The organism is Streptomyces sp. NPDC044003, assembly GCF_056435185.1.
This window is the reverse complement of record NZ_JBWKFA010000008.1, coordinates 147,292-262,634: the sequence shown is the minus strand read 5'-3', so window position 1 is coordinate 262,634 and position 115,343 is coordinate 147,292. Positions and strand designations below refer to the sequence as shown.

General features: G+C 71.9%; 77 protein-coding genes (1 of these 77 running past the window's edge). 43 read left to right on the top strand and 34 right to left on the bottom strand.

Annotation, left to right across the window (positions count from 1 at the left end):
- A protein-coding gene (locus AC07AW_RS29395; RefSeq protein WP_478818477.1) for a DUF6099 family protein crosses the window boundary here: on the top strand, positions 1–174 show its 3' portion. Its footprint begins 315 nt before the window's first position; only the last 174 of its 489 coding nucleotides appear in the window; its start codon lies beyond the left edge, outside the window; its stop codon occupies positions 172–174.
- Between the two features lie 190 nt (positions 175–364).
- Here the strand turns inward: AC07AW_RS29395 and AC07AW_RS29390 are convergent, their stop codons facing one another.
- Positions 365–640, bottom strand: a complete 276-nt coding sequence (locus AC07AW_RS29390) for a hypothetical protein (protein WP_478818476.1) — start codon at positions 638–640, stop codon at positions 365–367.
- Between the two features lie 245 nt (positions 641–885).
- Here AC07AW_RS29390 and AC07AW_RS29385 point away from each other — a divergent pair, with 245 nt between their 5' ends.
- The 16 genes from AC07AW_RS29385 (at position 886) to argF (ending at position 30,248) form a co-directional block, all read left to right on the top strand.
- The gene (locus AC07AW_RS29385; RefSeq protein WP_478818475.1) at positions 886–1,809 is read left to right on the top strand and encodes an LLM class F420-dependent oxidoreductase; all 924 of its coding nucleotides are present in this window, start codon (positions 886–888) and stop codon (positions 1,807–1,809) included.
- A 13-nt stretch (positions 1,810–1,822) separates the two neighbouring features.
- Positions 1,823–2,746: a homocysteine S-methyltransferase gene (gene mmuM / locus AC07AW_RS29380; RefSeq protein WP_478818474.1), complete on the top strand. Its 924-nt coding sequence runs from the start codon at positions 1,823–1,825 to the stop codon at positions 2,744–2,746.
- 227 nt (positions 2,747–2,973) lie between these two features.
- Positions 2,974–4,437, top strand: a complete 1,464-nt coding sequence (locus AC07AW_RS29375; RefSeq protein WP_478818473.1) for a 3' terminal RNA ribose 2'-O-methyltransferase Hen1 — start codon at positions 2,974–2,976, stop codon at positions 4,435–4,437.
- Positions 4,434–6,971, top strand: coding sequence for a polynucleotide kinase-phosphatase (locus tag AC07AW_RS29370; RefSeq protein WP_478818472.1), 2,538 nt, complete (start codon positions 4,434–4,436; stop codon positions 6,969–6,971). Before AC07AW_RS29375 ends, AC07AW_RS29370 begins: the two co-directional genes overlap by 4 nt.
- 361 nt (positions 6,972–7,332) lie before the next feature.
- A complete protein-coding gene (locus AC07AW_RS29365) occupies positions 7,333–8,058 on the top strand; it encodes a Crp/Fnr family transcriptional regulator (protein WP_399698973.1) in 726 nt (241 codons plus the stop codon).
- Between the two features lie 79 nt (positions 8,059–8,137).
- Positions 8,138–8,959, top strand: a complete 822-nt coding sequence (locus tag AC07AW_RS29360) for a nucleotidyl cyclase domain-containing protein (RefSeq protein WP_478818471.1) — start codon at positions 8,138–8,140, stop codon at positions 8,957–8,959.
- Positions 8,956–11,406 carry a hypothetical protein gene (locus AC07AW_RS29355; protein ID WP_478818470.1) on the top strand — a complete coding sequence of 817 codons (2,451 nt, stop codon included), beginning with the start codon at positions 8,956–8,958 and terminating at the stop codon, positions 11,404–11,406. Before AC07AW_RS29360 ends, AC07AW_RS29355 begins: the two co-directional genes overlap by 4 nt.
- Complete coding sequence (locus AC07AW_RS29350) at positions 11,403–13,088, top strand: hypothetical protein (RefSeq protein WP_478818469.1); 1,686 nt, start codon at positions 11,403–11,405, stop codon at positions 13,086–13,088. The genes AC07AW_RS29355 and AC07AW_RS29350 overlap by 4 nt, the downstream gene beginning before the upstream one ends.
- A complete protein-coding gene (locus AC07AW_RS29345; protein ID WP_478818468.1) occupies positions 13,085–13,627 on the top strand; it encodes a Pycsar system effector family protein in 543 nt (180 codons plus the stop codon). Before AC07AW_RS29350 ends, AC07AW_RS29345 begins: the two co-directional genes overlap by 4 nt.
- Complete coding sequence (locus tag AC07AW_RS29340) at positions 13,624–16,224, top strand: VWA domain-containing protein (protein ID WP_478818467.1); 2,601 nt, start codon at positions 13,624–13,626, stop codon at positions 16,222–16,224. The genes AC07AW_RS29345 and AC07AW_RS29340 overlap by 4 nt, the downstream gene beginning before the upstream one ends.
- Positions 16,225–16,246: 22 nt before the next feature.
- A complete protein-coding gene (locus tag AC07AW_RS29335; RefSeq protein WP_478818466.1) occupies positions 16,247–20,038 on the top strand; it encodes a tubulin-like doman-containing protein in 3,792 nt (1,263 codons plus the stop codon).
- Complete coding sequence (locus AC07AW_RS29330; protein WP_478818465.1) at positions 20,035–22,635, top strand: hypothetical protein; 2,601 nt, start codon at positions 20,035–20,037, stop codon at positions 22,633–22,635. Before AC07AW_RS29335 ends, AC07AW_RS29330 begins: the two co-directional genes overlap by 4 nt.
- Complete coding sequence (locus AC07AW_RS29325; RefSeq protein WP_478818464.1) at positions 22,632–24,953, top strand: serine/threonine-protein kinase; 2,322 nt, start codon at positions 22,632–22,634, stop codon at positions 24,951–24,953. The genes AC07AW_RS29330 and AC07AW_RS29325 overlap by 4 nt, the downstream gene beginning before the upstream one ends.
- Positions 24,950–27,784 carry a hypothetical protein gene (locus AC07AW_RS29320; RefSeq protein WP_478818463.1) on the top strand — a complete coding sequence of 945 codons (2,835 nt, stop codon included), beginning with the start codon at positions 24,950–24,952 and terminating at the stop codon, positions 27,782–27,784. The genes AC07AW_RS29325 and AC07AW_RS29320 overlap by 4 nt, the downstream gene beginning before the upstream one ends.
- An 87-nt stretch (positions 27,785–27,871) precedes the next feature.
- Positions 27,872–29,104, top strand: coding sequence for an arginine deiminase (locus tag AC07AW_RS29315; RefSeq protein ID WP_478818462.1), 1,233 nt, complete (start codon positions 27,872–27,874; stop codon positions 29,102–29,104).
- Between the two features lie 130 nt (positions 29,105–29,234).
- Complete coding sequence (gene argF / locus AC07AW_RS29310) at positions 29,235–30,248, top strand: ornithine carbamoyltransferase (protein ID WP_478818461.1); 1,014 nt, start codon at positions 29,235–29,237, stop codon at positions 30,246–30,248.
- Positions 30,249–30,250: 2 nt separating this feature from the next.
- On the opposite strand, the gene AC07AW_RS29305 is transcribed toward argF, so the two are convergent.
- Positions 30,251–30,703: an ATP-binding protein gene (locus tag AC07AW_RS29305; protein WP_478818618.1), complete on the bottom strand. Its 453-nt coding sequence runs from the start codon at positions 30,701–30,703 to the stop codon at positions 30,251–30,253.
- A gap of 300 nt (positions 30,704–31,003) precedes the next feature.
- On the opposite strand from AC07AW_RS29305, the gene AC07AW_RS29300 reads away from it, so the two are divergent.
- From AC07AW_RS29300 to AC07AW_RS29290, 3 genes are all read left to right on the top strand, one after another.
- Positions 31,004–31,831 carry an enoyl-CoA hydratase family protein gene (locus AC07AW_RS29300; protein ID WP_392157331.1) on the top strand — a complete coding sequence of 276 codons (828 nt, stop codon included), beginning with the start codon at positions 31,004–31,006 and terminating at the stop codon, positions 31,829–31,831.
- On the top strand, positions 31,825–34,086 hold the full coding sequence (locus tag AC07AW_RS29295) for a bifunctional salicylyl-CoA 5-hydroxylase/oxidoreductase (RefSeq protein ID WP_478818460.1): 2,262 nt from the start codon (positions 31,825–31,827) through the stop codon (positions 34,084–34,086). Before AC07AW_RS29300 ends, AC07AW_RS29295 begins: the two co-directional genes overlap by 7 nt.
- 84 nt (positions 34,087–34,170) lie before the next feature.
- Positions 34,171–34,647 carry an anthrone oxygenase family protein gene (locus AC07AW_RS29290; RefSeq protein ID WP_478818459.1) on the top strand — a complete coding sequence of 159 codons (477 nt, stop codon included), beginning with the start codon at positions 34,171–34,173 and terminating at the stop codon, positions 34,645–34,647.
- Here the strand turns inward: AC07AW_RS29290 and AC07AW_RS29285 are convergent.
- The 3 genes from AC07AW_RS29285 to AC07AW_RS29275 form a co-directional block, all read right to left on the bottom strand.
- Positions 34,644–35,600, bottom strand: coding sequence for an IS481 family transposase (locus AC07AW_RS29285; protein WP_478818458.1), 957 nt, complete (start codon positions 35,598–35,600; stop codon positions 34,644–34,646). The genes AC07AW_RS29290 and AC07AW_RS29285 overlap by 4 nt on opposite strands.
- Positions 35,601–35,703: 103 nt before the next feature.
- Positions 35,704–36,525 carry a PaaX family transcriptional regulator gene (locus AC07AW_RS29280; protein WP_478818457.1) on the bottom strand — a complete coding sequence of 274 codons (822 nt, stop codon included), beginning with the start codon at positions 36,523–36,525 and terminating at the stop codon, positions 35,704–35,706.
- A gap of 37 nt (positions 36,526–36,562) precedes the next feature.
- The gene (locus AC07AW_RS29275; protein ID WP_478818456.1) at positions 36,563–38,185 is read right to left on the bottom strand and encodes an AMP-binding protein; all 1,623 of its coding nucleotides are present in this window, start codon (positions 38,183–38,185) and stop codon (positions 36,563–36,565) included.
- Between the two features lie 522 nt (positions 38,186–38,707).
- On the opposite strand from AC07AW_RS29275, the gene AC07AW_RS29270 reads away from it, so the two are divergent.
- The 3 genes from AC07AW_RS29270 to AC07AW_RS29260 all read left to right on the top strand — a co-directional run bounded on the left by AC07AW_RS29270 (position 38,708) and on the right by AC07AW_RS29260 (position 41,983).
- On the top strand, positions 38,708–39,934 hold the full coding sequence (locus AC07AW_RS29270) for an acyl-CoA dehydrogenase family protein (protein ID WP_478818455.1): 1,227 nt from the start codon (positions 38,708–38,710) through the stop codon (positions 39,932–39,934).
- The gene (locus AC07AW_RS29265; protein ID WP_478818454.1) at positions 39,931–40,344 is read left to right on the top strand and encodes a RidA family protein; all 414 of its coding nucleotides are present in this window, start codon (positions 39,931–39,933) and stop codon (positions 40,342–40,344) included. Before AC07AW_RS29270 ends, AC07AW_RS29265 begins: the two co-directional genes overlap by 4 nt.
- 91 nt (positions 40,345–40,435) lie before the next feature.
- Complete coding sequence (locus AC07AW_RS29260; RefSeq protein WP_478818453.1) at positions 40,436–41,983, top strand: MFS transporter; 1,548 nt, start codon at positions 40,436–40,438, stop codon at positions 41,981–41,983.
- Between the two features lie 10 nt (positions 41,984–41,993).
- Here the strand turns inward: AC07AW_RS29260 and AC07AW_RS29255 are convergent, their stop codons facing one another.
- Together AC07AW_RS29255 and AC07AW_RS29250 are read right to left on the bottom strand one after the other, a co-directional pair.
- Positions 41,994–42,821, bottom strand: a complete 828-nt coding sequence (locus tag AC07AW_RS29255) for an excalibur calcium-binding domain-containing protein (protein WP_478818452.1) — start codon at positions 42,819–42,821, stop codon at positions 41,994–41,996.
- A gap of 202 nt (positions 42,822–43,023) precedes the next feature.
- The gene (locus AC07AW_RS29250; RefSeq protein ID WP_478818451.1) at positions 43,024–44,739 is read right to left on the bottom strand and encodes a TIGR04141 family sporadically distributed protein; all 1,716 of its coding nucleotides are present in this window, start codon (positions 44,737–44,739) and stop codon (positions 43,024–43,026) included.
- A gap of 125 nt (positions 44,740–44,864) precedes the next feature.
- Here AC07AW_RS29250 and AC07AW_RS29245 point away from each other — a divergent pair, with 125 nt between their 5' ends.
- Entirely contained in the window at positions 44,865–46,520 is a 1,656-nt protein-coding gene (locus AC07AW_RS29245) for an N-6 DNA methylase (protein WP_478818450.1), read from the top strand.
- 57 nt (positions 46,521–46,577) lie between these two features.
- On the opposite strand, the gene AC07AW_RS29240 is transcribed toward AC07AW_RS29245, so the two are convergent.
- From AC07AW_RS29240 to AC07AW_RS29230, 3 genes are read right to left on the bottom strand one after another with little or no spacing between them, the layout of a single operon-like run.
- Positions 46,578–48,719, bottom strand: a complete 2,142-nt coding sequence (locus AC07AW_RS29240; protein ID WP_478818449.1) for a UvrD-helicase domain-containing protein — start codon at positions 48,717–48,719, stop codon at positions 46,578–46,580.
- A gap of 30 nt (positions 48,720–48,749) precedes the next feature.
- On the bottom strand, positions 48,750–50,003 hold the full coding sequence (locus AC07AW_RS29235; protein WP_478818448.1) for an McrC family protein: 1,254 nt from the start codon (positions 50,001–50,003) through the stop codon (positions 48,750–48,752).
- Positions 50,000–51,811: an AAA family ATPase gene (locus tag AC07AW_RS29230; protein WP_478818447.1), complete on the bottom strand. Its 1,812-nt coding sequence runs from the start codon at positions 51,809–51,811 to the stop codon at positions 50,000–50,002. The genes AC07AW_RS29235 and AC07AW_RS29230 overlap by 4 nt, the downstream gene beginning before the upstream one ends.
- A 211-nt stretch (positions 51,812–52,022) precedes the next feature.
- On the opposite strand from AC07AW_RS29230, the gene AC07AW_RS29225 reads away from it, so the two are divergent.
- Positions 52,023–53,060 carry an EcsC family protein gene (locus AC07AW_RS29225; protein WP_478818446.1) on the top strand — a complete coding sequence of 346 codons (1,038 nt, stop codon included), beginning with the start codon at positions 52,023–52,025 and terminating at the stop codon, positions 53,058–53,060.
- 31 nt (positions 53,061–53,091) lie between these two features.
- Here the strand turns inward: AC07AW_RS29225 and AC07AW_RS29220 are convergent, their stop codons facing one another.
- The 5 genes from AC07AW_RS29220 to AC07AW_RS29200 all read right to left on the bottom strand — a co-directional run bounded on the left by AC07AW_RS29220 (position 53,092) and on the right by AC07AW_RS29200 (position 58,839).
- Positions 53,092–55,596, bottom strand: a complete 2,505-nt coding sequence (locus AC07AW_RS29220) for an Hsp70 family protein (RefSeq protein ID WP_478818445.1) — start codon at positions 55,594–55,596, stop codon at positions 53,092–53,094.
- Positions 55,597–55,650: 54 nt separating this feature from the next.
- Positions 55,651–56,280 (bottom strand): nucleotide exchange factor GrpE, encoded by a 630-nt coding sequence (locus tag AC07AW_RS29215; RefSeq protein WP_478818444.1) that lies wholly within the window; start codon positions 56,278–56,280, stop codon positions 55,651–55,653.
- The gene (locus AC07AW_RS29210; protein WP_478818443.1) at positions 56,277–56,561 is read right to left on the bottom strand and encodes a hypothetical protein; all 285 of its coding nucleotides are present in this window, start codon (positions 56,559–56,561) and stop codon (positions 56,277–56,279) included. The genes AC07AW_RS29215 and AC07AW_RS29210 overlap by 4 nt, the downstream gene beginning before the upstream one ends.
- On the bottom strand, positions 56,558–58,264 hold the full coding sequence (locus AC07AW_RS29205) for a hypothetical protein (protein WP_478818442.1): 1,707 nt from the start codon (positions 58,262–58,264) through the stop codon (positions 56,558–56,560). Before AC07AW_RS29205 ends, AC07AW_RS29210 begins: the two co-directional genes overlap by 4 nt.
- A 125-nt stretch (positions 58,265–58,389) precedes the next feature.
- A complete protein-coding gene (locus AC07AW_RS29200) occupies positions 58,390–58,839 on the bottom strand; it encodes an ATP-binding protein (RefSeq protein ID WP_478818441.1) in 450 nt (149 codons plus the stop codon).
- 166 nt (positions 58,840–59,005) lie between these two features.
- On the opposite strand from AC07AW_RS29200, the gene AC07AW_RS29195 reads away from it, so the two are divergent.
- Entirely contained in the window at positions 59,006–59,878 is an 873-nt protein-coding gene (locus AC07AW_RS29195; RefSeq protein WP_478818440.1) for a helix-turn-helix domain-containing protein, read from the top strand.
- Entirely contained in the window at positions 59,875–60,066 is a 192-nt protein-coding gene (locus AC07AW_RS29190) for a DUF397 domain-containing protein (protein WP_478818439.1), read from the top strand. Before AC07AW_RS29195 ends, AC07AW_RS29190 begins: the two co-directional genes overlap by 4 nt.
- Before the next feature lie 54 nt (positions 60,067–60,120).
- Here the strand turns inward: AC07AW_RS29190 and AC07AW_RS29185 are convergent, their stop codons facing one another.
- The 10 genes from AC07AW_RS29185 to AC07AW_RS29140 all read right to left on the bottom strand — a co-directional run bounded on the left by AC07AW_RS29185 (position 60,121) and on the right by AC07AW_RS29140 (position 82,441).
- On the bottom strand, positions 60,121–61,749 hold the full coding sequence (locus tag AC07AW_RS29185) for a hypothetical protein (RefSeq protein WP_478818617.1): 1,629 nt from the start codon (positions 61,747–61,749) through the stop codon (positions 60,121–60,123).
- Positions 61,750–61,810: 61 nt separating this feature from the next.
- Positions 61,811–62,272, bottom strand: a complete 462-nt coding sequence (locus tag AC07AW_RS29180) for a hypothetical protein (protein WP_478818438.1) — start codon at positions 62,270–62,272, stop codon at positions 61,811–61,813.
- Between the two features lie 23 nt (positions 62,273–62,295).
- On the bottom strand, positions 62,296–66,417 hold the full coding sequence (locus tag AC07AW_RS29175; RefSeq protein ID WP_478818437.1) for an Eco57I restriction-modification methylase domain-containing protein: 4,122 nt from the start codon (positions 66,415–66,417) through the stop codon (positions 62,296–62,298).
- Positions 66,417–69,383: a helicase-related protein gene (locus AC07AW_RS29170; protein ID WP_478818436.1), complete on the bottom strand. Its 2,967-nt coding sequence runs from the start codon at positions 69,381–69,383 to the stop codon at positions 66,417–66,419. Before AC07AW_RS29170 ends, AC07AW_RS29175 begins: the two co-directional genes overlap by 1 nt.
- A 41-nt stretch (positions 69,384–69,424) precedes the next feature.
- Positions 69,425–75,772, bottom strand: a complete 6,348-nt coding sequence (locus AC07AW_RS29165) for a protein kinase domain-containing protein (RefSeq protein ID WP_478818435.1) — start codon at positions 75,770–75,772, stop codon at positions 69,425–69,427.
- Positions 75,773–75,901: 129 nt separating this feature from the next.
- Complete coding sequence (locus AC07AW_RS29160) at positions 75,902–77,971, bottom strand: Hsp70 family protein (protein ID WP_478818434.1); 2,070 nt, start codon at positions 77,969–77,971, stop codon at positions 75,902–75,904.
- A complete protein-coding gene (locus tag AC07AW_RS29155; protein ID WP_478818433.1) occupies positions 77,968–78,390 on the bottom strand; it encodes a hypothetical protein in 423 nt (140 codons plus the stop codon). Before AC07AW_RS29155 ends, AC07AW_RS29160 begins: the two co-directional genes overlap by 4 nt.
- A gap of 270 nt (positions 78,391–78,660) precedes the next feature.
- A complete protein-coding gene (locus AC07AW_RS29150; RefSeq protein WP_478818616.1) occupies positions 78,661–80,352 on the bottom strand; it encodes a hypothetical protein in 1,692 nt (563 codons plus the stop codon).
- A 152-nt stretch (positions 80,353–80,504) separates the two neighbouring features.
- On the bottom strand, positions 80,505–82,034 hold the full coding sequence (locus AC07AW_RS29145) for a helix-turn-helix domain-containing protein (protein WP_392157315.1): 1,530 nt from the start codon (positions 82,032–82,034) through the stop codon (positions 80,505–80,507).
- A 50-nt stretch (positions 82,035–82,084) separates the two neighbouring features.
- A complete protein-coding gene (locus AC07AW_RS29140) occupies positions 82,085–82,441 on the bottom strand; it encodes a VOC family protein (protein WP_478818432.1) in 357 nt (118 codons plus the stop codon).
- 178 nt (positions 82,442–82,619) lie between these two features.
- Here AC07AW_RS29140 and AC07AW_RS29135 point away from each other — a divergent pair, with 178 nt between their 5' ends.
- Complete coding sequence (locus AC07AW_RS29135; protein WP_478818431.1) at positions 82,620–83,198, top strand: YcxB family protein; 579 nt, start codon at positions 82,620–82,622, stop codon at positions 83,196–83,198.
- A 157-nt stretch (positions 83,199–83,355) separates the two neighbouring features.
- Entirely contained in the window at positions 83,356–86,076 is a 2,721-nt protein-coding gene (acnA, locus tag AC07AW_RS29130) for an aconitate hydratase AcnA (protein ID WP_478818430.1), read from the top strand.
- Between the two features lie 91 nt (positions 86,077–86,167).
- Here the strand turns inward: acnA and AC07AW_RS29125 are convergent, their stop codons facing one another.
- The gene (locus AC07AW_RS29125; RefSeq protein ID WP_478818429.1) at positions 86,168–87,103 is read right to left on the bottom strand and encodes an FG-GAP repeat domain-containing protein; all 936 of its coding nucleotides are present in this window, start codon (positions 87,101–87,103) and stop codon (positions 86,168–86,170) included.
- Positions 87,104–87,633: 530 nt separating this feature from the next.
- Between AC07AW_RS29125 and ngcE the strand changes: the two genes are divergently transcribed.
- The 10 genes from ngcE to AC07AW_RS29075 all read left to right on the top strand — a co-directional run bounded on the left by ngcE (position 87,634) and on the right by AC07AW_RS29075 (position 100,909).
- Complete coding sequence (gene ngcE / locus AC07AW_RS29120) at positions 87,634–89,076, top strand: N-acetylglucosamine/diacetylchitobiose ABC transporter substrate-binding protein (protein ID WP_478818428.1); 1,443 nt, start codon at positions 87,634–87,636, stop codon at positions 89,074–89,076.
- Between the two features lie 107 nt (positions 89,077–89,183).
- Entirely contained in the window at positions 89,184–90,113 is a 930-nt protein-coding gene (locus AC07AW_RS29115; protein WP_478818427.1) for a carbohydrate ABC transporter permease, read from the top strand.
- Positions 90,113–91,051 (top strand): carbohydrate ABC transporter permease, encoded by a 939-nt coding sequence (locus AC07AW_RS29110; RefSeq protein ID WP_478818426.1) that lies wholly within the window; start codon positions 90,113–90,115, stop codon positions 91,049–91,051. Before AC07AW_RS29115 ends, AC07AW_RS29110 begins: the two co-directional genes overlap by 1 nt.
- A 162-nt stretch (positions 91,052–91,213) precedes the next feature.
- Complete coding sequence (locus tag AC07AW_RS29105) at positions 91,214–92,425, top strand: ROK family transcriptional regulator (RefSeq protein ID WP_478818425.1); 1,212 nt, start codon at positions 91,214–91,216, stop codon at positions 92,423–92,425.
- A gap of 122 nt (positions 92,426–92,547) precedes the next feature.
- Positions 92,548–93,612: a sugar ABC transporter substrate-binding protein gene (locus AC07AW_RS29100; RefSeq protein WP_478818424.1), complete on the top strand. Its 1,065-nt coding sequence runs from the start codon at positions 92,548–92,550 to the stop codon at positions 93,610–93,612.
- Between the two features lie 278 nt (positions 93,613–93,890).
- Positions 93,891–94,679, top strand: a complete 789-nt coding sequence (locus AC07AW_RS29095) for an ATP-binding cassette domain-containing protein (protein WP_015037000.1) — start codon at positions 93,891–93,893, stop codon at positions 94,677–94,679.
- The gene (locus AC07AW_RS29090; protein ID WP_478818423.1) at positions 94,676–95,965 is read left to right on the top strand and encodes a sugar ABC transporter permease; all 1,290 of its coding nucleotides are present in this window, start codon (positions 94,676–94,678) and stop codon (positions 95,963–95,965) included. Before AC07AW_RS29095 ends, AC07AW_RS29090 begins: the two co-directional genes overlap by 4 nt.
- 210 nt (positions 95,966–96,175) lie before the next feature.
- Entirely contained in the window at positions 96,176–98,095 is a 1,920-nt protein-coding gene (dxs, locus tag AC07AW_RS29085; RefSeq protein WP_478818422.1) for a 1-deoxy-D-xylulose-5-phosphate synthase, read from the top strand.
- Between the two features lie 120 nt (positions 98,096–98,215).
- Positions 98,216–99,730 carry an amino acid permease gene (locus AC07AW_RS29080; RefSeq protein ID WP_478818421.1) on the top strand — a complete coding sequence of 505 codons (1,515 nt, stop codon included), beginning with the start codon at positions 98,216–98,218 and terminating at the stop codon, positions 99,728–99,730.
- 99 nt (positions 99,731–99,829) lie between these two features.
- Positions 99,830–100,909, top strand: coding sequence for a PLL family lectin (locus AC07AW_RS29075; protein WP_478818420.1), 1,080 nt, complete (start codon positions 99,830–99,832; stop codon positions 100,907–100,909).
- A 75-nt stretch (positions 100,910–100,984) separates the two neighbouring features.
- On the opposite strand, the gene AC07AW_RS29070 is transcribed toward AC07AW_RS29075, so the two are convergent.
- Both AC07AW_RS29070 and AC07AW_RS29065 read right to left on the bottom strand, forming a co-directional pair.
- A complete protein-coding gene (locus tag AC07AW_RS29070; protein ID WP_478818419.1) occupies positions 100,985–103,123 on the bottom strand; it encodes a 3-hydroxyacyl-CoA dehydrogenase NAD-binding domain-containing protein in 2,139 nt (712 codons plus the stop codon).
- Positions 103,120–104,334 (bottom strand): thiolase family protein, encoded by a 1,215-nt coding sequence (locus tag AC07AW_RS29065; protein WP_478818418.1) that lies wholly within the window; start codon positions 104,332–104,334, stop codon positions 103,120–103,122. Before AC07AW_RS29065 ends, AC07AW_RS29070 begins: the two co-directional genes overlap by 4 nt.
- A 309-nt stretch (positions 104,335–104,643) precedes the next feature.
- Between AC07AW_RS29065 and AC07AW_RS29060 the strand changes: the two genes are divergently transcribed.
- Positions 104,644–105,765 (top strand): alpha/beta fold hydrolase, encoded by a 1,122-nt coding sequence (locus AC07AW_RS29060; protein ID WP_478818615.1) that lies wholly within the window; start codon positions 104,644–104,646, stop codon positions 105,763–105,765.
- A gap of 53 nt (positions 105,766–105,818) precedes the next feature.
- Here AC07AW_RS29060 and AC07AW_RS29055 read toward each other — a convergent pair whose 3' ends face one another.
- From AC07AW_RS29055 to AC07AW_RS29045, 3 genes are all read right to left on the bottom strand, one after another.
- Complete coding sequence (locus AC07AW_RS29055; RefSeq protein WP_478818417.1) at positions 105,819–107,102, bottom strand: ribonuclease D; 1,284 nt, start codon at positions 107,100–107,102, stop codon at positions 105,819–105,821.
- Positions 107,103–107,182: 80 nt separating this feature from the next.
- The gene (locus AC07AW_RS29050) at positions 107,183–107,848 is read right to left on the bottom strand and encodes a response regulator transcription factor (RefSeq protein WP_359513086.1); all 666 of its coding nucleotides are present in this window, start codon (positions 107,846–107,848) and stop codon (positions 107,183–107,185) included.
- 228 nt (positions 107,849–108,076) lie between these two features.
- Positions 108,077–108,769: a DUF3000 domain-containing protein gene (locus tag AC07AW_RS29045; protein ID WP_478818416.1), complete on the bottom strand. Its 693-nt coding sequence runs from the start codon at positions 108,767–108,769 to the stop codon at positions 108,077–108,079.
- Positions 108,770–108,858: 89 nt separating this feature from the next.
- On the opposite strand from AC07AW_RS29045, the gene hemE reads away from it, so the two are divergent.
- Entirely contained in the window at positions 108,859–109,935 is a 1,077-nt protein-coding gene (hemE, locus tag AC07AW_RS29040) for a uroporphyrinogen decarboxylase (RefSeq protein WP_478818415.1), read from the top strand.
- Positions 109,936–109,993: 58 nt separating this feature from the next.
- Here hemE and AC07AW_RS29035 read toward each other — a convergent pair whose 3' ends face one another.
- The 3 genes from AC07AW_RS29035 to AC07AW_RS29025 all read right to left on the bottom strand — a co-directional run bounded on the left by AC07AW_RS29035 (position 109,994) and on the right by AC07AW_RS29025 (position 112,876).
- Positions 109,994–110,434, bottom strand: coding sequence for a hypothetical protein (locus tag AC07AW_RS29035; protein ID WP_478818414.1), 441 nt, complete (start codon positions 110,432–110,434; stop codon positions 109,994–109,996).
- A gap of 66 nt (positions 110,435–110,500) precedes the next feature.
- The gene (locus tag AC07AW_RS29030) at positions 110,501–111,874 is read right to left on the bottom strand and encodes an FAD-dependent oxidoreductase (RefSeq protein ID WP_478818413.1); all 1,374 of its coding nucleotides are present in this window, start codon (positions 111,872–111,874) and stop codon (positions 110,501–110,503) included.
- Between the two features lie 9 nt (positions 111,875–111,883).
- On the bottom strand, positions 111,884–112,876 hold the full coding sequence (locus AC07AW_RS29025) for a DUF4349 domain-containing protein (protein WP_478818412.1): 993 nt from the start codon (positions 112,874–112,876) through the stop codon (positions 111,884–111,886).
- Between the two features lie 139 nt (positions 112,877–113,015).
- Here AC07AW_RS29025 and hemG point away from each other — a divergent pair, with 139 nt between their 5' ends.
- Together hemG and hemQ are read left to right on the top strand one after the other, a co-directional pair.
- A complete protein-coding gene (gene hemG, locus AC07AW_RS29020) occupies positions 113,016–114,479 on the top strand; it encodes a protoporphyrinogen oxidase (RefSeq protein ID WP_478818411.1) in 1,464 nt (487 codons plus the stop codon).
- 17 nt (positions 114,480–114,496) lie between these two features.
- Positions 114,497–115,210 (top strand): hydrogen peroxide-dependent heme synthase, encoded by a 714-nt coding sequence (gene hemQ / locus AC07AW_RS29015; RefSeq protein ID WP_478818410.1) that lies wholly within the window; start codon positions 114,497–114,499, stop codon positions 115,208–115,210.
- The last annotated feature ends 133 nt before the right edge of the window (positions 115,211–115,343 follow it).

Here is a 115,343-nt window from a genome sequence, read left to right as displayed (position 1 = left end):
ACCGACGAGGAGGGGCTCTACTGGCAGTGCATCGAGGCCATCGACGCCGCCGACGAGTCGAGCGACCGGGTGCGCGGGATGCTGCGGCGCCTCGCCGTGCGGGACGGGGAGCGTGCCCGCCCGCCCGACCCCGCCCGAGGCCGAGCGGGCCCGGGGCGGGGCCCGTCGTGGTAGGGGTGCGCGGGGTGTTGCGAGCCGTGGCGGTACTGGGCGGGCCCTGGTGCTCGGGTCGGTGCTGCTCGGGACCGTGCTGTACAGGGCCGTGGTGCTCGGTTCGGTGTCGGCCGGGGCCCTGGCGCCCAGGGCCGTGGTGCTCGGGGTCGTGGTGTCCGGGTCAGTGCCGACCGGGGTCGCGGTGTCCGGGTCAGTGCCGGCCGGGGTCGCGGTGCTCGGCGGCGGGGTACTGGGCGCCGGAGCGCTGCGGCTCGGGCTCCCGCTGCGACCCGGGTTCCGGGGAGTGACGGTCGGACGTGGACTGGAGGTCGGCGTCCAGCTGCGAGAGGTCGGCGGAGAGCGCCGCCATCAGCTCCTCCATCTGCTGGAGCAGGCCCTTGGGGGCGCCGGCGTCCTTCTGCTGGGGCACGGACTGCGGCACCGGCTGTTCGGGCACTGCCCGCTCCGGTGCGGCTTCCTGGGACATGGCGGCCTCCTCGGCCCGGGTCCCGCCGCCGAGGACGGGACCGTGAGAGAGACGCACCGGCAGCGGCCGCCGGCACGCGGGCCGGGCGGTCCGGCTCCGCCCGAGCCAACGACGGGTGCCGGGCCCCGGTCACTGGCCAGGGCGGACGCGGCCCGCCAGGGGGCCGGATATTCACCCGACCGAGCCGGTGCGGACGGAGAGCTGACGAGCAGGTTGACAGGCACCCGACGGTGCAGGATGGAGGTATGGATCTTCGCATTTTCACCGAACCCCAGCAGGGAGCCGACTACGACACCCTCCTCACGGTGGCCCGGGCCACCGAGGAGCTCGGATTCGACGCCTTCTTCCGCTCCGACCACTACCTCAGCATGGGGTCCGCCGACGGGCTGCCCGGGCCGACGGACGCCTGGATCACCCTGGCGGGCCTGGCCCGGGAGACGAAGAGGATCCGGCTCGGCACGCTGATGACGGCCGGCACCTTCCGGCTCCCCGGAGTCCTCGCCATCCAGGTCGCCCAGGTGGACCGGATGTCCGGCGGCCGGGTCGAACTGGGCCTGGGCGCGGGCTGGTTCGAGGAGGAGCACAAGGCCTACGGCATCCCCTTCCCGAAGGAGAAGTTCGGCCGCCTGGAGGAGCAGCTGGCGATCATCACGGGGCTCTGGGAGACCGAGGTCGGGAAGACCTTCGACTACGACGGGGAGTACTACCAGCTCACCGATTCGCCCGCGCTGCCCAAGCCGGCCCAGTCCAGGGTCCCGGTCCTGATCGGCGGGCACGGCGCGAGCCGCACGCCACGCCTCGCCGCGCGGTACGCGGACGAGTTCAACATCCCGTTCGCCTCCGTCGAGGACAGTGAGCGGCAGTTCGGCCGGGTCCGGGCCGCCGCCGAGGCGGCGGGGCGACCGGCCGGAGACCTGGTGTACTCGAACGCGCTGGTGGTCTGTGTCGGCAAGGACGACGCCGAGGTGGCCCGCCGGGCCGCCGCCATCGGCCGGGACGTGGCGGAGCTCAAGGCGAACGGGCTGGCGGGCTCGCCCGCCGAGGTCGTCGACAAGCTCGGACGGTACGCGGCGATCGGCTCCTCCCGGGCCTACCTCCAGGTCCTAGACCTGGACGACCTGGATCATCTGGAGCTGATCTCCGCCCAGGTCCAGTCGCAGCTGGGATGAGCGGAGAGACACGATGAGACCGGTCCGTACGTTCGCCGAAGCCCTCGGGGCGGGGGTGCTCGCCCTCGACGGCGGGCTGTCCAACCAGCTGGAGGCGCAGGGCTTCGACCTCTCGGACGCGCTCTGGTCCGCACGGCTCCTCGCCGACGGGCCCGAGCAGATCGAGGCGGCCCACGCGGCGTACGTGCGGGCCGGTGCGCGGGTGCTGATCACCTCCAGTTACCAGGCCACGTTCGAGGGCTTCGCCCGCCGGGGCGCGGGCCGGGAGGAGGCGGCGGGGCTGCTCGCACGGAGCGTGGAGCTGGCCCGGGCGGCGGCGGAGACGGTGAAGGGGGAGGTGTGGGTCGCCGCGTCCGTCGGACCGTACGGGGCGATGCTCGCGGACGGCAGCGAGTACCGGGGACGGTACGGGCTGTCCGTGGGGGCGCTGGAAAGGTTCCACCGGCCGCGGATCGAGGTGCTCGCGGGGGCGGCGCCGGACGTCCTGGCCCTGGAGACCGTTCCGGACGCGGAGGAGGCCGAGGCGCTGCTGCGGGCGGTCGAGGGGTGCGGGGTGCCGGTGTGGCTCTCGTACACCGTCGAGGGCGGGCGGACCCGGGCCGGGCAGGACCTGGCGGAGGCCTTCGCGGTCGCCGCGGGGAACGAGCAGGTCGTGGCGGTCGGGGTGAACTGCTGCGACCCGGCCGAGGCGGGGGACGCCGTGGAGCTCGCCGTGGCCGTGACCGGGAAGCCGGCTGTGGTCTACCCGAACAGCGGGGAGCAGTGGGACGCCCGGGCGCGGGGCTGGCGCGGGGACATGGCCTTCGACCCGACGCGGGCCCTCGAATGGGCCGCAGCGGGAGCCCGACTCATCGGCGGCTGCTGCCGCGTCGGCCCGTCCACCATCGAGGCCCTCGCCGAGACCCTGGCGGCACGGGGCGGTGACGGCACCGACTGAGGCCCGCGATCCGGGGTCCGGCTGTGGCTGGGCCCCGGGGGCCGGTCTCGGGGCCGGGTCCCGGGGGCCGACTGAGGCCCGCGATCCGGGGTCCCGCTGCGGCTGCGCCCCTGGGTCTGGCCGAGGTTGGGCCCCCGGGGCCGGTCGGGGCCGGGGTCCGAGGTCCGGGGTTCGGTGGGGCGGAAAATGCCTGGTGGGGTGGGGAGGGGCGCACCATACTCGAAGGTGTGTTCCTGACGATCAGTACAACCGGCAACCCGGAGCGACCCGCGACCGATCTCGGCTTTCTGCTGCACAAGCATCCCGAGCGGGCGCAGGCGTTCTCGACCTCGCACGGCACGGCGCACGTCCTCTACCCCGAGGCGACCGCCGAGCGGTGCACCGCGGCACTTCTCCTGGAGGTGGACCCCGTGGCGCTGGTGCGCCGCGGCAAGGGCAAGGGCCGGGGCGGCGCCCCGGACTCGGCGCTCGCGCAGTACGTGAACGACCGGCCCTACGCGGCGTCCTCGCTGCTCGCGGTCGCGCTCGCGAAGGTCTTCAAGACCGCGCTGCACGGGGAGTGCAAGACGATGCCCGAGCGGGCCGCCGCGCCGCTGCCGCTGCGCGTCGAGGTCCCCGCGCTCCCCGCCCGGGGCGGCGCGGAGCTGGTGCGGGCGCTGTTCGGGCCGCTGGGCTGGGACACGGTGGACGCCGAACCGGTGCCGCTCGACGGGGAGTTCCCGGAGTGGGGCGACTCGCGCTACGTGCGGCTGGTCCTGGAGGGCGAGCTGCGGCTCGCGGACGCCCTCAACCACCTGTACGTCCTGCTGCCCGTCCTCGACGACGCCAAGCACTACTGGGTCGCGCCCGACGAGGTCGACAAGCTGCTGCGCGCCGGTGACGGCTGGCTGGCCGGCCACCCCGAGCGGAAGCTGATCACCGCCCGCTACCTCTCGCGTCGCTGGGGTCTGGCCCGCGCGGCGACGGAGCGGCTCGAACTGGTGCGGCTCGCCGAGGCCGAGGGGCTGGACGTCGAGGACGTCGACAACGCCGTCGACGAGACGGCCGACACGGAGGAGCGTCCGGTGCCGCTCGCCGAGCAGCGGCGCGAGGCGATCCTCGGCGTCCTCACGGCGGCGGGGGCGAGCCGGGTGCTCGACCTCGGCTGCGGGCAGGGGCAGTTGGTGCAGGCCCTGCTCAAGGACCCGAACGTCACCGAGATCGTCGGTGTCGACGTGTCCGAGCGGGCCCTGGGCATCGCCGCGCGCCGGCTGCGGCTGGACAGGATGGGGGAGCGGCAGGCCGCCCGCGTGAAGCTGACGCAGGGCTCCCTCGCGTACACCGACAAGCGGCTGGCCGGCTACGACGCGGCCGTGCTCAGCGAGGTGATCGAGCACCTGGACCTGCCGAGGCTGCCGGCCCTGGAGTTCGCGGTGTTCGGCTCGGCACGGCCCCGTACGGTCGTCGTGACCACGCCGAACGTCGAGTACAACGTGCGCTGGGAGTCGCTCCCCGCCGGACACGTCCGGCACGGCGACCACCGCTTCGAATGGAACCGGGAGGAGTTCCGGGACTGGGCGGCCGGCGTGGCCGCGCAGTACGGGTACGGGGTCGAGTTCGCCCCCGTGGGACCGGACGACCCGGAGGTCGGGCCGCCGACCCAGATGGCCGTCTTCAGCCGTACCGACACCGAGAAGGAGGGACCGAGATGACCACCGAGACCCGCACCCTGCCCGTCACCGACCTGTCCCTCGTGGTGCTCGTCGGTGCCACCGGTTCCGGCAAGTCCACCTTCGCCCGGCGCCACTTCAAGCCGACCGAGATCGTCTCCTCCGACTTCTGCCGGGGGCTCGTCGCCGACGACGAGAACGACCAGTCCGCCAGCCGGGACGCCTTCGACGTCCTCCACTACATCGCGGGCAAGCGCCTCGCGGCCGGCCGGCTGACCGTCGTCGACGCCACCAACGTGCAGCAGGAGGCCCGGCGTCAGCTCGTCCAGCTGGCCAGGACCCACGACGTGCTGCCGATCGCGATCGTCCTCGACCTGCCCGAGGAGGTCTGCCGCACCCGGAACGCCGCCCGGCCCGACCGGGCGGACATGCCCGCGCACGTCATCCAGCGCCACCGGCGCGAGCTGCGTCGCTCGCTGCGCGGGCTGGAGCGCGAGGGCTTCCGCAAGGTGCACGTGCTGCGTTCCGTGGCGGAGGTCGAGGCCGCCGAGGTCGTCCTGGAGCGTCGCTTCAACGACCTGCGGCACCTCACCGGCCCCTTCGACATCATCGGCGACATCCACGGCTGCCGCTCCGAGCTGGAGACCCTGCTCGCCAAGCTCGGCTACGTCGACGGACACCACCCCGAGGGGCGGACGGCCGTCTTCGTCGGCGACCTCGTCGACCGGGGACCCGACTCGCCGGGTGTCCTGCGCCGGGTCATGGCGATGGTCGCCGCGGGCGACGCCCTGTGCGTCCCCGGCAACCACGAGAACAAGCTCGGCCGGTGGCTCAAGGGCCGGAAGGTGCAGGAGACGCACGGTCTCGCCGAGACCATCGAGCAGCTGGGGCACGAGAGCGAGGAGTTCCGGGCGGAGGTCGGACGGTTCATCGAGGGGCTCGTCAGCCACTACGTGCTCGACGGCGGGAACCTCGTCGTCTGCCACGCCGGTCTGCCGGAGAAGTACCACGGCCGGACCTCCGGGCGGGTGCGTTCGCACGCGCTGTACGGGGACACCACGGGCGAGACCGACGAGTTCGGGCTGCCGGTGCGCTACCCGTGGGCGGAGGAGTACCGGGGGCGGGCCACCGTCGTCTACGGGCACACGCCCGTGCCGAACACCTCCTGGATCAACAACACCCTCTGCCTCGACACCGGGGCCGTCTTCGGCGGCAGGATGACCGCGCTGCGCTGGCCGGAGCGCGAGCTCGTGGACGTACCGGCCGAGCGCGTCTGGTACGAGCCGGCGCGGCCGCTCGCCACCGAGGCGCCCGGCGGGCACCAGGGACGCCCCCTGGACCTGGCCGATGTGCACGGGCGGCGGACGGTGGAGACCCGCCACCTCGGGAACGTCGCCGTGCGCGAGGAGAACGCCGCGGCGGCCCTGGAGGTCATGAGCCGGTTCGCGGTCGACCCGCGGCTGCTCGCCTACCTGCCGCCGACGATGGCGCCGACCGCCACCTCGCGCATCGAGGGGTACCTGGAGCACCCGGCCGAGGCCTTCGCCCAGTACCGGGCGGACGGCGTCGAGCGGGTCGTGTGCGAGGAGAAGCACATGGGATCCCGGGCGGTGGCCCTGGTCTGCCGGGACGAGGACGCGGCCCGCGAGCGCTTCGGCGTCAGCGGGGTGACCGGCGCGCTGCACACCCGTACCGGACGACCGTTCTTCGACGACTCGACCGTCACCGAGGAGGTGCTCGGCCGGCTGCGGACCGCGATCGGCGCCGCCGGGCTCTGGGACGAGCTCGACACGGACTTCCTGCTGCTCGACGGCGAGCTGATGCCGTGGTCGCTCAAGTCGGCCGGGCTGCTGCGCGCGCAGTACGCGGCGGTCGGCGCGGCGTCCGGTGCCGTCTTCCCCGGCGCGGTCGCCGCCCTGGAACAGGCGGTGGCCCGCGGGGTCGAAGGGGTCGACGGGCTGCTCGCCAAGCAGCGGGAGCGGGCGACGGACGCGGCGGCGTTCACCGAGGCGTACCGCCGCTACTGCTGGCCGACCGAGGGGCTCGAAGGCGTGCGGTTCGCGCCCTTCCAGCTGCTCGCCGCGCGCGGGCGCTCGCTCGCGGCCGTGCCGCACGACGAGCAGCTCGCGTGGCTCGACCGGCTCGTCGAGCACGACCCGACCGGGCTGCTCCAGGTCACCCGCCGACTCGTCGTCGACACCGGCGACGAGGCCTCGGTCCGCGCGGGCACCGACTGGTGGCTGGAGCTGACGGGTGCCGGCGGCGAGGGCATGGTCGTCAAGCCGCTGGCGGCGCTGGTACGGGACGCGAACGGACGCCTCGGGCAGCCGGGCGTGAAGGTGCGCGGCCGGGAGTACCTGCGGATCATCTACGGCCCCGAGTACACCCGCCCGGAGAACCTGGAGCGGCTGCGGCAGCGCTTCCTCGGCCACAAGCGTTCGCTCGCCCTGCGCGAGTACGCACTCGGCCTGGAGGCCCTCGACCGCCTTGCCGAGGGCGAACCGCTCTGGCGAGTCCACGAGGCCGTCTTCGCGGTCCTGGCCCTGGAATCGGAACCGGTCGACCCGAGGCTCTGACCTCGCCGGGCGCCCGCACGCCCGGCCCGGATCCCCTGCCGGACCCCGGGCCGGCGCTGCGCGGCGAAGCGTGGATCCCGGCCGGTGTTCGCGAAGGCTTCACGAAGGCTTCGCGAAGCCTGCCGGGCCGCGCTCACGGGGGGCGCAGGGGTGGCGTCAGCGGCGCTCCCCTGCGCCCCCCGTGCTCGTTGACGCGTTTCTTCCGTACCCTCTAGCGTTCTTCACCCCATGACGTGACACAGCGTCAATTGTGTGGCGCTGTACGCCACATGAGGTGGGAACACACACGCGAACGCGCCGGTCGGCCACCGGCGGACGGTCTTCCCCGGAGGGCCCGCGGACGGTACGGGGGTGAGCGGCGATGAGTCTCTTCGGCCAGGACCGCTCCTTCCTCCACGCCCTCCCCGCGGCCGACCGGCGGTCGCTGCTCGCCGAAGGCGCCCGGCGCGTCTACGAACCCGGGGAGGTGATGATCCGCGAACGCGACACCAGCGCCTACGTCCTCGCGCTGCTCTCCGGCTGGTCCGTCGTCTCCGTCGGCACCGAGCGCGGCTCCCGCCTCATCCTCGCCCTGCGCGGCGCGGGCGAGGTCGTCGGCGACCTCGCCGCCGTCGACCGCGGCCCGCGCAGCGCCAGCGTCACCGCCCTCGGCACCGTCGAGGCCGTGGCGGTCTCCGGCGACCGGTTCCGGCGCTTCCTCGCCGCCCGCCCCCACGCCACCGCGCTGATCATGCGCCAGCTCGCCACCCGGCTGCGCAGCGCCGACGTCGAGCGCCGCGCGCTCGCCTCCGAGACCGTCCTCCAGCGCCTCGCCGCCCGCCTCGTCGAGCTGGCCGAGCGCGCCGGACGGCGGGCCGACGGCGGCACCGTACTCGACCTCCCGCTGCCCCAGCACGATCTGGCGGCGGCCATCGGAGCCACCCGGGAGGCGGTGGCCAAAGCCCTGCGCCTGCTCCGGGAGCAGGACGTCGTCCGCACCGCGAACCGCACCGTCGTCGTCATCGACATGCGGGTCCTGGTGCTGCTCGCGCAGGGGCGCGCACGCCCCGGCGGAAACCCGGCGGACGAATCTCCGCCGGGTGTGTAAACGGCTACATCGCCGGTCGCGGAAGGCGGCCAGTCTGAACACACGCACCACCACGGCACCACACACAGGGAGTCCGAGAGTGAGCAGTGCGGAAGTGAACGGGGTAGCGGGCGGGATCCACCGGTTCGTCGTGTTCGGCGACATCGTGGGCTCCGGGACCCTGGGCATGGCCGAGAAAGAGCTGCACCGGGCCGCGATGTACGCCGCCTTCGACGAGGCGTACGGCTCCGTCGGCGTCGAACCCGGCACCTTCCACCAGGAGGACCGGGGGGACGGCATCCTCGCCGCCCTGCGCCCCGACGTGCCGCCGACCCTCATGGTCGGACGGTGGATCGACACCCTCTACGAGAGCCTGCGTGCCCACAACACGGGCCGCAGCCGGCGCTTGCGGCTGCGGATCGGCATGAACGCCGGGCTCGTCTCCCAGGACGCGCACGGGCTCGTCGGACGGGCCGTGGACCTCGCCGCCCGGCTCTGCGACAGCGCCCCCGCCAAACGGATCATGACGGAGAGCCCCGAGGTCGACCTCCTCGTCGTGGTCTCCGACTGGCTGTACGGGAACGTGGTCGCCGAGGGCGGGCGCTACGTCGAACCGGCCCACTACCGGCCGGCCCGCGTCCGGTCCAAGGAGACCGACGAGACCGCGTGGTTCCACGTACCGCGCAGCACCGCCCCGCCGTTGACCGCGTCCGAGGAGGGTTCACGGACCGGCGTTTCCGAGGGGGGTTCACGGACCGGCGTTGGGCCGTCGCGGGGGGACGGCCCAACGCCTCCGACCAGCAGTGGGCACCGTACGTTCCACGTCGGGGGAGACCTGCTCGACGTCCACGGCAACACCATCCACGGGGACTTCACCGGCATCCGGAAGGGCCCGGGCGCGGGGGCGGGTGAATCTCAGTGAGCGACGACGACGAGTCGGCCACCGGGAACGACACCTCCGACTCCGGCCACGACCGCGACGATCGGGGCGATCGGGGGGACGCACACGATCGGGGCGGCGACCGGGGTGACCGAGGCGGTGACCGGGGTGACCGCGGTGATCGGGGTGACCGTGGGGGCCGGGGCGGCGATCGCGGCGACCGGGACAGGGACCGCGAGCGCGGCGACCGGGACCGCGACCGGGACCGCGGCGACTCCGCCGGCGAGCAGTCGCGCGAGCCGAGCGTCTTCGACAACGCCGACCGGGGGCCCCTCGGCGGCGAGAGCGACACCGGCGGCGCCGCCACCGCGCTTCGGGCCGTCCGCACCTGGGCGGGCGCCGGGGCCGACCGTCTGACCACGATCCACGGCGACGGCACCGTCTTCGAGGGCAACCAGATCTTCGCCCTGTACGGCTCCGACCGCTCCCTCTTCGTCCAGGGCCCCGTCCCGCCCGAGACACTCGACCACCTCGGCCGGGTGTACTGCGCGACCGCCGGGTACGCCCGGATGCGGGACCGGCTCCGCGACCACCGGGTCCTCGTCCTCTGCGGCGAACCCGGGAGCGGCCGCAAGGCCACCGCGCTCGCCCTCCTCGACGAACTCACCGGCGGCAAGGTCTTCCGCCTCGATCCCCGGCACGGCGTCGACGAGATCACCGAGGACGTCCTCCAGGAGAGCGGCGGCCACCTCCTGGAGCTGCTCACCGAGGACGTCCGCACCGAGAGCGAGCCGCGCCCCGGCCGCGGCGAGCACGGCGCCGCGGCCCGCCGCCCCGCCACCCGCCTCTCCGAACTGCACCTCGACCGCTTCGGCGAACTGCTGCGCGGCCGCGACGCGTACGGGGTCGTCCTCGTCGAGAACGGGGAGCTCGCCGACCGGCTCCTGCGCGGCCGGTACGGGATGTACTGCGCGCCCCCGCCCGCCGACGAGGTCCTCCAGCGCCACCTCTGGCACCTGCTGCGCGCCGAGCCCGACGGGGCCCTCGGCGCCGCACGCGCGCGTGCCGGGCGCCCGGACGTCGTGCGGGCGCTCGGCCTGGAGGAGCTGCGGCCCCGTGAGGCCGCCCGGCTCGCCGACCACCTCGCCCGGCACTGGCGCGGCGAGATGACGGACGAGCAACTCCTCGCCGAATGCGCCAGTTTCGTCCGCTCCCAGGCCCGCGAGTGGTTCGCCGGCGCCGACCGCCCCGGCGCGCTCCCGGAGGCGCTGCCCGTCCTGAACGCCGGCGCGTTCCGCGTCGCCGTCGCCGTCTTCGACGGCTCCGCCTACAGCCTCGCCGCCGAGGCCGCCGAACTCCTCGCCTGGGAACTCGCCGTCACCCTCGACCCCGACCACGCCCCCGGGCGGCGCCTGTTCGGCACCCACGCCGAACACCGGCCCGTCCAGGCCCGGGCCGTCCTGGAGGACGGGGAGCTGGACCTCGGCCCCGCCAAGGTGCCGGTGCGGGCCGTCCGCTTCCAGGGCGAGGCGCTCGCCGGCGCCGTCCTCGGCGAGATCTGGCATGGCTACCACAACGTCCGCGGCCCGGTCGCCCGCTGGCTGCGCGTCCTGTGCGACGACCCGCGCCCCGAGGTGTGGGTCCGCGCCTCCGTCGCCGCGGGGGTGCTCTGCTCCTGGGACTGGATTCACGGCTTCCGCGAGCTCGTGGTGCCGCTGGCGGTGACGGACGAGCCGAGGGCCCGGATGGCCGCCGCCACCGCGCTCGCCGAGGCCGCCCGCGACCCGCGCGTCCGGCCCGCGGTCGCCGCCGTGCTCAAGGACTGGGCCGGATCCGGCGAGGACACCCTCGTGCGTACGGCACTGCTCGCCCACGGCTACGTCCTCGCCGCGGGCAGCGTTCCCGGCTCGCTCGACGCCCTCGCCCGGGTCGTCAGGAACCGCGAGGCGACCGACGTCGACGTCCTCGTGCCCGCCTCCTTCAGCGTCGCCCGGCTGCTCGCCACCGGAGAGCCGGAGCCCGTCCTGCACCGGCTCCACCAGTGGCTCGAAGACGGCCGGCTCAACCTCGCCAACCTGGTCCACCTCGCCGTCATCCGTGCGCTGAGCACCCGGACCACCCACCTGTGGGGGCTGCGCGAGGTGCCCGAACTCGACGAGCACGCGGCCCGCCCCCTGCTCGTCGCGCTGCTCGCGACCCGGCCCGCCCTCGCGCCCGAACTCGCGCGGCTGCTGCGGCACACGCTCGCCACGGCCCGTTCCGGAGAAGCGGCCCTCGAAGCCCTCGGCGGCATGCTCCGGCGCGCCGCGAAGGACCCCGAGGCCCTCGGACACGTCCGCGCGTTCCTGCCGCGCCTCGCGGTGGACCGCCGCGACCGGGACCGGCTCAGGGGACTGCTGAACGAACTGGTCCGGGACCGTGACCGGCCCCTGGACAGAAGCGCGGCGCGCCGGATGTGGGACGCCGTGACGGAAGGAGCGAACCGATGACCGGGCCCGAGCAGAACAGGAACGCGCGGCCGGACGAGCGGGCGCGCCGGTACGAGCAGGACCGCGACGAGCGCGAGCGGTACGACGAACGGGACGGCCGGGAGCGGCAGCAGTACCAGGGACGCGACGGGCGGGAGCGGTACGAGGAACGGGACCGGCGGGAGCGGCAGCGGTACGAGGAGCGGTACGAGCGCCAGCCGTACGAGCGGCAGAACGGCGGCCGGGACTCCGGCGGCCGCGACGGGGACGAGGACCCGGACCTCGACCTCGACCGCGTACGGGAAGAGGAGGCGGAGCAGTCGCGCGGCCCGGCGCGGCGGCACGCGGCGGCCACCGGCGGATCCGCCGCCTCCGGACGGCCGCGCGGCCCCCTCATCGGCGAGTACGCGCCCCCGTACCGCCGCCGCAGCGGCAAGGTCGCCGCCGTCCTCCTCTACCGCAACGGCGGCCACCGGGTGGTCTGGCCGGACCGCACCGAGGACGTCAACAAGCCCCTGTTCGGCTACCCGTACACGATCTTCGAGGTGCGGCTCGGACGCAACGTCACCGAGTTCCGGCTCCAGCTGCCGGCCGCCGGGGACGGCGTCTTCTTCGACGCCGTCGCCAAGGTCCAGTGGGTGGTGACCGACCCGCACCTCGTCGTCCAGGAACAGGTCGAGGACGTCGCCGAGCTGCTCCACGACGAACTGCTCGACGGCCTGCGCAGGCTGTCCCGGCGGTTCCGGATCACCGAGGCGCACCGCGCCGACGAGGCCGTGCGCGAGGAACTCGCCGCCGGCCGGCTCAGCTTCGGCCGGGACATCGGGCTGCGGACCCGGGTCCTCGTCTTCATCGACCTCGACGACTCCGTCAAGGCCGAGGTCTCCCGCCGGGACATCGTCGGCGTCACCATGGAGGCCGACGAGCGCGTCGCCGAGGCCGAGCGGCGCAGGGAGGCGGCGGACCGCGCCCTGGTCGCCGAGCGCGCCCGCGAACTGGAGGCCCTCTTCCGGCGCGGAGACCTGGCCCAGATCGCCCACCACATGGCGATGCACCCCGACAAGCAGTGGGAGATCCGCACCCAGCTCCAGCAGGAACGGCGCGAGGGCCAGGAGGACTACCTGCGCGTCTTCAGCCGGCTCCTGGACACCGGCGTGCTCGAACGGCACGACATCGGCGAGCAGATGTACCAGGTGCTCATGTACCTGCGGTCCCAGACCGGCGGCGTCCTCGGCGGTATCACCGACCGGGTCCTCAACCCCTCGGGCGACGCCCCGCGGCGCCGCCGCGCCCTGGGGGAGGGCTCCCCGGAGCCGAGCGAGCCGGACTGGGACGAGGACCACCGGGACCCCCGGCGCGGACCCCGGGACGAGGACCACCGGGACCCCCGTCGCGCGCCCCGGGAGGAGGACCACCGGGACCCCCGTCGCGGGCCCCGGGACGAGGAGCACGGCGAGGCCCCGCGCGAGCCCAGGGTCTACGAACCGACCCGCGTCGAGTCGGGCTCCGAGAGGGAGCGGGGGAGGTCCCGAGCCCGTCGCGACGACCGGTTCGACGACGGCCGCGACCGGTACGAGCCCGACTCGTACGAGCGGAACGACCGCTACGACCGCGACGACCCCTACGACCGGGACGTGCCGCGCCGGCCGCCGACCAGGTCCACCCGGCCCAGCTCCGATTTCGACGACTGGGACGACGAATGAGCACCCCGGACCCCGCCCCCGTCCCTGTACCCGTCCCCGACCGGGCACCGGCGCCCACGCCCCTACCCGTACCGCCCTCGGAACTGCGGTTCATGGCCGAGCGGCTCCTCGCCACCGTCCGGGAGGACATCGGCCGGGCCGACACCAAGGCCGCGATCCTGCTCTCCGGCGCCCTCGCCTTCCTCGCCGTCGTCTTCTCCGGGGACCGCGCCCCGCTGCCCACGGCCGGCACCGGACTCGCGTTCCTCCTCGCGGCGGGCGCGCTGTGGACGGCCGGGGTCCTGATGCTCGTCTCGGTGGTCCTGCCGCGCACCAGGATCGGCGCGGACCGCACCCTCCTGCGCGAGCTGGCGGCCGGCCCGTCCGCGCCCGCGCTCAGGGAGCGGCTCGGCGCGTCCGGCACGGACGCCACCGACTGGCTCCTCGAACAGGCCGGCGTGCACGGGCTCGTGCTCGCGGCGAAGTACCGGTGGCTGCGCCTGGGCGTGCTCGCGCTCGTGCTCGGCGCCCTCCTGGCCCTCTTCAGCGAACTGTGGTGAGAGAGAAGATGCAGTGGAACACCAAGGGGAGCTCCCTGCTCCTCGCCGGGGCGCTCCTCGCGCTCTCCGGCCCGCTCGGGGCGCCCACCGCCTCGGGCGCGGCCGCCGCCGGGGCCCTCGACCTGCCCCGTACAGCCCTCACCGCAGCCGGGGCCGCCGGGACACCGCGTACGCTCGCCGAGTCCGCCGCCGGGGCCGCAGGAACGCCCCGTACGCTCGCCGGATCCGCCGCCGGGGCCCCCGGCACGCCCCGTACGCTCGCCGGATCCGCCCACGCGGCCGCCGGCACGCCCCGTACAGTCGCCGACCCCGCTGAGGGCCCCGACCCGCTCGACTTCGCCGTCGTCGTCGACCAGTCGGCGAGCCTCGCCGACAAGGACCTGGCGCGTGAGACCGAGGCCGCCGCGCTGCTCAGCCAGGGCGAGATATCGGAGCGGTCCCGGGCCGCCGTCATCGGCTTCGGCAGCTCCGAGAAGCCCGGCCAGTCGCCCGTGCGCGACGTCTGCACGCTCACCGTCGCCGACGCCGCGGGCCGCGATCACCTCAGCAAGTGCGTCCAGGAGCTGGGCCGCCGCGACGCCGCCCGCATGGGACCCGGCACCGACTTCCCGGCCGCGATCCGGCAGGCCGTCACCCGCCTCACGGAATCCCGGGCCGCCGGGAGCGGGGCGAAGACCCCGGCCGTGCCCAAGGTCGTCTTCCTGCTCACCGACGGCAAGCTGGACGTCGCCGACAGCCCCGAGTACGGCACCGACCGCGACACCCGCCAGTCCAACGGCGCGCGGCGGCTCACCGAGGAACTCGCCCGCGCCCGCGCCGCAGGCGTCCAGATCTGGCCGCTCGGCTTCGGCAGCGAGATCGACCGCTCCGCGCTCACCGCGATGGCCGAGGGCGGCTACCGGGGCGCCTGCTCCGACGTCCCCGGCTCCGTCCCCCGCATGCGGGTCGTCGGCACCTCCGCCGAGATCGACAAGGCGCTCCAGGAGACCTTCGCCGCCGCCCGCTGCGCCCGGATCGCCCAGGGCACCGTCGGGAAGCCGCCCGCCGACCTGACCGTGACCATCCCGCCGATCGCCACCGACGGCTCCCTCACGGTCGCCAAGCACGACCCGAAGGTGCGGGTCACCTACTACGACCCGGCGGGCCGCAAGGTGCCCGTACGGGGCGAGTTCGACGGCTCGACCTTCGAGGTGAGCGGCCAGGACGGGCCGGTCGAGGCGCTGCGCGTGAAGGACCCGCTGCCCGGCGCCTGGCGCGTGCACATCGAGGCGCCGGAGGGCCACCGCGACCGGGAGGTCGCCGTCCGGGCCATCTGGCAGGGCCGCCTCCGCTCCGACGTCACCCTCGACCCGGCGTCCCCGCGCGCGGGGGAGAAGGTCACCGTGCAGGTGCGGATGCAGACCCGGCGCGGGGTCGTCATCACCGATCCGCGGCAGCTGGCCGGTCTCACGGCCTCGGCCGAGGTCGCCGGCGCGGGTTTCGCGCCCTTCACCTTCACGCTCGCCGACGACGGGCGGGCGCCCGACGCGAAGGCCGGGGACGTCCGGTTCACCGGCACCTTCACCCTGCCCGCCGGGGCCACCGGCGACCTGGAGCTCGTCACGCGCATGGCGGCGCCCGGCATCACCTCCGACCGGCGCCCGGTGCACGCCCGGCGCGGCCCGGACGCGCCGGTGCTGACGGCGGGGCTCGTCGTCGACCGCGTCACCGTGCACCCGGGAGGCACCGTCCGCGGCACCCTCGACGTCACCAACAACGACTCCGCGCCCCACACCCTGCGGCTCGCCATCCAGGACCAGACGCCGGGCACCGAGCTGACCGTCGCCCCGACGCAGGTCACCGCGCTCGACGGCCGCAGCACCCACGTCCCCTTCACGGTGACCCTCGCCCCCGGCACGGCCCTCGGCGAACTCGGCGGCCGGATCGCGGTCGTGGACACCGGCGACGGCGACACCGTCCTCGACACCGCCTTCCTGGACGTCCTCGTGGTGGCGCCGCCCACCTGGTGGGACCGCTGGTGGAAGGCCGTGACCGGCGGCGCCGTCCTCGTCCTCGTCGTCGCCGTCCTCACCGGCATCCGGCTCCTCGCCCGGCGCCGCCGCCGCGACCTCACCGGGGTCAGGCTCGAACTGCTCGACGACGACCGGTCCCTGTTCGAACTGATCATCCGCAAGGGGCAGAGCCAGAACGGAACCTTCGCGTTCACCGTCGACGAGCCGTACGGAGGCTCGCCGATGCTCCGCGCGGTCCGCGGCTCCGCCGCCTCCACCGCCCACGTACTGCGCCGCAACGGCTCCGGCGAACTGCTGCTGCGCCCCCGGGGCGCCGGGCAGGTGCCGGTCAGGCCAGGCGAGCCGATCGGTCTGGGCGAGCACGAACTCATCGTGCGGGACGGGCGCGTGCCCACCCCGCGGAGGATCCGTACCCCCCGACGGCGGCCCGACCCCGGCACCGGATGCGGCGGCGGCACCGGCCCCGGCCCCGGCCCGGGCACGGACCCCGGCACCGGCAGCGGCCCCGGTACGGGATCCGGCACCGGTTCCCCCTCCGGGGCGGGCGGGTCCGGCGGGTCCGACACCTACGACGTGAACTTCTGAACGGGCACCGAGGAGAGACGACATGAAGATCTACCAGCCCATGCTCTTCGTCGGACTCGGCGGCACCGGCGGAAAGATCGGCACCGAACTCGAACGCCAGCTCCGCCGGGAGCTGTGCGGACCCGACGGCACCGACCTCGTCGACGGCGGCCGCCGGCTCCCCTTCCAGCTGCCCGACTGCCTCCAGTTCGTGTACGCCGACTTCAGCGAGGGCGAACTGCTCGGCTACCCCCAGTTCCGGGCCAAGGGAGCCGAGGGCGCCGCCTTCGCCCGCACCTCCCGCATGGTCCGCGACCTGCTGCCGACCGACTTCGACTCCTCGCCCGAGGTGACCCGCATGCTGCGCGTCTCCCTCCCCGAGGAGACCCGGTCCTGGCTGCCGCCGCAGGCCCGCCAGCCGCGCGTCGCCCCCCTCAACAACGGCGCCGGACAGCTCCCGACCGTGGGGCGCTCCGCGCTCTTCGCCACCCTCCGCTCCGGACTCGAACCCGTGCTGCGGCAGCTCCGCGAGGCCATCGGCGCCATCGGACAGTCGGCCGGCGACCTCAAGCGGGTCGGCGGCGGCCGCATCCGGGGCTGCGACGTCTTCGTCGCCTTCTCCGTCGCCGGCGGCACCGGCGCCGGCATCTTCTACGACTTCATCCACCTCATCGGGCACGAGTTCCGCCACGCCAAGGTGCCCGGCGTGAAGATCTACCCGCTCGTCGTCATGCCCTCCGCCTTCACGCCCGAGGCCGGTGGCGGACGCGAGGCCGAACTCAACGCCGCCCGCGCCCTCGTGGACCTCTCGCGGCTCGTCGACGACCAGAACGTGCCCGACGCCCTCGACACCGTCGGCGACGTCGAGGAACGCGGCCGGCTCAGCGTCACCTACCCCGGCGACGGGGTCGTCGCCCTGCGCCCCGCCACCATGCAGACCGCCTTCCTCTTCTCCAAGCCCGCCGTCATCGGCGCCGAGGACCTGCGCCGCTCCATCACCGCCATGGTGATGTCCCTGATCGGCACCGAACTCGGTGAGGACAGCGGCGGCCCGGCGAAAGGCGCCGACGACGACTACCAGTCCTTCGCCGCCAGCTTCATCAACAAGGCCGTGGAGCGCTCGACCCCCGCCCGCTCCGGCATCGGCTACCGCGGGATGTCCACCAGCCTCGCCGCCTCCCTCACCGTCCCCGTCGACGACCTCGCCGAGATCGTCGCCGCCCGGCTCCTCGCCCAGGCCGTCCGCGGCATGGCCGAACGGGCCCGGCGGCCCGCCCGGGACGGACAGGACATGGTCCGGGACCTCTTCACCCGCTCCGGCATCGGCCGCCTGTGGAGCCGCGAGGCGCCGGACGTCCCCCTGCCCGAGCAACTGCCCCGCGGCAGCCGGGACATCACCCAGGAGCTCCGGCAGCGGCTCAACGACATGGAGGGCTCCCTCCAGCGCCTCGACGTCCAGCTCTCCCGCGAGATCCCCCGCCTCACCGAGGACTTCAGGCCCGGCGCGGGCGCCCGCGAACTCCTCGGCCTCGTCGGCCCGTTCCAGCTGCTCACCGTCCTCGCCGGACTGCCCGGCCACCCCGACCGGGTGGCCAGGGAGGGCTTCACCGGCATGCTCGACAACCGGCGCAACGACCCCGAACGGCCCCCGAACGTCCAGACCTCCGCGCCCAACATCCCCCACATCAGGCGCACCGTCGGCGGAGTCGTCCCCGCCCGGTGGACCGACCCCGACGTCCAGGAGACTCTCGCCGCCCAGCAGGCCTGGTACCAGTGGCGGGCCCGCGTCCTCTGGCACCGCGGCTGGCAGGCGGGCGAGAGCCAGTGGCGGCTTTCCCTCAACCGCGTCTCCGCCGAGGTCGCCGAACTCGCCAAGGTGCTCCGCGCCCACGAGCAGGACGAGGCGAAGTCCTTCGCCGACAGCCGCCGCGAGCTCTACCGCGACGACCGCGCCGGCATCGCCTACCTGCTGCCCCCGCAGAACACCCTGCGCGCCTTCTACGACGACGTCGTCGACCGCCTCGCCCAGAGCGAGGGCCTCCCCGAGACCACCGACCCCGCGACCCTCCTCGACCGGCTGGTCGCGCCCGACGACTGGCGGCGCGCCCTCGACGCGGTCCGCCGCTCGCCCGGGGCGGCCGTGAAGGAGATCAAGCAGGTCGTCGAGCGGCGGGTCAAACGCCTCTTCGGCGAGGCCAACGAGGACGTCTTCGCCCGCCCCCTGCTGCCCTCCATGGAGCTGCTGCTGCGGGCCGCCGCGGGCGACGAGACCTCCGAGGCGAAGGTCGACCCGCGCTGGCTCGACCAGTTCCGCTCCCGGCTCGCCGGACTCCTCCCGGTGGGCTTCATCCCGGACGGCAGCGGCCCGCTCAAGATCCTCATCGTGCATCCGGCGAGCGAGTCCGACGGCCGGGCCGCCGACTTCCTCGCGCAGGAACTCAACCTGCCCTCCCGGGTGTTCCCCGAGTGCCGGGCCGTCGACACCGACTCCATCACCGTCGTCTTCTTCCGCAGCGGCATGAACCTCACCGACATCTCCGAGGTCCGCAACGTCCTCAGCCTCTGGTCCGAGGCCCGCGACTCGGCCGGCGAGGAGGACTTCCTGCACTGGCGCCAGCGGCTCGGCTACCAGGACGACTGGCTCGTCTCCACCGAACAGGACCGGCAGCGCATCCTCCACCGGCTGCTCTGCGCCCTGTGGAACGGCCACATCGCCGCCGAGGGCCCGGCCGACTCCCCCCGCCTCGTCCGGATCCGCCTCCAGGAGGGCGAGGGCGCGACCATGTCGCTGCGCCTGGAGGGCTTCGACGGCTCGCTCTCCAGCTGGGCGGGGCTGCTGCGCGCGTACGAGCGCTGGGCGCTGCTCGACGAGGGGCAGATCATCGAGCAGTTCTGCGAACGGCTGATGCGCGCCCTGCCCCAGGGCCTCGCCCAGGTCCCCGCACCCCCGTCGCCGCTCTTCACCCACTTCGTGGAGAACGTCGCCCCGCGCCAGCTCGCCCTGATCGACGAGATCGCCGCCGAGTACGGCGAGGCGGACAGCGAATGGCTGGCGCCGCTCCGCCACTTCTGGTCGGTCACCTACCCGGGCGCCCTCGACATGCGCTTCCCGAGCGCGGCCCGCCCAACCCGCCCGACCCTCCGCGCCCTCTACGACCGCCACGCACCACGCCAGGGCCAGGGCTCGGGCCAGGGCCAGGGGCGGGGGCAGAGCCGGGGCCCGGTTCAGGGGTCGGGGCGTCCTCGGGGGCAGGGACAGGGGTACGTGCCCCCGGCCCGCCGGGAGCCACGGCAGCGTCCCCCGTACGAGCCCTCCTCCCGGCACGAGAACGGCGCCGGACACGCGTCCAGGCCCCGGTACCAGGACTACGAGTCCGGGCGCGCGAACGAGTCCGGGCCCGGTCGCGAGTCCCGGAACGGGTACGACGACGGGCGCGCGTACGAGTCCGGGCCCGGTCGCGAGTCCCGGAACGGGTACGACGACGGGCGCGCGTACGAGTCCCGGGCAGGGCGCGAGTCCCGGACCGAGTACGACGACGGGCGCGCGTACGAGTCCGGGCGCGGGCGCGAGTCCCGGACCGGGTACGACGACGGTGCCGGGCGTGAGAACGGGGTTCGGCGTGATCCGCGTTCCGCGTACGCGAACGGTCCTTCCGCCCCGCCGCCGTCCGTCTACGAGGGCGACTGGGAACTGGAGCCCGAGCCGGACTTCGGGCCCGACGAGGACGGCTACGAGGAGGGCTACGAGCCGGGTCACGGGGCGGACCACGGCCCGGAGTTCGGGCCCGCCGCCGACGAGCCGCACCGCCGCGACCGGGCCGGTGAGGCGGAGTGAGCCCCCACGTCCTTCCCGTTCTGCCCGAACGGCCGCTGCCGGGCCACGCCGTCTGCCTCGACCTGCGGACGCCGGGGCCGGGGGCGTCGGGGACCTCCGGGGCGTACGACTCCGAGGCCGCCGTCCGCGCGGCCCTGGACGTCCCGCAGCCCGGCGGCGAGCGGCGCTTCCTCGTCGTCGACGAGGCCGACCGGCTCGTCGCCCACCAGCTGCTCTACGAGCGCCTCTCCTCCTACGGGCCCGCGCACATCGTCTGCCTGGCGGTCGGCGTCCGGGGCGAGCGGACCGTGAGCCGCTCCCTCACCCTCCGCCCGCCCGCCGCCGGCGTCCTGTGGGTCTTCGACTCCACGGAGGACGGCGTCCCGGGCGAGGCCGTGCTGCGCCCGCTCGTCGACGTGCTGTCCACGCCCGAGGTCTTCGACGCCGTCCTCCGCGCGCTCGGCGAGGTGGTGCACGGCGTCGCCGTGCCCGCCGTGCGGATCCTGGAGCACGACCTCACCGACGAGGCCAGGGCCCGCGCCTGGCGCCAGGCCCTTGAGGGGCTCACCGGACCCGAGGTCCCCGCCGGGAACCTCTCCGCCGATCAGGTGCCGGGCGCGCTCGCGCTGCTCCTGGACGAGGGAATCCCGCGCTCCCTGTCCGGCCACCAGTGGCTGCCGCCGCAGGGCCGGGCGGGGGCCAGGCTCGCCGCATGCGACGCCGCGGTCGGTGAGGCCGTCGAGGGCTACCGGCGCGTCCGGGGCCCGGCCGGCCTGCTCACCGGGGCGGGCCGGGGCGTCGACCTGCCGGCGGACATCGAGCGGGTGACGGAGGAGCTGGGCCGGTTCCGTACGGCCGTCGCGGACGCGTTCGGCGCGGCCGGAGGCACCCGGCTCACCGCCGAGCACCGGGGGGTGCTCCGCGACCGCGGGGTCGAACTGCCGGAGCTGCCGCGGGAGATCTCGCGGGCCGGGATCGTCCCGGCGCTGCGCGACCTCACCCACGACCTGATCGGCAAGGGGCTGCCGCTGCGGTCCGTGGCGGCCCGTCTCTCCGCACTGTCCGCGCGCACCGCGCCCGTGGGCAGCGCGGCACGGCTCGCCCGGCTGGACGCGATCTGCGGCCCCGAGCGGCTGCGGCGGCTCGGCACCCGGTACCCCTTCACGGCGGGCGGTTCGCGCCCCGCGGCCTTCGCCGTGACCGGACTTCTGGCGCTGCTCGCCGGTATCTGGCCGCTGCTCGGCTGGGTCCTCGGTCCCGCCGTCGGCGTCCTCGCCGCCGGACTCGCCCATCTGATGCTGCGCCGCAGACCCAACCGCTCGCCCGACGGACGGATCGACGGCGGCGGTGCCACGGGCGCGGCACCCCGGCTCTTCGGCGGGCTGCTCGGCGGCCTCGTCGGGGCGGGCCTCGGCCAGTTCCTGGGCCTGCCCGTGTGGGCGGGCGCGGTGGCGGCGACCGTGTCCGCGGCAGCCGTCGTACTGCTCGCGCTGCGCGACTGGAGCCGGGCCGTGGACGACTGGTGGGCGCGCGCCGACCCGGAGGAGGCCTGGCGGATCCTGCGGGAGATCCAGACCCTGGTGGTCACGACCGCCGTGCACGACTGGCTGTTCGCCGAGGTGCGGCACCACTGCTCGGCCGGGGCGGGAGCCGTGGCCGGGCTGCTCAGGGGCCTCGCGGAGACCGCCGACGCGCACGGGCAGCCGCACGCGGCACGGACGGCCGACCGCCCGGAGACGGAGCCGCCGCCGGTACGGGAGACCGGTGCGGCGTCCTGGAGTTGGGAGGACTGGAAGGACGAAGCGGACGACTGGGGGGACGGGCCGGAGGCCTGGGGCGAGGGAACGGAGGCCTGGGCGGACAGGGCGGAGACCTGGAGGGACGGGCCCGAGGACGACCACTGGTCCGGCAGGGACGAAGTGCCCCCGGTGGCCGAGCCGGAGCCGTCTCCGTTCGCTTCCCCCGTGGACGGACCCCCGCCCCCGCACGTCCCCCTGCCCGCGCCCGGCTGGCTGGAGCGGCGGTACGGGGACGGGGGCCCCGCGCTCGTCGACACCCTCGTCGGCGACCTGGTCGCCGGGACCGTCCTGATCCTGGACCGCTGCTGGGCGGGCATCGAGCGCGACCCCGGGGCCCTCGCGCGGGCCGGCCACGAGCGGCGGATCACGGAGCTCCTGGACGAGACCCGGCTCCGCCTGGAGCGGGACGTGGCCGCCTCGCCGCCACCCCGGTACGAGGGCCTCCGCGACTCCGACGCGCTGACCTCCCTCGCGGCCTTCACCGACCGCTCCGACCGGCCCGACGCGGCCCGCCTCACCGGGGTCGCCGCCGACGCGGTGGCCCGGCTGCTCCTGACCGAGGACGACCCCGGCCGTACGGTCGCGCTGTGCGGCCCCGAGCACCTGCGGCTGCTCTCCCACGATCCGCTCGCCGCCCGGCAGGTCCGGTTCGTGCCCGAGGCGATGCGGCGCGGGGCCGCCGGGGACGACATCTGGCGGGGCACCGCCGAGGACGTGGTGTGGACCGGCGCGGGACGGCACGCCGGCATCCTCCGTCTCGTACCGCTGCGCGCGGACGTCGTGCACACCGTCCGCGCCGAGGAGGCGGGAGAACCGTGACCGACCCGAACCACCCGAACCACTGGAACCACCCGAGCGGCTCGGACGACTCGGGCGGCTCGAACCCTCCGAGCGGTTCGAACCCTCCGGACCACCCGCGCGACTCGAACCACCCGACCGACCCGGTCCACCCCGGCGACGCGAACCACCCCGGCGACGCGAACCATCCGATCGGCCCGGACCACCCCGACCACCTGAAGGAGCCGACCCCGCCGACCCATCCGTACTACCAGGAGCTGGAGTTCCTCACCCACCGGGAGGATCCGGTCCGCTTCGCCGTGCGCTACGGCGAGGACCACCGGCCGCCCGGCCGCCCCGGCATCCTGGCGCGCCGGGCGACCCTGGGGACGGGTTCGCACGTCCTCCAGTACCGGCTCGCCTCGTCGGAGCAGGGCGACCCCGACGCGTACGGCCTCCTGGAGCGGGAGGTGGAGGCGGCCGTCGCCCTCGAACGGCGCTACGGCGGGGCCAGGTTCGGCGCGGTCTTCGCGCGGATCGTCGGCTTCGACCTGACCGCCACCGAGCCCTTCGTGCTGTACCGGCCGCCGACGGGCCGCCCGCTGTCCGAGTGGGCCGGGCGCCTCGGCGCCGAGGACCAGGAACGCATCGCGGGCCAACTCGCCATGGCCGTACGGCTCCTGGGCGATGCCTCGCTCGTGCACCGGGCCATCGCGCCGGACACCGTACGGTGGGACGGCGCCCGGGTACGGCTCTGCGAACCGTACGCGGCGCAGCGTGCCGGGGAGGCCCGCGAGCCCTTCGGCGGCGCCCCCTGGGCCTCGCCCGAACAACGCGCGGGCCGGGGCGCCGCCGACCCGCGCGACGACCTGTGGTCCGTCGCCGAACTCGCCTACTACCTGCTCTCCGGCCGCCCCGACCGGGGCGAGGGACCCCCCGCCGACCTGGCCGACTACCGCCGTCTCGCGGCCCTCGGGCAGAGCGGTCTCTTCGCCGCGCGCGCGGCCGACCGGCCCCACCCGGCTGAGCTCATGCGGCTGCTGCACGTCCCCGACCCGCTCGCCACCGGCGTCGGGGCGGCCGACCCGCTCGACCGCTGGCGTACCGAGTACGACCGCCAGATCGCCAGGAAACGCGCGGTCACCGCACCCCACCTGGCCCCGGAGGAACTGCTCCCGCAGATCACACGACAGGCGCGTCCCTCGCTCCGCGACCGGATCTTCGGCGGAGGCGACTCCTCCCGCCCCGTCGAGCCCGTCGCGCCACCGGAACCGGCCCCGCTTCCCTCGTCACGGAGCCGGATGTGCCCGCACTGCCTGCTCCCCGTCGAGTACGACGAACGGCTGCTCGTCACCATCGACGCCATGGGCAACCGGATCCCGCTCGACCTCAGCGCCGAACGCCGCCCCGGCCATGTCGCGGACGCCCTCCGCAAGGCCTACCACCTGTGCCCGCACACCGTGGACGGCGACGAGCAGCACGAACTCCCCGTGCCCTACCTCACCAACGGCGAGCCGCTGTCGATCGCCCTCGTCGGAAGCTCCTCCGTCGGCAAGACCCACCTCCTCGCCGCCATGCTTGGCGAGGTCGAACTCGGCGGCCTCGAACCGTACGGACTCAAATCCCGGCCGCTCAACCCCGAGGCACACCGGACCTTCGTGCGCGAACGGGTCCAGAGACTCAGGGAGGGTCGGCAGCTGGGCCGTACCGGACAGCAGACCTTCGCGCGGTTCGCCGACGGGCTGCTCGTCCAGGCGGGGGGCGCGACACCCCGGCCCGTCGTCTTCTTCGACCTCGCGGGCGAGGACCTCGCGCACGACGGGGAGGTCGGCCGCTTCCTCATGGGCGTCGACGCCTTCGTCTTCGTCCTGGACCCGCTGCGCGCCCTCCGGCTGCCCGGGCTCGACCCGGTACGCCAACAGAGCGGGCTGCGGCGGCGCGACCTCGGCGACGAGGCCTTCACGACCGTGCTCAACCGCATCCCCCGACAGGGAGGCGGACTCGTCGCCGCGCCTGCCGCGCTCGCCGTCAACAAGAGCGACCTCGTCCGCTTCGAACCGGTCGTCGACCGCTGGCTCGGCCGGGCGCTGCCCGGCCGCCACGACCCGGCCGCGGTCCGGGAGGAGAGCCGGGACGCGTACGCCTTCCTCGCCCACCACGCCGGCGCCGCCTGGCTCAAGCCCTTCGACGACTGCGCCGACTGCACGCTGCACTTCGTCGCCGCGACCGGCGGGCAGGCGCGCGGCGACCGATTTCCGCACGGGGCCCGGCCGCGCCGGGTCCTCGCGCCCTTGCTGTCGCTCTTCGCCCTGTGCGGGCTGCTGCCCGGGGCGGAACCAATGGAGGGGATCGTCCGATGACACGGACGGAGCACGAGGCCGACCAGATCGTCTTCCGCTGGGACAGCGAGAACCTCACCGGCAACACGGGCTTCGGGCCGGTCGCCTGGTCCGGGCCGCGCGACGAGGCCGAGAACCTCTTCCGGATGTCCGGGCCCGTGCTGCGGGCCAGCGGGGACGAGATCCGGCCGGCCCTGATCCGGCTGCGGGAGCGCGGGTACGTGATGCTGATCCGGCGCGTGCCGTTCACGGACGCCGACGGCCGGACGTCCGTGCTCTGCCACGCCCTCGTCGGCGCGCCCACCCTCCTCACCCCCACCGTCTGCCTCGGGCTCCACGGCTGGGAGTGGGAGGGCACCGCGAACGCCGCCGGCGCGCGCGGCCGGCTTCCGCTGGTCCCGGCGGAGGCCCTCGCCCCCGGCGCGGGGCTGGCGGAGCTGGACCGGCGTCTGCCGTACGTGGCGGAGGAACTCGTCGGCGCGGTGGCGGAGTTCCTGCGGCACCCGGAGGGACCGTTCACGATCCTCGACGAACGGGGCGGCACCGCCTGTCCCGTGCTGCGGGGCCTGCAGAGCATCCTCGGCGTGGTCACCAGACACCCGTGGACCTTCGCCACCCACGACACGCTCGAACTGCCCACGCTCCGGTTCGCGTTCGTCGGCCAATGGTCCGGGGCGGCGAGCCGCAACACGGAGCGCCGCCGTGTCGACCCGCGCGAGCGGTGCGGCGACCGGGCGGAGGAGATCGCGACGCGGCTGGTCCGCCACCACCTGGCGGAGATAGAGGAGAACAGCCGGGACCACGTGGTCGCCAGAGTCCTCCGCACCACGGCCTCGACGTACCGGGGCCCACTCCTGGACATGGCGTCCAGAGCGGCCGACACCCTGGACGCCCTGGACCACCGCGACCCCACGAGAGGCCCCTCGCCTCGGGACCCCCGAAACAGGCCGGGCCCGACGTCCAGGGACCAGTCCGGCCGGGGCCCCCGGTACGAGGGCCCTCAGGGCTCCCGGTACGAGGGCGCTCCGGACCCCAGGGACCAGGCGGGCCCGGGCTCCCGGTACGAGGGCGCTTCGGAACAGCGGTACGAGGGCGCTCCGGACTCTCGGAACCAGTCCGGCCCGAGTTCCCGGAACCAGGGCGCTTCGGACTCCCGGCACCAGGCCGACGCAGGCTCCGGGCGGCAGGGCACCCATGGCCCCCGGGGCGAGGCCGGACCAGGCTCCCGGCGCGACGGCACCCATGACGCCTGGGACCAGGCCGGCCGGGACCCCCGGTACGAGGACACCCAGGATTCCCGGAACCAGGCAGGCCCGGGCTCCCGATACGAGAGCGCTCCCGATCCCCGGCACCAGGCCGACGCAGGCCCCCGACGCGAGGGCGTCGCAGGCCCCCGCGGCCAGGACACCCCCGGCCCCCGGCACCCGGACTCGCCGGGCCCCTGGGACCAGCCCGGTCCAACCCCGCGGGACCAGTCAGGCTCAGGCCCCCGGTACGGGGGCGCCACGGGCCCTCGGGAGCAGGGCGGTTCGGGGTTCCGGGACCAGGGCACCCCTGGCCCCCGGCACCCGGATTCGCCCGGTCCCTGGGACCCGTCCGGCCCGGACCCCCGCGACGAGGACGCCCCCGGCCCCTGGCACCAGCCCGGACCCGGCCCCCGGGACCAGCGCGCGCCGGGCTCCCGGGACCAGTCCGGCCCGGACCCTCGGCGCCAGGGCGCCCCCGGCCCCCGGCACCCCGACTCGCCGCCCGGCGGGAACCCCGAGCCGGTGGGCTCGTCGTATCCGGCCTCCCCTGGCCCTTGGCCCGACGCCCCCAGTACGGCTCCGGCCTCGGGACGGCCCGACAGCCCGGCCTCGGCCCTGTCAGGACGGCCCGACAGTCCGCCCCCGGCCCCGTCTGGACGGCCCGACCGTACGGGCCCCGCCGAGTGGCCCGACCGCCCCTCGGAGTCCGACGACCCACGCGGGGAGTCGCAGTCCGCCGGCCGGCCCAGTGGCCCGGACCGAGAGGTGTCGTCCGGTGCCGCGGCGGCGGCGCGGCCCGCCTACCCCACCCAGCCCCCGCCGACTCCCGAGGCACCTCCCGCACCCCCGTCCCCCGGTGCCGCCGCCTACCCCCGCCCCGTACTGCCGGTCGTCGGGCCGGAGTGGACCGGGCCCGGCAAGGCGGCGCGGCGGGGGCTGGCGCGGCGGGGGCGGGAGGCCGAGACCTCGCTCGTGCACCATCTGCCGACCGTGCGCAGCCCGGAAGAGGCGCGGGAGCTCGTCGTGGGCGCCGGCCACCGCGAGCTGCTCGAAGCGCTGCGCCGGCCCCAGGCGTACGTCGTCGTCACCGTCCTCCTCCGGGAGATCGCCCGGCGCCTGCCGTCCTGGGAGCACCCGCTGCGCCGGGAGCTCTGCGAGGTGGCCATCGGAAGGAAGCTGTGGGCCGTCGCCCCGCCCGCCGCGCGGCACGACCCCTCCGAGCCGGCGGAGGAGCAGCGCGCGGCGAACGCCGCCGAGCTGTACAGCTGGGCGGTCCGTCCGCTGCTCGCCGGCGGCGACGCCCCGGTCGGCACGGTCGCCGAGCTGCTGTCGCAGCTCCGGACGAGCCCGGATCCGTCCGCCTGCGAGACGTTCTGGCTGATCGTGGACGGGGAGCGCCCGGGGCTGCCGGACGCCGTCTGGCTCTCGCTCCTGAAGGAGGCGTACGGCCTGCCCCGCACCACGCACCGCCCCGGACCCGCGCTCTCCCTCGGCGAAGACCTCGGCAGCGGCTACACCCGCCGGTTCCTGCGCCGCGCCGCGCTGCTGATCGGCGGTCTGCTGGCCGCGATCGTCCTGGTCGTGGCGGCCCAGTGGTTCACCTGACGGGAACGGGGGGAGCCGGGTGACCCACACCGAAAGGACCGGGTCGAAACGCGGGCCAGGTCCGCCCGGCTCCGTCAGGATGGGCTCATGGGATTCCATGTCGATTCCGAGACCGGGCGGCTGCGCCGCGTCATCCTGCACCGGCCCGATCTGGAGCTGAAGCGGCTCACCCCGACCAACAAGGACGCCCTCCTCTTCGACGACGTGCTGTGGGTGCGGCGGGCCCGGCAGGAGCACGACGGCTTCGCCGACGTGCTGCGCGACCGCGGGGTGGAGGTGCACCTCTTCGGGGATCTGCTGGGCGAGTCCCTGGAGGTGGCGGCGGCCCGTGCGCTGGTCCTCGACCGGGTCTTCGACGAGAAGGAGTACGGGCCGCTGGCCGCCGATCACCTGCGCGCCTCCTTCGACTCGCTGGACGCCGCCTCGCTCGTCGAGGCGCTGGTCGGCGGCATGACGAAGCGGGAGTTCCTGGCGGGGTTCCGGGAGCCGACCTCGGTCCGCTTCCACGCCCTGGACCTGGACGACTTCGTCCTCGGCCCGCTGCCGAACCATCTCTTCACCCGGGACACCTCGGCCTGGATCTACGACGGCGTCTCGATCAACGCGATGCGCTGGCCGGCCCGGCAGCGCGAGACGGTGCACTTCGAGGCGATCTACAAGCACCACCCGCTGTTCACGGGCCCGGAGGCGGGTTCGTTCCACCACTGGTCGGAGGGGCAGTCGGACTATCCGTCGACGATCGAGGGCGGGGACGTCCTCGTCATCGGCAACGGCGCCGTGCTGATCGGGATGAGCGAGCGGACGACCCCGCAGGCGGTGGAGATGCTGGCCCGGGGGATGTTCGCGGCCGGGTCGGCGCGCACGATCATCGCGCTGGACATGCCGAAGCGGCGTGCGTTCATGCACCTGGACACGGTGATGACGATGGTGGACCAGGACACGTTCACGCAGTACGCGGGGCTCGGCATGCTCCGCTCGTACACGATCGAGCCGGGTGACGAGGGGCAGTCCCTGCGGGTGACCGACCATCCGCCGGAGCAGATGCACAGCGCCATCGCGGCGGCGTTGGGGCTGCAGGACATCCGGGTGCTCACGGCGACCCAGGACGTGCATGCGGCGGAGCGCGAGCAGTGGGACGACGGGTGCAACGTGCTGGCGGTGGAGCCGGGGGTGGTCGTCGCGTACGAGCGGAACGTCACGACGAACACGCATCTGCGCAAGCAGGGCATCGAGGTGATCGAGATCCCGGGGAGCGAGCTGGGCCGGGGGAGGGGCGGTCCGCGCTGTATGAGCTGTCCGGTGGAGCGGGACGCCGCCTGAGTGCCGGAGACGCGTTCCGACCGGAGGGGGCCGGGGGTCGAGGGGGCTGTATAGAAATGTTGAACTGCGTATACACTTCCAGAGTCCCGACCCGCCGTCCTCCCGACCCGTACCCCCAGGAGCGCGTCCCATGGCCACAGACCTCATCGGCCGCCACTTCCTCAAGGAGCTGGACTTCACCGCCGAGGAGTTCCGCGGCCTGATCGCGCTCGCCGCCGAGCTCAAGGCCGCCAAGAAGGCGGGCACCGAGGTGCAGCGACTGCGCGGGAAGAACATCGCCCTGATCTTCGAGAAGACCTCGACCCGCACCCGTTGCGCCTTCGAGGTCGCCGCCGCCGACCAGGGCGCCTCCACCACCTACCTCGACCCCTCGGGCTCCCAGATCGGCCACAAGGAGTCGGTCAAGGACACCGCCCGCGTCCTCGGCCGGATGTTCGACGGCATCGAGTACCGCGGGGACAGCCAGGCGAACGTCGAGGAGCTCGCCGCCTTCGCGGGCGTGCCGGTCTTCAACGGGCTCACCGACGACTGGCACCCCACCCAGATGCTGGCCGACGTGCTCACCATGACCGAGCACGTGGACAAGCCGGTCGACGCGATCGCCTTCGCCTACCTCGGCGACGCCCGCTTCAACATGGGCAACTCCTACCTCGTCACCGGCGCCCTGCTCGGCATGGACGTCCGGATCGTCGCCCCGCAGGCGTACTGGCCCGCCGAGGACGTCGTCGCCGCGGCCCGCAAGCTCGCCGAGACCAGCGGCGCCACGATCACCCTCACCGAGGACGTGCCCGAGGGTGTCGCCGGCGCGGACTTCGTCGTCACCGACGTGTGGGTCTCCATGGGCGAGCCCAAGGAGGTCTGGGACGAGCGGATCGCCGCCCTCTCCCCGTACTCCGTGACGATGGACGTGCTGCGCGCAACCGGGAACCCGGACGTGAAGTTCCTGCACTGCCTGCCCGCCTTCCACGACCTGGGCACGGCCGTCGGCCGGGACATCCACGCCCGGCACGGCCTGACCGAGCTGGAGGTCTCGGACGAGGTCTTCGAGTCGGCGCACTCGGTCGTCTTCGACGAGGCCGAGAACCGGATGCACACCATCAAGGCGGTCCTGGTGGCGACGCTGGCCGGTGCGGCGGGGGAGTAGTCCTACGGGCGGCGCCGCTGGGCCGGTATCCCCGGGAGGGTGAACCAGACCGCCTTGCCGTGCGCGGTGGGGCGGTGGCCGCAGTCGCTGCTGAGCGCGCGGATCAGGAGGAGGCCCCGGCCGTGCTCCTGCCAGGGGTCGACCTCGGTGTCCGGCTCGGGGCAGACGAGCTCGCCGGGGCCGGCGGGCTGGGAGTCGTGGACCTCGATCTGACAGCCGCCGGGCGCCGCGAGCAGTTCGACGACCAGCTCGATGGGGCCCGCGCCGGCGGTGTGCTCGACGGCGTTGGCGACGAGCTCGGCGGTGAGCAGCTCCGCCGTGTCGCTGTCGGGCCGGTCGGCGGCCACGGGGTCGATGTCGGTGAGCGCGGTACGGATCAGGGCGCGGGCGATCGGCACGGCGGCGGTGGTGTGGGGCAGCCGGATGCGCCAGGAGACAGCGGCTCCGGGGCTCATGGCCGCAGGTCCGGTGGTCTCGGCTCCGGGGCTCAGGGCCGCGGGTCCGGTGGCTTCGGGCATGGGGGGCAGGCTCCCTTCACCGAGGGGCGGGTGGGGCGAGTGGGGTGGGGGCATCCCGAGACGTCCTGGTTTCAACCTTACGAGGTGCAAAATCCAGTTCCCAGGGCACCCCCTCCCTCTCCTCCAGGACTTAGGTCGGCCACCGCTCGGGACCTTGCGGCTGCCCGCGTATCGCGTACTCGTGACGACAGTCACAGTACGGTGATACCCTCCTTGCGGAGGAAGGAGGCCCCTCGGATGAGCCCCTTTACCGGCTCGGCGCCCCGCACGTCCCGCTGGCAGCATCTGCGCCTGGACATCGACCAGGGCGTCGCCACCGTCACCCTCGCCCGCCCCGCGAAACTCAACGCCCTCACCTTCGGCGCCTACGCCGACCTGCGCGACCTCCTCGCCGAGCTCTCCCGCGAGCGCGCCGTCCGCGCCCTCGTCCTCGGCGGCGAAGGCCGCGGCTTCTGCTCCGGCGGCGACGTCGACGAGATCATCGGCGCCACCCTCGCCCTCGACACCGCCCGGCTCCTCGACTTCAACCGGATGACCGGCCAGGTCGTCCGCGCGCTGCGCGAGTGCCCCTTCCCCGTCGTCGCCGCCCTCCACGGCGTCGCCGCCGGCGCCGGGGCCGTCCTCGCCCTCGCCGCCGACTTCCGGATCGCCGACCCCACCACCCGGTTCTCCTTCCTCTTCACCCGGGTCGGCCTCTCCGGCGGAGACATGGGCGCCGCCTATCTGCTGCCCCGAGTCGTCGGCCTGGGCCACGCCACCCGCCTCCTCATGCTGGGCGAGCCCGTCCACGCCGCCGAGGCCGAGCGCATCGGGCTCCTCAGCGAGCTCACGGAGGAGGGCGCGGCGGGGGAGCGGGCCGCCGCCCTCGCCCGCCGCCTCGCCGACGGCCCCGCGCTCGCCCTCGCCCAGACCAAGGCCCTGCTCACCGCGGAGCTCGACATGCCGCTCGCGGCCGCGGTCGAACTGGACGCGGCCACCCAGGCGCTTCTGATGAACGGCGAGGACTACGCCGAGTTCCACGCCGCCTTCACCGAGAAACGCCCCCCGAAGTGGCGGGGATGCTGACCTCACCGGGCCCCCGGAGCGTCGCGGTCGTCGGCGGCGGCCCCGGGGGGCTCTACGCCGCGGCCCTGCTGATGCGACAGGACCCGGCCCGCGAGATCACCGTCTGGGAGCGGAACGCGTCCTCCGACACCTTCGGTTTCGGCGTCGTCCTCTCCGACGAGACCCTCGGCGGCATCCGGGACGCCGACCCCGTCGTGTACGAGGCGCTCCGCCGCGAGCTCGTCCGCTGGGACGACATCGACGTCGTCCACCGCGGCCACCGCACCACCTCCACCGGCCACGGCTTCGCCGCCCTCGGCCGCCGCCGCCTCCTGGGGATCCTGCACGCCCGCTGCGCCGAGCTCGGCGTACGGCTCCGCTTCCGCACCGAGGCCCCACCCGCCGCCGTCCTCGCCGCGGAGAACGACCTGGTCGTCGCCGCCGACGGCGTCCACAGCCGCACCCGCGAGACCCACGCCGCGCACTTCCGCCCCCGGATCACCACCCACCACTGCCGCTACATATGGCTCGCCGCCGACTTCCCCTTCGAGGCCTTCCGCTTCGAGATCGCCGAGACCGAGCACGGCGTGATGCAGCTCCACGCCTACCCCTTCTCCGCCGACTCCTCCACCGTCATCGTCGAGATGCGCGAGGAGGTCTGGCGGGCCGCCGGCTTCCACGAGCTCGACGAGGCCGAGTCCACCGCCCGCTGCGCCAAGGTCTTCGCCGAGGCCCTCGGCGGCCGGGAGCTCCGCTCGAACAACTCCGCCTGGACCGCGTTCCGTACCGTCGCCAACGCGCGCTGGTCCCACGGCAACACCGTCCTCATCGGCGACGCCGCCCACACCGCGCACTTCTCCATCGGCTCCGGCACCAAACTGGCCGTCGAGGACGCCGTCGCCCTCGCCGCCGCCGTCGGCGCCCACCCCACCCTCGACCAGGCCCTCACCGCGTACGAGACGGAGCGCCGTCCCGTCGTCGAGTCCACCCAGCGCGCGGCCGGCGCCAGCCTCCGCTGGTTCGAGGAGCTCGCCGGGCACGTCGACCGGCCGCCCCGCCGCTTCGCCTTCGACCTGCTCACCCGCAGCCGCCGCGTCACCCACGCCAACCTCAAGCTGCGCGACCCCGCCTTCACCGCCGCCGTCGAGGCGGACTTCGGCTGCCCGCCCGGCACCCCGCCGATGTTCACCCCCTTCCGGCTGCGCGGACTGACCCTCCGCAACAGGGTCGTCGTCTCCCCCATGGACCTGTACGTCGCCGAGGACGGCGTCCCCGGCGACTTCCACCTCGTCCACCTCGGCTCCCGAGCCCTCGGCGGCGCCGGACTCGTCATGACCGAGATGGTCTGCGTGAGCCCCGAGGGCCGCATCACCCCCGGCTGCACCGGCCTCTGGACCGACGAACAGGCCGAGGCCTGGTCCCGTGTCACCGCCTTCGTCCACGGACAGTCGCCCGGCACCGCGCTCGGCGTCCAGCTCGGCCACTCGGGCCGCAAGGGCTCCACCCGCCGCATGTGGGAAGGCATCGACCAGCCCCTCCCCGAGGGCAACTGGCCCCTCGTCGCCGCCTCGCCCCACCCGTACCGGCCCGGCGTCAACCAGACCCCGGCCGCCCTCGACCGCTCCGGACTCACCGCCGTACGCGAGCAGTTCACCGCCGCCGCCCACCGCGCCGCCCGCAGCGGCTTCGACCTCCTCGAACTCCACTGCGCCCACGGCTACCTCCTCTCCGGCTTCCTCTCCCCGCTCACCAACCACCGCACCGACGCCTACGGCGGCGACCTCACGGCCCGGCTGCGCTACCCCCTCGAAGTCTTCGACGCGGTACGGGAGGCATGGCCCGCGGACCGCCCCATGACCGTCCGCATCTCCGCCACCGACTGGGCCGAGGGCGGCACCACCGCCGGGGACGCCGTCGCCATCGCCCGCGCCTTCACCGACCACGGCGCCGACGCCATCGACGTCTCCACCGGCCAGGTCGTCCCCGACGAGGAGCCCGCCTACGGCCGCTCGTACCAGACCCCCTACGCCGACCGCATCCGCAACGAGCTCGGCGTCCCCGTGATCGCGGTCGGCGCGATCTCCTCCTGGGACGACGTCAACTCCCTGCTCCTCGCGGGCCGCGCGGACCTCTGCGCCCTCGCCCGGCCGCACCTCTACGACCCGCACTGGACCCTGCACGCGGCGGCCGAGCAGGAGTACCAGGGCCCGGCCGCCCCCTGGCCCGCCCCGTACCGCGCGGGCAGCCGCCGCCCGCCCACCGGCCGCCGGGAGTGAGTTCGAGGGTTCTTTGGACGCTCGCGTATGCGGGTGCGACGCGAAGCCATGGTCAGCGCGCCGCCCCTGCCCTTGAATGAGGACATGACAGAAAACAGGGGCGGGAAGGGTGCCGGGGCGGTCCTCGGCACGGCGACGGCGATGACGGGACTGCTGGCGGGGGTGTGGTTCGCGTACGTCTGCTCGGTGATGCCGGCCCTGGCGCGCAGCGACGACCGGGTCTACGTCGAGGTGATGCGGAACATCAACGACGTGATCCAGAACCCGGTGTTCTTCACCCCGTTCTTCGGGGTGCCGGTCCTCACCGCGGTGGCCGCCTGGCAGCACCGCGCGGGCCGGGCGCGGATCTGGACGCTCGCCGCGTTCGTCCTCGCCCTGGCCGTCCTCGTGGTCACCTCGGCGGCGAACGTCCCCCTCAACGACGCCCTCGCGGCGACCAAGGACCCGGCCGCCGCGCGAGCGGCCTTCGAGACCCCGTGGGTGGCGTGGAACATCGTCCGCGCGATCCTCGGCACGGCGGGCCTCGTCTGCCTGGTGCGGGCCCTGGGCGTGCGGCGCTAGGTGTATTGACCCGCTGGGTTGTTGACGCGGCTGATGGGCGGGTGGCCGTCGAGTGCGGTGTGGCAGCGGTGGTGGTTGTAGGTGTGGAGGAAGTCTGCCAGGGCCTCGGTCCGCTCGTCGTTTGAGGTGTAGGGCCGGATGTAGGCCCATTCGTCGAGCAGGGTGCGGTTGAAGCGCTCGACCTTGCCGTTGGTCTGGGGCCGGTAGGCGCGGGTGAGCTTGCCGGTGGCGCCGAGGTCGGCCAGGACTGTCTTCCAGGCCAGGCCCTTGCGGTAGGCCCAGGCGTTGTCGGTCAGGACCCGCTCGATGCGGTCGATGCCGTGGCTGTGGAAGAACGCGGCCGCGCGGGTCAGGAAGGCCGCGCAGGTCGCGACCTTCTCGTCGCCGTGGATCTCGCTGTAGGCGAGGCGGGAGTGGTCGTCGACGGCGGAGTGGACGTAGTCGAAGCCCATGTTGCTGCGGGTGGATCGGCCGGCCTGGCGCCCCAGGGCCTTGTGGCCGCCGCCGTCGGGGATCCGGCCGAGTTTCTTCACATCGACGTGGACCAGCTCGCCCGGTCGGTCTCGCTCGTAGCGGCGGATCACGATGCCGGTCGGCCGGTCGATCCAGGCCAGTCGGTTGAGCCGGTGCCGGGTCAGGATCCGGTGCACGGTCGAGGCGGGCAGGCCCACGATCGGGCCGATCCGGGCGGGGCCGAGCTTGCGGCTTTGCCGCAGGCCGCAGACACGGTCTTCCACCGCGGCCGCGGTCCGGTGCGGCGTCCTGCGAGGCCGGCTCGACCGGTCGTGCAGACCCGCATCGCCCTCGGCCCGCCACCGGCGCAGCCACTTGTGGGCCGTGGCCCGGGAGATACCCATCTCGGCGGCCACATGCGCGACCGGACGTCCTGAGCAGACACGTTCGACCAGCAGTCTCCTACCGAAGACAGTCAGCCGGGCATTACGGTGGGCCACGAAGACCTCCGGGCGGTGAGTTCCTAGACAGCTCCCACCCCACCGGAGGTCTTCGCCATGTTCAAGACCAGACCAGTGTCAACAACGCTCGTGACCAATACACCTAGTCGCCCGTCAGGAACGGGCCCACGTACTCCGCGCCCCGGTCCCGCAGCAGCTCGTGCAGGGCGGCGAAGACCTCCGCCGAGCGGCGGCCCGGCCAGTCGTCCGGCAGGAGCTCCGCCGGGAGCACCGGATCCGCGTAGGGCAGCCGGCGCCAGGAGTCCAGGGCGAGGAGGTAGTCCCGGTAGGCGTCCTCGGCGCCCGCCGGCGCCGACCGCCAGGCCCGCAGGACCGGCTCGTGGGCCGCCAGGAACTCCTCGTGGAGCCCGGCGATCGCCGGCAGGTCCCACCAGCGGGCCACCGCCTCGGCCGTCGCCGCGTACCCCAGGTGGTCGCCGCGGAAGAGGTCCACGTACGCGGAGAGCTCCAGGCGCTCCAGGGCGTTCCGGGTCTCCTCGTACAGCCGGGCCGGCGCGATCCAGACACCCGGCGCCGCCGTCCCGAAGCCGAGCCGGGCGAGCCGGGACCGCAGCAGGTGCCGCTTGTGCCGCTCGGCCTCCGGCACCGAGAAGACGGCCAGGACCCACCCCTCGGAGAGCTTCGGCTCCGTACGGGCGTAGATCCGGCGGTCGCCGTCGTCCAGGAGCCGCCGGGCGTCCTCCGAGAGGGCGTACCCGGCGGCGCCGCCCGCCGTCCGGCCCGGCAGCAGCAGCCCGCGCCGCTTGAGCCGCGACACCGAGGAGCGCACCGAGGGCGCGTCCACGCCGAGGACGCCGAGCAGCCGGATGACCGCGGCCACGGGCACCGGCGACTCGTCGGGCGCACGGCCGTACGCGCCGTAGAAGGAGACGATCAGGGATCGGGGGGTGTGCTGCTCGGCCACGTGATCACTTTAGGGGGTGGTGGACACGTCATGCCGGTCACGCCGGGGCCCGCAGCAGGAAGCGCTGGAGCTTGCCCGTCGCCGTGCGCGGCAGCGCGTCGAGGAAGACGATCTCCCGGGGGGACTTGTACGGGGCGATGCGGGCGCGGACGAAGGCCCGCAGGGCGGCGGCGGTGCTCGCGTCGCGCGGCACCCCGTCACGTACCACCGTGTACGCCACGACGACCTGGCCGCGCAGCTCGTCCGGGCGGCCCACCACCGCCGTCTCCACGACGTCGGGGTGGTCCAGGAGCACCTCCTCGACCTGGGGTCCGGCGATGTTGTACCCGGCCGAGATGATCATGTCGTCGGCCCGTGAGACGTAGCGGAACCAGCCGTCGGGTTCGCGGACGTACGTGTCGCCCGTGACGTTCCAGCCGTCCCGTACGTACTCCTCCTGGCGGGGGTCGGCCAGATAGCGGCAGCCCACCGGGCCGCGCACCGCGAGCAGCCCCTCCTCGCCGTCCGGGACGGCGTTGCCGTCGCGGTCGACGATCCTGGCCCGCCAGCCGGGCACGGGGCGGCCCGTGGTGCCCGGGCGTATGTCGCCGTCGGCGGCGGAGATGAAGATGTGCAGGAGTTCGGTGGCCCCGATGCCGTTGATCAGGCGCAGTCCGGTCCGCGCGTACCAGGCCGTCCAGGTCGCCTCCGGCAGGTTCTCGCCGGCCGAGACGCACCGGCGCAGCGAGGCCACCTCAGGGGCGGTGCCCTGGGTCAGCTCGTCCAGCATCACCCGGTAGGCCGTCGGGGCGGTGAACAGCACCGACACCTTGTGCTGCTCGATCGCCGCGAGCAGCTGCTTGGGCCCGGCCTGTTCGAGGAGGACCGCGCTCGCCCCGGCCCGTAGGGGGAACACGACGAGCCCGCCGAGGCCGAACGTGAAGGCGAGCGGCGGCGAGCCGGCGAAGACGTCGTCGGGCAGCGGACGCAGGACGTGCGCGGAGAAGGTGTCGGCGACGGCCAGGACGTCCCGGTGGAAGTGGACGCAGCCCTTGGGCCGTCCGGTGGTGCCGGAGGTGAAGGCGATGAGGGCCACGTCGTCGGCGGCGGTGGCCACCGCCTCGTACGGGCCGGGGCGGTGCTCGGCGAGGGCCAGAAGGTCGTCCGGGCCGTCCCCGCCGAAGGGGGTGACCCGGAGCCCGGGTATCCGGGCCGCGAGGAGCTCGTCGAGCACCCGCGCGTCGCAGAGCGCGTGGGTGCACTGGGCGGCCTCGGCCATCACGGCGAGCTCGGGGGCGCGCTGCTGGGCCAGCACGGTGACGGCGACGCCGCCGGCCTTCATCACGGCGAGCCAGCAGGCGGCGAGCCAGGGGGTGGTGGGGCCGCGCAGGAGGACCCGGTTGCCGGGCAGCACCCGCAGGTCGCTGGTGAGGACGTGGGCGATGCGGTCCACCCGGTCGCGCAGCTCCCCGTAGCTCCAGACCCCGCCCTCGCCGTCGCGGAAGGCGGGCCGGTCGGCGCCGAACCGCTCCACCGTGCGGTCGAGGAGCTCGGTGCCGCAGTTGAGCCGTTCGGGGTAGTGGAGCTCGGGGAGATCGAAGACGAGCCGCGGCCACCGGTCGGGCGGGGGCAGCCGGTCACGGGCGAAGGTGTCGAGGTGGCCCGAGGGTGTCAGCTCCATGAGGTCGTCCCCCTGTCGTGGTGGGGTCGCTCGTCGCTCCACGAGCGTATCGTGTTGGTGACGACAGTCAACGGTTCGCGACAGAGGTGCCGATGGGTGCGAGGCCACGGAGCCCGGAGGGAGCAAGGGCCGGGGTGCCCTGGGGCACTCGGACGGAGGCGCCGGAGGGTGTGAGGCCGAGGACGCCGGACGGCGCAAGGCCAAGGAGGTCGGAGGGCGTGAGGCCAAGGAGGTCGGAGGGAGCAAGGACCGGGGTGCCCGCGGGTACTCGGACCAAGGCGCCGGACGGCGCAAGGCCGAGGAGGTCGGAGGGCGTGAAGCCAAGGAGGCCGGAGGGCGTGAGGACCGGGGTGCCCAGGGGCACTCGGACCAAGGCGTCGGACGGCGCAAGGCCACGGACGCCGGACGGTGCAAGGCCAAGGACGCCTGACAGCGCAAGGACCGGGGTGCCCGCGGGTACTCGGACGAAGGCGCCGGACGGCGCAGGGACGTAGACGCCCGGGGGCGTCAGAGAGGGCCCACATGCCCGCATTCTCGCTCGATCCGGCACAGATCACCTGGTGTGCGCAGCTCAGCGCGCTCGCCGCCGACCGCCTGAAGCCCCTCGCCGACCAGGGCGAACCCGGCAGGGTCAACCGCCCCCTCGTCGCCGCCCTCGGCGAGCTCGGCCTCCTCGCCCGCCTCTTCGAGGCCGGCGCCCTCGACCTCTGCCTGCTGCGCGAATCCCTCGCCCGGACCTGCACCGAGGCCGAGACCGCGCTCGCCCTCCAGGGCCTCGGCACCCACCCCGTCGCCGCCTTCGGCACCCCCGCCCAGCGCGCCCGCTGGCTCCCCGAGGCCACCGCGGGACGCGCCGTCGCCGCCTTCGCCCTCTCCGAACCGGACGCCGGCTCCGACGCCGCCGCCCTCGCCCTCGACGCCGTCCCCGACGGACGCGGCGGCTGGCGCCTGCACGGCGAGAAACGCTGGATCTCCAACGCCCCCGAGGCCGACTTCGCCACGGTCTTCGCCCGCACCACCCGGGGCGCCGGAGCCCGCGGCGTCACCGCCTTCCTGGTCCCCGCCGACCGCCCCGGCCTCGGCGGGGAACCGCTCGACATGCTCGCCCCGCACGCCCTCGGCACCCTCACCTTCGACGGCGTCCCCGTCGGCCCCGAGGACCTCCTCGGGGAGCCCGACCGGGGGTTCCGGGTCGCCATGAACACCCTCAACCTCTTCCGGCCCAGCGTCGGCGCCTTCGCCGTCGGCATGGCCCAGGCCGCTCTCGACGCGGCCCTCGCCCACACCGCCGCCCGCCGTGCCTTCGGCGGCGTCCTCGCCGACCTCCAGGCCGTCTCGCACCGGGTCGCCGAGATGGCGACCCGCACCGAGGCCGCCCGCCTGCTCGTGTACGCGGCGGCCGTCGCGTACGACGAGGGCGACCCGGACGTCCCCCGGCGCTCCGCGATGGCGAAGCTCCTCGCCACCGAGACGGCCCAGTACGTCGTCGACGCGGCCGTCCAGCTGCACGGAGCCCTCGCCCTCCAGCGCGGCCACCTCCTGGAGCACCTCTACCGAGAGGTCCGCGCACCCAGGATCTACGAGGGTGCGACGGAGGTGCAGCGCACGATCATCGCGAAGGAGCTGTACGCGAAGCTGCCGCCTCTCGAGGTGCCGCCTCTCGAGGTGCCGCCCCTCGAGGTGCCGTCCGGTGAGGAGCCGACCGTGGGGGACCCGTACGCCCGCAAGCAGGAGGAGCCGACCTCATGACCCTGCACCGCCACAACCCCGCCGAACTCTCCCCGCCCACCGGCTTCTCCCACGCCGTCACCGCCACCGGGACGCGGCTCGTCTTCCTCGCGGGCCAGACGGCCCTCGACACGGAGGGCAAGGTCGTGGGGGAGGAGCTCACCGAGCAGTTCACCACCGCCCTCGGCAATCTGCTCACCGCCCTGCGGCACGCCGGCGGCACCCCCGCCGACCTCGCCCGGGTCACCGTGTACACCACCGACGTCCCCGGGTACCGCGACCACGCCCACGAACTGGGCCGGATCTGGCGCCGGTTGGCGGGCCGTGACTACCCGGCGATGGCGGTCATCGGAGTCGTACGCCTCTGGGACGAACAGGCTTTGGTGGAGCTGGACGGCTTCGCGGTCCTGGAGGAACCCACGCACGCTTGATCAACTGGTCACCCGTGCGGGCCGGGCTTAGTGTCGAAAGGTGGACTGACCGGCCCACGGCTCACTCACCAGGCGAGGCACGAGGCGCCAAATGAGTACACCCAAGCCGACGACACCGGCACAGACCGCCGCACCGAAGCGCGGCGGAGACGGCAAGGGCATCGCCCTGTTCGTGATCGCGTCCTGCCAGCTGATGGTGGTCCTCGACATCACCATCGTGAACATCGCGCTCCCGCACATCCAGACCGCGCTGGACTTCTCGACCACCAGCCTGTCCTGGGTCGTCAACGCCTACACCCTGACCTTCGGCGGCCTGCTGCTCCTCGGCGGGCGCGCAGGCGACATCCTGGGCCGACGACGTGTCTTCATCTTCGGCGTGCTGCTCTTCGGGCTGGCCTCTCTCTTCTGCGGACTCGCGCAGACCGAGTGGCAACTCCTCGCGGCCCGTTCACTCCAGGGCGTCGGCGGCGCGATAGCCTCGCCGACCTCGCTCTCCCTCATCACCACGACGTTCGACGAAGGCCCGGAACGCAACCGGGCCTTCGGCGTGTTCGCGGGCGTATCGGCCGGCGGCGGCGCGATCGGCCTGGTGGCCGGAGGCATGCTCGTCCAATGGCTCGACTGGCGCTGGATCTTCTTCGTCAACGTCCCGATCGCCATCGTGATCGCGATCCTCACACCGCGTCACGTCAAGGAGTCCGAGCGGCACCCCGGCCACTTCGACCTCGCCGGCGCGGTGACGGCGACGCTCGGCATGGTGGCGCTGGTGTACGGATTCATCCGGGCCGCGCAGGAAGGCTGGAGCGACCCCTACACGATCGGCTCGTTCTGCGCCGCGATCGTCCTCCTGTCCACGTTCATCCTCATCGAACGGCGCTCGCAGCAACCCATCACGCCCCTGCACATGTTCGCCGACCGCAACCGCTCGGGCACCTACGTCATGATGCTCTGTCTGGCGGCGGCCATCTTCGGGATGTTCTTCTTCCTCACCCTGTTCGTGCAGCAGGTGCTGGGCTTCAGTCCGCTGACGACAGGTCTCGCGTTCCTGCCGGTCAGCGCGATCATCGCGGTCGGCGCGGGCTTCACCTCCAACCTGCTGCCCAAGTTCGGACCGAAGCCCTTCATGGTGACGGGTTCGCTGCTCACCGCGGTCGGCCTGTCCTGGCTGACGCTCACCGATGTGAACTCGACCTATGCGGGGAGCATCCTCGGACCGATCCTCGTCTTCGGTCTCGGCATGGGCCTGATGTTCGTCTCGCTGACCATCATGGCGCTGTCGAACGTCGAACCGAAGGAGTCCGGGGCCGCGTCCGGTCTGCTCAACGCCACGCAGCAGGTGGGCGGTTCGCTCGGCCTCTCGATCCTGGTGACCGTCTTCGGCACGGCCAGCCGCAACGAGGCGGACAAGCAGGTCCCCGCCTTCCTCGCCCAGGCCGGCCCGCTGGAGAAGGCCCAGTTCGCCAAGACCGGCCAGCTCCCACCGCCCTGGAGCGACCAGGTCCTCACCACCGGCGTCTCCGCGGGCTTCGTCACAGCGGCGATCTTCGCCGTCGTCGCCGCCCTGGTCGCCATCTTCGTGATCCAGGTCCGCCCCTCCGACATCGAACGGCTCAAGGGCGGCATGATGCCGGGAGCCTGACGAGCTCCCCTCACGTGTCGCAGGCGATCCCGTCGTGATCCCGGTCGAGCGCGGACCGGTAACCGGGCTCGCCGCTCCGGATCGGCGCGGCACCGGCGGCCTTGGCCTCGTCGCAGTCGGCGTAGTACGCGCTCCCACCGCCGGTGGGCTCCGGCGCGGGCGAAGGATGCAACTCGGCATAGGGCCGCTCGGGACAGGCGGCACCGGGCGGAGCGACCTTCAGATACACGGTCGAGTACTGCGGGTTCTCGACCTCCTTGCCCGGAGCCGGGTCCTGGAAGCAGACCTTCCACGGGTCGGCGACACCGGGCAGCGCCACATCGGAGTACGCGCTCTCCGCCGCGACCTTCCGGAACCCGACCGGCTTCAGCACCTCACCGGCCCGTGCGAAGGTCATGCCGGTGACGACGGGCATGGTCGGCCAGGGGATCTTCTCCCCATCAGCCAGGGGGCAGGGCACCCCGACACGCACCACCCCGAGGTCCAGCACGGGCCGCCCACCGTCCCTCTGCCCCGCCGAAGCCTGAAAACACACGGTCCACTCATCCGCGTCCCACTGCCGGGCGTCCTGCTCGGAGGCATCGTGCGACACGACGGAGTACCCGGCACCGGAGGCGACCTCCTTCGCCTCCGTGAGCCCCTTCCCCACGAGCGCGGGAGGCCCGGCGGGCGTGGGCGTGGGCGTGGCGGAGGCACTGACGGAAGCCGCGGGCGGCCGGGCATCGCCCCGCCCGGCTTTCTCCTCCTCCGCCGGATCCCCACCGAGGAGGAGCAGTACGAGCCACCCGCCCGCGAGCACACTGGCGAGGACCTTCCGCTTCCGGTCCCAGAGACTCAACCACGCAAGCCCGATCCCGACGGGCGGCAGCACGACCAAGGCGACGACAACAACCCCCGGATGCTGCCACCACCGCCGAACGGCCACCTGCGGCGGCAACGGAGGCGGCGGCGGGGCATACGCGTACGAGTCCACGCCGGGATCGTAGACACCCGAGGAACCCCACCGCCCGGTTGTGCCCGGATCGAGATCCGACCCGGATTCAGCCGAGGGCCCCCACGCGGCGTCCCGTGCGGCTTCCCGTGCGGCACAGAGGTGCGCGGAGTGTGTCGGCGCCGCCTTCCGGGATGCCGATGACCTCCACCGTCACCCCTCGGGCCGCCAGGGCCCTCGCCGTCTGTGCGATGGTGATCTGGGAGAAGCCGAAGAGGGATTCCGGGGTCAGGCGTTCGCGGTTCTTGAGCTGCATGGCGAGGACGATCCGCCGCGGCGTGAAGTCCTCCGGAAGGACGCGTGTGCCCCCGCTGAGGCGTGCGACCTTCGCCGTGAACTCCGCCCGGACCTGCGCGGACTGCTGGAGGAGTTCCACCGCCACCCTCGCCTGGTTGAACAGATGACTCAGCGGGCCGGAACCGTCCGCGCGCTTGACGAGGACCAGGGTGCCGTCGGGCATGAGCAGGTCGCAGATCTCGACCTGATCCCTTCGCTGGAGGGGATTGCCGACGTTCTTGGTGTCGAGACACAGCCAGCCCGGAAGCTCGTCCGCCACCCTGTTGTTGTACGCGTTCTCGGTCTCTCCCTTGAACCACGTCGGCACGAAGACGGAAGGCGACGGAGGGAACAGGGCCGCCACGGCGGCCCGGCACTCCGCCACGTAGCCCGCACCGGCCTCGTACCATTCGCCCTCCAGGAGGAAGAACCGCCTGGAGCCGAGCGAGGCGTCGGTCTCCAGCCAGCTCAGCGCCGTGGTGACGGCCAGGCTGTCGACGGCACCTGCCCGGCGGTCCCTGGCGAGAGTCACGGTCCCCTCGCGCAGCACATCGACGCGCCGGCCGGGAAGTGCGAGCCGGGCCCGGGCGAGTACGTAGTCGAGATCGAAGTCGTCGGAGCGCCGGGCATCGGTGCTGTTGATCCGCGTCATGTACGCCGTGGCCTCCGCGTACTGCGCGTGGTGATCGGCGGGGACGGACGCGGAGATCCGTCCGTCGGCGGCCCGGCCGAGGCGGTCGTCCAGATCCCGGTCGAGGGCGTCGAGTTCCGCCGGGTCGCCGACCGGAACGATATGGTCCACGAACTCCAGCTCCTGGTGCGGGATGTCCTCGCGGCAGATCCTGGCGATGGTCCGCAGGTCGGACACGAGCGCCTCGGGTTCGATCCCCAGGGCGATCTTCAGCCCGCATCCGCCCTGCGCGCTGAAGGCCTTTCCGCGCTTGAACCGCGAGCGGGTGAGCGGGAGGTCGTCGAGGTATCCGCCCAGGCTGCGCACGATCCGGGAGTGGTCACGGATGCCGAGCAGCGGGACCGGGGCCCCGCCCGGAACCAGGGAGATGTCGGTGCGCGCCCGACCGAGAGACCTCGAGACCGCCCCGCGGATCATGCTCGGGTCCATCTGCCGGATGGCGAAGGAGAGACCGAAGCGCTTGTCCTTGAGGGCGTCGGGGATCAGCCGGTACCCCTGGTCGCAGCCTATGGCGTACACGGTGCCGTCGATGGCCAGCAGGAGGAGGGCGGCGGTGCGGCGGACGCTCTCCGCGACCGTGATGCCGGTGGTGCGCGCCATGGGTTCACACCACGGGGCCTCGGTGCTCTCCATTCCGCAGGTGATGTACACGGCCGGGACCCCCATGGCGTCGGGGATGTGGACATCGGCCCCCAGCGTGTCCAGGAGTTCATGGTCGAGGGCGTCCAGCATGGCGTCCGGCGTGGGGCTGACGCCGGACAGCCGGTAGACGGTGCGTACCGCGGTGTTCGATGCCAAGGCGAGCCTCCATGGACCGGTGAGCGCAGAAAGCCAGGTACACGAGAGAAGATGACACAAGTCTGTGTGCACTGTCAACGGACTGCCTCCTGGAGGCGTGGAGGTTGTCCGTGTACGCTGGGAGCATGACAGATACTGCGGCTTCACCGGTCGGGCCTCTTGTCACCGGTGCTGAGATCGCTCGATTGGCCGGCGTCACTCGGGCTGCTGTCTCCAACTGGCGGCGGCGCTATGACGACTTCCCGGCACCGGCGGGCGGTGCGGCGAACAGCCCGCTCTTCGCGCTGGCGGACGTCCAGGCATGGCTGGACAAACAGCGCAAGGGCCAGGAGATGTCACCCGAGGTCGAGCTGTGGCAGGCCCTGCGGGCCGCGTACGGCGACCAGATGGTGGCGGGCCTGGCGGTGGTGGCCGCAGCGTTGGCCGGACAACCCGCCCCGGAGCTGCCGGACGAGATCGTTTCCCGGGTCCGGGAGCTCGCGCGCACGGAATCGCCCCTCGACCTCGTGAACGGACTGACCGAACGGTTCATGGACTCGGCCCGGCGCGCGGGATCCGACCAGGTGACCGGCGAGCGCGTGGTGCGTGCCGTGTGCCACTTCGCCCCCGAACTACCCCCTGGGGCCGCGGTCTTCGATCCTGCCTGCGGCATCGGGGTGCTGCTCCTGTCCGTCGCTTCCGAGGCCGGTACGCGCTGCCACGGTCAGGAGGTGGACGCCGACAGCGCCCTTTTCGCGCAGCTCCGCTCGGACCTGCTGGGCCGATCGGACGTCCGCATCGTCGCAGGGGACTCCTTGCGCGCGGACGCGTGGCCCGATCTCAAGGCGGACCTGGTCGTCTGCGACCCGCCGGCCGGCGTGACCGAGTGGGGGAGGGACGAGCTGCTGCTCGACTCGCGCTGGGAGCTGGGCACCCCCTCCAAGGCCGAAGGTGAACTCGCCTGGCTCCAGCACGCCTACGCGCACACCGAGCCCGGCGGTCACGTCCTCATGGTCATGCCCGCGTCGGCCGCCTACCGGAAGGCGGGACGCCGCATCCGGGCGGAGCTCGTACGCCGGGGCATCCTGCGTCAAGTGGTCGCCCTGCCGCCGGGTACAGCGACCTCCCACGCCCTGCCCGTCCATCTGTGGTGCCTGCAGCGACCCGACGGCGCGGGGAACACGGACACGAACAACACCGTGCGCATGGTCGACCTGACCGGCAACAGCCCCGACGGCAGCCTGGACCCGCGCCCCGGCCAGGTCGCCGACGTGCCCCTGATCGAACTCCTCGACGACACGGTCGACCTCACCCCCGGCAGCCATCTCCGCTCCCGGGACCGTGACTATCCCCGTGAGTACACGGCCCTGCGCGAGGAGCTGGAGGACCGGATCCGCCGGCTCGCCGCCCTCCTGCCCGAGCTGGCCGCGGGCGCGGGACCGGGTTCCCTGGACGGCGCGACCACCAGCGTCGCCGATCTCGCACGCGCCGGACTCGTGGCGTACGAGGGTTCGGAACCGGTCTCGGCCAGCGAACAACTCGACACGGACTACCTGCGGGGGTTCCTCCGCAGTCCGGTCAATGCCCGCCGGTCCACAAGCTCCAGCGGGACGTACCGCCTTGACACCCGAGGCTCGCGCATCCCCCGCATGGGCATCGACGAGCAGCGTCGATACGGTTCGGCCTTCCGCGCCCTGTCCGAATTCGAGGAGGGGATGAGCAGGATCGACGAACTGAGCCGGCAGCTCGCCGAAGTCGCCCGCGAGGGGCTGGCCGCGGGAGCCCTGGCGCCGGAGAAGTGAGCACGGTGCGGGGCACACGCCGACAGTCGCCCCGCACCGGCGCACCCCCGGAGCCGGTCAGCTCAGAATCGGCAGAAACGGGCTCGGGGTCCCGCTCCATGTCACGCTGAGCGATTCGCGCGCACGAGTGCAGGCGACGAAGAGCAGACAGCGTTCCCGGAGCAGATCGGCCTCGTGCTGGAGCGGGTCCGCCTCACGCGGGGTGACCTCACGGGCGAACGGCACGCTGCCCTCGCCGACGCCGACGCCGAGGACGGACACCGCCCGGAACTCCAACCCCTTCATCGCATGCATGGTCGCCAGCCGTACGCCCGGCGTCCCCGGGACGACCTGTCCCTTGACCCGGACCGCCGGGACGCCGGAGGCCCTGAGCTTGTCCTCGGCCGCGTCCAGGGAGAGGTTGAAGCGGGCGCACACGCCGATCTCGTGCGGCGCGAGGCCTCCGGCGAGCAGCGCCTGGACGCGGTCCACCAGGGCGTCCGTCTCCTCCTGCCGGGTCCCGTACCCCTGGACCTGGGGATGGCGCCCGTGGAGCAGGGAGCGGTATCCGGTCAGGGAGTCCGTTCCCTCACCTTCGAGCGCGTCGACGGTGACGGGCGCGAGGAGCCGCGCCGACCAGGCGAGGATCTCCTCGGTGGAGCGGTAGTTGACGCGCAGACGATGGCTCCGGCCGACGGTGGCGATGCCCAGAGAGCCGAGCGACACCCGGGAGTCGTAGATGCGCTGGTGCGGGTCACCCGTGACGAACAGGTCGTCGGGACCCGGAGCCGCGGCGGCACGCAGCACCCGCCACTGCGCGGGGTGCAGGTCCTGCGCCTCGTCGACGACGACATGCGTGTACGGAGCCGGGGCGCCGGCCAGGAGCTCGGCCGCACGGACGCAGACCCGCAGATGAGTGGTCTCGCCCCGGTCGCGCAGGAACTGCTCGAATCGCGCCACACCGCTCCACACCTCCCGGCGCCGGGCGGGTCCCATACCGGTGCCGCGGCCGCGACGGCTCGCGTCGAGGTAGGCGTCGAGATCGCGGATGTCCTGACCGAGGACGATGTGGCGGTACTCCTGGGCGAGGAACCGGGCGGTGAACGGCAGACCGAGCTGCTTGACGGCCTTCTCCCACAACTGCCGCTGCTCCCTGTCCCCGATCGGACGGGGCGCCGTCCCCGATCTCGTGCGCACGACGCCGTTCGCGTAGGCGTCGACCGTCGTCACGTCGACCCGCGACAGCAGTTCCTCGTCTCCGTCGAGGAGCAGGCCGAGCATGTCGCGCAGTCCGGCGGCGAGCGCGTTCGTATACGTGGTCAGCAGGATCCGGCTGTCCGCACCGCGCCCGAGGAGATGCTTGACGCGGTGCAGGGCAGCGACGGTCTTGCCCGTCCCCGGCCCACCGGTGACCTGGACGGGACCCGCGTAGGAGGTGCGGTAGGCGACGCGCCGCTGGGAGGGGTGGAGAAAGACGCGCCAGGCGTCGAACGGCTTCTCCAGCACCTCCTCCAGCTCCTCCGGCCCGGTGACCAGGCGGATGCGCGCCGAGGTGTTGGCGATGACCGTGGCCAGGTCCTCGACCGGCTCGGCGGGGGCGTCGGCGGGGCGGCGGACGGCGACGACATCCCGGTAGACCTCGTCCGGGCCGAAGCCCTCGGCGAGGTACTGGAGTACCTCCAGCTGGTCCTCGGGCAGCAGGGTGGCGAAGGCCTCCAGCTGGGCCTTGTCCACCAGGGAACGCGCGGCGCGCAGTACCTGGTCGTCGATGCCGAGCTCGCGCAGGGTGCCGTCGGAGACGTGCGCGAACAGCAGCGTGGGCGCGTGGGCCGCGGCCGTCTCGTACAGGGGCGTCAGCGCGTCCAGAGCGGCGGCGTCACGCACCTCAAGCGCCCTGGTCGCCGAGTTCGCGCTGTACAGACGCTTCGCCGCCCACGTGTAGGCGTCGTCGTGCGGCAGCACGTTGACCAGCAGGAACACATCGCTGCCGTCGTCGGGAGCGAGAACGACACCCCGCCAGAAGTCGGTGATGCGGATGGTGCGCATGCGTGCGTCACGGGCGTTGACCACCGATTCCAGGTGCAGGCCCTTGTCGGCGTTCAGCTCGGCGGCGCTCAGGGCCTGGAACTTCCCCATGGCCTTGCGTACACCGGCTCGCACCGGCTTCTCCAGCATGTCGTACCCGTCCCAGAAGCTCTGGGCGAAGGCGAGCCGGGGCATGGTGTCCCTTCTTGTCCGTGTGACGCTGATTCATGATCCAGGACGCGCCGCGGTCGCGGCCAGCCTTCTGGCGAGCTCGCGGAGCCCCGACAGGAGGTCTTCCGGTTCGCGGGAGAGGTCGAGGGCGTGCTGGTACAGCCGCACGCCTTGTCCTTCCTGTCCGGTGCCCGTTCCGCGTACTTCGTGGCAGCGCTCCGGTCGCCGCCCCGCCGCGTACACGAGGTGGGATTCGGGCAGACCGAGCACGGTGGCGTAGGCGAGGGCCTGGTACAGGTCGGCGTTGAGGAGTCCGTCGGCCTTCTCGACCTTGTACTTGGCGTCGACGACGGCGACCGGAGTGCGGCCGTCCCCGGTGCGCACGACGAGGTCGGGGCGCATGCCCACCAGACCTGCCGTGTCGAGGTGGTGGGGGTCCTGGAGGCGGGCGGTCAGGCCGTGTTCACGCAGGGCCTCGCGCAGCCCGACGGTGACGAAGTCCTCGAACAGCTTGTTCATGTCGATGAGGAAGCCGTCCATGGCGAGGGGTTCGGTCGTGCTCGGTCTGTGCTCCGGAGAGGCGCCGCGCAGAACGGCCTCGGCGAGTCGCAGAGCCGGCTGGTAGCGGGAGTTGAGGCGCGACGGCTGCCAGCGCGGCAGTTCCTGCCCCCGAATCAGCGGCTGGGCGTCGGCGAGACGCATGCGCTGGTGGGCGAGGCGCCGGCGGACCGGACCGGGGACTCCCGGCAGCCGCAGCAACTGCTCGACGGCACCGCGCAGGATGCGGTTCTCATCGGTGTCGGCCGTGTACGCGTCGTACCCGATCTCCACCGGCGGTGTCCGGCCGAAGTGCCGGCGGATCTGTTCGGCCTCGCGCAGCCGCCCGCGCACGACCAGCGCGGTCTCCTCCGCCTCGCGATAGCCCTGGAGAACCCCTCGGCGTAGAGCGGCGTCGATCTGCCGCTCCACGGCGTGCGCGAGCGCGGGGACGACGTCGTCGTACGCCCCGGTGTCGACAGTGCCCTCCTTGCTGTCGCGCCAGGCCCGTGCCGGGTCGAGACTGAAGCCGAAGAGGAAGAACAGCCGGCTCACGGGCGTCTTGGGCGTGATCCGTACGACAGGACCGCCAGGGGTGCGCACGGCACCGACCCGGCTGCCCGCCCGCAGCAGCCAGTGCCCCTCCCGGCCGGGATCCGGCGTCGCGCTCTGCAGGATGCCGGACGCGGCGAGGGCGCGCCCGGCCTCGCTGCCCAAGGGGACGGAGAGCGCGGGCCCGTGCTCGCGCAGGGTCACGTCGAGCACGGTCATGGACGCTGCCGCAGTGAGTCGAGGCCGTAGCGGGCGGCGATGTCGAGCCCCTCGCCGTAGTGGTGCTCTTCGAGCAGGGGGAGGATCTTCGTGCGCCAGGTGCGGTCGAGGCCGCCGTCGCGGTACACGCCCGGCTTCATCAGGTACGAGGGGCCGATGGCGAAGTCGGCATCGTCGATGCGTGCGTTGAGCGCGTCGAGCAGATGGGCCGGCTCCGGGTCCTTGCCCTCACGCTTCAGCCAGCGCCCGAGCAGCCCGGCGGTCGGCTCGGTACGGGGGGACAGCTCGAAGAACGCGAAACGGCGCCGCATCGCCGCGTCCACCAGGGCGATCGACCGGTCGGCGGTGTTCATCGTGCCGATCACGAAGAGGTTCGGGGGCAGCGCGAAGTCGTCTCCGGAATAGGTGAGACGGACGGACCTCGTCCGGTACTCGAGGAGGAAGTACAGCTCGCCGAAGACCTTGGCGAGATTGGCGCGGTTGATCTCGTCGATGATCAGAAAATGCGGGACGTGCCGGTTTCCCTCGCGGGAGGCGAGGTCGGCGAGTTCCCGGAGCGGCCCCGCGGTCAGGCGGAAGGCCACCTCTCGTGTCTCGGCGTCCTCCACGGGCCGGAAGCCCTCGAAGAAGTCCTCATAGGCGTACGACGGGTGGAACTGCACGATCTTGACCTGCTCGGGACCGCCGCCGAAGTACTCGGCCAGCTTCATCGCCAGGTAGGTCTTCCCGGTGCCCGGCGGGCCGTAGAAGATCAACTGCCGCTCGTCGATGAGGAGCTCGCGCACCTCCTCGAGCCAGGACGGGTCATGGACGAGGAGGTCCGCAGCGAGGTCGTCGGTGACGTCCGGCAGGGACAGCTCACGCGGCGCCGGCCGCTCGGTGGGCTCATGCGCGAGGGCACCGGACGCTGCTGGGGTGGAGGGCGCGGTGAGTCCGTCCAGCGCTTCCAGGACGCCGGTCAGGTCGACGACGTCGTGCTGCACCGAGAGCTTCTGCTGCACTTCCTCCGGAAGTTCCTCGTACGGGTGGCTGTCGGGCTGCCAGGCGACGGTTCGCCGTAGGTTGTGCAGGCCGTCGGAGAGGATGGTCTGCGCGGCCTCCCCGGTGATCCGTCCGAGGTGCAGCCGGCCGTCGCTTATGGTCGCCACCGTGTCGCCGACGCGCATCTGCGTCAGGAAGCCGTGCAGCTCCTCGACGAGGCCCCGCTTCTGGTTGTACGAGGCCGCACCCTCGTACCCCTCTTCGACGAGGCGCCGCAGCGCGCTCTTGGTCGGGTCGCTCTCCTCCAGCAGCGGCAGATGGGTGCCGGCGAGGGTGACGTACCCCTCCTTCAGCCACAGTCGCCGCACGAGGTTGTGCCCCGAGACGTTGGAGCCGCGCACCAGCCACGCCTTGCGCGGGGCGCGCCAGCCGGTGGACAGGTAGTCGCCGAGCGGGTGGCCCTCGCCCGTGCGCCAGGACTCGGGGCCGGAGGCGTCGTAGCCGTACACCAACGCGGCGGCGGCCGAGGAGGAGTTGCACACGATGTCCCGGGTCGCCACCCACCGTGGCGTCGCCGCGGGCCGGTCGGGTTCCGCCGGGGCGTCGGCGAGTGCGCCGGCCGTCAGGAGATCCACACGGAGTCGTCGCGTGTGGGAGCCGAGCCCGGGCCATGCCTCTGCCGACACCATCGAACCCTCGTGGAGGAGGAACTTGTGCGTGCCGTTCCCGCCGAACTCGGTGAGCAGATGCCCGTGCGCCTCTCCGCCGCCCTTGGGGAGCACGATGCGGAAGTCGGGCGCGCCGGGGAGGCGGTCGGGCTGCGGCATGGGTGACCTTCCGGGAGACGCGAGGCCTGCGCGAACACCGAACAGCCTACCTGTTGACGCTGTCAATGGACTCAAGTTGTCAGTAAACAAATCTTGATGGTGTGTTGACGATGTAAACGCGCTGAACCTATGGTGAGGGTGCGTCAGGGCGACTCCTCGGGGTCGAACCGACGCTTGGTCTCCGGGGTGGGGCGCTACGGGTGAGGGGTAGATGACTGAGGCTGAACAGCGTGTGATCGAGGTGGAGTTGCCCGAGGGTGACACCGGGACGACCTCGATGAGCGCGTACGAGGAGCAGGTGTGGGACGGGCTCAGCGAGCACTGGCAGCGCCGCAAGAGCCGCCGCGAACTGCCGAACTGGGCGAGCGCCGCCCTCGGCCGCACCGGTGCGGCCGCGGGAAACGCCGCCAGACGGGTCAAGGACGCCGTGCCGGAGGCAGTCGCGGACCCGATGCGCCGTGCGGGCGGCGCGGTCGCCGACGCGGCCCTGCGACCGGCGCTCGCCAGCGCGGCGGCGTTGCTCGAAATGGTCAACGAATCGACCCTGGAGCTCAACGACCCGAAGAACGTCGAGAAGCTCGCCCGCAAGCGAGGGATCGACATCGGCGGTTTCACCGAGCTGCGGGAGCAGGACCTCAAGGTCTGCGACCGGCTGCTGACCCGCAACACCATGACGTGGCGGGCCGTCGGCGCGGTAGAAGGGGGCGCCATGGGCCTGTTGGCCATGGTCCCCGTCGCCGGCATCCCCGTCGCGATGACGGCGGACATCCTCGTCGTCCAGGTCCTGAGCACGTCGATCGCGGCGCGCATCGCGTACTCCTACGGCTTCGACGCCAAAGACCCCAGGGAGCAGGACTTCATCCAACGCCTGGTGCAGCGGTCCTTCATGGCGCAGGCGGCCAAAGCCAAGCCGTTGCGTGACGCCGCACGGGCCGCGGAGGCGGTCAAGGGGCGCGTGAACTGGTCGCAGAAGCTCCGCCAGGACCACCGTCTCGTGGCCGCCCTGGAGAAGTTGATGCAGCAGCTGGGCCCGGCCGGTGCCAGGGTGCCGGTCAAGAACGTCGCCAAGGTCGTGCCGCTCGTGGGGATCCTCGTCGGTGCCGGCGCGAACGCCGCTGTCCTCGGCAGAGTGGCCGCCGACGCCCAGCGGTACTGCCAGACACGGTTCCTGTGCGAGAAGTACGGGCTGCCGCTGCCGGCCGCACTGGCGACCGACGGGGACGGCGACCCCGAGGCCGACGCCACGTAGGCGACGGGCACGGGGTCAACGACGCGGACGCTCACCGCCTGGACGGCAGGACGCTGCCCGCGGGGAACGGGGTGCTCGCCTCCGCGAACTGGTCCCGGCCCTGGTCGGAAAGGCGTGCGAGGCGTACGAGTTCGGCGTTCTGGGCGTTCTGGTCGCCGCGCGCCACGGCGCTCCGCAGGGCGTCGCGGGCGGCCAGGACCTCGTTGCGGAGGGTCGTCGGATAGGAGTCCTGCTCGGCGAGGCGGATGGTGACGACCGAGGTGCGGACCGCCGGGTCGATCCCCTTCCAGAGCTCCTCCGCCCGCGTCGTGCTCTCCCGCAGCGCGTCGGTGTCCATCGCCCTGCGCGCGTCCATGACCGACTCCCCGGCCTTCCGCAGGTCCTCCAGGAGCGCTGCCGGAAGCAGCCCGTGCCCGCTGCCGGCGGCGATCGTCGCCTGGGCGAAGGCGGTGCGCGCCCGCGTGCACAGCTCCAGGGTCTCGCGGGAGGAGTCGAGCAGCCCGTCCAGGGAGCGGCCCACGGTCTCGCCCTTGCCGAGTGCCGCCAGGTCCGCCATGACCTCGGTGAGGGCGTCCCGTTCGGCGTGCGTGAGCTCACGGTCCCAGAGGGCCAGGAAGTCCGCGTACCGCTCGTGGAGTTCGTTCGCCTTCCGGCCGACGGCGGCGGGCACCCCGCTGCGGCGGAGCTCCTTGCCGTGCCAGTCGTCGGAGCCGAGGCGGTACCTCAGGGCGATCGTGCGGTCGGCGTCCAGTCGCACCTGAAGATCGAGCGGTACGTCTCCCCGGAGCCCGTCCTTCTGCTCGTGGACGGCACTGCCGCAGAACTCGTTGCGATGGGCGGAGCGGTGGTGCTGCCCCTCCCAGACCTGGAACCGCACCGATCCGCTGCGGGCGTCGCGGACCACGAGGTCGTCCACACGGCGCCACTCGGTCGGGTAGGCGGTGCCCCCGGGGAAGAGGACCTCCAAGGAGCCGTCCTCCAGCTCGAGTCCGATGTCCTGTGCCGTGACCTGTTCGGCGGGGGCTGTGCCGAAGTCGCCGAGGCAGAACGAGCAGGAGCTGAGACCGGCGGCGTTGACCATTCCGCAGCCGGGGCACTTCAGGCCGCCTGCGTCCAGCGGCGCGTCGCAGTCGAGGCAGACGGCCGCGGAGACGGGGTTGTCGGCCCGGCCGCAGTCCGGACACTCCCGACGGGTGGCCGTCGGAGCGGCCGCGCGCAGCCCAGACAGGTCCGTGTCGCACACCGAACAGGCGCCGCTGAGCTCGGGTGCGGGGACGTGGCAGGCAGGGCAGTCCACGGTGGCCGGGCCGAGGAGCGGCGTCGCGCAGCCGGGGCAGGCGTCGGCGGTGACGGGAATCCCCTCGATCGTGCAGGTGTCGGCCGGGCAGTCGAGCGTGCTGAGCAGGCCGGCCTCCACGGCGGCGCCGTGCGCGACGGCCGTCATGGGGTGCACCGCGTCCGACACCTTCTCCTCGCCGAAGAGTTCCTCCAGATCGCGCCGGACGGCCGGGATGCGGGTGGAGCCGCCGACGAGGAGGACGCGCTGGATGTCCTCGGGCAGCGCGTCGCCCCGCTTCAGCACCGACTCGACGGTGCCCCGCATCCGGCTCCGGTACGCGGCCAGGAGCGCCTCGAAGTCCGAGCGCCGTACCTCCCCGGACCAGGCTCCGCCCTCGCGGCCGAGCGGGGCCAGGATCACCTCGGAGACGTCCTGCGAGGACAGTTCGACCTTGGCGCGCGCGGCGGCGTCCCGGATCCGGAAGGCGTCTCCCTCCCCGCTGTGGTCGCGCCCGTCGAGCCGCGCGCGCAGGTGCTCGTCGAGCAGCGCGTCGAAGTCGGAACCGCCGAGGAGGTTGTCCCCGCCCAGCTCGCCCACCGAGAAGTAGCCGGGACCGATCGTCAGGAGCGAGACGTCGAAGGTGCCGCCGCCCAGGTCGAAGACGAGCACGGTGGCGTAGTCCTCGGCGCCGTTCCCGCTCGGTCCGATGCCGAAGGCGTGCGCGGCGGCGGTCGGCTCCTGCACGATCCGCGCCACATGGAATCCGGCAAGCCGCCCGGCCTCGCGCACCGCGTGGAACTGCGGCTCCGCGAAGTACGCCGGCACCGTGATCACCGCACGCCGGAACGGCACTCCGGCGGCGTTCTCGGCGTCCTGCTTGAGCCGGCGCAGCAGGATGGCGGCCACCTGCACCGGGGAGAGGTAGTGCCCGCCGAGCCGGATCTCCACCGAACCGTCGGCGCTCTTCCGGACGGGCGGCGCGTCGTCGGGCCGCGCCTTCAGCGCCTGCTGGACGAGCTCGTCGTCCCAGCGCCGCCCGATCAGCCGCTTGGCCTCCGTGATCACGGAACCGGGCGCGGACTCCTGCCAGCTCAGGGCCTCCTGCCCGACCAACAGGGCGCCGTCGGAGCCGACCCCGAGGGCCGAAGGGGTGGTCTCACCGCCGTGCCGGTTGGGCAGGACGACAGGGACGCCGTCCTGCAGCCAGGCCGTGACCGAGTTGGTGGTGCCGAGGTCGATGCCGAGAGTGCGGTGCATGAAAGGTCGCTTTCCTGGTCGTCATGGAGCGTAGGAGGCGTCGGAGGCGCAGGGTCAGGAGCGGCGGGAGCGCCGTCCCCGCCGGCCGGGGCGCTTGCGGGGCAGCTGCCGCTGGGAACGGGTGGTGCGCCGTGGCTGTGCGCGCCCGCCACCGGCCGGCGCCGCGGCCGGCACCGGATCCGGCCCGCTGTCGACGACGGGTTCGGTCTCGGGCTCCGGTGCGGGGCCCGGCACCGCGACGACCACTTCCGCGGGCCGCAGGGTGGCGGCTCCCCGACGGAAACCGGTGAGCCTCTCCCGCAGCACCGTGCCGCCGGGCCAGGTGGGATGGGGTTCCGTTCCGACGACGCGCATCTCCAGGGGATCGACCGCCCTGCCCACCGCGTCCATCGGGCTGACGTCCTGCCCGGCGAACGTGCGGCGCAACATCAGGTGCGCCGCGTCGATCTGCTCGCTCAGGGCGACGGCGACCGAGGTCGCCTCGCGGGCGGACCGTGCCTCGTGCAGGGCGCCGACCCGGCGACGGGTGTCGCCGAGCACGTCGTCCAGCGGCAGCAGTGAGCTCAGCAGAGCATCGAGCCGGGCCTCGGCCTCGTCGCGCTTGCGGGACAGGGCCTCGACCCGGCGCCGCAGTTTGTCGAGCTCGGACGACGGGCCGGCGGCGGACCGGGCGGGATCGATCACGGACGTTCCTCGCTGTGGTGGAGGCGGGGCAGGGGCGGGGTGAGCATCTCGGCGACGAGGGCGCCGACGGGACTCCGGGTGGCCTGGTCGGCCCGGCGGATGAGTTCCTGCCTGACCGGATCCTCCCGGGCCGCGCTGCGGGCCCGCGCAGCCTGCGCGCGCAGGGCGGGGAGCCGGGTTCCGAGCGCGAGGCCGGGGACGAGCTCCTGGAGGGTGGGACCGAACCAGGGCAGGGCGGGGGCTTCGGCGCGCTCGCTGCCGTGCGCAGGGGAGTCGGTCAAAAGAGTGATCCTTGTCCGGAGTCGTCGAGGTGGAGGCCCTTGCTGCCGGGTGCGCGGTCGGGCGAGGGGCCGAACAACAGCCCCTGGTCCGGCAGTCCGGCCCCGATCCGTTCCGCGCACGCTCGGTCGCGTCGCGCCCCGCCGACATCGCCGGCCTCCTCGCGTGCCCGGGCGCGGCGCAGATACGCGGTTTCCACGGTCTGGTCGAGGCGGGCGCTGACACCCGTGCGCATCTGCCCCCGCAGGAACAGCTCGATGACGTCCGACGGGGAGGCGGTCGCTTCCAGGTGCTCGGCGAGACGGAGAAGGGCTGCGTCGAACATGGTCCTGAGATGGCTGTCGGGTAAGTCCGCGTCCGCCACGGCCCTACTCAGCACGTCGATGCGGTGCTCCAGGGTGGCGCGAGTGGTCGCGGCAGTGGCGTCCCGGGTCGTGCTGTCGGCGTAGTGCTCCTTCAGCCACGTCCACGCCGGTGCACAATGCGGATCGCGCCGCAGCAGGTCCTCCACGGCGTCGGCGTGGATCCTCTCACTGGGCTGAGCCCCGGCGAGCGCCTGGGCCAGGTCCGCTCGCAGCAGATCGTCGAGGCCCGCCTGAGCGCCTGGGGCGTCGGACGAGACGGCCAGTGCCCGCCTGAAACGGATCCAACTCTCCCCGGGGTCTCTGGGGAGCACCTTCCTGCCCTGGCGTACCAACTCGGCCGCGAGATCGAGAGCCAGGGATCCGTCCTGCGGCAGCAGCGTGTGGGCCAGCTCCAGGCCCTGGATCCGGTCGACGGAGGAGTAGCCGTGCCCGTTGCGCCCCCGCCCGACGTTCCTTCCCGCGCGGAGTACGGCAGCCCGGTCGGCGTCGTCGAGGGTGCGCCCGAGCAGCCGCGCCCTGTTGAAGTCCGCGAGCGCCTTGCCCCACTCCCCGGCCCTCATGTGGTCCTGGGCCCGTGCCGCGAGAGCCCGGGAGATCGGGGCGGCGCACGAAAGGTGGTCGGGTGATTCGGCGGTCCAGCTGCCGGGGTCCGGGTGGCGTGCGGTGTAGGCGTCGAGAAGGGTGGAGTGGCGGCCCTGGTCGACGAGAGCCCAGGCGGCGCCCGAGAGCGGGATCAACTCGCCGGGACCGGCCTCGGACGGGACGACCAGAGGATCGAGCTGCTCGGCCTCCCAGACCGTCTCCCATGCGGTCAGGGCATCCCGGCCGGCGCGGACGTCCAGGGCGTGCAGCAGGTCGGTGACGCGCCCGAGCAGCTGACGGCGGGCGTCCTCCCACAGCTCGTCGGGTACGGGGGTGCCGCGCCGCTCGGCGATGACCCCGCGGAAGTCACCCGGGTCCTCCTCGCCCAGGAGGTGCGCCCACAGCACGATCGCGAGCGCGGCGGTACCGGCTTCGGTGTGCCGTCCTTCCTCGCTCAGCCTGCGGAGGGCGCCGACCGCGAGAGCGTGGACGATCCCCGTCTCCGCCCAGCCCAGGTCGTCGCTGTCGGGCAACCGACGGGCCGCCTCCTGCCAGTTCCCGGCCCGCGCGGCCAGAGCGCTGCGGAGCACGGTGTACCGGAGGGCGGCGTCCTCGTCCTCGGTCGTACCGAACTCGCTCTGGAACCGCTGCAGAAGCGGTCGTACGAGACCGAACTCGGCGCGAAGGAATGCGTGCTCGGCCGTGGTGAGCAGGTGGTCCGCCGTGACGGTCCGGTCGGGTTCGCCGGTGTCGTCCACGTGCACGATCTATGGCCCCCCTGGTCCCCGACGTGACAAGAGCCACCGTAGGGAGGTGTGTTGGCGACGTCAACGCACGATCAGGTGGAGTGGCTGGATCTTGCGCGACGTTTCGCTGACGTGACTCATTCCCGGTGCTGAGCGGTCAGCTCGGCCCGTACGGTCTTGCCGCTGGGCGGGTAGGGGAGCGTCTCCCAGCGGTCCGCGAGCGCGGTGACGAGCGCGAGACCGCGACCGCCGTCGTGCAGCCTCTCGGGCGCGGCGCTCACAGGACGAGGAAGCGGCCACCGGTCCCCGCACGCGTCCGTGACGTCGACGCGAAGACGACCGGGTGAGGGGTCGTACGCGAGCGAGAGCCGGAAGCTGCGGCCGGGCAGACGACCGTGGAGTACGGCGTTGGCGGCGAGCTCCGCGACGACGTACTCGGCACGCTCCGTGAGGTCCTGCGGAGCGCCCCACGACCGCAGCTGGGTCAGGCAGAGCAGCCGTGCGAGCCGGGCGCCGCGCCGCGTGGAGGAGAGCAGCTGCGTGAAGGCGAGCTGTGGCGCGGCCAGTTGGGGGAGGGGTCGGTTCATGGGGCCAGCGTGACGGCCGGATGTGACTGGAAGCGAGTGCCGCACCCCGTACGCGGAGTCAGCGTACGGGCACGTGGTGTGGACAGTACGCGGAGCGTGCGGTCACGCTGAGTGGTGAATGCGGGCGGTGATCGCCGTAGGTGCGGCACGGAGAGAGGGGCGGCGGATGAGCATCGTCGAAGGGGAGGCGGCGGGCGCCCGGGTGGTCCCGGCGGGGGAGTGGGAGCGGGAGCCCCACCCGTCGGACAGTCTGCGCACGTTCGGCGCGGTCGTCCAGGCGTTGCGCGAACACGCGGGCCTCAGCCGGGCCGAGTTCGCCGACCGCGTTCGGTACTCCAAACACACCGTGGAGTCGGTGGAGCTGGGCCGCCGGATGCCGGACGAGGCCTTCGTGGAGCGCGGGGAGGAGGCGACCGGCAACACCGGGGCATTGAGGAAGGCCGCGCGCCACCTGAGCCGGGGAGAGGTGGGCCTCGCGGCCTGGTTCCGGAGATGGGCCCGGCTTGAGCGGGAGGCGGTGAGCCTGTGCACGTACGAGTGCCGGCTGGTGCCGGGGTTGTTGCAGTCGGAGGCGTATGCGCGGGCGGTGTTCGAGGGCACGATCCCGCTCCGGACGGACGAGGAGCTGGAGGCGCAGCTCACCGCGCGGATGGAGCGACAGCGGATGATGCGCGAGCGGTCGACTGTCCCGTTCAGCTTCATCGTGGAGGAGCACGTGTTCCGGCGGCGGTTCGGGGACGCGGAAGCGATGCGGGGGCTGCTGGACCATGTGTTGGAGCGAAGTGCTCCGCGCAATGTGACGCTTCAGGTGGTGCCGATGGAGGCGGGGTTGCATGCGTGCCTGGATGGGCCGGTACGAATCCTGGAGACCGCTGCGGGGCAGCGGATCGGCTACTCCGAGGGCCAGCAGAACGGTCGGTTGATCTCGGACCGGAAAGAGGTGAGCTTGCTCTGTCAGCGCTATGAAACACTGCGCTCGCAGGCCTTGGGTCCCGTGGAATCCAGGAGCTTGCTGGAGCGACTGCGAGGAGAGCTATGAACACCGGTACGACGGAACTCGCCTGGTTCAAGTCCAGCTACAGCGGCAGCCAGGGCGACGACTGCGTGGAGATCGCGATCGCCGAACAGGCCGTTCATGTACGGGACTCCAAGGACGTGACCCGCACGGCGTTCGCTGTGGGGCGCGAGGAGTGGGCGCCGTTCGTGCGGTTCGTGTCGGGGAACTGAACGACCGGTGTGCCGCCGCGACAGCGGAGCGAACGGCGGCACACCCTTCCGTGCTCAGGTGAGCGTGTTGCGCAGGTGCGGGCCCAGGTAGCCCACGTACACCTTCCCGGACCGGGGGCCGTCCTCGTAGAAGTGGAGACGAGGGGCGACGGTGTTGCCTCCGCCGATCTTCAGATGGGCCTGCATGAAGACCCGGCCGTCGGCGTCGACCGCTTCCGGGACGGGCAGGATGCGCTCGTTGCGCAGTTTGCCGTTCCTGGCGACGGTGTCGGACTCCCGCATGGCCACCTTGGCCGCGGGGAAGGGGAAAGCGCCGGACGCCTCGGACTTGCACCAGCTCAGGAAGTCGCCGGAGGCCTTGCCGTTGGCAGAGGCCTCGGCGAACTGGTTGAGCGCCAAGAGACCGTCCCAGGCCACGTTCAGCCAGTTGTCCACCGACTGGCTGTCGAGTCCCCGGGTGGTCTTGAGGTTGCCCGTAAACGTGATGAAAGGAAGCTCTTCCAGCCGGTCGAGCAGGTCGGCGAAGGTCTCCGGATAGGTGATGGCCGGGACGTCGGCGGAGCAGTAGGCCGTGGCGAACTCTCCTGCTGCTTCCAGGCGTTCGCGCAGGAAACGAATGAGGCGCTGGGATTCCTGGAACTTGTCGTAAAGCTCCTCGTTCTCGCCCCTCAGGTCATCGCTTCCCCGCTCTGTCTTGGCGAGCTCCGCGTACAGGTCGTTGATCTCGTTGACGCGCATCGCCTCCGCCTGCTCCGCCTCGTCCAGCAGCGAGGTCAGGGCGGCGTTGTCGTTACGCAGCTGGGCGATGTCAGCCCCGTCCGAGTTCGGGCGAAGCCGCGCCCGCTGGCGCGGAACGCTCAGCAGGGCGGCGGGCAGCGTGTGGCGTGAGGCGAGCCGTTGCGGGAGCTTTGCCAGGATGGCGGCGGCGCGACGCGTACCGGCTTCGATGGTTCGGCGGGACATGACGGGATGCCGCTGCGCGTCCGGCTTCCAGGCCGGATCGAGCCCTGGTACGTACGTGCGGACGCCACCACCGAACACGGGGTGGTACTCCAGCGCGGTGTTGAACTTGGCCTGTGCAGCCGGCATGAGGACGTACAGCACAGCCAGCCCGTGCAGGTTCCGGAAGAGCGGTTCCACGACCGTGCGCGACCAGTCGTCGGGGTCCTTCCCGTACGGAACGGTGGCGATGACGACGGGCATCCGACGGTTGGCGTCGCACAGCTCTTCGAGCAGGTCGTCGACGTCGTCGTCGTCCTCGATGAAGGCGGGCGCGGTGGTGACGTCGGCCTGACCGTCACGCGCCTCCAGCGCATCCAGGAGGGAGCGGGCGATGCCTGGCGTGTTGGCGGGGGTGGGGAACTCGCCCGCGTTGGCAGGCTGGTGCTCGATGTCGATCTGTACCCAGGTGCGGCCCTCGTCCTCGGGGAGCCCGGAGCGCACGACGAGCGTCGACTGCCAGGTGCCGGAGGCGCCGGGGGGCGTCTCGCGCATGCGCCACCGGCTGTACGCGCCCTTCCTGCCGGACTCGGAGTCGCGGTCGAGGGTCGCGTGGGCGGCGATCTCGGTCCGACCTTCGTCAAGCCCGGAAGGGTCGTACCGTTTCGACTTGAGCCATTCGATGAGTTCTCGCTCTGCTATGCCACAGGTGTCGACGTAGTCCGATTCGGTCGACACGACCATGCGATAGCCGCGTGGTTCCATGGGCGGTCCCCTCTCAAGGGTGTGAGACGTGAGGTGCCTGTCATTCCTCGCCGGCAGGGCCGTAACCGAGCGCGGCACGGTTGAGGACGCGGTCGCCGAGGTCGGGTGCGGGTCTCGGCGCGGCCTTCTTGGGCGCGGGCTTCGGGGCCGGCTTCTTCTTCGGGGTGCTCTTGGCGGCCGTCGTGCCGCGTGCCTCGAACTTCTTCCGGAGCAGCGTGAGCTGCTCGCGTTCCTGGACGGTCTGATCGGCGGGCAGGGCGTTGACGAGGGCCCGGGCGCGGCTGAGCATGTACCGCGCCTGGGCCCAGCGCTTGGCGTTGATCGCCGTACGGATCACCCCGAGGACCTGCTGCAAGGCCTTGACCTTCGCGGCCTGCCGCCGGGGCAGCGGGAACTCGGCCCCACTGCCCCGACGCTGCCCAGCGGCACGCGTCCCCCAGTCCGCGCCCGAGGTCAGAACGACGGCCGAACGCGGGTTGCTGGTCTGGCTTCTACGGACCACTTGGCGTTGCTTCCTCGGGTGGGTCAGTTGTGGCGAGGGCCCTGGCCGGGGGGCGGGGTGAGCGTGGAACGGTAGCTGCCGGCCTCGCCCTCGGTGAGCGGGGTCTCCATCGTCAGGCCGGCGGCGGCCATCCGGTCGTACTCGGCGAGGATCAGGTTCTTGGTGCGGTACTCGCCGTGCGCCTTGATGTCGTTGTCGCGGGTGACGTTGAAGGTGTCGAGGATGTAGGCGGTGTCGTCGCGGGTGATGCCGTAGAGGTGGAAGAAGAGGGCGTCCAGCTCGGCACGGATGACGGCACGGCGGTCGGTGTCCCAACGGAAGGGGGCGCCAGTGTCACCGAGGTCCCGCGCGAATGGGGACATGTCGTCGGCTGTGTAGGTGAGTTCGAGGATGCGCGGGGTCAAGGAAGCCGCGTGCAGCGCGATGACCTCTGGGGCGATGAAGGGGAGCTGTTCGAACTGGAAGAAGTTTAGGTTGGTGCCGCCGAGCTTCTGTCGCAGCACGTAGTCGAGCACCATCGAGACGCTGTTGCTATAGAGCAGGGGTGCATGCTTGAAGTTCCGCGGGATCACGATGTTGCCGGAGTCGCCGAGTCCTGCGCGAGGGAACGCGTAGGTGATTGCTGTGCGCTCGTCTGAAGCGCGACAGATCTTTCGAAAGCCCATTACCCAGCCCCGGTCCCACCTCTTGGCGGCCAATCGGCTGCGGACGCCCGACTCCATGACGGGCTTGCCGTTCTTGTCGACTTCGCCGGTCGGAACATCCCGCTCTGGCACCCAGTAACGCGGGAGCGGTACGGCGGCGGCGTCCTGGTGCTGTTCCACAGTGAAGCGCGGGAGGGTGCCCACAGCGAGCTGCTTCTCCGTGGCGTTCTCGTATGTGGAGAAGCGATGGTCGTAGTGGTGCAGCATCTTTGCCTCGAACAGAGGGAGCAAGCGCTCCTCGTCGCGGACGAGGACGTTGCCGTCGAGGGCCCAGCCTGACTTCAGGAGGTCGTCGAAGGTCTCGTTGTCCCGGGCGGCGGGACGGAACAGATGGGAGTCGTTCGACATATGGAACATGGTCATGAACGAGACATCCCAGGGGTTCCCGCCAGCCCCCTTATTCTCGTCGATTAGCACTGGCATACGACGGTAGATCCCCAAAGTGATCTCGGCGTCCCGGCGGCTGCGGAAGACGGGGCATGTACCGGTGTTCGGGTTCAGGAGCTGGATGTCGCGGCCCGTCAGAGGGTAGGCGCGCTCCGGGATCTGCTCGACCTGACGGACCCGGAAAGCAATGGAGATCGGCTCATCGGGAGAGCCGGACCCCGCCATGCAGAACAGGGCGAAGTTCACGCTGTGATGGACACCGGGGAAGACCTTCTCCTCGTTCTCGAAGCCGTACAGCGCGACCAAGTGCCCCTTCGCGACCAGGTCCTTGAAGAAGAACTGCGTCGTCGCGTCCGTAGCGATCCCCGTCGGCACGATCACGCCCGTCCGCCCCCGCAGCCCCGTCAGCGTGCGGTCCGTCTCCGTGAAGACGGCGTACGTGTTGATGTCACCGCGCCCCGTCAGCGGGAACCGCGCGCTGGCCCGCAAGAAGTGGCTCTCGCCCTCCGCGCGGCGCTTCGCGGCCTCGAACTCCTCATAGAGCTGGGCACCGTCACGGTCGTCGCGCAGCTCAGCGATCAGACGCTTGCGGGCGGCCGCGTTCTTGGCCTCCGCGATGCGCGGGTCGCGCTGGGCGAAGAACTCCTGCTCCTGGAGCTTCACCCGCTCCCACGGTGGATTCCCCACCACCGCGTCGAACCCGCCAGCCCACCCCGTCCCCGCCTGGACACCCACACCCGACTCCGGGACTGAGAACACCTCTGGGAACTCCAGGTGCCAGTGGAAGAAGCGGTATTGGTCCCGCAGCTTCAGGATCTCCTCATGCGTCGCGTCCGGCACAGCCGCCTGGTCCCGGCCCCGCAGCGCCCGGAACACCTGGTCCGTCGGGGCCTCCGGCGCGCCCTTCTGCTTCGGCCACGCGAACGCGGCGCACCACGCATCAGCAGCGTGCAGGTCGTGGACGTAGGCGGACGACTCCGTATAGGCGCGATAGGCGGACTCCTGGGCCCGTACCTGCTCCAGCGAATCCGCCGGGGCCATCGTGATCCGCGCAAGCTCCGCCGCGTACCGCTCGTTCCCCGGCAGAGGCTCCGTGTCGAAGAGGAGCTCGTCCTGGCCGCCCCGCTGGGCCTTGTTGCGCTTGACGAGCGCGGACGCGTACTTCCGGTCATCGCCTTCGATCGGCTTGAACGCGTCGTCCGGGACACCCTCCGACAGCAGCTTCGGCGTTGTGCCGATCAGCCCGTTGCCGTGCTTGACGTGCGCGTCGAGGAAGCTCAGCGGCTTGCCCCGTTCCATCGCCTCCAGCCACAGCGACACCTTGGCCAGCTCCACGGCCATCGGGTTGAGGTCCACGCCGTAGATGCAGCGCGCGACGACCTCGTGGAGGGCGTGGCGCAGGGCGTCGACGGGGGGCTCCGGGTTCCGCTCACGTACCGACGCCACGCGCTTCGCGATGCGGCGGGCCGAGGCGACGAGGAAGTGGCCCGAGCCGCAGGCCGGGTCGCAGACCGTCAGGGAAAGGAGCTCCGCGACGATGTCGTCGGCGGGGTCGGGGCGGCCGGCCTCAGTGGCCTTCAGCTCTCCCCGCTTCACGGCATCGTCTATCACCGGGTCCAGCGTCGTGTCGAGCAGGCACTCGATGAGCGAGGACGGGGTGTAGTAACTGCCCGTTGTCTTACGGGTGTTGCCGGCCACCTCGATCAGTTCGAAAGACCGGTCCGTCGCCGAGTGCTTGGGCTCCAGCTCGAGCAGGGACTCGTAGACCGAGCCGAGCTCCTCGGCGTCCAGGTGGCGGTAGTCGACCGGACGCCAGCGGCGGGCGCCCGGGTCGCGGACCTGGGCGAGGTGGCGGACGGCGGCGAGCAGCGACTCGTTGGACAGCTTGAGGCCGTCGAGCGGCGCGTCGGCCGGCTTGTGGGAGAACAGGCCGCCGAGGCCGGGCAGACCGAGCTCGGGGCGGCCGCCCTCCGTGCCGAGGGCGGTCAGGACGATGCGCAGGGCCTCGTACTGGTCGCCGTGGGCCGTGCCCTGCCGTCGGCGGGCGCGTTCGCGGAGCCGGGCCGAGGAGAAGTACCGCTCGTACGCCTCCCGTCCCGGCTCGCCCGGCTTTCCGTCGAGCAGGGCGTCGCGGTCCTCGGCGACGAAGACGAACAGCAGCCGGTAGACGAGGCGAAGGAGGGCGTCCCGGAGGTCCTTCGGGTCGGTGTTCTCGCGCAGCTTGCCGTTGTCCGGGTGGCGCAGGAAGCCCGTACCGAGGACCGTGAGGGCGTTCTGGACGCCCAGGCGGAGCTGGTCCAGGGCACGGGCGCCGGAGGTCACGGCCTCGGCGCGCCACTTCTCCAGCCAGCACCCCGAGGCAGCCGTGCCGTCCGCCACGGTGAAGCGGGACGCGTGCAGCAGGCTGTACAGGAGGACGAACTCGCTGAACAGCTCGCCGTCGAAGAGGGCTTCGAGGTCGAACTCGACGTAGGCCGCGGTGGAGAAGGACGAGGAGTCGCGCAGCAGGCGCAGGCGACGCCCGTTGGTGAGGACGGCCCACAGGTGGGCCTCGGCGCGGTTGAGGCAGTCCTGGAGCATGGACTGCGCGGGGACCTGGCCGGGGGCCGGGCGCTTGTCGAGTTCCTGGTTCCAGGGGATCTGGTGGATGAGCGCGGGGCCGTGCCGGTGGGAGACGGGGAAGCGCTTGTCCGGGTCGGAGTCGGCGGGGATTCCCGCCGCACCGACCTCCGTCAGCGCGCCGAAGTCCAGCTTGCGGAAGAGCTGGGCCAGCCAGTCGGTGCCAGCGCGACCGGTCGGGTCGGCGGCGGGTGCGCCGGTCGTCGGGTCCGACGGCAGGGCTGCGCGCAGGTCGCGCCAGAGGGGCTTGAGGTACTCCCAGGCGCGCTCGGCCTCGTCGCGTACGGGCACGGAGGCGGGCAGGCCGTAGTCGGCGGACTTGGTGCCGGGCAGGTTCCGCGCCTCGGCGATGCGGAGCAGCATGTCGGCGGGGAGCAGTCCGCCGACCGTGGTGACGGCGGTGAAGGCCAGGGCGTTGCGGGTGGCGGCGGACATCAGGCTTCGGCTCCGGACACGGTAGGGGCGGACGCGGCGGGGGCGGACTGCTGGGGCAGGTAGACGTACACGCCGAGGACGTCGGCGGGCTCCTGCGGGACGACCTTCAGACCGCGGACGATCTCCTCGTTGGCCTTGCGGACCCGGCGGTGCGAGGCGTCGAGCTCGGCGGCCAGGCGTGTGCCGTACTCGGTGAGGTGCGCGGCCAGGTCCGGCAGACCGCCCAGGTCCTTGGCGATCTGGTTGGCCACCATCTGCTCGTGGGTGTTGGCGGTGGCGCGGGCCCCGAGGAGCGCGGCGGTCGCCTCGTCGTCGAGCCAGCGGGCGCGCGACGGCATCCCTTCGTACGCGAGGAGCCGGGCGTCCTCGGCGACCAGCTGCCGCTCGCCGGTGCGGGACGGCAGCGTGAGGTGGAAGCGGTAGCGGACCAGGAGGAGCGTGGTGCGGATGCTCACCGCGTCCGTGGTGACGACACCGCAGCGGCGTGCCGGGCGGGGGCCGGGGGTGTTCGCGTCGAGGGCCGAGTCCAGGACGTACGAGGCGATGGCGCCGATCGCCGGGTCGGTACGGACCAGGGCGGCCTCGCCGCGGCCGATCGCGGGCGTGGTGCGGAAGGGGATCTCGCGGTCCTCCTCGACGAGCCGTCCGCCGAGGGTGGCGGCGAGCGCGTCCCGCAGGCCGGCGGGGGTGCCGCCGGCCTGGGCCGTGAAGTCGCCGGAGCCGTCACGTGGGTCGCGGACCAGTGCGTCCAGGTCGCGCAGGGCCTCCAGCGCGAAGCCGCGTACCTCCTCGGCGCCGCCGAGCGCGGCCCGTACGGCGGCGACCTCGCGTGCGACCTCCTCCGGGTGGATGGCGCGCTGGGCGTACTTGGAGCGGGAGGTCTTCTCCCGCTCGGCGGCCGAGTTCCATTCGCGCTCGATCCGGTCGAACGACTCCTGGTGGCCGTCCAGGTCGAACAGACTCTCCTGGCTGCCCTGCCGACCGTGCAGCAGCAGCCACTCCACGACGGCGTCGGTGACGCCGGACGCGGTCTCGTCGGGGACGGAGACGGAGATGCCCAGGTCCTTCATGATCTGCCGGTGCTTCTTGAACAGCACCTCCAGGACCTTGCCGTCGATGCCGTTGTCCTCGCCGTACATGGTGATGACCCGGACCTGGTCGCGCTTCTGCCCGTAGCGGTCGACGCGGCCCTCGCGCTGGTCGTGGCGGGTGGGGTTCCACGCGAGGTCGTAGTGGACGACCGCGTCGAAGTGGTGCTGGAGGTTGACGCCCTCGGAGAGGCAGTCGGTGGCGATGAGGACGCGGCGGACGGCCGGGTCGTCGGCCTCCTCGGCGGCGGCCTCGGCGGCGAGCTGCTCGATGCGCTCCAGGCGCTGCTGCGGGGAGAGGGTGCCGGTCACCGCGGCGATCTTCGTCTTCTTGCCGAGCTTGCCCTCCAGCTGGGTGGCGAGGTACTCGGCGGTGGGGATGTAGCGGCAGAAGACGATCGGGTGGTAGCCGTCGGCGATCAGGCTCTTCAGGTGGCGGGTGAGGGCCTTCAGCTTCGCGTCCTCGGCCGGGCCGACGAGCGCGGCGGCCCGCCGGGAGAGGTCGAGCAGCCGGGCACCCGCCTCCTCCGACTCGGCGGCGCCCGGGGCGACGTCCATGCCTTCGAGCCGGTCGTTCTCGGCGGAGTCGGAGGCCACCGGGGAGCCCAGCGCGTCCGCCTCCTGCGCGGTGCGGGCGGTGGCGGACTCGGAGCGGGTCTTCAGCGTCTGCGCGGCGGCCGCGGGCGAGGACACCATCGAGCGCAGCAGTGCGATCACCGACCACCAGGCGATCCGCGCCTCCCGCTTGCCCTGCTCGCCGGCGGCCGCGACGCGGTCGCGGGCGTAGGCGATGGCGTCGTCGAGCAGCGCCCGGTAGCCCGGCGTCAGCTTGTACGGCTCGTCCTTCGTCCAGCGGTCGGACGGGAAGGCCGTCCGCTCGGCCAGCGAGTCGTCGGCGAGGCCGTCCTCCTTGGTGAGGTACTCGCGGACGTCGGCGCGCTTGCGGGCCACGAAATGCTCGGCGAGCTTCGCCCTGCCCGCCGGGGACTCCAGGTCAAGCGTCGCGAGTTCGGGCCGCACCAGGCCGAGCAGGTTACGGAACGCGGACTCCTTGCCGGAGTGCGGGGTCGCCGTCAGCAGCAGCAGGTGCCGGTCCTCGTCGGCGGAGACCCTGCGCAGCAGCTCGTACCGGAGCTGGTTCGCCGCGGACGACGTACCACCGTTGGCGGCGTCGTCGGCCGCCACGCAGGAGTGGGCCTCGTCGACGATCACCAGGTCGGGGCAGTGCTTGACGAAGTCCTCGCGGTGCCGGGTCGACTTGATGAAGTCCGTCGAGATGATCGTGTACGGGTGCTTGTCGAACAGGGACTGGCCCAGCTCAAGGCCGCGCTCCAGACGTGACACCGTGGAGGCGAGGACGAGTTCGGCGTCGATGCCGAACTTCTCCCGCAGCTCGGACTGCCACTGCTCGGCGAGCGCGGGGGAGCACAGCACCGCGAGCCGGGTCGCCTCGCCCTGCGCGAGCAGCTCCTTGGCGATCAGGCCGGCCTCGACCGTCTTGCCGATGCCGACGTCGTCCGAGATCAGCAGCCGTACGGTCCGCTGCCGCAGCGCCATGAGGAGCGGGACCAGCTGATAGGCCCGGGGCTCCACGGCGATCGAGGCCAGCGAGCGGAACGGGCCCGCACCCGAGCGGAAGCCGATCCGGAGCGCCGTACGCAGCAGACCGGCGGACCGCTGGTCGCCCAGGTCGGCCGGGCTCGGCGCCGCGAACTCGGCCGGACGCACCTCCTCGAAGGCGGGGAAGACGGCCGCGATGTCGTCCTCGCCCCCGCCCAGGGGGCGCAGCACCAGCATGTCGGGGGCGCTCTCGGGCAGCACCACCCATTCCCGGCCACGGGCGGCGACCAGCGAGCCGGCTGTGTACGTGAGGCTCATGAGTTGTCTCAGTTCCTTGGGATCGAGAAGGGGTGCTGCGGTCAACGCAGGTGGAAGTAAGCGGCGTTGTGGTCGGTGATGGCGTCCCAGTCGGCGTCCGTCGGGAAGCGCACGACGTCCCAGCCGGCGTCCTCCAGGCGGTAGCCGGCCTCGACGTCACGCGTCGAGTCGGCCGCGTGGCCGGGGCCGTCGACGAACACCGCGAGGTTGGCGCCGTCCAGGCGGAAGACGAGGTCGGGGCAGGCCCCGGCCTCCGGGACGAGGACCTTGACCTCGTCCGGCAGCCGGTAGCCCTTCGCCCTGAGCCAGCCGAGCAGGTCGCCGCTCGTGACGAGGGCGCCCAGGTCCGTTTCCAGCGGGGTCGGCGCGGGCGCCTCGGCCCGCTCCGGCGCTTCGCCGCCGGCGGCGGCCGGGGCCAGCCTGCGGAAGGCCTCGCTGCGGGACTCGCCGCGGTCCTCCCGTTCCGTCCGGGCGTCGGCGAGGCGTGCGAGCAGCGGGCGTGCGCTGTGCCGGCTCAGCCTGCGGTGGTGCGTCTGGTTGGCGTAGGTCAGCAGGCAGGCGTAGCAGCCACGGGCGCACTCCTCGCCGTCCGCAGGGCCGCCCTCGTCCTCGCCGGTGTCCGGATCGAAGTGGCAGATCTCCAGGGCGGTACGGGCGGCCTTGGCCAGGGCGTCCCTGTCGTGCTGGATGCGCCGCAGCACACCGGCGCCGCCCTCGGCCGCCTCCGTGAACAGGATGCGGCGCCGCGGGCCGTCGTCCGGGGGCAGCAGCTCCGCGGTCAGCTCGGAGTCCTCCAGCTCGAACGCGGCCTCGATGCCCCGCTCGAGCGCGTACAGGAACGACAGGGCCACCGGCTCCGGCTGTGGCTCGTCCAGGGTGAGGACGAGGATGTTGCGGCGGTCCTCCACATAGGGCAGGACACGCTTCTTGCGGCGCTTCTCGTTGCCGTCCTCGTCGACCACCGGCATGCCAGTGCCCTCGATGGCGTCCGCGGCGGCCCGGTCGTTGAGCCAGCGGCCGTCGCCCAGGTCCAGCCAGTAGCCGTCCGGCTCGCCCTCCTTGTCCCGGACGCGGCCGAGGTTGGTGATACGGACCGTCGCCGAGTCGCCGTAGTCCAGGTCGAGGACGGGCGCGCCTTCGGCGTCGGTGACGTGCGAGGTGAGCCGTCCCTTGCGGGCGCCGTGGCCCTGGAAGGCGTACGAGGTCTCCAGACGGAAACCGGCCCGGCGGCGCTCCTCCTCGTCGGAGGAGATCCGCTCGCGCGGGGTGGTGTACACGGTGTGCAGATGGAGCAGACCGGTGCGCTTGCTCCTCAGCTCCTCCCCACACATCGCGCACTTGTCCACGCCGGGCTTGACGGCGTAGTGGTAGCCGCAGCCGTCGCAGCGCCGCGCCTCCGCCGTCGCCAGGTCGCCCGAGGCGTCCGGCGGCAGCTGCACGCGGGTGACCTGGTAGCGGGCACCCTCGTGGTAGATCAGCGCGCCGGGGCCGAACTCCCGGATCGCGAGGAACCGGGGCCGCTGCAGATAGTCGCCGTCGGCGTTGCGGCGGTTGCCGGAGCGCGGGATGTACGCGGCCAGGGGAAGCCGCGGGAAGCTGTAGCCGGGCAGGAAGCCCTCGGACGCGAGGTAGCGGTACGGGTTGAAGTCGCTCATCACCGACTTGCTGTCCGACGAGCGGTTGAGCAGCAGGTTCGTCTGCGTCTCCGCCTCGCGGCGGCGCGTGCGCGCCCGGCCCTGCTCGCCCTGCGAGAGGGTGTGGTCGACGACCCGCTTGTTCTGCTCGTACTGGTCGACGACGGCCGCCCGGAACAGCTCGCGCCACCGGTCGAAGGAGTCGTCGAACCGCTGCGGGGCACGCTCGATCCGGTCCTCGATCCACTCGTCGTACCACCAGGTGGTGTCCGCGAAGTCCGCGATCAGCGGGGCGAGGACGGTACGGGCCGCGGCGACCGCACGCCGGCGGGCGCCCTCGTCCAGGGACAGGTCGCGGATGTGGGCGAGGAGCGGCAGCGGCATCTGCGGATCGGGGCGGTCGCTGCCGTCGGGGTCGTAGGCCACGTCGACGACGTCCGGGATCGCGACGCCCAGCTTCATCCCCGTCTCCGCGAGCCAGATGCCCTGGATGTGGGAGCGGACCAGGTCCTCGTTGGCGAGGTCCAGACGCGGCGGCGCCACCTGCCCGGCCACCATGTCCTGGGAGCGCCGGAAGTAGTACTGGTCGTGGCTGTTGCCCGTGGCGCAGTACGTGGTCACCAGGGCGGGCTGACCGGAACGGCCCGCCCGGCCCGAGCGCTGCGCGTAGTTCGCCGGGGTCGGCGGCACATTGCGCATCAGCACGGCGTTCAGCGAGGAGATGTCGACGCCCAGCTCCATCGTCGGCGAGCAGTACAGCAGGGGCAGTTCCGCCGTGCGGAACAGGCCCTCCCGCTCCAGCCGGTCCTCCGGGGTGACCTGCGCCGTGTGCTCCCGGGCGAACAGGCCGGCCAGCTCGGCCGCCGCCGTCCGGTACAGGTTGCGGAAGAACGGGTTGACGCGCGGGCCCTCCCCGCTGCTGTACGTGCGCGCCAGCGGGTCGATCGCTCCCCTCTCACCGCTGCCGGCCCGCCAGATCAGGGCGGCGGCCGACACCCGGTAGCCGGTGCGCTTCTCGGCCGCCCGACGGCGGTAGGCGGGGCCGGCGTGCTCGGGGGCCGTCTCCACCTCGCGGACCAGCTCCGCATGGAGCAGCACCTTCAGCAGGTCCTCGATGACGACCTGGACGTCGTCCAGCGGCAGGGCACGCAGCTCGGGCATGTTCCGACGGAGATACTTGCCGAACTTGCCGCGGGCCGACAGGAACAGTGCCGAGCGCTCCATACCCGGCTTCGAACCGTACGGGTAGGCGGTGCCGACGGCGGGTCGGTCGCTCTCGCTCAGGACCCAGGGTCCGGTGAGGCGTTCCTCGCTCGCTCGCAGGAGCGTGTCGAAGTCGTCCCGGAAGTACTGCACGTCGATGGCGAGGGCACGCCGCATGTAGTCGAGGAGCGTACGGGCGACCTCCTCGCGCAGAGCGGGGTCCGCCTCGCGCAGCACGGTGTGCGCGGCCTGCCAGCGGTCCGGCTGGGCGGCGATCCAGCCCAGGTCCTCGTAGTCGATCCGCAGCAGACCCGTCTGCTCCAGGTTCGGCATCGTGATGCGCCAGCCGCGCTCCAGGTCCCGGTAGAGCCGGTACCCCACGACATCCCGGAAGGCCTTCGTCGCACGACGCTCCATCGAGGGAGCCAGGGCCCTGCCCTCCGCGTACTCGCGCGGTGAGAGACCCATCACCTCGGTCACCGCTTCGGCGAGCTCGTCGTGGTGCAGGCCTTCCTCGCCCGCCCGCACAGCGGCCTGGTAGAGAGCGCCGCGCAACTGGGTGACCTGCGCGAAGTCGTTGAAGTGGCCGGCCTGGAGCGAGGCGTCCTGCCGGTTGTCGACGAAGGTGAGGAGCTTGCGCGCCTCCTTGCCGAGGCTCTCCTCCGGCACCGCCCGCAGGGACTTCACGATCGACGCGGAGATCAGCGAGGTGGCCGAGGAACGGCCCTCCTGGTCCAGCGTGGCCAGCTTGGCGAAGTCCCGGCCGCGGGTCTGCTCGTACGAGACCTGGCAGTGCACGCAGAAGAGGAACGGCGCCGGGACGAACGCCGCCACCAGACCGTCGCCCGACTCGTTCCCGAACCCGTCCACGACGACCCGCTTGGGCACCCGGGGCCGGTAGGACTTCCTGACGACGGTCACGCCCTGCGCGTCCGTCTCGAGCCACGACTCCGGCAACCGCCGGTCGTCCACGGCCGTCTGCGGATCGGCCGGCCACTCGTAGTCCTCCCCGGGCATGCCGAGGTACAGGTAGCCCTCGCCGTCCCGGCCCCCGGAGGCGGAGGTGTCCCGGCGCGGCTCGTACCGGAACGTCCCGCTCTCCTCGGTGCGCCAGACCGTCAGGTACTCCTGGCCGCACTCACGGCAGAACGCCAGCGGGAACAGCGGCTTGCCGTCGCTGCCGGGCTGCTCCAGCTGGTAGGTGCGGGTCAGCGGGCGGCTGAGCGGATCCTCGAGGGTCGTGTAGACCGTGTCGCCCTTCGAGAGGAACTGGTGCAGCCGGAAGGCGAACAGCGGACGCTCCGTCATCGGGTTCTTCGCCTGCGAACCCGCCTCCAGAGTGGTGCGGATCGCCTCGCGCACGCCCTCCTCGGCCACCCCGGACCGAGCGGCGAGCTCGGCCGCCGCATCCTCGACGGTCCCCGGGGCGCAGCGCCGGAACCGCCCCGTGCCCTCCTCGCGCTCCAGACCGAACCGCGACTCCAGCCAACGCGCCAGCGAGTCCTTCGTCAGCGCCTCGTAGGAACGGGGCGCCGCCGGCACGCGCAGCCGCTCGGCGGGCACCGTCACCGGCGCCTCCTCGGTGGCCCGGATGAGGGTCTCGCCGATGACGCGCTTCGGCAGCACCTTCGTACCGAACAGCCGGCAGGCCACCTTGGCCACTTCGCGCCGCTGATCCTCCCAGGAGCCCTCGGTGGACATGGTGGCCGAGGTGCCGATGCACTGAAGGGTTGTCGAGGCCCGGCAGGCCTCGCGAACCCGGCGGATCAGGAACGCCACGTCCGCGCCCTGCCTGCCCCGGTAGGTGTGCAACTCGTCGAAGACGAGGAACTGCAGCCCGTCGGCCATGCGGATGAGACTCGACCGGTCGTCCGGCCGGGTCAGCATGAGCTCCAGCATCACGTAGTTCGTCAGCAGGATGTCCGGAGGGTTCTTGCGCAGTTCCCGCCGCTGCTCGTCGGACTCCTGGCCGGTGTAGCGGGCGAAGGTGACCGGCTCGTTCCCCGCCCCGAATCCGTGGCGCAGGTACTTCTCCAGCTCCATCAGCTGCGAGTTCGCCAGGGCGTTCATGGGGTACACGACGATCGCGCGCACCCGGCCCCCCGCGCTTCCCGCCTGACGCTCCTTCAGGACGTGGTTCACGATCGGGACGATGTACGACAGGGACTTGCCGGAGCCCGTACCGGTCGTCAGCACGTAGGAGTCGCCCGCCTGCGCGGCCTCGATGGCCTGCCGCTGGTGGAGATGGAAGGTCAGCGGCCGCCCGTCCGGGCGCCGCGAGCTCTCCTTCTTGCCCGCCTGGAAGATCTCCGCGCACCTGGGGTGCAGGATCCCGTCCCGTACGAGGTCGGTGACCTTGCCCCCGTCGGCGAAGAACGGGTTCAACGACAGCCACGGGTCGGGCCACTGCGACTTCGCCGCCATGTCGTCCGCGACGAAGCCGTCGATCCGGGCGTCCCGGATCACCGTCGCGCTCTTGGTGAAGCTCTCGTACTCGCTGATCAGGTCGGCGTGGATACCGAAGACGTCCATCGTCTCGGGCAGGCGCGGTTCCCTGCGCGGCACGGGTGCGGGCGCCGCCGGGGTGCGCTCCGGGAGCAGGGCCCGCAGCCGGGCCACCGGGTCCATCACCTGCCAGTGCGGGGCAAGGAGGGCGGCCGTGTCGTCCGGCGCGAGTGCGAGCGGGACCAGCACGTCACGGAGCAGGGCGGCGTTCTCGGGCCGCAGTTCGGCTTCCTTCTCGAGCAGGCGGTCGACCAGGCGGACCAGCTCGGCGGGCAGGTCCGGGCGCACCAGGGTCAGCAGCGGCGGCCGCGCGTGCTGGTGCTGCTCGGAGAGCTCGTACGGGGTCCGGGCGGAGAACGGCGGCTGTCCGATCAGCAGTTCGTACAGGATGCAGCCGAGCGCGTAGAGGTCGGCGAGGGCGGTGACGCGTTCGGCCCGGAACTGCTCGGGTGCCATGTAGCGGGCCGTGCCGACGCTGACGCCCGTGCTGGTCAGCCGTGTCTGGTCCGGGTCGTCGACGATCGATCCCATGCCGAAGTCGAGGATCTTGACGGTGCCGTCGCGGGTCAGCATCACATTGGCGGGCTTCAGGTCGCGGTGCACGACTCCGGCCGTGTGCGCGGCGGCGAGCCCGGCGGCGATCTGCGCCCCGATGGCGGCGACCCAGGAGACGGGGAGCTGGGGCTCCTCGTCGATGAGGTCCGCGAGCGGGTGACCGTCGAGCAACTCCATGGCCAGGTAGGGCAGACCGCTGCCCCCCGGCTGGTCGTCGACGCCGCCGTCGATCAGCCGGGTGAGGTTCGGGTGGCCCTGGGAGAGCATGCGCATGATCCGCACTTCACGGCGGAAGCGGTCGACCTCCTTCCCGGAGCCCGATGCGTCGATCGCGGAGCCGGTCCGGCCGCGCAGGATGGTCTTGACCGCCACTTCCTTGAAGGGGGAGTCCGGCGTGGCCCGGAGGTCCTCGGCGCGGCGGACCTCTCCCATGTTGCCGCGCCCGACGGACCCCGTGACCCGGAAGCGTCCGTCGATGATCTCCAAGCTCACTGCCACTCCCGTTTCACCCGATCGCGCGCAAGGCGGGTCAATCCCGCTGGGAGCGTATATCTTCGCCTGCTGAAGTTGACGGCGTCAATCCGTTGACGCCGTCAACGCGTGTGTAACGTGCTCGGAGTGTCACCTACGTTGGCTGGATGTCGCCGGGTTGGGTACGCGTCGGTTGAAGACCCACACACCCTGCGACTGCGTGGCCCCCATGACTCGCCCGGAGATGCGTAGCCACGGATTCGCCTTCTGGAATGGCGCGAAGTTGTCGTTCGAGACGATGATTCCGCCGACCTCTTCGGCGATGCTGATCACCAGCGCGTCACCCCGGCCCTCGGTACCGGCCGGGGGCTGTACGACGGTGCCGTCAGCGATGGCCGTCTCCACGAGAGGCCGTTCCTCGGGGGATACGTCATGGCGCAGGCTGGCATCGACCACCACATGGATGTCGCGGTCTGCGTGCTTGAACCGCAGCGAACGGACCGCCGCCTGCAACGCCGCAAAGCTCGGCCTGCCGCCCGCCGTACGCGGCGGCCGACCGTTCCACGCGAGATTGGAGCCGTCGATGACGAGCGGTGCCGACGCCGTGACCGCGCCGGCCGGCGCGGGGGAGGAGCTGGGGCGAGTGGGCTTGGGCACGCCGTCGCCCTGGCCCCGGGGGTTGACCTGCTGGGGGTGGGTCGGTGTGGTCGCGGGCCGCGAGGCCGGCGCGAGGGCACGCAACCGGTCGAGTTCTCTCGTCAACTCCGGCAGGACGTTCCCGTCCCCGAACACCTTCACCTCGTCGTCGAGGACGACCTCGCCGGTCTTCTGCAAGGTCGCCTTTACCGTCAGCAGGCCCTCCTTGCTGTAGGTGTACTCCAGATCGAAGACACCGTCCTCGGCCCCGCACCGCCGGGGGTAGGACAGGATCAGGTCGGTCAGTTTGACGTTGTCCGGGTGATCGACCTCGCGGTCGGGGTCGCCCTCCCAGACTTCGACGGTCAGCTGGGAGAGATTGTCCTTCGTCGGCTCGTACGACTTCACGCGCTGCTGCGGAAGCCGCTGGTTCCGGTCGATGACGGAACTGAAGCTCCGCCTTCCTTCGCGGTCCTTGGTGACCGTGCCCAGAGCATGCGTGTTGACCACCCGGATGATGCTCTTCAGCTCGCCGTCCATGGCGGCGGCACTGATGGCCGCTCCCTCGGCCACTGCGGTCATCGGGTTGCACAGGGCGCTGTCCACGAGTTCGCAGTCGAGCGCCTCCGAGACCGCCGCGCGCACGGCGGGAATCTGGCTGCTGCCGCCGATCATCAGCACTGCGGTGAGGTCCTGCGGATCGATCCGGGCCTGCTCCAGGCACTCCTCCACCGGGTCGAGCGCACGGCTGATGAGGTCCTGTATCGCCTCGGAGAACTCGTCCTGTCCGATCTCGACGGTGACGTCGTCGGGCGTCAGGACGCGTACCGACTCCTGATGGGAGAGCAGGATCTTGGCCCGCTCGATCTCCAGGGCGAACATCCGCTTCTCGGAGTCGCTCCATCGCCCCCGCGCCGGTGCCCGATCGAGGACCATGCGGCGCAACCGCTCGTCGATCTCCAGGCCACCGAGGCGGTTGACACCTCGGCTCGCCTTCTCGTCGAAGAATCCGTCGTCGTGCAGGAGAAGGGTGGCGTCCATGGTGCCACCGCCCCAGTCGAAGACCAGGAACTCGCCGTCGGCCTCCATCTCGTGCGCGTACGCGATCGCGGCTGCGGTCGGCTCGTTCAGAAGGGTGCGGACCGTGATCCCCGCGGCGCGCGCGGCCTCACGGGTCCGGAAGCGGGCCGCTCCGGTCGCATTGGCAGGAACGGTGACGACGGCCTCGCGGATCTCGGTGGCGGCCTCTTCCTCCGCCGCCCGCGCGATGGCGTGGAAGACGCCGGCGGCCGCGGTGGTCGCGGCGAACCGTTCACCGCCCAGCATGACGAACGGTTCCTCGCGCAGCATCCGTTTGCACGCCTCGACGGCCTGCTCGGAACGGAGCTTCGCCTCCCAGCCGAACAGAGTGCCCGGCCGCAGGGAGCTCGTACCGACGACCGACGGGTACAGCTGCTCGAAGCCTTCACGCCGCCAGTTCGCGTCCAGCCCCTGCCCGCCGATCTCCAGCACCTCGACGAATTCGCCGTTCCACTGGGCGGCGACCGAATTTGTGGTCCCGAAGTCGATTCCGGCTGCCGTCATGCTTCCTTCCCCACCTTCATGCCCGCCTGCCCGGCGACACGTCGCAACTGACCGGCGAGTATGACCTTTCCTGTCAACTCGTCCACATACGCCGGACTCAGCAGCTCGAAGGCGTTCCCCTCGCCCTCGGTCACCACGAACCGGTCGCTCTCCTCGGGCTCTGTGACCCGCAGCAGCCGAAGTTCCCGCAGGTGCTCCGTCATCGCCCCCTCGACGGTGTCGCGGTTGTCTCCCGCCCGGGACCAGAGAAGTGCGTCGATCTCGGCGAGACGTCCGGCGAACTGTGCGCGGGTACGGAACTCGTCCAGGACCGCCCTGCGCACCGCCGCGGTGAGCGCGCCGGCCGGGGGCACCTCGTCGGCCCCGGCAGCCTCCAGTGCCTCCGGCACGCGGGCGGCCACTCCCTTGATCACCGTCATCGCGTCGATCGGGTCAGGGCGGGGCGACGCTTCGACGGCCCTCTTCTCCGCGGGCTGGACCGAAGCGTCCCTACGTCGCTCCCTGCGGCGCTTCAGTCCTCCGGCCTTGTGCACCGGCGGCGAGCTCTTCGTGCCGGGCTGTATCTGGCCGCATGCGGGGCACGGGCGGTGCGGCCGCTCCCTCTTGGGAAGGTTCTTCTTGGGAGACATCAGATCCGCTCTGCTTCGTTCGGTTCGGGATCGTGGGTCAGATCGACGGCGTCGACGGGGTCATCGCACGGAATGATGGCGGTCGAGGCGCGGGGCGGTGGTCCGGAAGTCGTCCAGGAGCTCGACGGCGGCACGGGCGCGGATGGCCTCCAACTCGCCGCCGCTCGTCACCGGAGTCCGGCGCGGCAGGGCCTCCAACGGAGGCACCAGATGCCGTGGCACTTCGGAGGGCATGACGTATCGGGACCGGTCGAGCGGCAGCTGGTAGAAGACGTCCCAGCCTGCGTCCCCACGCAGGGCGTTCTGGAGGCGCCCCTCGGCCCTGTTCAGGTCCGACTGAGCCTTGGTGTCGCCCTCGTGCTGCCGGTACAGCTCCCGGCAACGTTCTTCCCAACCATCAGCCCCATGCTCCAGGCCGATGTCGAGAAAGGGATTGCTGAACGGATCGCGGCCGTTCTTGTTCGTCCCTCTCCAGGCGCGAAGCAGCCGGAGGTTGAGTTCGGCGACGGATCCGCCCTGAGCCGCCGCCGCCTCGGCGCTCTCCATGGCGGCGTCGAGAAGCTTGCCTCGTCCGGAGGGGGAACTGATCCGTTCGCTCTGCGCCACGGCCGCGTACGCCGCCAGGGCATGGGCCTCCTGGATCAACTCTGCCGGGACCTTACGGTTGTTCTTGGCCAGGGTGAGAGAGCGAGCCTGTTCGGCCGCGGCCTCCGGATCACCGGACTTCACAAGGTCATAGGCACGGTTCAGGGCGACAAGGGCGTAGAACGGACTCCGGCCGGCGTCGACAGGACCGGTTGGGCGCCACAAGGTGGCCAGCAGAGCCCAGAGCCCCCGATCCTCGGCCAGAGCCCGTGGCCACTGCCCGAGCAGTGCACCGGACCTGAGGTCGCGCAGCTCGATCTGCTGGGCACGGGGCAGAGCCGCGTCGAGTGCGTCCATGGCCGTCACGTCGCCGTCCATGACGACGTCGTACAGCAGGTCCCACACATCGTCCGGTTCCTGTCGGACAAGTGTCCGGCCGTGCCGGAAGGAACGCTGGCGCAGGTACGCCTGCCAGCCAAGGCGTTCGGCCTGTTCGGTGGTGATGTCGGCAGGGGCGAGACGGGCCTGCAGATAGAGCCCCTCGTTCTCGTCTCGTCCTTCCCATGGCGCGTCCTCGGCCATGAGGCCACCATGGTCGATCAGATCGTCGACGACGGACAGGGGCGCCCATGCGAGGAGCTCGTCGAGGAACCGGGTCGGCACGGGTATCGCGCCGCGGGTGGCCGCAGTCACGAAGAGACTGAAGGCCGGCCCGCCCGACACTGCGTGGGAACGCGTGCTGACGAGGTCCAGGCCGGGTGCCGTCGAGCACAGCACGCTGCACCGCTCGAGACCCGGCTCGTTGAGCCATCGCACACCGACGGCCCAGAGGCTCCTCAGGTGACCGAGGACCGACTCCGGCGGCAGGAGGCTCAGGCCCGAACGCACCGCGGGCAGCAAGGTCTCGCGGTTCGGATCGCCTTCGACGGCCTGTGCAAGGACAGCCCGGTCAGCCTCGGACCCCCCAGTGGTGGCCGCGATCTCCGTCAGCATGGCCAGTACGGCTTCGACCGCCTCGCTGCCCCCGACGCCGAGCCAGCGCCACTTGCGCTGGACGAAACCGCTCACGCCGGAGGATTCCTTGTTCTCCCGGCGTTCGCGCACACGTTTCAGGCGTTCTTGTTCGGCAGCTTTGGCCGCTTGGCGAGTGGCGACTGGGTCCGTCATGTCGTACACCCCGACAGATTATCCGGGTGATCAGGCAATCAGTACGGCCTCGTGCACATCGTGATCGGGGACGGAGACCGGATGCCGTCCCTTCCTCACGAGCCCACGGCGGGTCACGTGGGGAAGGGGTGGCAGCGGCCTCTGAAAGGGACTCAGATGTCCCGGAAGATCTCGATCTGCGCGCCAATCGAGTTCAGGCGCTCCGCCAGGTCCTCGTAGCCGCGGTTGATGACGTACACGTTGCGGAGGACCGACGTGCCCTCCGCCGCCATCATCGCGAGGAGAACGACGACCGCCGGGCGCAGGGCCGGGGGGCACATCATTTCGGCGGCTCGCCAGCGGGTGGGGCCCTCGACCAGGACGCGGTGGGGGTCCAGGAGCTGGAGGCGGCCGCCGAGGCGGTTGAGGTCCGTGAGGTAGATGGCGCGGTTGTCGTAGACCCAGTCGTGGATGAGGGTCTTGCCCTGGGCCGTCGCCGCGATCGCCGCGAAGAAGGGGACGTTGTCGATGTTCAGGCCCGGGAACGGCATCGGGTGGATCTTGTCGATCGGGGCTTCGAGTTTCGAGGGGCGGACCGTGAGGTCGACCAGGCGGGTGCGGCCGTTGTCTGCCGCGTACTCCGCCGAGCGGTCGTGGTCGAGGCCCATCTCCTCCAGGACCGCGAGCTCGATCTCCATGAACTCGATCGGGACACGGCGGATGGTCAGTTCGGATTCCGTGACGACCGCCGCGGCCAGGAGGCTCATCGCCTCGACCGGGTCCTCCGAGGGGGAGTAGTCCACGTCCACGTCGATCTGGGGGACGCCGTGGACCGTCAGGGTGGTCGTGCCGATGCCGTCCACCCGTACGCCCAGCGCCTCCAGGAAGAAGCAGAGGTCCTGGACCATGTAGTTGGAGGAGGCGTTGCGGATGACCGTCACGCCGTCGTGCCGGGCCGCGGCGAGCAGCGCGTTCTCCGTGACCGTGTCGCCCCGCTCGGTCAGGACGATCGGGCGGTCGGGGGAGACCGAGCGCTCGACCTGGGCGTGGTAGATGCCCTCGGTGGCCGTGACCTCCAGGCCGAAGCGGCGCAGCGCGATCATGTGCGGCTCGATCGTGCGCGTACCGAGGTCGCAGCCGCCGGCGTACGGCAGCTTGAAGCGGTCCATCCGGTGCAGCAGCGGGCCGAGGAACATGATGATCGAGCGGGTGCGGATCGCGGCCTCGGCGTCGATGGACTCCATGTCGAGCTCGGCCGGCGGCACGATCTCCAGGTCCACGCCGTCGTTGATCCAGCGGGTGCGGACGCCGACGGAGTTGAGGACCTCCAGGAGCCGGAAGACCTCCTCGATGCGGGCGACGCGGCGCAGGACGGTGCGGCCCTTGTTGAGGAGCGAGGCGCAGAGCAGTGCGACACAGGCGTTCTTGCTCGTCTTGACGTCGATCGCGCCGGAGAGGCGGCGGCGGCCGACGACCCGGAGGTGCATGGGGCCGGCGTAGCCCAGTGAGACGATCTCGCTGTCGAGGGCTTCGCCGATGCGGGCGATCATCTCAAGGCTGATGTTCTGATTGCCGCGCTCGATCCGGTTGACGGCGCTCTGGCTCGTGGCCAGCGCCTCGGCGAGCTGCGTCTGCGTCCAGCCACGGTGCTGCCGGGCGTCACGGATGAGCTTGCCGATGCGTACGAGGTAGTCGTCTGCCATGGCGTCACGTTATCTCAGATATGAGATGGTGATCGACATCGGGTGGGCCGTCAGGGTGAATCGCCGAGGGCGGTCGGGTGACGCGGTTCGTACAGGGGGAGTTCGGTGCCGCTCGGCAGTCGTACGGCCGCGAGCAGGCCCCAGCCCTGGTCGGTGATGGCCCGTGAGATCTCCGCGCCCCGGTCCTCCAGGGTCGTCAGGGTCTGGGTGAGGTCGTCGCACATGAGGTAGACCTCGTGCTTCGGCTCGCCGTCCGTCGGGTGCACCGCCACCTCCGCCGGCGGCAGCTTGAAGATGAGCCAGCCGCCTCCGGCGTCCACGTGCTCGAAGCCGACGACGTCCTTGAGGAAGGCCCGGTCGGCCTCGGCATCCCGGGTGTAGAGAATCACGTGCGCGCCGCTGAACATGGTCCGATCGTCGGCCGCGCGATCCGCCGCGGCAATCGGACCGCGTCCGTACGGGGCCCGCCCGCCGGGCCACGCAGGGGCAGGGCCCGCCGCGGCAATCGGACCGCGTCCGTACGGGGCCCGGCCGCCTGACCACGTCGTACGGGGCCCGCCCCGGCCGGGGCTAGGATCTGCCGCCATGCACATGGGTGGGGATCACATACAGGACACGGCCGCGCGAGACACCGCCGTCGCCTTCGTCTACACGCCGACCGAGGCCGACTACCGGTCGGCCGTCCGGCGCTTTTCCTTCGGGACGTTTTCCGGACTCGCGGGGCTGCTCGTCCCGGTGGCCGTGGGTGTGCTGCTCGCGTACTTCTACGCGTGGCGCAAGGGCTTCTCGCCCGCCACGTCGGCCGTGGTGGGCGTCTGCGTGCTGGTCGCCACGGGCGTGATCATCCTTCGGACCCTGGCGCGCGTCGCGCGCGAGCAGCACTCCGGAATGGCTGATTACGGAACCTGTACGACCGTCGTCGGCGACGACGGGATGACCACCACCGGTGGCGGTCTCACCAGCACCATCGACTGGCAGGCCTTCCCCCGGTACATCGAGACCGACGAGCTGTTCGTCTTCATGCCCAGGCGCATGCGCATCTACTTCGTCCTGCCCAAGCGCGGCGCCGCGGACCCCGCCGACGTGGACCGTGTGCGCGCCGTCCTGGCGGCGGCGAACCTTCGGCGCCTTCGGGGCATGCCAGGCATGACCGGGCGGCGGTGATGTACTAGAGTTATCTCGACATCGAGATATCTGCCGAGGCGCACCGCTGCCGCCACCCTGGTAAGGGATACCTAACTTAGCCTTACCTTAGCGGATCGACGACGTGTACGTGGCGGCAGGATGTGGTGAAACGCGCACATATATGAAGGAGACTGTCGTGTCGGCGAACAGCTTCGACGCCCGCAGCACGCTGCGCGTGGGCGACGAGTCGTACGAGATCTTCAAGCTGGACAAGGTCGAGGGCTCCGCGCGCCTCCCTTACAGCCTGAAGGTCCTCCTGGAGAACCTGCTCCGCACCGAGGACGGCGCGAACATCACCGCCGACCACATCCGGGCCCTCGGCAACTGGGACTCGCAGGCTCAGCCGAGCCAGGAGATCCAGTTCACGCCCGCCCGCGTGATCATGCAGGACTTCACCGGCGTGCCCTGCGTCGTCGACCTCGCCACCATGCGTGAGGCCGTCGCCGCGCTCGGCGGCGACCCGGCGAAGATCAACCCGCTGTCCCCGGCCGAGATGGTCATCGACCACTCCGTCATCGCCGACAAGTTCGGCACCAACGACGCCTTCGCGCAGAACGTCGAGCTGGAGTACGGCCGCAACAAGGAGCGCTACCAGTTCCTGCGCTGGGGCCAGACCGCGTTCGACGACTTCAAGGTCGTCCCGCCGGGCACGGGCATCGTCCACCAGGTCAACATCGAGCACCTGGCCCGCACGGTCATGGTCCGCAACGGCCAGGCGTACCCCGACACCCTCGTCGGCACCGACTCGCACACCACCATGGTCAACGGCCTCGGTGTGCTCGGCTGGGGCGTCGGCGGCATCGAGGCCGAGGCCGCGATGCTCGGCCAGCCGGTCTCCATGCTCATCCCGCGCGTCGTCGGCTTCAAGCTGACCGGCGAGCTGCCCACCGGCACCACCGCCACCGACCTGGTGCTGACCATCACCGAGATGCTGCGCAAGCACGGTGTCGTCGGCAAGTTCGTCGAGTTCTACGGTGAGGGCGTCGCCGCCACCTCCCTCGCGAACCGCGCCACCATCGGCAACATGTCGCCGGAGTTCGGCTCCACCGCCGCGGTCTTCCCGATCGACGACGAGACCCTGAACTACCTCAAGCTCACCGGCCGCTCCGAGCAGCAGGTCGCGCTCGTCGAGGCGTACGCCAAGGAGCAGGGCCTCTGGCTCGACCCGGCCGCCGAGCCCGACTTCTCCGAGAAGCTGGAGCTCGACCTCTCCACGGTCGTCCCGTCCATCGCCGGCCCGAAGCGCCCGCAGGACCGCATCATCCTCGCGAACGCCGCCGAGCAGTTCAAGAGCGACGTCCTCAACTACGTCTCCACCGCCGACGAGGCCGAGCTGGAGTCCTTCCCGGCCTCCGACGCCCCGGCCAACCACCCGAACGGTGGCGCCCCGTCGAACCCGGTCCAGGTGACCGCCCCCGACGGCACCACCTACACGATCGACCACGGCGCCGTCACCGTCGCCGCGATCACCTCCTGCACCAACACGTCGAACCCGTACGTGATGGTCGCCGCCGCGCTCGTCGCGAAGAAGGCCGTCGAGAAGGGCCTGACCCGCAAGCCGTGGGTCAAGACCACCCTCGCCCCGGGCTCGAAGGTCGTCACCGACTACTTCGACAAGGCGGGCCTCACCCCGTACCTCGACAAGGTCGGCTTCAACCTCGTCGGCTACGGCTGCACCACCTGCATCGGCAACTCCGGCCCGCTGCCGGAGGAGGTCTCCAAGGCCGTCAACGAGCACGACCTGGCCGTGACCTCGGTCCTCTCCGGCAACCGGAACTTCGAGGGCCGCATCAACCCCGACGTCAAGATGAACTACCTGGCCTCCCCGCCGCTGGTCGTCGCGTACGCCATCGCGGGCTCCATGAAGGTGGACATCACCAAGGACGCCCTCGGCGTCGACCAGGACGGCAAGGCCGTCTACCTGGCCGACATCTGGCCGTCGGAGGCCGAGGTCAACGACGTCGTCGCCAACGCCATCGGCGAGGACATGTTCAGCAAGTCCTACCAGGACGTCTTCGCGGGTGACGCCCAGTGGCAGTCGCTGTCGATCCCGACCGGCAGCACCTTCGAGTGGGACGCCGAGTCCACCTACGTCCGGAAGCCCCCGTACTTCGAGGGCATGACGATGGAGACCACCCCGGTCACCGACATCACCGGCGCCCGCGTCCTGGCCAAGCTGGGCGACTCGGTCACCACCGACCACATCTCCCCGGCCGGCGCCATCAAGGCCGACACCCCGGCCGGCAAGTACCTCACCGAGCACGGTGTGGAGCGTCGTGACTTCAACTCCTACGGCTCGCGCCGAGGCAACCACGAGGTCATGATCCGCGGCACCTTCGCCAACATCCGCCTGCGCAACCAGATCGCGCCGGGCACCGAGGGCGGCTTCACCCGCGACTTCACCCAGGCCGACGCGCCGGTGTCGTTCATCTACGACGCCTCGCAGAACTACCAGGCCGCCGGCACCCCGCTGGTCATCCTGGGCGGCAAGGAGTACGGCTCCGGTTCGTCCCGCGACTGGGCCGCCAAGGGCACCGCGCTCCTCGGCGTCAAGGCCGTCATCACCGAGTCGTACGAGCGCATCCACCGCTCGAACCTCATCGGCATGGGCGTCCTGCCGCTGCAGTTCCCGGCCGGCCAGTCGGCCGACTCGCTCGGCCTGACCGGTGAGGAGACCTTCTCCATCACGGGCGTCACGGAGCTGAACGAGGGCACCACGCCGAGCACGGTCAAGGTCACCACCGACACCGGTGTCGAGTTCGACGCGGTCGTCCGCATCGACACCCCCGGTGAGGCGGACTACTACCGCAACGGCGGCATCATGCAGTACGTGCTCCGCAACCTGATCCGCGGCTGACGCATCGGGTGAACGGCAAGGGCCCCGCTCCTCTTCCGAGGAGCGGGGCCCTTTCGTTCTTCACACGCGCCGTCTCACGACGGAGCGAGGATCAGAACATCATGCGGTAGGTGTTCCAGCCGCTGGTGCCGATGACGACGCGCGGTGCGAACGGCGCGGCCGCGTTGCCGGTGCCGGAGTAGCGGTAGAGCTTGCCGGCGCCGTCGCGGGCGACGAAGTCGGCGCGGCCGTTGCCGTCGAAGTCGAGGTCGCCCACACCGAGGATGGTGTTGTAGACGCCCCAGCCGGCACCGATCTTCGTGCGGGCGGAGAACGGCGCCGCGTAGTTGCCCGTGCCCTTGTACAGCCACAGGACGCCGGAGCCGTCGCGCGCGACGATGTCGGCCTTGCCGTCACCGCTCAGGTCGCCGACGCCGGCGATCTGGTTGTAGATGCCCCAGCCGGCACCGACCTTGGTACGGCTGGTCAGCTTGCCGTTGCCGTAGCCGAGGTAGATCCACAGCACGCCGGACGAGTCGCGGGCGATGATGTCCGCGGCGGTACCGCCACCGAGGGTGCCCGGCGACAGCACCTTGTTGTAGATGTTCCAGCCGCCGCCGACGTTCACGAGCTCGGTCGAGGCGGACTCGCCGGCCGCGTAGGACAGGTAACCGGAGGTGTTCCAGCCCCAGAGGTCGTCGGCGAGGCCGTCGCCGTCGTTGTCCGCCTGCTGGGCCCACTTGGCGGCGCCCCAGGTGTTGTTGGCGTACTGGCGCGCCTCGTAGCCGCCCGAGCCGTTGGGCTCGTAGTAGTAGAGGTTCGAGCCCGAGACGCCCTGCAGGAACCGGATCTCGGCGTCGGCCGAGGTCTCGGCGGCAGCGGCGGTGGAGGCCGCCGGCGCCGAGATGGAGGGCTTGATCGCCTGCGGGGTGGCCGGCGCGTCCGCCGCGACCGCGGCGGTGGTCGTGCCCACCAGGGCGGCGGTTATCGCCGCGACCGTGACACGGGACAGGATGCCCGTGCGGTTCAGGCCAGAAGAGTTGGCCACGTAGAACTCCAGATCCGTATGGAATGAGGCAGGTCCCGCCACGCGCCCGTGCCGGAGGCAGGGGGCGGCGGGGACCTCTATGATCCCGGATCCTCCTCACGAGATCTTCACCGGGCAACTGGTTTGTGACACAACTGTTTCGATGGCGATCATATGTCCCAATTGCCCCTTCTCTCCCGCGTGCTGCCGTCCACTCGCGCCGCGGGTCCGGGGGGTGGGGTGCCCCTGATGCCGTGTCAAGGGTGTTGCGTCGCGAATGGTTGGACGAAACGCCGCAGATCCAGCGTGCTTATCCCGGAGGTCTCAACTCGGGAAAGATGGTCGTGCAAACCTGGTTTCGATCTTGCTCCCGTGAAGGGAAGTGGACTATACCTGTCGGCGTCCAGCCAGTCGGAGCAATCCGGCGACGGCCCGACGCGTGCACGACCCGGCTGCAATTGACCGCGGTGGCGGGGCCCTTCGCCTGTGGCGAGTGAGAAACGGGCGACCGGTACACCGCCTGAGTCCTGAATGAAGGCGAGGACTTGAGCATGGGATCCACCTCCGCACACAACGGTGAGGGCCTCGGCCGTCGCGATCTGATCAAGCGTTCCGCCGCTATCGGTCTGATCTCCGTACCGACGATGGGCTTCCTGTCCGCCTGCGCGAGCAGCGGCGACAGCGGCAACCAGAAGGTCGAAAAGGGCACGAAGTCCGAAAAGAACCCGCTCGGGGTGAACGAGCAGGCGCCGATGGAGTTCGTCCTCTTCGACGGCGGATTCGGACAGCAGTACGCCAAGGACGCGATCAAGGTCTACGAGACGAATTATCCCAAGGCGACGGTCAAGTTCACGCCGACCCAGAAGATCACCACCACGCTGCAGCCGCGCTTCAACGGCGGCACCCCGCCGGACCTCATCGACAACTCCGGCGCCGAGCAGATGGACATGGGTGTCCTCGTCGGCCAGAAGCAGCTGATGGACCTCACCCCGCTCCTGGACGCGCCGTCCATCGACGACCCGAAGAAGACGGTCCGCGACACCCTGCGGCCCGGCATCGTCGAGATGGGCCAGTTCGAGGGCGACCCGATGTGGATCATGTACTACGCGTACACGGTCTACGGCGTCTGGTACTCGCAGAAGCTGCTCGACTCCCTCGACGCGAAGTACCCCGAGACCTGGGACGAGATGCTGGCCGTCTGCGAGAAGGCCAAGAAGAAGGGCATCGCGGGCTGGACGTACGCCGGCAAGTACCCGTACTACGTCCCCTTCTCGCTCTACCCGATGATCGGCAAGGTCGGCGGCCGCGAGGTCCTCGACGCCATCGACAACCTGGAGCCGAAGGCCTGGGAGCACCCCGCGGTCAAGGCGTGTTTCGAGGCGTACTACGAGCTGGTCAAGAAGGGCTACATCCTCCAGGGCACGCCCGGCCTCGACCACATCCAGTCGCAGACCGCCTGGACCGAGGGCAAGGCGCTGTTCATCCCGAACGGCTCCTGGGTCGAGAACGAGGCCGCGAAGACCATGCCGGCCGACTTCAACCTGGCCGTCTCCGCCCCGACCGGCATCGACTCCTCCGACAAGATGCCCTTCGGCACCATCTGGGCCTCCGGCGGCGAGCCCTTCATCGTCCCCGCGAAGGCGAAGAACCCGGAGGGCGGCCTGGAGCAGCTGCGCATCATGCTCAGCGAGGCCTCCTCCAAGAACTTCACCAAGTCCGTGAAGTCCCTGACGGCCTTCAACGGCGGCACCGACGGCATCGAGCTGACCCCGGGCCTCAAGTCCGGTGTCGCCGCCCTGGAGAAGGCCGGCCAGAACGTCGTCAACCCGCGCCTCCAGGACTGGTACGTCGCCCTCCAGAAGGAGAAGATCGGTGTCGCCGGCCTCGGCGAGATGATGGCCGGCCGCGCGACCCCGGCCGAGACGATCAAGAAGATCCAGAAGTACGCCGACGAGGCGGCCAAGGACTCGAGCATCAAGCACTACAAGCACTGACGCACAGTGCCGGGGCCCCTTCCCGCCGACCGGGAGCGGGCCCCGGCTCCTTCGCGCGCGGCACCAGCGGCGCGCGCCTGGCGCGGGAAAGATCGGGGTCGGTAGGAATGCAACACGGCAAGTACCGTTTCATCGTGGGGTTCCTGGCGGTCCCCCTCGCGCTCTACGCGCTGTTCGTGATCTGGCCGTTCATCCAGGCCATCTACTACTCGTTCACGGACTGGACCGGGCTGAGTCCCGAATTCGGCATGGTCGGATTCGACAACTACAGCCGAATGCTGGACGACGAGGTCTTCTGGAAATCGGTCCAGCACAGTCTGACCTTCGCGGTGGTCCTGCCGCTGGTGACCGTGGGGCTCGCGCTTTTCTTCGCCTTCATGCTCAATGTCGGCGGTCGGCGCCGCAAGGGTGCGGCGATCTCCGGTGTGCGCGGTTCCTCGTTCTACAAGATCGTCTATTTCTTCCCGCAGGTGCTGTCGATCGCGATCGTCGCACTGCTCTTCCAGTTCGCGTACAACCCGAACAGCGGAGCCATCAATTCCGTATTGAAGGGTGTCGGTCTCGGCAGCATTCAGCCGGACTGGCTCGGTGATCCGAACCTCGCCCTCATCTGTGTGATGGTCGTACTCGTCTGGTCCACGGTCGGATTCTTCGTCGTCCTCTTCTCGGCCGGCATGGCGTCCATTCCGAGGGACTTCTACGAGGCGGCCCTGCTCGACGGCGCGAACCGCTTCACAACCTTCTTCAAGATCACCCTGCCGCTGCTCTGGGACACCGTGCAGTCGGGCTGGATCTACATGGGCATCCTCGCGCTCGGCGCGGAGTCCTTCGCCGTCGTGCAGATCATGACCGTCGGCCCCAACGGCGGCGGGCCCGACTTCTCCACCATCGTCCTTCCGCTGTACGTGTACCAGAAGGCGTTCCGGGACGGTCAGGCCGCCTACGCAACGACCATCGGTGTCGCGCTCCTCCTCGTCACGCTCGCCTTCGCGGCCGTGGTGATGAAGCTGGGCCGGCGCGAGCGGCTGGAGTTCTGATGAAGACGACCGACACTGCCTCCACCGGCGTCGAGACCCCCGGCTCCCCGGCCGGACCGGGACCCGCGGTCACCAAGACGGCGGCGCCCGCCCCGCGCAGGACCGCCAAGGCCGAGGGCGCGACCCTCAACGTCTTCTCGCACGGCGTCCTGATCATCTGGGCGATCATGGTCGTCACGCCGCTGCTCTGGGCGGTCATGACCTCCTTCAAGAGCGACAAGGCGATCTTCACCTCGCCGTGGGCGCTGCCCGACAAGCTGCACTTCGAGAACTGGCAGCGCGCCTGGACCGAGGCGCACATGAGCGACTACTTCCTGAACACCCTCCTGGTGGTCGGCGGCTCGCTCCTCGGCACGCTCCTCTTCGGCTCGATGGCGGCCTACGTGCTGGCCCGCTTCGACTTCCCGGGCAACCGCTTCATCTACTTCCTCTTCATCGGAGGGATGAGCTTCCCGATCATCCTGGCGCTCGTGCCGCTCTTCTACGTCATGCAGAACATGGCCCTGCTGAACACGCTGCACGGCCTGATCCTGGTCTACATCGCGTACTCGCTGCCGTTCACCGTCTTCTTCCTCACGGCCTTCTTCCGCACCCTGCCGACCTCGGTGGCGGAGGCGGCCTTCGTCGACGGCGCCTCGCACACCCGGACCTTCTTCCAGGTCATGCTGCCGATGGCGAAGCCCGGCCTGATCAGCGTCGGCATCTTCAACTTCCTCGGCCAGTGGAACCAGTACCTGCTGCCGACGGTGCTCAACACCGAGCCGGAGAACAAGGTGCTCTCGCAGGGCCTCGTCCAGCTGGCCGTCAGCCAGGGCTACAAGGGCGACTGGTCCGGCCTCTTCGCCGGCCTCGTGATGGCGATGCTCCCGGTCCTCGCCGCGTACATCATCTTCCAGCGGCAGGTGGTGGCCGGCCTGACCGCCGGCGCCGTGAAGTAACCCCGCCGTCGCACTCCGCAGGGCCCCCGGCGCACCCGCGCCGGGGGCCCCGCGCGTGGTGTGACCCTCGCCCTCCGACACTCAAGGTCTTGACGGGGACCAAGCCGAAAGAGTCCCCTTAGAGTTCACATGTTGGAGAAAACGGTGGGAGTGAGTGAGTCGATGGAGACTCCGGGGTCGCAGACGTCTCTGCACAGGGCCAATCTCGAACGGGTCGTCCGGGCGGTACGCATGGCCGGCTCGCTCACCCAGGCGGAGATCGCCCGGGCGACGGGCCTCTCCGCCGCCACGGTCTCCAACATCGTGCGGGAGTTGAAGGACGGCGGCACCGTCGAGGTGACGCCCACCTCCGCGGGCGGCCGCCGCGCCCGCAGCGTCTCGCTCTCCGGCGACGCCGGCATCGTGATCGGCGTGGACTTCGGCCACACCCACCTCCGGGTCGCCGTCGGCAACCTCGCCCACCAGGTGCTCGCCGAGGAGGCCGAGCCGCTCGACGTGGACGCCTCCGCCGCCGAGGGCTTCGACCGGGCGGAACAGCTGGTCAAGCGGCTGATCCGGGCCACCGGCATCGGCTACGACAAGGTGATCGGCGTCGGCCTCGGCGTGCCGGGACCGATCGACGTCTCCTCCGGGACCCTCGGCTCGACCTCGATCCTGCCGGGCTGGAGCGGCATCAACCCCGCGGAGGAGCTCTCGGGCCGGCTCGGTGTCCCCGTGCACGTCGACAACGACGCCAACCTGGGCGCGCTCGGCGAGCTCGTCTGGGGCAGCGGCCGCGGGGTCAAGGACCTGGCGTACATCAAGGTGGCCAGCGGTGTCGGCGCCGGACTCGTCATCGACGGCCGGGTCTACCGGGGGCCCGGCGGCACCGCGGGGGAGATCGGGCACATCACCCTGGACGAGTCGGGCCCCGTCTGCCGCTGCGGCAACCGCGGCTGCCTGGAGACCTTCACCGCCGCGCGGTACGTGCTGCCGCTGCTCCAGCCGAGCCACGGCCCCGACCTGACCATGGAGCGGGTCGTCCAGCTGGCCCGCGAGGGCGACCCCGGCTGCCGCCGGGTGATCGCCGACGTCGGACGGCACATCGGCAGCGGCATCGCCAACCTCTGCAACCTCCTGAACCCCAGCCGGGTGGTGCTCGGCGGCGACCTCGCCGAGGCCGGTGAGCTGGTCCTCGCGCCCATCAGGGACTCCGTCTCGCGGTACGCGATCCCCAGCGCCGCCCGGCAGCTCTCGCTGGTCCAGGGGGCCCTCGGCGGGCGCGCCGAGGTGCTCGGCGCCCTCGCCCTCGTACTGAGTGAAATGGGCGATTCGACCCTGTTGGAGAGTGCGCTGCCCGCAGCTGCTCCGGCCTCGCGGCTTGCCTTCACTTAGATAACGAACACCGTCGTTGTCATCTCGTTAAGGATTTACTTCTTGACGTTAACGTTGCAGCCGAGTTGACTTCGGGACACCTCGGCCGCAACGTCGCGGCCTCGTCAGGGAGGCAACCCCACATGAACGCAGTGACGCGTCGCGCCGTCATAGCCACGGCCGCGGTCTCGATGGCCCTCTCGCTCGCCGCCTGCGGTAAGGCCGGCGGCGACGACAGCGGCGACAAGGGCAGCTCGACCAAGATCGGTCTGCTCCTGCCGGAGAACAAGACCTCGCGCTACGAGGCTCTGGACAAGCCCCAGTTCGAGAAGGCCGTCAAGGCCGCCTGCTCCGACTGCGAGATCGTCTACAACAACGCGGTCTCCGACGTCGTCAAGCAGAAGCAGCAGTTCGACCAGCTGATCGCCGACGGCGTCAAGGTCATCGCCCTCGACCCGGTCGACGCCGCCAAGGCCGAGGGCTGGGTCAAGGACGCCAAGGCCAAGGGCGTGAAGGTCGTCGCGTACGACCGTGCCGTCCCGGGCGCCGACGCCTACGTCAGCCACGACAACAACAAGGTCGGCGAGCTCCAGGGCCAGGCCCTGCTGACCGCGCTCGGCGCGAAGGCCGCCACCGCCAACGTCGTGATGATCAACGGCGACGAGAAGGACCCGAACGCCGCGCTGTTCAAGAAGGGCGCCCACACCGCGCTCGACGGCAAGGTCGGCAAGATCGCCTACGAGGCCTCCGGCGAGTGGGACCCGAAGGTCGCGGGCGAGAAGATGTCCGCCGCGATCTCCTCGGTCGGCAAGGACAAGATCGGCGCCGTCTACTCCGCGAACGACGGCATGGCCGGCGGCATCATCACCTCCCTGGAGAACGCCGGCGTCAAGGACATCCCGGTCGGCGGCCAGGACGCCGAGGTCGCGGGCATCCAGCGCATCATCGCCGGCACCCAGACCTTCACCATCTACAAGTCGCCGCTCCAGCTGGCCCCCGAGGCCGCCAAGTTCGCGGTGAACCTGCTCAAGGGCAAGGAGCTCGGCGCCCAGGGCGAGACCGACGGCGTGCCCTCCACGCTCTTCGCCCCGGTCGTGGTCGACAAGACCAACATCCAGTCCACGGTCGTCAAGGACGGCATCTACAAGGCCGCCGACCTCTGCACCGCGGACCTCGCCGCCAAGTGCAACGAGCTGGGCATCAAGTAACCCCGGCTCCGCCCCGCCGGGCCCTGAAGGGTCCGGCGCCACGGATCCCGTACGTCCGCCTTCCGCGAGAGCGCCGCACCGCCCCGCGTACAGAGGGTGAAGACCCCCGGTAACAAGGCCGGTGTACGACGAACGGATCCGTCCCCCAGCCCGTCCGGCCCCCGGCCGACCCAGACCCCGCTGTCGGTCCGGGGGCCGGACGAGCCCAGCCCCCCTCGAAATCTTCGGCGCCGCACGACGGCGCGACATGCCGTCGCCCCCCTCGGGCGGCGAAGGAGTTGGTTCACGTGTCCCAGACGCCCGTGCTGGCGTTGCGCGGGATCTTCAAGCGATTCGGAGCGGTCCAGGTCCTCTCCGGTGTCGATCTCGAAGTCCACGCAGGAGAGGTCGTCGCGCTCGTCGGCGACAACGGAGCGGGAAAGTCCACGCTGGTCAAGACGATCGCCGGCGTGCACCCCATCGACGAGGGCGTCATCGAGTGGGAGGGCGAGCGCGTCGAGATCCAGCGGCCGCACGACTCCCAGAACCTCGGTGTCGCGACCGTCTACCAGGACCTCGCGCTCTGCGACAACCTCGACGTCGTCGCCAACCTGTTCCTCGGCCGCGAGATCAAGAAGGGCGGCGTCCTCGACGAGGTCGCCATGGAGAAGCGGGCCAAGGACCTGCTCTCCACGCTCTCCATCCGCATCCCCAGCGTCCGCATCCCCGTCGCCGCGCTCTCCGGCGGCCAGCGCCAGGTCGTGGCCATCGCCCGTGCCCTGGTCGGCGACCCCAAGATCGTGATCCTGGACGAGCCCACCGCCGCGCTCGGCGTCGAGCAGACCGCCCAGGTCCTCGACCTGGTCGAGCGGCTGCGCGAGCAGGGCCTCGGCGTCATCCTCATCAGCCACAACATGGCCGATGTGAAGGCCGTCGCCGACACCGTGGCCGTGCTCCGCCTGGGCCGCAACAACGGCACCTTCCCGGTGGCCACCACCACGCACGAAGAGATCATCGCCGCGATCACCGGTGCCACGGACAACGCCGTGACCCGCCGCCAGGCCCGCAACGCGGAGGTAGCCAAGTGAGCACCACCCCCAGCACCTCCGAGGACACCGTGCCCGAGCCCCGCACCGAGCCCCCGACCTCCGCCGCGGTCCCCGCCGTCGACCCCCGCCTCCTCGTCCGCGAGCAGGGCTTCAAGGGGTACGTCGACGAGTTCAAGCGCAAGATCCGCTCGGGTGAGATCGGCTCGCTGCCCGTCGTCGTCGGCCTGATCGTCATCGGCGTCGTCTTCCAGGCCCTCACCGGCAACTTCATCACCTCGTACAACCTCGACCAGATCACGCTGTACGCGGTCGGCCCCGGCATCATGGCCGTCGGCATCGTCTTCGTCCTGCTGCTCGGCGAGATCGACCTCGCCGTCGGCTCCGTGGCGGGTCTCGCCGGCTCGGTCTGGGGCGTGCTCGGCACCGACATGCCCGACGGCCTCGCCATCCTCCTCGGCATCCTGTCCGGCACCCTGATCGGCGCCTTCCACGGCCTGGTCTTCGCCAAGATCGGCGTGCCCGCCTTCGTCGTCACCCTCGCCGGCTTCCTCGGCTGGGCGGGTCTGCAGACCTGGGTGATGGGCGACCGGTCGACCATCCCCACCCCGATCGGCAGCTTCGTCGGCGACCTCACCAAGTACTACTTCTCCGACGTCGCCGCCGCGTACGGCCTCGCCGTGGTCGTCGTCGCCGCCTTCTACCTCGCCCAGCTGCGCGACTCCCGCCGCCGCAAGGCCGCCGCGCTGCCGCACCGCCCGCAGAGCGAGATCATCCTGCGCACCGCCGTCCTCGCGGTCCTGGTCCTCGTCGCCGCGTACGGCTTCAACCAGGAGCAGGGCCTGCCGCTCTCCCTGGTGATCTTCCTGGTCATCCTGCTCGTCACCGACTTCGTCCTGCGCCGCACCACGTACGGCCGCCAGGTCTTCGCGGTCGGCGGCGGCATCGAGGCCGCCCGCCGCGCCGGCATCAACGTGTCGTGGATCCGGATCTCGGTCTTCATGATCTCCGGCACGATGGGCGCCATCGGCGGTCTCTTCCTCGCCTCCGCGACGGGCGGCGCCGACCGCTCCCTCGGTGGCGGCAACCAGCTGATGATGTGCATCGCCGCCGCGGTCATCGGCGGCACGTCCCTGTTCGGCGGACGCGGCAAGGTCTGGTCGGCGCTCCTCGGCATCCTGGTCATCCAGTCGATCGTCCAGGGCCTCAACCAGATGAACCTGTCCTCGAACGCCATCCAGTACATGATCACCGGAGCGGTCCTGCTCATCGCCGTGATCATCGACTCGGTCTCCCGCCGCACGCAGAAGACCGCGGGCCGCGCGTAACACCCGTCACAGCAGCCCGGCACCGGGAAACCGGTGCCGGGCACTGCTGCGTCCGGAGCAGTGCACGCGCGCGTACAGGGCCGTACAGATCAGCGGCTTGTCGGCCGTGCGGGTGACGCCTCACCCCCCGGCCCGATGCCCACGATCCAAGACGGAACATTAGACTCGACAAATCGGCAAGCTCGACCAGCTCAAAGCAAGGAGGAACGGGTGGCTCTGCTGACCCGTATCAGGGGACCGCGAGATCTGGACCGGCTCTCCCCGGAGCAGCTGGACCAGCTGGCCGACGAGATCAGGACGTTCCTCGTGGACGCCGTCTCCAAGACCGGCGGGCACCTCGGCCCCAACCTCGGTGTGGTCGAGCTGACCATCGCCCTGCACCGGGTGTTCGACTCCCCGAAGGACAAGGTCCTCTGGGACACCGGCCACCAGAGCTATGTCCACAAGCTCCTCACCGGACGCCAGGACTTCTCGAAGCTCAAGATGAAGGGCGGCCTCTCCGGCTACCCCTCGCAGGCCGAGTCCCAGCACGACGTCATCGAGAACTCGCACGCCTCCACCGTCCTCGGCTGGGCCGACGGCCTGGCCAAGGCGAACGAGGTCCTGAAGAAGGACGACCACGTCGTCGCCGTCATCGGCGACGGCGCGCTCACCGGCGGCATGGCCTGGGAGGCGCTGAACAACATCGCCGCCGCCAAGGACCGCCCGCTCGTCATCGTCGTCAACGACAACGAGCGCTCCTACGCGCCCACCATCGGCGGCCTCGCCAACCACCTGGCCACCCTGCGCACCACCGACGGCTACGAGCGCTTCCTCGCCCGCGGCAAGGACATCCTGGAGCGCACCCCGGTCGTCGGGAAGCCGCTCTACGAGACCCTGCACGGCGCCAAGAAGGGCCTCAAGGACTTCATCGCCCCGCAGGGCATGTTCGAGGACCTCGGCCTCAAGTACGTCGGCCCCATCGACGGCCACGACATCGAGGCCCTGGAGTCCGCCCTCACGCGCGCCAAGCGCTTCGGCGGCCCCGTGATCGTCCACTGCCTCACCGAAAAGGGCCGCGGCTACCAGCCCGCCCTCCAGGACGAGGCCGACCGCTTCCACGCCGTCGGCAAGATCCACCCCGACACCGGCCTGCCCATCGCCTCCTCCGGAGCCGACTGGACCAGCGTCTTCGGCGAGGAGATGGTCGCGCTCGGCAAGGAGCGCGAGGACATCGTCGCCATCACCGCGGCCATGCTCCAGCCCGTCGGCCTCGACAAGTTCGCCAAGGCCTTCCCCGAGCGGGTCTTCGACGTGGGCATCGCCGAGCAGCACGCCGCGGTCTCCGCCGCCGGCCTCGCCACCGGCGGCCTCCACCCGGTCTTCGCCGTGTACGCGACCTTCCTCAACCGCGCCTTCGACCAGGTCCTGATGGACGTGGCCCTGCACAAGTGCGGCGTCACCTTCGTCCTGGACCGGGCCGGTGTCACCGGCACCGACGGCGCCTCGCACAACGGCATGTGGGACATGTCGATCCTCCAGGTGGTGCCCGGCCTGCGGCTCGCCGCCCCGCGCGACGCCGACCAGGTCCGCGCCCAGCTCCGCGAGGCCGTCGAGGTCACCGACGCCCCGACCGTGGTCCGCTTCTCCAAGGGCGCGGTCGGCCCGGCCGTCCCCGCGCTGCGCCGCGTCGGCGGCATGGACGTGCTCCGCGAGCCCGGCAGCGACCAGCCGGACGTCCTCCTGGTGTCCGTGGGCGCCCTGGCGCCCATGTGCCTGGAGATCGCCGACCTCCTCGACCGGCAGGGCATCTCCACGACGGTCGTCGACCCCCGTTGGGTCAAGCCCGTCGACGAGGCTCTCGCCCCGCTCGCCGAGCGCCACCGGGTCGTCGTCACCGTCGAGGACAACAGCCGTGTCGGCGGTGTCGGCTCGGCCGTCGCCCAGGCGCTGCGCGACGCCGGTGTCGACGTACCGCTGCGTGACTTCGGCATCCCGCCGCGCTTCCTCGACCACGCCTCCCGCGGCGAGGTCCTGGCCGAGATCGGCCTGACGGCCCCGGACATCGCCCGCCAGGTCACCGGCCTCGTGTCGCGGCTCGACGGACGGTTCGAGAGCAGCGCGCAGGCCGTGGAGCCCGCCCGCGACTGACGGACCCCCGTCACTCGGCGTCACCATTGGGCCGGTCGGCTCACTCTTCGGAGTGCCGACCGGCCCTTTCGCGTGCATTCTGACCAGAGGGCGGGCAGCCCCATGGCAGGGAGGTGCGACGTGAGTTTGGACCAGCAGCCACGCGCCAATACCGGATTGTTCCGGACGAAGTCGGTCGAGCAGTCGATCCGCGACACGGAGGAGCCGGAGCACGCGCTCCGGAAGTCCCTGTCGGCCTGGGATCTGACGGTGTTCGGCGTCGGTGTCATCATCGGCACCGGCATCTTCGTCCTCACCGGCAAGGTCGCCAAGGAGAACGCGGGGCCGGCCACCGCCCTCGCCTTCGTCGCCGCGGGCATCGTCTGCGCCCTGGCGGCCCTGTGCTACGCCGAGTTCGCCTCGACGGTGCCGGTGGCGGGATCGGCGTACACCTTCGCGTACGCCTCGATCGGCGAGCTGCCGGCCTGGATCATCGGCTGGGACCTGGTCCTGGAGTTCGCCCTCGGTACGGCGGTGGTGGCCGTCGGCTGGTCCGGTTACGTCAGATCCCTGATGGACAACATCGGCTGGCACCTGCCGGCCTCGCTCGAAGGTCCGGACGTCACGGGCGGCAGCTTCGACATCCTGGCCTTCCTGCTGGTCCTCGTGCTGACCGTGGTCCTCGTCCTCGGCATGAAGCTCTCCGCCCGGATCACCGCGGTCGTCGTCGCGATCAAGGTGACCGTCGTGATGATCGTGATCGTCGCGGGCCTGTTCTTCATCGTCGGCGACAACTACGACCCGTTCATCCCGCCGGCCGTCAGCCCGCCCGGCGGTACCTCCGGCTGGGACTCCCCGATGCTCCAGCTGATCTTCGGCTACGAGCCGACGAACTTCGGCGTCATGGGCATCTTCACCGCCGCCTCCGTCGTCTTCTTCGCCTTCATCGGCTTCGACGTGGTCGCCACCGCCGCGGAGGAGACCAAGCTGCCGCAGCGGGACATGCCCCGCGGCATCCTCGGCTCCCTCCTCATCTGCACCGTGCTGTACGTGGCGGTCGCCCTCGTCGTCACCGGCATGGAGAAGTACACCGAGCTGTCCACCAGCGCCCCCCTCGCCGACGCCTTCAAGGCGGCGGGACACCCGTGGTACGCGGGCGTGATCAGCTTCGGCGCCGCCGTCGGCCTCACCACGGTCTGTCTGATCCTGCTGCTCGGCCAGACCCGCGTCTTCTTCGCGATGAGCCGCGACGGCCTGCTGCCGCGCTTCTTCTCAATCACCCACCCCCGGTTCAAGACCCCGTACCGGCCGACCATCCTGCTCGGTGTGATCATCGCCATCGTCGCCGGCTTCACCAGCATCAACGAGCTCGCGACCCTGGTGAACATCGGCACCCTCTTCGCCTTCGTCGTCGTCGCCCTCGGCGTCATGGTGCTCCGCCGCACCCGCCCCGACCTGCACCGCGCCTTCCGCACCCCGTGGGTGCCCGTGCTGCCGATCCTCTCCATCGCCGCCTCCGTCTGGCTCATGCTCAACCTGCCCGGCGAGACCTGGTTCCGCTTCGCCGTATGGATGGTGATCGGCTTCGTCGTGTACTTCCTGTACGGGCGCAGTCACAGCCGGCTCGGGCGGGAGGGCCGCGATGCCAAGTACTGAACGGGTGAGGCCGTAGGCGCGGGGGAGACCGTCCGGGAGGGCGACTACAGTCGGTTCGTACCCGAACTCCTCCCGACGACCGGAGTGCTGGATCCCCTCATGGCGAATCGATCCCAGGCCCCCAACGACCGTTCCCAAGGCCCCGCCGCCCCCGTGCTCCAGGGCGGCTGGCTGACCAGAGGGGAGGAGGGCCGGTTCAGCGCCTACCTGCCCCGGGACGGCGAGGTGGTGCGCTGGACCGAGGAGCCCGGAGGCGGCTGGAGCGGCCCCGTCTCCCTCGGCGGCGACAGTCTGACCCCCTTCCTCGCGGTGGGCCAGGGCGCCGACCGGTACGTCCACCTCGTCGGCGTGCGGCCGACCGGCGGGGACGAGGGACACGTCGAGCTGGTGCACGCGGTCCAGTTCCAGACGGGCCGTCCCGCGGCCGCCTGGCGGTCCCTCGGGCACTCGAACGGCAAGTCCCCCTGGACGGGCCACCCCGCGGTCGCCGTGGACGCCCTGGGCCGCGCCTACGTCTTCGTACGGAACGGGGGCGGCGGCCTCAGTGTGCGGGCGCAGAAGGACGCGGGCGGCTGGCACCCCTGGTGGGACCTGCTCGGCTCCAAGACCGACCCCTCGCCGGTCGCCGTCACCAACGGCTCCGGCTTCGTCGAGCTGTACAGCTCGCACGCCAAGGGCCTCGTCCGCTACGTCCAGCGCGAGTCCGGGGCCAAGCCGATCCGCGAGGAGCTGCTGCCCGCCTCGGTGACCATGGGCACCCTCGCCGCCGTCACCGGCCCCTCCGGGCACGTCACGCTCTTCTACCTCGACCAGGAGGGCCAGGTCATGGCCTGGTCGCCGGAGCGCGAGCTCGCGCCGACGCCGCTGGGCAAGGCGGTCGGCGACGGACGCCTGTCCGTCACCCGCTGTCTCATCGACGGCTTCGACTGCACCGTCCTCGCCCAGCAGTCCGAGGACGGCCGGCTCGCCCTCGCCGCCTACCCCAGCGAGCAGGAGGCGGAGGGCCTGAGCTGGTCGGAGACCGGGGAGCGGCAGGCGAACCTGGCCGCCGTGCTCACCCGGGGCCTCGACGGCGGCCTGGTCGCGATGACCGTGGCCGACGGCCGCACCCCGGTCACCACCCGTCAGAAGGTGGGGGCCGACGGCCTGCTGCTCGAAGGCTGGCGCTCCATAGGGTGACGCCGCCCGCCCACACGGGAAACGGCCCCGGCACCTGTGCGAGGTGCCGGGGCCGTCGTCTTGACGCCCTGGGTGTTACGCCGGGACGCTCGCCACGCCCTGGGCCAGGAAACGCTTGCCGTTGACGCGCTCGGAGACGCCCTCACGGTCCAGGTACGGCGTGATGCCGCCCAGGTGGAAGGGCCAGCCCGCGCCCGTGATCAGGCAGAGGTCGATGTCCTGCGCCTCGGCGACGACACCCTCCTCCAGCATGAGGCCGATCTCCTGCGCCACCGCGTCCAGGACGCGGTCGCGGACCTGCTCCTCGGTCAGGACGACGTCGCCCTGCTTGAGGAGGGCGGCGACCTCCGGGTCGAGCTCCGGCTTGAAGCCGTTCTCGGGCTTGTAGACGTAGAAGCCGCGCTTGCCGGCCTCGACGACCGCCTTCAGGTTGGGGGAGACCGTGAAGCGCTCGGGGAAGGAGCGGTTCAGCGTCTCGGAGACGTGCAGACCGATCGCCGGGCCGACGAGCTCCAGGAGCACCAGCGGGGACATCGGCAGGCCGAGCGGCTCGACGCCCTTCTCGGCGACGGCGACCGGGGTGCCCTCGTCGATGACGTTCTGGATCTCGCCCATGAAGCGGGTCAGGATGCGGTTCACGACGAACGCCGGGGCGTCCTTGGTGAGGACTGCGGTCTTCTTCAGCTTCTTGGCGACACCGAAGGCGGTGGCCAGGGAGGCGTCGTCGGTCTTCTCGCCGCGGACGATCTCCAGGAGCGGGAGGATCGCGACCGGGTTGAAGAAGTGGAAGCCGACCACGCGCTCCGGGTGCTGGAGCTTCGACGCCATCTCCGAGACGGAGAGCGAGGAGGTGTTGGTGGCGAGGATCGCGTGCGCCGGGGCGACCGCCTCGACCTCCGCGAACACCTGCTGCTTGACGCCCATCTCCTCGAACACGGCCTCGATGATGAAGTCCGCGTCCGCGAAGCCCTCGGCCTTGTCGAGGACACCGGAGACCAGGCCCTTGAGACGGTTGGCCTTGTCCTGGTTGATGCGGCCCTTGCCGAGCAGCTTCTCGATCTCGCCGTGGACGTAGCCCACGCCCTTGTCGATGCGCTCCTGGTCGATGTCGGTCAGGACGACCGGCACCTCCAGGCGGCGCAGGAAGAGCAGGGCCAGCTGGGAGGCCATCAGACCGGCGCCGACGACACCGACCTTGGTGACCGGGCGGGCCAGGGACTTGTCCGGGGCGCCGGCGGGGCGCTTGCCGCGCTTCTGCACCAGGTTGAAGGCGTAGATGCCGGAGCGCAGCTCGCCGCCCATGATCAGGTCCGCGAGGGCCTGGTCCTCGGCGTCGAAGCCCTTCTGCAGGTCGCCGTCCTTGGCGGCCTCGATGATGTCGAGGGCGCGGTAGGCGGCCGGGGCGGCGCCGTGCACCTTGGAGTCGGCGATGGCGCGGCCCTTGGCGACGGCCTGGTCCCAGGCCTCGCCGCGGTCGACCTCGGGACGCTCGACCGTCACGGAGCCGTTGAGGACGCCCGCGGTCCAGATGAGCGACTGCTCCAGGAAGTCGGCGCCCTCGAAGATCGCGTCGGCGATGCCGAGCTCGAAGACCTGCTTGCCCTTGAGCTGACGGTTCTGGTTCAGCGAGTTCTCGATGATGACCGAGACGGCCTTCTCGGCGCCGATCAGGTTCGGCAGGATGGCGCAGCCGCCCCAGCCGGGCACCAGGCCGAGGAAGACCTCGGGCAGCGAGAAGGCCGGGAGGGCCTTCGACACGGTGCGGTAGGAGCAGTGCAGACCGACCTCGACGCCGCCGCCCATGGCCGCGCCGTTGTAGTACGCGAAGGTCGGCACGGCGAGCGCGGACAGACGCTTGAAGACGTCGTGGCCGCCCTTGCCGATGGCGAGCGCCTCGTCGTGCTTCTTGAGCAGCTCGACGCCCTTGAGGTCGGCGCCGACGGCGAAGATGAACGGCTTGCCGGTGATGCCGACGCCGACGATGTCGCCGTTCGCGGCCTCGGCCTCGACCTGGTCGATCGCCGCGTTCAGGTTGGCGAGGGACTGCGGGCCGAAGGTGGTCGGCTTGGTGTGGTCGAAGCCGTTGTCCAGCGTGATCAGCGCGAACCGACCGGCACCGGCCGGGAGTTCGAAGTGCCGTACGTGGGCCGAGGTGACGACCTCGTCCGGGAAGAGCTCGGCGGCGCCCTTCAGAAGCTCGGCGGTGGTGCTCACTTGCCCTCCCAGTGGGGGTTCTCCCAGATGACCGTCGCGCCCATGCCGAAGCCGACGCACATGGTGTTGAGGCCGTAGCGGACCTGCGGGTTCTCCTCGAACTGGCGGGCCAGCTGCGTCATCAGTCGGACGCCGGAGGAGGCGAGCGGGTGACCGTAGGCGATCGCGCCGCCGTACTGGTTCACGCGGGCGTCGTCGTCGGCGATGCCGTAGTGCTCCAGGAACGCGAGGACCTGAACGGCGAAGGCCTCGTTGATCTCGAACAGCTGGATGTCGTCGATCGTCAGGCCGGCCTTGGCCAGGGCCTTCTCGGTCGCCGGGATCGGGCCGTAGCCCATGACCTCGGGCTCGACGCCGGCGAAGGCGTACGAGACGAGGCGCATCTTGACCGGGAGGTCGTTCTCCCGGGCGAAGTCCTCGGAGGCGATGATCGAGGCGGTGGCGCCGTCGTTGAGGCCGGCCGCGTTGCCCGCGGTGACGTTGCCGTGGACGCGGAACGGCGTCTTCAGGCCGGTCAGCGACTCCAGGGTGGTGCCCGGGCGCATCGGCTCGTCGGCGGTGACCAGGCCCCAGCCGGTCTCGCCGGTGGAGGCGTCGGTGCGGCGCACCGAGATCGGCACCAGGTCCTGCTGGATCTTGCCGTCGGCGTACGCCTTGGCGGCCTTCTCCTGCGAGCGCACGGCGTACTCGTCGGCGCGCTGCTTGGTGATGCTCGGGTAGCGGTCGTGCAGGTTCTCGGCGGTCATGCCCATGAACAGGGCGGACTCGTCGACCAGCTTCTCGCTGACGAAGCGCGGGTTCGGGTCGACGCCCTCGCCCATGGGGTGGCGGCCCATGTGCTCGACGCCACCGGCGATGACGGCGTCGTACGCGCCGAAGGCGATCGAACCGGCGACGCTCGTCACGGCCGTGAGGGCGCCGGCGCACATGCGGTCGATGGAGTAGCCCGGCACCGACTGCGGCAGGCCGGCGAGGATGCCCGCCGTGCGGCCGAGGGTGAGGCCCTGGTCACCGATCTGCGTGGTCGCGGCGATGGCGACCTCGTCGATCTTCGCGGGGTCGAGGCCCGGGTTGCGGCGCAGCAGCTCCCGGATCGCCTTCACGACGAGGTCGTCGGCGCGGGTCTCGTGGTAGATGCCCTTCGGGCCCGCCTTGCCGAACGGGGTGCGGACGCCGTCGACGAAGACGACGTCCCTGACGGTACGAGGCACGATGGCTCTCCTCCAGGGTGCGGGATGGCACTGCTGCTGCGGCCCACGCCTAAGCGTGCGCTTGCTCCCCCCATGCTACTTGTGGGTAACCAGGCTGCCCAGTCCCTGGGGGCCAAGCGGCGAAGGTCACATCCCGCGCGGGCCGCCGCGCCGCCCGCGCGCCCCTCCGCGCGCCCGGCTGATCGGAGGGTTCCACAACCCGATGGGCCCAGGACGGTCGCCGTGCCGTGGCGACGCCTCCCCGCCGGGCGGAGTCTGGCCGGGCCGGGGCACGAGGCCCCGGCGCCCAGCGCGCAGAAGGGACTCCCCGTGCCGATCGTCACCACCGATCACCAGGTCACCCATAAATCCACCGTTCCCGCGAACAAGGACGAGATCGTCAAGCTCTTCGTACGGGAGCGGAACGGCACGCCGCCGGGAGGGACGCGCAAGCCGGTCCTGATGCTCCACGGCCGGAGCGTCCCCGTGCTCGCGGGCTTCGACCTCCAGTACAAGACGTACAGCTGGGCCGAGGAGCTGGCGAAGGCCGGCTACGACGTCTTCATGATGGACCTCCAGGGCTCGGGGCTCTCGCCGCGCCCCAAGATGGACGACCCCCACAACGTCAACCCCGCCCAGCAGCACCTGCTGACCCCGAGGCCGCCGGGATTCGTGCCGGGCCCGCCGAGCTACCCGTACCAGCTGACCAACTCGTACAGCGACCGGGACGAGCTGAACACCGTCGTGAAGTTCGTCCTGAAGGAGTGCGGGACGGCGAAGCTCGCCTTCATCGGCTGGTCCGCCGCCGCCTTCCACATGGGGCCGTACGCGATCAACAACCCCGACAAGGTCGAGAGCCTGTTCCTGCTGGCCCCGATCTTCCCGGCCAACGGCTCCTCCACCCCGCCGTCCCCGCTGCCGCAGCCCGGCTTCCCGATGTTCATCGGGGGGAAGACGGGGTTCGTCAAGGCCTTGGACAACGAGACGCACTGCGTGGACCAGCGCGAACCCGGCATCACCGACGTGGCCTGGGACGCGATCATGAAGTGCGACCCGATCGGCAGCGCCTGGGGGCCGCCCACCGGGTTCAACAGGATCAGGAACTTCGTCAGGTGGGGATGGAACAAGACCACCGCGCCCCAAGGCGGAGTGCTCGGCGGAAGCGTGCCGGTGCTCATCGTGTACGGGGACAGTGACGCCCAGGCGAACACCTCACCGCCCGGCGCCGACCCGGAACTCAACTTCTCGGTCCCCGAGCTCTACGACGCCATCGCGGGTCCCCACAAGCTCATGGTCAAGCTGGACTGCGCGGGGCACTCGGTGGTGTGGGAGGCGCAGCACCAGAACGTGCACCACCTCTCGAAGCACTGGCTGAAGCACCTCAAGGTCGACGGCAAGACCCAGGGTGTCTTCGACATGGACACCGACGGCAACCTCAGCCCGGCCCCGTAGGAACGGCGAAGCCCCCGGTGCCTCTCCAGGCACCGGGGGCTCTTCGCGCGAGGTCAGGCCCCCGCGACCAGCGCCTTCACGAGCAGCGGGGTCACCAGCTCCACCTGCCACGGCCGGGCGCCGTGGCCCGTCAGGGCGGCGGCGACCGTCTCCGGGGTCGCCGGGTTCGGCGGCTCCCAGCAGACCCGGCGCACGGTGTCCGGGGTGATCAGGTTCTCCTGCGGGAGGTTCAGTTCCTCCGCGAGCGCCGAGACCGCCGTGCGCGCCGCCGCGAGGCGGGCCGCCGCGGCCGGGTCCTTGTCCGCCCAGGCGCGCGGCGGGGGCGGGCCCGCGACCTGCTGGCCCGGCTGGGGCAGCTCGCTCTCCGGGAGGGCCCTGGCCCGGTCCACCGCGGCCTGCCACTGCTCCAGCTGGCGGCGGTTCATCCGGTTGCCGAACCCGGGCAGCGCGAGGAGCGCGGCCGCGTTCACCGGCACCGCGAGCGCCGCCTCCACGATCGCCGCGTCGCTCAGCACCTTGCCGGGGGAGACGTCACGCCGCTGGGCGACCTTGTCACGGGCCGTCCACAGCTCCCGTACGACGGCCATCTGACGCCGGCGGCGCACCTTGTGCATGCCGGAGGTCCGGCGCCACGGGTCCTTGCGCGGCGGGGCGGGCGGGGCCGAGGCGATCGCGTCGAACTCCTGGTGGGCCCAGTCCAGCTTCCCCTGCCGGTCGAGCTCCTTCTCCAGGGCGTCCCGCAGGTCGACGAGCAGCTCGACGTCCAGGGCCGCGTACCGCAGCCACGGCTCGGGCAGCGGGCGGGTGGACCAGTCGACGGCGGAGTGGCCCTTCTCCAGGGCGTAGCCGAGGACGGACTCGACCATCGCGCCGAGGCCGACCCGCGGGAAGCCCGCGAGGCGTCCGGCGAGCTCGGTGTCGAAGAGCGAGGTGGGGAGCATGCCTATGTCGCGCAGGCACGGGAGGTCCTGGGTCGCGGCGTGCAGGATCCACTCGGTCCCGGCGAGCGCCTCGCCGAGCCCCGAGAGATCGGGGCAGCCGACGGGGTCGATCAGCGCGGTGCCCGCGCCCTCGCGGCGGAGCTGGACGAGGTAGGCCCGCTGGCCGTAGCGGTAGCCGGAGGCGCGCTCGGCGTCGACGGCCACGGGCCCGCTTCCGGCGGCGAACGCGGCGATCACCTCGGCGAGGGCGTCCTCCGTCTCGACGACGGGCGGAATCCCCTCGCGGGGCTCCAGCAACGGGATCGGAAGCCCATTCGCAGGGACATCGTCGTCCGGGGGGCCGCCCCCGGTGGTGCGCAGTGCTGTGTCTGCTGCGGTCTCTTGGGCGTCGGTCACGTGTCAAGGGTATCGGTGAACGGCAAGCGCCTGTCGACGGAACGTTCCGTCGACAGGCGCGGGCCCGTGTCCACCGGCCGTCAGTGGATGATCCCCGTCCGCAGGGCGACCGCGACCATGCCGGCGCGGTCCCCGGTGCCCAGCTTGCGGGCGATGCGGGCGAGGTGGCTCTTGACGGTGAGGGCGGAGAGCCCCATGGAGACGCCGATCGCCTTGTTCGACTGGCCCTCCGCGACGAGCCGCAGCACCTCGACCTCACGGCCGGAGAGCTCGCGGTAGCCGCCCGGGTGGCTCGGGGCACCCGGGGGGCGGCGGTGGCCGAGACGGGCCGCCGAGGCGCCGATGGGGGCGGCGCCGGGGCGGGTCGGGTGACCGATGTTGGTCCGGGTTCCGGTGACGACATAGCCCTTCACGCCGCCCGCCAGGGCGTTGCGTACGGCGCCGATGTCATCGGCGGCCGAGAGGGCGAGGCCGTTGGGCCAGCCCGCGGCGCGGGTCTCGGACAGCAGGGTCAGGCCGCTGCCGTCGGGCAGGTGGACGTCGGCTACGCAGATGTCGCGCGGGTTGCCGACGCGGGGACGGGCCTCCGCGATGGACGACGCCTCGATCACGTCGCGCACTCCGAGGGCCCACAGGTGGCGGGTGACGGTGGAGCGGACGCGTGGGTCGGCCACGACGACCATGGCCGTCGGCTTGTTCGGGCGGTAGGCGACCAGGCTTGCGGGCTGCTCGAGGAGAACGGACACCAGGCCTCCTGGGGGGAAGGGTGCGGGACGGAGCCGGCTCGGGGAAGAAGCCGGGGGCGAACCCATGCTGTGAAGGGGTCACTGACTCCTTCGGCAGCTGGGCCGCCCGCCTTTAGGGAAAGATCACGATTTGGTGAGTAACAATTAGGGCAATTCGGACGCGTGATCGATCATCCTACGAGTGGGCCTCGCTCCGTCACCCCCACGAGGGACTCCCGGGGAGGCGTTTCACGCCCCCTGCGGCCCCCGGCGCTGGGGAAGTGAGACGACCCCCGCGCCCGTCGCCGTCCCCGCCCCCGGATCCGCCGGTGCGGGCGGCAGCCCCGCGATCTGGCAGAGCAGATCGCACCAGGCCGCCAGATGCGCCCCCGTGTCCGGCACCCCGCCCATGCCCTCGCGCGGGGTCCAGGATGCCCGGATCTCGATCTGGGTCGCCGGTCTGCGGTCCGCGAGACCGCCGAAATAGTGCGAGCCCGCCATCGTCACGGTCCCGCTCGCCTCCCCGTACGCGAGCCCCCGCGCCTCCATGGCCCCGGTCAGCCAGGACCAGCACACCTCGGGCAGCAGCGGGTCCGCCGCCATCTCCGGCTCCAGCTCCGCCCGGATCAGCGTCACCAGGCGGAACGTGCCCTTCCAGGCCTCGTGCCCGTCCGGATCGTGCAGCAGCACCAGCCGCCCGTCCGCGAGGTCCTCCTCGCCCTCCACGACGGCCGCCTCCACCGCGTACGCGTAAGGGGCGAGCCGCTGCGGCGCCCTGGTCGGGTCGATCTCGATCTCGGACCGCAGCCTCGCCGACCGGAGGGCCTCCACCGCCCGCCGGAACGCGGGCGGAACCGGGTTCGTCTCCTTGCTCTCCGCCGTTTCGTCCGTCCCTCGATCGCCGTCGGAATGATCGGAAAAATGTCCCTGAGCCGCAGCCATGCCGGGAAGAGTAGGCGGAACGGGGCCTCCGTGCAGGGAGGACACCCGGCCCGGACGAGCGGCTTCACGTCACATGCGAAGATTTGGGCGTGAGTGCCAAGGACAGCCCGCAGGGCCAGCAGACGAAGCAGCAGTCGCGGACGTACGACTCCGCGTTCCTCAAGGCGTGCCGACGCGAGCCGGTGCCGCACACCCCCGTCTGGTTCATGCGGCAGGCCGGGCGCTCGCTCCCCGAGTACCTGAAGGTCCGCGAGGGCATCCCGATGCTCGAGTCGTGCATGCGGCCCGAGCTGGTCACCGAGATCACGCTCCAGCCGGTCCGGCGCCACAAGGTCGACGCCGCGATCTACTTCAGCGACATCGTCGTCCCGCTCAAGGCCATCGGTCTCGACCTCGACATCAAGCCGGGCGTCGGCCCGGTCGTCGCCGACCCGATCCGCACCCGCGCCGACCTGGCCCGGCTGCGCGACCTGACCCCCGAGGACGTCCACTACGTCACCGAGGCCATCGGGATGCTCACCGGTGAACTGGGCGACACCCCGCTCATCGGCTTCGCCGGCGCGCCTTTCACCCTCGCGAGCTACCTCGTCGAGGGCGGCCCGTCGCGCAGCCACGAGCGCACCAAGGCGATGATGTACGGCGACCCGCAGCTCTGGGCCGACCTGCTCGACCGCCTCGCCGAGATCACCTCGGCCTTCCTCAAGGTGCAGATCGAGGCGGGCGCCTCCGCCGTCCAGCTCTTCGACTCCTGGGTCGGCGCCCTCGCCCCGGCCGACTACCGCCGCTCGGTGATGCCGGCCTCCACGAAGGTCTTCGACGCGGTCGCCGGCTACGGCGTCCCGCGCATCCACTTCGGTGTCGGTACGGGCGAGCTCCTCGGCCTGATGGGCGAGGCGGGCGCGGACGTCGTCGGCGTCGACTGGCGCGTCCCGCTCGACGAGGCCGCCCGCCGCGTCGGCCCCGGCAAGGCCCTCCAGGGCAACCTGGACCCGGCCGTGCTCTTCGCCTCGCGCGAGGTCGTGGAGGCCAAGGCCGACGAGGTCCTCGCCGCCGCGAAGGACCTGGAGGGCCACGTCTTCAACCTGGGCCACGGCGTCATGCCGTCGATGGACCCGGACGCCCTGACCCGGCTCGTCGAGTACGTGCACACGCGGACGGCCCGCTGAGCGGCGCCCACGCGCGACTGTGCGCCGCCGGGTTCCGGCGGCGCACAGGGGACGGGCGTCAGGCCTCGCAGTTGACGGGCGGGTTGCCGGAGGCCACCCGGCACGCGTCGAGCCCGGTGCCGCCGTTGACGGCGCCCGCGTTCGGGCCGACGCGGAGGAAGTCGTTGTCCGCCTCGCCGAGGACCTGGGCCATCGGCCCGACGGAGCCGATGACCAGGACGTAGTCCTGGCCGGTGCCGCCCCGGACGACGGCGCCGCCGCCGACGTTGCCGTCGATGCGGATGTAGTCGGAGCCACCGAGGCCGTTGACCTGGTCACCGGCCGCGAGGGAGCCGCAGGTGATGTAGTCGGGGCCCGCCGTACCGACGACGTTCGTGCTGCTGACGGCGATGCCGTTGACCCGGCACGAGGCCACCGCGTGGGCGGGCGTCGCCGTCAGGGCGACCGGGGCTATGACGAGGGTGGCGGCGCAGAGCGCACGCATCGTGTGTCTGATCATGCGATTAGTGACGCATGGTGATCCAGTGGCCGCAATCCGTCACCAACGGTCACTCTGCCGCTCGGGTCATTCCGCCGCCCGAACGGCCGCCACCGCCTTGCGCGCGGCGACGAGCACCGGGTCCCACACCGGCGAGAACGGCGGCGCGTACCCCAGGTCGAGCGCCGTCATCCCCTCCACCGTCATCCCCGCCGTCAGCGCCACGGCCGCGATGTCCACCCGCTTCGCCGCGCCCTCCCGGCCCACGATCTGCACCCCGAGCAGCCGGCCCGTGCGCTTCTCGGCCAGCATCTTCACCGTCATCGGCGCGGCCCCCGGGTAGTAGCCGGCCCGGCTCGTCGACTCGATCGTCACCGTCACGTACCGCAGGCCCACCTCCCGGGCGTCCTTCTCCCGCAGGCCCGTCCGTGCGATCTCCAGGTCGCACACCTTCGACACCGCCGTGCCCACCACGCCCGGGAAGGTCGCGTAGCCGCCGCCCACGTTGGAGCCGATGACCTGGCCGTGCTTGTTCGCGTGCGTGCCGAGGGGAACGTGCCGCTCCCGGCCCGAGACCAGGTCCAGGACCTCCACGCAGTCACCGCCGGCCCAGATGTTCCCGTGGCCCCTGACCCGCATCGCCAGATCGGTGAGCAGCCCGCCGTACGCCCCCAGCGGCAGCCCCGCCGCCCGCGCGAGCGAGGTCTCCGGCACCACGCCCGTGCCGAGGACCACCACGTCCGCCGGGTACTCGGCGGCGTCCGTCGCCACCGCCCGCACCCTGCAGTCCGCGCCCGTGAGGATCTTCGTCACCGGCGCCGAGACGACCGTCGTGATCCCGAGCTCGTCCATCGCCCGGTGCACGAGCCGCCCCATGTCCGGATCGAGGGTCGCCATCGGCTGCTCGCCCCGGGTCAGCAGCGTCACCTCGTAGCCCCGGTTCAGCAGGGCCTCCGCCATCTCCACGCCGATGTACCCGGCGCCGACGACGACCGCCCGCCGCCCCGGCGTACCGGACAGCGAGTCCAGCAGTGCCTGGCCGTCGTCGAGGGTCTGCACCCCGTGCACCCCGGGCGCGTCGATCCCCGGCAGCGGCGGGCGCAGCGGCCGGGCCCCGGTCGCGATCACCAGCTTGTCGAAGCCCGTCCACGCCTCCGTACCCGCCTCCAGATCCCGCGAGCGCACCCGCTGTCCCGGGACGTCGATCTCCGTCACCTCGGTCCGCGTCCGCAGGTCGATGTCACGGGCCCGGTGCTCCTCGGGGGAGCGCGCGATCAGCTCCCCGCGCCTCGCCACGTCCCCGCCGACCCAGTACGGGATGCCGCAGGCCGAGTACGAGGAGAAGTGCCCGCGCTCGAAGGCGACGATCTCCAGCTCCCCGGGCCCCTTGAGCCTGCGCGCCTGCGACGCGGCGGACATGCCCGCCGCGTCGCCACCGATGACCACCAGTCGTTCGCTCATGAGGAGACGCTACTTCTCGGGGGCTTCCCGGGGCTGCGGGGTCTTCGGCGACTCGGACGCCGTGGGCGCCCCTGCGGCGTTGCGCGGGGTGTCCGGCAGCACGGGGGCCGCGCCCGCCGGGCGGGGCTTGCGGGCCGCGAGACGCGGGCGGAGCAGACGGCGCCACAGGACGAAGACGATCAGGGCCACCGCGAGCCACGGCGCCAGCGCGCTCAGCACGATGCCGATCCAGGCCGCCGCGCCCACCAGCGCGTTCCAGCCGCCGCTCAGGGCGTCCCCGAAGCCGGGACGGCCCTCCTCCCGCTCCTCCGCCGACGGCTTCTCGGGCTCGGAGAGCCACAGGGTGATCGTCGCCATCGACGTCCGGTCCTTCAGCGTGCCCTGCTGGGCGAGCAGCGCCTCCAGGTCCGCCTGGCGGCGGCTCAGCTCGCCCTCCAGGGTCACCACGTCGGACAGCTTCTGCGCCCGGTCCATCAGGGCCCGCACCCGTGCCACGCTCGCCCGCTGGGTGGCGATCCGGCTCTCCACGTCCACCACCTGGTCGGTGACGTCCTTGGCGGTCGCCTTGCGGTCGATCAGCTTCCCCGCGCCCGCGAGCTCGGTGAGGACGGAGTCGTACCGCTCCTGCGGCACCCGCAGCACGATCTGCGAGGTGAGGTGCGTCTCGTCGGCCCGCTCCGTCGTCTCCTTCTCCACGTGCCCGCCCGCGTCCGTCGCCACCCGGCGGGCGGCGGCCAGCGCCTTCGCCGCGTCCTTCACCTCGACGGTGAGCTCGGCGGTACGGATGACGTGCTGCTGGGCCGGCACCTTCGCCGCGGGCTTCCCGGCCGCCCCCGACGCGCTGTCGGCCGCTCCCTCGGCCGCCCCGTCGGCCGGCCTCGCCGCCGCCATGCCCCCCTTGCCGTCCGAGGCCGCGTCGGGGGCGCCCGCGCCGCAGCCGGTCAGGACCAGTGAGGCCGTCAGCAGGACCGCGGCCGTCGTTCTCGTTCTTGTTGCCCGCACGAGGATCCCCCCAGGATCGTGGTGAGTGATGCCCCTTTGACGTACGGGCCCGTCGTACGGGTTGCCCCCGGGCGGTAGCGATGCGGTCACGGTCCGGCCTCGGAACGGGAGCGGGCGGGCGATTTGAGAGAGTGGTGCCATGAACGCGGACACCACGGGACACCACGCCGGGCCTCATGTCGTCGTCGCCGGAGGCGGGATCGCCGGACTCGCGGCCGCCCACCGGCTGGCCCTCGCCGGCCACCGGGTGACCCTCCTCGAAGCGGACGCCCGGCTCGGCGGCAAGCTCCTCGCCGGGGAGATCGCGGGCGCGCCCGTCGACCTCGGCGCCGAGTCGCTGCTCGCCCGCCGCCCCGAGGCCGTCGCCCTCGCCCGGGCCGTCGGCCTCGGCGACCGGCTCCAGGCCCCCGCGACGACCACCGCGTCCGTCTGGTCCCGGGGCGAGCTCGTCCCCATGCCCAAGGGCCACGTCATGGGCGTCCCCGGCGACCCCGCCGCCGTCGAGGGCCTGCTCTCCGCCGAGGGCGTGCGCCGCATCGGCGGCGACCTGGAACTGCCGCCCACCGAGATCGGCGAGGACATCGCCATCGGCGCGTACGTCGCCGCGCGCATGGGCCACGAGGTCGTCGACCGCCTCGTCGAACCCCTCCTCGGCGGGGTGTACGCCGGTGACGCCCACCGCATCTCGATGAAGGCCGCCGTCCCCGCCCTCTTCCAGGCCGCGCGCGTCCACCCCACGCTCACCGCCGCCGTCCACGCCGTCCAGCGGGCCGGCGCCGCCACCCCAGCCGACGCGGCGGGCGCCGTCACCGGCCTCGGCGGCGCCGCCTTCCTCGGCATCGAGGGCGGCATCGGCACCCTCCCCGGCGCCGTCGCCGACGCGATCCGCGCCGCCGGCGGCGAGATCCACACCGGAACGCCCGTGAACGCCCTCGTCCGCACCGGCGCCACCGGCTGGCAGGTCGTGACCCCGCACCGGACCTTCGACGCCGACGCCGTCGTCCTCGCCACCCCCGCCGGGATCGCCGCCGGACTCCTCGGCGGTCACGCCCCGGACGCCGCCGCCGAGCTCGACGCCGTCGACTACGCCTCCATGGCGCTGATCACCCTCGCCTTCCGCCGCTCCGACATGCCCGCCCTGGCCGGCTCCGGCTTCCTGGTGCCGCCCGTCGACGGCCACACCATCAAGGCCTCCACCTTCTCCGCCCAGAAGTGGCAGTGGGTCGCCGACGCCGCCCCCGACCTGTTCGTGCTGCGTACCTCCGTCGGCCGCCACGGCGAGGAGGAGCAGATCCACCGCGAGGACGCCGACCTCGTCGCCGCCTCCCTCAAGGACCTGGCCGCCGCCACCGGCCTCACCGCCCGCCCCGTCGCGTCCACCGTCACCCGCTGGAGCGGCGGCCTGCCCCAGTACCCGGTGGGCCATCTCGCCCGCGTCGCCCGGGTCCGCGCGGCCGTCGCCGGCCTCCCCGGACTGCGTCTCGCGGGCGCCGCGTACGACGGCGTCGGCATCCCCGCCTGCATCGCCTCCGCCCATCGCGCGGCCGACGAGATCATCGCCACGTCGAAAAGGACCGACCCCGGTGCGGGGCACTCCCTGTGACGGGCGAGAATAGGCGTATGAGTGCGCCCGAAAAGATCCCGAACGCCGGTAAGAAGGCGAAGGACCTCAACGAGGTCATCCGCTACACCCTGTGGTCTGTGTTCAAGCTGCGCGACGTTCTGCCCGAGGACCGCGCGGGCTACGCCGACGAGGTCCAGGAGCTGTTCGACCAGCTCGCCGCCAAGGACATCACGATCCGCGGCACGTACGACCTGTCCGGTCTGCGCGCCGACGCCGACGTCATGATCTGGTGGCACGCCGAGACGAGCGACGAGCTCCAGGAGGCGTACAACCTCTTCCGCCGCACCAAGCTGGGCCGCGCTCTGGAGCCGGTCTGGTCGAACATGGCGCTGCACCGCCCCGCCGAGTTCAACAAGTCGCACATCCCGGCCTTCCTGGCCGACGAGAACGCGCGCGACTACGTCTCGGTGTACCCCTTCGTGCGCTCCTACGACTGGTACCTGCTGCCCGACGAGGACCGCCGCCGCATGCTCGCCGACCACGGCAAGATGGCCCGCGGCTTCCCGGACGTCCGCGCCAACACGGTCGCCTCCTTCTCGCTCGGCGACTACGAGTGGCTCCTCGCCTTCGAGGCCGACGAGCTGCACCGCATCGTCGACCTCATGCGCCACCTGCGCGCCTCCGAGGCGCGGATGCACGTCCGCGAGGAGGTCCCGTTCTTCACCGGCCGCCGCAAGAGCGTCGCCGACCTGGTGGCGGGCCTGGCCTGACGGCCGTACGAAACCTGGTGGCGGGGGGGGGGGGGGGGGGGGGGGGGGGGGGAGGTGGGGGGGAGGGGGGGGGGGGGAGGGGCGGGGGGGTAGGTACGCCAACCCCCCTCTTTCGGCGATCCTCGCTCCTCTT

What these genes read in the sequence shown, in the direction of transcription:
- AC07AW_RS29390 (WP_478818476.1), bottom strand. Translation starts at nt 640, where the DNA reads ATGTCCCAGGAAGCCGCACCGGAGCGGGCAGTGCCCGAACAGCCGGTG.
- AC07AW_RS29385 (WP_478818475.1), top strand. Translation starts at nt 886, where the DNA reads ATGGATCTTCGCATTTTCACCGAACCCCAGCAGGGAGCCGACTACGAC.
- mmuM (WP_478818474.1), top strand. Translation starts at nt 1,823, where the DNA reads ATGAGACCGGTCCGTACGTTCGCCGAAGCCCTCGGGGCGGGGGTGCTC.
- AC07AW_RS29370 (WP_478818472.1), top strand. Translation starts at nt 4,434, where the DNA reads ATGACCACCGAGACCCGCACCCTGCCCGTCACCGACCTGTCCCTCGTG.
- AC07AW_RS29365 (WP_399698973.1), top strand. Translation starts at nt 7,333, where the DNA reads ATGAGTCTCTTCGGCCAGGACCGCTCCTTCCTCCACGCCCTCCCCGCG.
- AC07AW_RS29350 (WP_478818469.1), top strand. Translation starts at nt 11,403, where the DNA reads ATGACCGGGCCCGAGCAGAACAGGAACGCGCGGCCGGACGAGCGGGCG.
- AC07AW_RS29345 (WP_478818468.1), top strand. Translation starts at nt 13,085, where the DNA reads ATGAGCACCCCGGACCCCGCCCCCGTCCCTGTACCCGTCCCCGACCGG.
- AC07AW_RS29335 (WP_478818466.1), top strand. Translation starts at nt 16,247, where the DNA reads ATGAAGATCTACCAGCCCATGCTCTTCGTCGGACTCGGCGGCACCGGC.
- AC07AW_RS29320 (WP_478818463.1), top strand. Translation starts at nt 24,950, where the DNA reads ATGACACGGACGGAGCACGAGGCCGACCAGATCGTCTTCCGCTGGGAC.
- AC07AW_RS29315 (WP_478818462.1), top strand. Translation starts at nt 27,872, where the DNA reads ATGGGATTCCATGTCGATTCCGAGACCGGGCGGCTGCGCCGCGTCATC.
- argF (WP_478818461.1), top strand. Translation starts at nt 29,235, where the DNA reads ATGGCCACAGACCTCATCGGCCGCCACTTCCTCAAGGAGCTGGACTTC.
- AC07AW_RS29305 (WP_478818618.1), bottom strand. Translation starts at nt 30,703, where the DNA reads ATGAGCCCCGGAGCCGCTGTCTCCTGGCGCATCCGGCTGCCCCACACC.
- AC07AW_RS29300 (WP_392157331.1), top strand. Translation starts at nt 31,004, where the DNA reads ATGAGCCCCTTTACCGGCTCGGCGCCCCGCACGTCCCGCTGGCAGCAT.
- AC07AW_RS29295 (WP_478818460.1), top strand. Translation starts at nt 31,825, where the DNA reads ATGCTGACCTCACCGGGCCCCCGGAGCGTCGCGGTCGTCGGCGGCGGC.
- AC07AW_RS29290 (WP_478818459.1), top strand. Translation starts at nt 34,171, where the DNA reads ATGACAGAAAACAGGGGCGGGAAGGGTGCCGGGGCGGTCCTCGGCACG.
- AC07AW_RS29275 (WP_478818456.1), bottom strand. Translation starts at nt 38,185, where the DNA reads ATGGAGCTGACACCCTCGGGCCACCTCGACACCTTCGCCCGTGACCGG.
- AC07AW_RS29270 (WP_478818455.1), top strand. Translation starts at nt 38,708, where the DNA reads ATGCCCGCATTCTCGCTCGATCCGGCACAGATCACCTGGTGTGCGCAG.
- AC07AW_RS29265 (WP_478818454.1), top strand. Translation starts at nt 39,931, where the DNA reads ATGACCCTGCACCGCCACAACCCCGCCGAACTCTCCCCGCCCACCGGC.
- AC07AW_RS29260 (WP_478818453.1), top strand. Translation starts at nt 40,436, where the DNA reads ATGAGTACACCCAAGCCGACGACACCGGCACAGACCGCCGCACCGAAG.
- AC07AW_RS29245 (WP_478818450.1), top strand. Translation starts at nt 44,865, where the DNA reads ATGACAGATACTGCGGCTTCACCGGTCGGGCCTCTTGTCACCGGTGCT.
- AC07AW_RS29240 (WP_478818449.1), bottom strand. Translation starts at nt 48,719, where the DNA reads ATGCCCCGGCTCGCCTTCGCCCAGAGCTTCTGGGACGGGTACGACATG.
- AC07AW_RS29235 (WP_478818448.1), bottom strand. Translation starts at nt 50,003, where the DNA reads ATGACCGTGCTCGACGTGACCCTGCGCGAGCACGGGCCCGCGCTCTCC.
- AC07AW_RS29230 (WP_478818447.1), bottom strand. Translation starts at nt 51,811, where the DNA reads ATGCCGCAGCCCGACCGCCTCCCCGGCGCGCCCGACTTCCGCATCGTG.
- AC07AW_RS29225 (WP_478818446.1), top strand. Translation starts at nt 52,023, where the DNA reads ATGACTGAGGCTGAACAGCGTGTGATCGAGGTGGAGTTGCCCGAGGGT.
- AC07AW_RS29220 (WP_478818445.1), bottom strand. Translation starts at nt 55,596, where the DNA reads ATGCACCGCACTCTCGGCATCGACCTCGGCACCACCAACTCGGTCACG.
- AC07AW_RS29200 (WP_478818441.1), bottom strand. Translation starts at nt 58,839, where the DNA reads ATGAACCGACCCCTCCCCCAACTGGCCGCGCCACAGCTCGCCTTCACG.
- AC07AW_RS29195 (WP_478818440.1), top strand. Translation starts at nt 59,006, where the DNA reads ATGAGCATCGTCGAAGGGGAGGCGGCGGGCGCCCGGGTGGTCCCGGCG.
- AC07AW_RS29190 (WP_478818439.1), top strand. Translation starts at nt 59,875, where the DNA reads ATGAACACCGGTACGACGGAACTCGCCTGGTTCAAGTCCAGCTACAGC.
- AC07AW_RS29185 (WP_478818617.1), bottom strand. Translation starts at nt 61,749, where the DNA reads ATGGTCGTGTCGACCGAATCGGACTACGTCGACACCTGTGGCATAGCA.
- AC07AW_RS29175 (WP_478818437.1), bottom strand. Translation starts at nt 66,417, where the DNA reads ATGTCCGCCGCCACCCGCAACGCCCTGGCCTTCACCGCCGTCACCACG.
- AC07AW_RS29170 (WP_478818436.1), bottom strand. Translation starts at nt 69,383, where the DNA reads ATGAGCCTCACGTACACAGCCGGCTCGCTGGTCGCCGCCCGTGGCCGG.
- AC07AW_RS29160 (WP_478818434.1), bottom strand. Translation starts at nt 77,971, where the DNA reads ATGACGGCAGCCGGAATCGACTTCGGGACCACAAATTCGGTCGCCGCC.
- AC07AW_RS29155 (WP_478818433.1), bottom strand. Translation starts at nt 78,390, where the DNA reads ATGACGGTGATCAAGGGAGTGGCCGCCCGCGTGCCGGAGGCACTGGAG.
- AC07AW_RS29150 (WP_478818616.1), bottom strand. Translation starts at nt 80,352, where the DNA reads ATGACGGACCCAGTCGCCACTCGCCAAGCGGCCAAAGCTGCCGAACAA.
- AC07AW_RS29145 (WP_392157315.1), bottom strand. Translation starts at nt 82,034, where the DNA reads ATGGCAGACGACTACCTCGTACGCATCGGCAAGCTCATCCGTGACGCC.
- AC07AW_RS29140 (WP_478818432.1), bottom strand. Translation starts at nt 82,441, where the DNA reads ATGTTCAGCGGCGCGCACGTGATTCTCTACACCCGGGATGCCGAGGCC.
- AC07AW_RS29135 (WP_478818431.1), top strand. Translation starts at nt 82,620, where the DNA reads ATGCACATGGGTGGGGATCACATACAGGACACGGCCGCGCGAGACACC.
- ngcE (WP_478818428.1), top strand. Translation starts at nt 87,634, where the DNA reads ATGGGATCCACCTCCGCACACAACGGTGAGGGCCTCGGCCGTCGCGAT.
- AC07AW_RS29115 (WP_478818427.1), top strand. Translation starts at nt 89,184, where the DNA reads ATGCAACACGGCAAGTACCGTTTCATCGTGGGGTTCCTGGCGGTCCCC.
- AC07AW_RS29110 (WP_478818426.1), top strand. Translation starts at nt 90,113, where the DNA reads ATGAAGACGACCGACACTGCCTCCACCGGCGTCGAGACCCCCGGCTCC.
- AC07AW_RS29105 (WP_478818425.1), top strand. Translation starts at nt 91,214, where the DNA reads ATGGAGACTCCGGGGTCGCAGACGTCTCTGCACAGGGCCAATCTCGAA.
- AC07AW_RS29100 (WP_478818424.1), top strand. Translation starts at nt 92,548, where the DNA reads ATGAACGCAGTGACGCGTCGCGCCGTCATAGCCACGGCCGCGGTCTCG.
- AC07AW_RS29075 (WP_478818420.1), top strand. Translation starts at nt 99,830, where the DNA reads ATGGCGAATCGATCCCAGGCCCCCAACGACCGTTCCCAAGGCCCCGCC.
- AC07AW_RS29045 (WP_478818416.1), bottom strand. Translation starts at nt 108,769, where the DNA reads ATGGCTGCGGCTCAGGGACATTTTTCCGATCATTCCGACGGCGATCGA.
- AC07AW_RS29035 (WP_478818414.1), bottom strand. Translation starts at nt 110,434, where the DNA reads ATGATCAGACACACGATGCGTGCGCTCTGCGCCGCCACCCTCGTCATA.
- AC07AW_RS29030 (WP_478818413.1), bottom strand. Translation starts at nt 111,874, where the DNA reads ATGAGCGAACGACTGGTGGTCATCGGTGGCGACGCGGCGGGCATGTCC.
- hemG (WP_478818411.1), top strand. Translation starts at nt 113,016, where the DNA reads ATGAACGCGGACACCACGGGACACCACGCCGGGCCTCATGTCGTCGTC.
- hemQ (WP_478818410.1), top strand. Translation starts at nt 114,497, where the DNA reads ATGAGTGCGCCCGAAAAGATCCCGAACGCCGGTAAGAAGGCGAAGGAC.